At 58.4% G+C, this 115,343-nt stretch carries 98 protein-coding genes and 1 pseudogene (2 of these 99 cut by a window edge); 44 read left to right on the top strand and 55 right to left on the bottom strand.

The window, feature by feature from the left end:
• From BLU24_RS17755 to gloB, 4 genes are all read right to left on the bottom strand, one after another.
• Positions 1-466, bottom strand: partial view of an extracellular solute-binding protein gene (locus BLU24_RS17755; protein WP_093102261.1) — the start only. It extends 1,376 nt beyond the left edge of the window; 466 of the gene's 1,842 nt are visible here — the first part of the coding sequence; its start codon is at positions 464-466; its stop codon lies off the left edge, out of view.
• Positions 463-2,295: an extracellular solute-binding protein gene (locus BLU24_RS17750; protein ID WP_093102259.1), complete on the bottom strand. Its 1,833-nt coding sequence runs from the start codon at positions 2,293-2,295 to the stop codon at positions 463-465. The genes BLU24_RS17755 and BLU24_RS17750 overlap by 4 nt, the downstream gene beginning before the upstream one ends.
• Positions 2,296-2,680: 385 nt before the next feature.
• Complete coding sequence (locus tag BLU24_RS17745; protein WP_090282908.1) at positions 2,681-4,144, bottom strand: transglycosylase SLT domain-containing protein; 1,464 nt, start codon at positions 4,142-4,144, stop codon at positions 2,681-2,683.
• Positions 4,145-4,243: 99 nt separating this feature from the next.
• Positions 4,244-5,011: a hydroxyacylglutathione hydrolase gene (gloB, locus tag BLU24_RS17740; protein ID WP_093106807.1), complete on the bottom strand. Its 768-nt coding sequence runs from the start codon at positions 5,009-5,011 to the stop codon at positions 4,244-4,246.
• Between the two features lie 65 nt (positions 5,012-5,076).
• Between gloB and BLU24_RS17735 the strand changes: the two genes are divergently transcribed.
• The 4 genes from BLU24_RS17735 to BLU24_RS17720 all read left to right on the top strand — a co-directional run bounded on the left by BLU24_RS17735 (position 5,077) and on the right by BLU24_RS17720 (position 8,064).
• The gene (locus BLU24_RS17735) at positions 5,077-5,835 is read left to right on the top strand and encodes a class I SAM-dependent methyltransferase (RefSeq protein WP_090282909.1); all 759 of its coding nucleotides are present in this window, start codon (positions 5,077-5,079) and stop codon (positions 5,833-5,835) included.
• Positions 5,836-5,924: 89 nt separating this feature from the next.
• Complete coding sequence (gene rnhA, locus BLU24_RS17730) at positions 5,925-6,395, top strand: ribonuclease HI (RefSeq protein ID WP_093102256.1); 471 nt, start codon at positions 5,925-5,927, stop codon at positions 6,393-6,395.
• Between the two features lie 190 nt (positions 6,396-6,585).
• Positions 6,586-7,344 carry a DNA polymerase III subunit epsilon gene (gene dnaQ, locus BLU24_RS17725; RefSeq protein WP_093102254.1) on the top strand — a complete coding sequence of 253 codons (759 nt, stop codon included), beginning with the start codon at positions 6,586-6,588 and terminating at the stop codon, positions 7,342-7,344.
• A gap of 105 nt (positions 7,345-7,449) precedes the next feature.
• Positions 7,450-8,064, top strand: coding sequence for a GNAT family N-acetyltransferase (locus tag BLU24_RS17720; protein ID WP_093102252.1), 615 nt, complete (start codon positions 7,450-7,452; stop codon positions 8,062-8,064).
• On the opposite strand, the gene BLU24_RS17715 is transcribed toward BLU24_RS17720, so the two are convergent.
• Together BLU24_RS17715 and BLU24_RS17710 are read right to left on the bottom strand one after the other, a co-directional pair.
• Positions 8,030-8,923: a LysR family transcriptional regulator gene (locus BLU24_RS17715; RefSeq protein ID WP_093102250.1), complete on the bottom strand. Its 894-nt coding sequence runs from the start codon at positions 8,921-8,923 to the stop codon at positions 8,030-8,032. The genes BLU24_RS17720 and BLU24_RS17715 overlap by 35 nt on opposite strands.
• An 84-nt stretch (positions 8,924-9,007) precedes the next feature.
• Positions 9,008-9,244, bottom strand: coding sequence for a hypothetical protein (locus BLU24_RS17710; protein ID WP_090282914.1), 237 nt, complete (start codon positions 9,242-9,244; stop codon positions 9,008-9,010).
• 183 nt (positions 9,245-9,427) lie between these two features.
• Between BLU24_RS17710 and BLU24_RS17705 the strand changes: the two genes are divergently transcribed.
• On the top strand, positions 9,428-9,985 hold the full coding sequence (locus BLU24_RS17705; protein WP_093102248.1) for an NADPH-dependent FMN reductase: 558 nt from the start codon (positions 9,428-9,430) through the stop codon (positions 9,983-9,985).
• 142 nt (positions 9,986-10,127) lie between these two features.
• On the top strand, positions 10,128-11,411 hold the full coding sequence (locus BLU24_RS17700) for an arsenic transporter (RefSeq protein ID WP_093102246.1): 1,284 nt from the start codon (positions 10,128-10,130) through the stop codon (positions 11,409-11,411).
• A gap of 105 nt (positions 11,412-11,516) precedes the next feature.
• On the opposite strand, the gene BLU24_RS17695 is transcribed toward BLU24_RS17700, so the two are convergent.
• A complete protein-coding gene (locus BLU24_RS17695) occupies positions 11,517-12,467 on the bottom strand; it encodes a DUF1853 family protein (protein WP_093102244.1) in 951 nt (316 codons plus the stop codon).
• Between the two features lie 112 nt (positions 12,468-12,579).
• Between BLU24_RS17695 and BLU24_RS17690 the strand changes: the two genes are divergently transcribed.
• Genes BLU24_RS17690 through pepN form a run of 6 tightly spaced genes read left to right on the top strand, consistent with a single transcriptional unit; the run spans position 12,580 to position 19,097 of the window.
• Positions 12,580-13,470, top strand: coding sequence for an NAD(+) kinase (locus tag BLU24_RS17690; RefSeq protein ID WP_011333623.1), 891 nt, complete (start codon positions 12,580-12,582; stop codon positions 13,468-13,470).
• Positions 13,467-14,441 carry a metallophosphoesterase gene (locus BLU24_RS17685; protein WP_418951609.1) on the top strand — a complete coding sequence of 325 codons (975 nt, stop codon included), beginning with the start codon at positions 13,467-13,469 and terminating at the stop codon, positions 14,439-14,441. The genes BLU24_RS17690 and BLU24_RS17685 overlap by 4 nt, the downstream gene beginning before the upstream one ends.
• On the top strand, positions 14,438-15,307 hold the full coding sequence (locus BLU24_RS17680; protein WP_093102240.1) for a rhomboid family intramembrane serine protease: 870 nt from the start codon (positions 14,438-14,440) through the stop codon (positions 15,305-15,307). The genes BLU24_RS17685 and BLU24_RS17680 overlap by 4 nt, the downstream gene beginning before the upstream one ends.
• A 34-nt stretch (positions 15,308-15,341) precedes the next feature.
• A complete protein-coding gene (locus BLU24_RS17675) occupies positions 15,342-15,602 on the top strand; it encodes a YeaC family protein (protein WP_042609561.1) in 261 nt (86 codons plus the stop codon).
• Positions 15,599-16,429 (top strand): DUF2797 domain-containing protein, encoded by an 831-nt coding sequence (locus tag BLU24_RS17670; RefSeq protein ID WP_093102238.1) that lies wholly within the window; start codon positions 15,599-15,601, stop codon positions 16,427-16,429. The genes BLU24_RS17675 and BLU24_RS17670 overlap by 4 nt, the downstream gene beginning before the upstream one ends.
• Before the next feature lie 10 nt (positions 16,430-16,439).
• Positions 16,440-19,097 (top strand): aminopeptidase N, encoded by a 2,658-nt coding sequence (pepN, locus tag BLU24_RS17665; protein ID WP_093102236.1) that lies wholly within the window; start codon positions 16,440-16,442, stop codon positions 19,095-19,097.
• A 211-nt stretch (positions 19,098-19,308) separates the two neighbouring features.
• On the opposite strand, the gene BLU24_RS17660 is transcribed toward pepN, so the two are convergent.
• The 5 genes from BLU24_RS17660 to ribBA form a co-directional block, all read right to left on the bottom strand.
• Complete coding sequence (locus BLU24_RS17660) at positions 19,309-20,463, bottom strand: ABC transporter ATP-binding protein (RefSeq protein WP_093102233.1); 1,155 nt, start codon at positions 20,461-20,463, stop codon at positions 19,309-19,311.
• A 17-nt stretch (positions 20,464-20,480) separates the two neighbouring features.
• Positions 20,481-21,290: an ABC transporter permease gene (locus BLU24_RS17655; protein ID WP_008088090.1), complete on the bottom strand. Its 810-nt coding sequence runs from the start codon at positions 21,288-21,290 to the stop codon at positions 20,481-20,483.
• Positions 21,291-21,295: 5 nt separating this feature from the next.
• A complete protein-coding gene (locus BLU24_RS17650; RefSeq protein WP_093102230.1) occupies positions 21,296-22,204 on the bottom strand; it encodes an ABC transporter permease in 909 nt (302 codons plus the stop codon).
• The gene (locus tag BLU24_RS17645; protein ID WP_093102227.1) at positions 22,201-23,226 is read right to left on the bottom strand and encodes an ABC transporter substrate-binding protein; all 1,026 of its coding nucleotides are present in this window, start codon (positions 23,224-23,226) and stop codon (positions 22,201-22,203) included. Before BLU24_RS17645 ends, BLU24_RS17650 begins: the two co-directional genes overlap by 4 nt.
• 320 nt (positions 23,227-23,546) lie before the next feature.
• Positions 23,547-24,656, bottom strand: a complete 1,110-nt coding sequence (gene ribBA / locus BLU24_RS17640) for a bifunctional 3,4-dihydroxy-2-butanone-4-phosphate synthase/GTP cyclohydrolase II (protein WP_093102222.1) — start codon at positions 24,654-24,656, stop codon at positions 23,547-23,549.
• A 68-nt stretch (positions 24,657-24,724) separates the two neighbouring features.
• Between ribBA and BLU24_RS17635 the strand changes: the two genes are divergently transcribed.
• Positions 24,725-25,021 (top strand): DUF1330 domain-containing protein, encoded by a 297-nt coding sequence (locus BLU24_RS17635; RefSeq protein ID WP_093102219.1) that lies wholly within the window; start codon positions 24,725-24,727, stop codon positions 25,019-25,021.
• A 123-nt stretch (positions 25,022-25,144) separates the two neighbouring features.
• Here BLU24_RS17635 and BLU24_RS17630 read toward each other — a convergent pair whose 3' ends face one another.
• The 7 genes from BLU24_RS17630 to BLU24_RS17600 form a co-directional block, all read right to left on the bottom strand.
• Positions 25,145-25,708 carry an NUDIX hydrolase gene (locus tag BLU24_RS17630; protein WP_093102216.1) on the bottom strand — a complete coding sequence of 188 codons (564 nt, stop codon included), beginning with the start codon at positions 25,706-25,708 and terminating at the stop codon, positions 25,145-25,147.
• Position 25,709: 1 nt separating this feature from the next.
• Positions 25,710-26,462 carry a GntR family transcriptional regulator gene (locus BLU24_RS17625; protein ID WP_090282928.1) on the bottom strand — a complete coding sequence of 251 codons (753 nt, stop codon included), beginning with the start codon at positions 26,460-26,462 and terminating at the stop codon, positions 25,710-25,712.
• A gap of 58 nt (positions 26,463-26,520) precedes the next feature.
• Positions 26,521-26,910, bottom strand: coding sequence for a carboxymuconolactone decarboxylase family protein (locus BLU24_RS17620; protein WP_039763896.1), 390 nt, complete (start codon positions 26,908-26,910; stop codon positions 26,521-26,523).
• A gap of 131 nt (positions 26,911-27,041) precedes the next feature.
• Positions 27,042-27,527, bottom strand: a complete 486-nt coding sequence (locus BLU24_RS17615; protein WP_093102213.1) for a flavin reductase family protein — start codon at positions 27,525-27,527, stop codon at positions 27,042-27,044.
• 12 nt (positions 27,528-27,539) lie between these two features.
• The gene (locus tag BLU24_RS17610; protein WP_093102210.1) at positions 27,540-29,021 is read right to left on the bottom strand and encodes an aldehyde dehydrogenase; all 1,482 of its coding nucleotides are present in this window, start codon (positions 29,019-29,021) and stop codon (positions 27,540-27,542) included.
• A complete protein-coding gene (locus BLU24_RS17605; protein ID WP_093102207.1) occupies positions 29,018-29,851 on the bottom strand; it encodes an alpha/beta fold hydrolase in 834 nt (277 codons plus the stop codon). The genes BLU24_RS17610 and BLU24_RS17605 overlap by 4 nt, the downstream gene beginning before the upstream one ends.
• 31 nt (positions 29,852-29,882) lie before the next feature.
• Positions 29,883-30,473 (bottom strand): amino acid synthesis family protein, encoded by a 591-nt coding sequence (locus tag BLU24_RS17600; RefSeq protein ID WP_007917992.1) that lies wholly within the window; start codon positions 30,471-30,473, stop codon positions 29,883-29,885.
• 438 nt (positions 30,474-30,911) lie between these two features.
• Here BLU24_RS17600 and BLU24_RS17595 point away from each other — a divergent pair, with 438 nt between their 5' ends.
• Positions 30,912-31,955 carry a WD40/YVTN/BNR-like repeat-containing protein gene (locus BLU24_RS17595; protein ID WP_093102204.1) on the top strand — a complete coding sequence of 348 codons (1,044 nt, stop codon included), beginning with the start codon at positions 30,912-30,914 and terminating at the stop codon, positions 31,953-31,955.
• Entirely contained in the window at positions 31,952-34,336 is a 2,385-nt protein-coding gene (locus BLU24_RS17590; protein WP_093102201.1) for an efflux RND transporter permease subunit, read from the top strand. Before BLU24_RS17595 ends, BLU24_RS17590 begins: the two co-directional genes overlap by 4 nt.
• Before the next feature lie 271 nt (positions 34,337-34,607).
• On the opposite strand, the gene BLU24_RS17585 is transcribed toward BLU24_RS17590, so the two are convergent.
• Positions 34,608-35,327, bottom strand: coding sequence for a FadR/GntR family transcriptional regulator (locus tag BLU24_RS17585; protein WP_024013185.1), 720 nt, complete (start codon positions 35,325-35,327; stop codon positions 34,608-34,610).
• Positions 35,328-35,538: 211 nt separating this feature from the next.
• A complete protein-coding gene (locus BLU24_RS17580) occupies positions 35,539-37,275 on the bottom strand; it encodes an IlvD/Edd family dehydratase (RefSeq protein WP_093102198.1) in 1,737 nt (578 codons plus the stop codon).
• Between the two features lie 194 nt (positions 37,276-37,469).
• Between BLU24_RS17580 and BLU24_RS17575 the strand changes: the two genes are divergently transcribed.
• The 8 genes from BLU24_RS17575 (at position 37,470) to BLU24_RS17540 (ending at position 44,286) form a co-directional block, all read left to right on the top strand.
• On the top strand, positions 37,470-38,792 hold the full coding sequence (locus tag BLU24_RS17575) for an MFS transporter (RefSeq protein WP_093102195.1): 1,323 nt from the start codon (positions 37,470-37,472) through the stop codon (positions 38,790-38,792).
• A gap of 159 nt (positions 38,793-38,951) precedes the next feature.
• Positions 38,952-39,944: an AraD1 family protein gene (gene araD1, locus BLU24_RS17570; protein WP_093102192.1), complete on the top strand. Its 993-nt coding sequence runs from the start codon at positions 38,952-38,954 to the stop codon at positions 39,942-39,944.
• 9 nt (positions 39,945-39,953) lie between these two features.
• Positions 39,954-41,534, top strand: a complete 1,581-nt coding sequence (locus tag BLU24_RS17565; protein WP_093102189.1) for an aldehyde dehydrogenase (NADP(+)) — start codon at positions 39,954-39,956, stop codon at positions 41,532-41,534.
• A 170-nt stretch (positions 41,535-41,704) separates the two neighbouring features.
• Positions 41,705-42,004 carry a DUF5629 family protein gene (locus BLU24_RS17560; protein ID WP_093102186.1) on the top strand — a complete coding sequence of 100 codons (300 nt, stop codon included), beginning with the start codon at positions 41,705-41,707 and terminating at the stop codon, positions 42,002-42,004.
• Positions 42,004-43,179, top strand: a complete 1,176-nt coding sequence (locus BLU24_RS17555) for a lactonase family protein (RefSeq protein WP_093102183.1) — start codon at positions 42,004-42,006, stop codon at positions 43,177-43,179. Before BLU24_RS17560 ends, BLU24_RS17555 begins: the two co-directional genes overlap by 1 nt.
• Positions 43,180-43,334: 155 nt before the next feature.
• The gene (locus tag BLU24_RS17550; protein ID WP_090282941.1) at positions 43,335-43,514 is read left to right on the top strand and encodes a hypothetical protein; all 180 of its coding nucleotides are present in this window, start codon (positions 43,335-43,337) and stop codon (positions 43,512-43,514) included.
• Between the two features lie 305 nt (positions 43,515-43,819).
• The gene (locus BLU24_RS17545; RefSeq protein WP_093102180.1) at positions 43,820-44,032 is read left to right on the top strand and encodes a hypothetical protein; all 213 of its coding nucleotides are present in this window, start codon (positions 43,820-43,822) and stop codon (positions 44,030-44,032) included.
• Positions 44,029-44,286, top strand: coding sequence for a hypothetical protein (locus tag BLU24_RS17540; protein ID WP_090282943.1), 258 nt, complete (start codon positions 44,029-44,031; stop codon positions 44,284-44,286). The genes BLU24_RS17545 and BLU24_RS17540 overlap by 4 nt, the downstream gene beginning before the upstream one ends.
• A gap of 85 nt (positions 44,287-44,371) precedes the next feature.
• Here BLU24_RS17540 and BLU24_RS17535 read toward each other — a convergent pair whose 3' ends face one another.
• From BLU24_RS17535 to BLU24_RS17485, 11 genes are all read right to left on the bottom strand, one after another.
• Positions 44,372-44,968, bottom strand: a complete 597-nt coding sequence (locus BLU24_RS17535; protein WP_093102178.1) for a glutathione S-transferase — start codon at positions 44,966-44,968, stop codon at positions 44,372-44,374.
• Positions 44,965-48,606 carry an AAA family ATPase gene (locus BLU24_RS17530; protein ID WP_093102175.1) on the bottom strand — a complete coding sequence of 1,214 codons (3,642 nt, stop codon included), beginning with the start codon at positions 48,604-48,606 and terminating at the stop codon, positions 44,965-44,967. The genes BLU24_RS17535 and BLU24_RS17530 overlap by 4 nt, the downstream gene beginning before the upstream one ends.
• Entirely contained in the window at positions 48,603-49,847 is a 1,245-nt protein-coding gene (locus BLU24_RS17525) for an exonuclease SbcCD subunit D C-terminal domain-containing protein (protein WP_093102172.1), read from the bottom strand. Before BLU24_RS17525 ends, BLU24_RS17530 begins: the two co-directional genes overlap by 4 nt.
• A 174-nt stretch (positions 49,848-50,021) precedes the next feature.
• Positions 50,022-51,659: a BatD family protein gene (locus BLU24_RS17520; RefSeq protein WP_093102169.1), complete on the bottom strand. Its 1,638-nt coding sequence runs from the start codon at positions 51,657-51,659 to the stop codon at positions 50,022-50,024.
• On the bottom strand, positions 51,656-53,395 hold the full coding sequence (locus BLU24_RS17515) for a tetratricopeptide repeat protein (protein ID WP_093102166.1): 1,740 nt from the start codon (positions 53,393-53,395) through the stop codon (positions 51,656-51,658). Before BLU24_RS17515 ends, BLU24_RS17520 begins: the two co-directional genes overlap by 4 nt.
• Positions 53,392-54,471, bottom strand: a complete 1,080-nt coding sequence (locus tag BLU24_RS17510; protein WP_090282949.1) for a vWA domain-containing protein — start codon at positions 54,469-54,471, stop codon at positions 53,392-53,394. The genes BLU24_RS17515 and BLU24_RS17510 overlap by 4 nt, the downstream gene beginning before the upstream one ends.
• Positions 54,464-54,961, bottom strand: coding sequence for a DUF4381 domain-containing protein (locus tag BLU24_RS17505; protein ID WP_093102163.1), 498 nt, complete (start codon positions 54,959-54,961; stop codon positions 54,464-54,466). The genes BLU24_RS17510 and BLU24_RS17505 overlap by 8 nt, the downstream gene beginning before the upstream one ends.
• The gene (locus BLU24_RS17500) at positions 54,958-55,902 is read right to left on the bottom strand and encodes a DUF58 domain-containing protein (protein WP_090282951.1); all 945 of its coding nucleotides are present in this window, start codon (positions 55,900-55,902) and stop codon (positions 54,958-54,960) included. Before BLU24_RS17500 ends, BLU24_RS17505 begins: the two co-directional genes overlap by 4 nt.
• Before the next feature lie 5 nt (positions 55,903-55,907).
• Positions 55,908-56,867, bottom strand: a complete 960-nt coding sequence (locus BLU24_RS17495) for an AAA family ATPase (protein ID WP_007913915.1) — start codon at positions 56,865-56,867, stop codon at positions 55,908-55,910.
• 290 nt (positions 56,868-57,157) lie between these two features.
• Positions 57,158-57,511, bottom strand: a complete 354-nt coding sequence (locus BLU24_RS17490) for a hypothetical protein (RefSeq protein ID WP_093106803.1) — start codon at positions 57,509-57,511, stop codon at positions 57,158-57,160.
• A gap of 718 nt (positions 57,512-58,229) precedes the next feature.
• Positions 58,230-59,426, bottom strand: coding sequence for a colicin-like pore-forming protein (locus tag BLU24_RS17485; protein ID WP_157720858.1), 1,197 nt, complete (start codon positions 59,424-59,426; stop codon positions 58,230-58,232).
• Between the two features lie 760 nt (positions 59,427-60,186).
• Between BLU24_RS17485 and BLU24_RS17480 the strand changes: the two genes are divergently transcribed.
• The gene (locus BLU24_RS17480) at positions 60,187-65,082 is read left to right on the top strand and encodes an NAD-glutamate dehydrogenase (RefSeq protein WP_093102158.1); all 4,896 of its coding nucleotides are present in this window, start codon (positions 60,187-60,189) and stop codon (positions 65,080-65,082) included.
• A gap of 78 nt (positions 65,083-65,160) precedes the next feature.
• On the opposite strand, the gene BLU24_RS17475 is transcribed toward BLU24_RS17480, so the two are convergent.
• The 4 genes from BLU24_RS17475 to pdxR all read right to left on the bottom strand — a co-directional run bounded on the left by BLU24_RS17475 (position 65,161) and on the right by pdxR (position 68,584).
• The gene (locus BLU24_RS17475) at positions 65,161-65,724 is read right to left on the bottom strand and encodes a hypothetical protein (RefSeq protein WP_093102156.1); all 564 of its coding nucleotides are present in this window, start codon (positions 65,722-65,724) and stop codon (positions 65,161-65,163) included.
• Between the two features lie 238 nt (positions 65,725-65,962).
• Positions 65,963-66,364 carry a cupin domain-containing protein gene (locus tag BLU24_RS17470; protein WP_093102153.1) on the bottom strand — a complete coding sequence of 134 codons (402 nt, stop codon included), beginning with the start codon at positions 66,362-66,364 and terminating at the stop codon, positions 65,963-65,965.
• Between the two features lie 369 nt (positions 66,365-66,733).
• Positions 66,734-67,027: a putative quinol monooxygenase gene (locus BLU24_RS17465; protein ID WP_093102151.1), complete on the bottom strand. Its 294-nt coding sequence runs from the start codon at positions 67,025-67,027 to the stop codon at positions 66,734-66,736.
• Between the two features lie 123 nt (positions 67,028-67,150).
• Positions 67,151-68,584, bottom strand: coding sequence for a MocR-like pyridoxine biosynthesis transcription factor PdxR (gene pdxR, locus BLU24_RS17460; RefSeq protein ID WP_093102149.1), 1,434 nt, complete (start codon positions 68,582-68,584; stop codon positions 67,151-67,153).
• Between the two features lie 312 nt (positions 68,585-68,896).
• On the opposite strand from pdxR, the gene BLU24_RS17455 reads away from it, so the two are divergent.
• Entirely contained in the window at positions 68,897-69,337 is a 441-nt protein-coding gene (locus BLU24_RS17455) for a carboxymuconolactone decarboxylase family protein (protein ID WP_090282959.1), read from the top strand.
• Positions 69,338-69,465: 128 nt separating this feature from the next.
• On the opposite strand, the gene BLU24_RS17450 is transcribed toward BLU24_RS17455, so the two are convergent.
• On the bottom strand, positions 69,466-69,780 hold the full coding sequence (locus BLU24_RS17450; protein ID WP_093102144.1) for a hypothetical protein: 315 nt from the start codon (positions 69,778-69,780) through the stop codon (positions 69,466-69,468).
• Between the two features lie 122 nt (positions 69,781-69,902).
• Between BLU24_RS17450 and BLU24_RS17445 the strand changes: the two genes are divergently transcribed.
• From BLU24_RS17445 to BLU24_RS17435, 3 genes are read left to right on the top strand one after another with little or no spacing between them, the layout of a single operon-like run.
• A complete protein-coding gene (locus BLU24_RS17445; protein WP_442965756.1) occupies positions 69,903-70,652 on the top strand; it encodes a secretin and TonB N-terminal domain-containing protein in 750 nt (249 codons plus the stop codon).
• A complete protein-coding gene (locus BLU24_RS17440) occupies positions 70,649-71,200 on the top strand; it encodes an RNA polymerase sigma factor (protein WP_090282961.1) in 552 nt (183 codons plus the stop codon). The genes BLU24_RS17445 and BLU24_RS17440 overlap by 4 nt, the downstream gene beginning before the upstream one ends.
• A gap of 31 nt (positions 71,201-71,231) precedes the next feature.
• Entirely contained in the window at positions 71,232-72,170 is a 939-nt protein-coding gene (locus tag BLU24_RS17435) for a FecR family protein (protein ID WP_093102141.1), read from the top strand.
• A gap of 742 nt (positions 72,171-72,912) precedes the next feature.
• On the opposite strand, the gene BLU24_RS17430 is transcribed toward BLU24_RS17435, so the two are convergent.
• Together BLU24_RS17430 and gspH are read right to left on the bottom strand one after the other, a co-directional pair.
• Positions 72,913-73,521, bottom strand: coding sequence for a prepilin-type N-terminal cleavage/methylation domain-containing protein (locus tag BLU24_RS17430; RefSeq protein WP_093102138.1), 609 nt, complete (start codon positions 73,519-73,521; stop codon positions 72,913-72,915).
• Entirely contained in the window at positions 73,518-73,970 is a 453-nt protein-coding gene (gene gspH / locus BLU24_RS17425; protein ID WP_093102135.1) for a type II secretion system minor pseudopilin GspH, read from the bottom strand. The genes BLU24_RS17430 and gspH overlap by 4 nt, the downstream gene beginning before the upstream one ends.
• Before the next feature lie 133 nt (positions 73,971-74,103).
• On the opposite strand from gspH, the pseudogene BLU24_RS28100 reads away from it, so the two are divergent.
• Positions 74,104-74,534, top strand: a pseudogene (locus BLU24_RS28100) (type II secretion system protein N).
• Positions 74,535-74,780: 246 nt separating this feature from the next.
• Here BLU24_RS28100 and BLU24_RS17415 read toward each other — a convergent pair.
• Positions 74,781-77,399, bottom strand: coding sequence for an SIR2 family protein (locus BLU24_RS17415; RefSeq protein ID WP_093102132.1), 2,619 nt, complete (start codon positions 77,397-77,399; stop codon positions 74,781-74,783).
• 1,016 nt (positions 77,400-78,415) lie between these two features.
• Between BLU24_RS17415 and BLU24_RS17410 the strand changes: the two genes are divergently transcribed.
• Positions 78,416-78,775 carry a DUF6124 family protein gene (locus BLU24_RS17410; protein WP_093102130.1) on the top strand — a complete coding sequence of 120 codons (360 nt, stop codon included), beginning with the start codon at positions 78,416-78,418 and terminating at the stop codon, positions 78,773-78,775.
• Between the two features lie 429 nt (positions 78,776-79,204).
• Positions 79,205-79,993, top strand: coding sequence for an SDR family NAD(P)-dependent oxidoreductase (locus tag BLU24_RS17400; RefSeq protein ID WP_093102125.1), 789 nt, complete (start codon positions 79,205-79,207; stop codon positions 79,991-79,993).
• A gap of 66 nt (positions 79,994-80,059) precedes the next feature.
• Here BLU24_RS17400 and BLU24_RS17395 read toward each other — a convergent pair whose 3' ends face one another.
• Positions 80,060-80,557 carry an AAA family ATPase gene (locus tag BLU24_RS17395; protein WP_093102122.1) on the bottom strand — a complete coding sequence of 166 codons (498 nt, stop codon included), beginning with the start codon at positions 80,555-80,557 and terminating at the stop codon, positions 80,060-80,062.
• 562 nt (positions 80,558-81,119) lie between these two features.
• Here BLU24_RS17395 and BLU24_RS17390 point away from each other — a divergent pair.
• From BLU24_RS17390 to BLU24_RS17380, 3 genes are all read left to right on the top strand, one after another.
• Positions 81,120-81,635, top strand: coding sequence for a sigma-70 family RNA polymerase sigma factor (locus BLU24_RS17390; protein WP_093106794.1), 516 nt, complete (start codon positions 81,120-81,122; stop codon positions 81,633-81,635).
• Positions 81,622-82,602: a FecR domain-containing protein gene (locus BLU24_RS17385; protein ID WP_093102119.1), complete on the top strand. Its 981-nt coding sequence runs from the start codon at positions 81,622-81,624 to the stop codon at positions 82,600-82,602. Before BLU24_RS17390 ends, BLU24_RS17385 begins: the two co-directional genes overlap by 14 nt.
• A gap of 108 nt (positions 82,603-82,710) precedes the next feature.
• Positions 82,711-85,101 (top strand): TonB-dependent siderophore receptor, encoded by a 2,391-nt coding sequence (locus tag BLU24_RS17380; RefSeq protein WP_093102117.1) that lies wholly within the window; start codon positions 82,711-82,713, stop codon positions 85,099-85,101.
• A gap of 97 nt (positions 85,102-85,198) precedes the next feature.
• Here BLU24_RS17380 and BLU24_RS17375 read toward each other — a convergent pair whose 3' ends face one another.
• From BLU24_RS17375 to BLU24_RS17360, 4 genes are all read right to left on the bottom strand, one after another.
• Entirely contained in the window at positions 85,199-86,011 is an 813-nt protein-coding gene (locus BLU24_RS17375; protein ID WP_093102115.1) for a DUF1206 domain-containing protein, read from the bottom strand.
• Between the two features lie 385 nt (positions 86,012-86,396).
• Complete coding sequence (locus BLU24_RS17370; RefSeq protein WP_093102113.1) at positions 86,397-87,269, bottom strand: isocitrate lyase/PEP mutase family protein; 873 nt, start codon at positions 87,267-87,269, stop codon at positions 86,397-86,399.
• A gap of 120 nt (positions 87,270-87,389) precedes the next feature.
• Positions 87,390-88,697, bottom strand: a complete 1,308-nt coding sequence (gene dctA / locus BLU24_RS17365; protein ID WP_093102110.1) for a C4-dicarboxylate transporter DctA — start codon at positions 88,695-88,697, stop codon at positions 87,390-87,392.
• Positions 88,698-88,798: 101 nt separating this feature from the next.
• Positions 88,799-89,968, bottom strand: a complete 1,170-nt coding sequence (locus BLU24_RS17360; protein WP_093102107.1) for a mandelate racemase/muconate lactonizing enzyme family protein — start codon at positions 89,966-89,968, stop codon at positions 88,799-88,801.
• Positions 89,969-90,067: 99 nt separating this feature from the next.
• On the opposite strand from BLU24_RS17360, the gene BLU24_RS17355 reads away from it, so the two are divergent.
• Entirely contained in the window at positions 90,068-90,961 is an 894-nt protein-coding gene (locus BLU24_RS17355; protein ID WP_093102104.1) for a LysR family transcriptional regulator, read from the top strand.
• Positions 90,962-91,444: 483 nt separating this feature from the next.
• On the opposite strand, the gene BLU24_RS17350 is transcribed toward BLU24_RS17355, so the two are convergent.
• Positions 91,445-92,113, bottom strand: coding sequence for an isochorismatase family protein (locus BLU24_RS17350; protein ID WP_093102101.1), 669 nt, complete (start codon positions 92,111-92,113; stop codon positions 91,445-91,447).
• A gap of 145 nt (positions 92,114-92,258) precedes the next feature.
• On the opposite strand from BLU24_RS17350, the gene BLU24_RS17345 reads away from it, so the two are divergent.
• On the top strand, positions 92,259-92,612 hold the full coding sequence (locus BLU24_RS17345; protein ID WP_093102098.1) for a winged helix-turn-helix transcriptional regulator: 354 nt from the start codon (positions 92,259-92,261) through the stop codon (positions 92,610-92,612).
• A gap of 61 nt (positions 92,613-92,673) precedes the next feature.
• On the opposite strand, the gene BLU24_RS28040 is transcribed toward BLU24_RS17345, so the two are convergent.
• Together BLU24_RS28040 and BLU24_RS28035 are read right to left on the bottom strand one after the other, a co-directional pair.
• Entirely contained in the window at positions 92,674-94,377 is a 1,704-nt protein-coding gene (locus tag BLU24_RS28040; protein WP_231990168.1) for an autotransporter family protein, read from the bottom strand.
• Positions 94,367-96,340: a beta strand repeat-containing protein gene (locus BLU24_RS28035; protein ID WP_231990167.1), complete on the bottom strand. Its 1,974-nt coding sequence runs from the start codon at positions 96,338-96,340 to the stop codon at positions 94,367-94,369. Before BLU24_RS28035 ends, BLU24_RS28040 begins: the two co-directional genes overlap by 11 nt.
• Positions 96,341-96,812: 472 nt before the next feature.
• Here BLU24_RS28035 and BLU24_RS17335 point away from each other — a divergent pair, with 472 nt between their 5' ends.
• Genes BLU24_RS17335 through BLU24_RS17320 form a run of 4 tightly spaced genes read left to right on the top strand, consistent with a single transcriptional unit; the run spans position 96,813 to position 101,049 of the window.
• Positions 96,813-97,604, top strand: a complete 792-nt coding sequence (locus tag BLU24_RS17335) for a hypothetical protein (protein WP_093102095.1) — start codon at positions 96,813-96,815, stop codon at positions 97,602-97,604.
• Between the two features lie 22 nt (positions 97,605-97,626).
• On the top strand, positions 97,627-99,027 hold the full coding sequence (locus BLU24_RS17330) for a DUF1254 domain-containing protein (protein WP_093102092.1): 1,401 nt from the start codon (positions 97,627-97,629) through the stop codon (positions 99,025-99,027).
• Between the two features lie 27 nt (positions 99,028-99,054).
• On the top strand, positions 99,055-99,960 hold the full coding sequence (locus tag BLU24_RS17325; RefSeq protein ID WP_093102089.1) for a transporter: 906 nt from the start codon (positions 99,055-99,057) through the stop codon (positions 99,958-99,960).
• A 51-nt stretch (positions 99,961-100,011) separates the two neighbouring features.
• Positions 100,012-101,049, top strand: a complete 1,038-nt coding sequence (locus tag BLU24_RS17320) for a DUF1254 domain-containing protein (protein ID WP_093102086.1) — start codon at positions 100,012-100,014, stop codon at positions 101,047-101,049.
• A gap of 161 nt (positions 101,050-101,210) precedes the next feature.
• Here the strand turns inward: BLU24_RS17320 and BLU24_RS17315 are convergent, their stop codons facing one another.
• Positions 101,211-102,272 (bottom strand): SDR family oxidoreductase, encoded by a 1,062-nt coding sequence (locus BLU24_RS17315; protein ID WP_093102083.1) that lies wholly within the window; start codon positions 102,270-102,272, stop codon positions 101,211-101,213.
• A 101-nt stretch (positions 102,273-102,373) separates the two neighbouring features.
• Between BLU24_RS17315 and BLU24_RS17310 the strand changes: the two genes are divergently transcribed.
• On the top strand, positions 102,374-103,018 hold the full coding sequence (locus BLU24_RS17310; protein WP_093102080.1) for a thymidylate kinase: 645 nt from the start codon (positions 102,374-102,376) through the stop codon (positions 103,016-103,018).
• A gap of 53 nt (positions 103,019-103,071) precedes the next feature.
• On the opposite strand, the gene BLU24_RS17305 is transcribed toward BLU24_RS17310, so the two are convergent.
• Entirely contained in the window at positions 103,072-103,365 is a 294-nt protein-coding gene (locus BLU24_RS17305) for a hypothetical protein (protein ID WP_093102077.1), read from the bottom strand.
• Positions 103,366-103,719: 354 nt separating this feature from the next.
• Here BLU24_RS17305 and BLU24_RS17300 point away from each other — a divergent pair, with 354 nt between their 5' ends.
• Positions 103,720-107,499, top strand: a complete 3,780-nt coding sequence (locus tag BLU24_RS17300; protein WP_157720857.1) for an SIR2 family NAD-dependent protein deacylase — start codon at positions 103,720-103,722, stop codon at positions 107,497-107,499.
• Between the two features lie 476 nt (positions 107,500-107,975).
• Here the strand turns inward: BLU24_RS17300 and BLU24_RS17295 are convergent, their stop codons facing one another.
• The 5 genes from BLU24_RS17295 to gspI all read right to left on the bottom strand — a co-directional run bounded on the left by BLU24_RS17295 (position 107,976) and on the right by gspI (position 114,102).
• Complete coding sequence (locus BLU24_RS17295) at positions 107,976-109,442, bottom strand: DUF1254 domain-containing protein (protein ID WP_093102068.1); 1,467 nt, start codon at positions 109,440-109,442, stop codon at positions 107,976-107,978.
• A 336-nt stretch (positions 109,443-109,778) separates the two neighbouring features.
• Entirely contained in the window at positions 109,779-111,299 is a 1,521-nt protein-coding gene (locus tag BLU24_RS17290; protein ID WP_093106790.1) for a DUF1254 domain-containing protein, read from the bottom strand.
• A gap of 501 nt (positions 111,300-111,800) precedes the next feature.
• Positions 111,801-112,370, bottom strand: a complete 570-nt coding sequence (locus BLU24_RS17285) for a LemA family protein (protein ID WP_093102065.1) — start codon at positions 112,368-112,370, stop codon at positions 111,801-111,803.
• Between the two features lie 3 nt (positions 112,371-112,373).
• Positions 112,374-113,501, bottom strand: a complete 1,128-nt coding sequence (locus BLU24_RS17280; RefSeq protein ID WP_231990166.1) for a hypothetical protein — start codon at positions 113,499-113,501, stop codon at positions 112,374-112,376.
• Between the two features lie 214 nt (positions 113,502-113,715).
• Positions 113,716-114,102: a type II secretion system minor pseudopilin GspI gene (gene gspI, locus BLU24_RS17275; protein ID WP_093102062.1), complete on the bottom strand. Its 387-nt coding sequence runs from the start codon at positions 114,100-114,102 to the stop codon at positions 113,716-113,718.
• A gap of 147 nt (positions 114,103-114,249) precedes the next feature.
• On the opposite strand from gspI, the gene gspG reads away from it, so the two are divergent.
• Positions 114,250-114,708 (top strand): type II secretion system major pseudopilin GspG, encoded by a 459-nt coding sequence (gene gspG, locus BLU24_RS17270; protein ID WP_093102059.1) that lies wholly within the window; start codon positions 114,250-114,252, stop codon positions 114,706-114,708.
• Between the two features lie 8 nt (positions 114,709-114,716).
• Positions 114,717-115,343: the 5' portion of a type II secretion system minor pseudopilin GspK gene (gene gspK, locus BLU24_RS17265; protein WP_093102056.1), read on the top strand. Its footprint extends 333 nt past the window's final position; 627 of the gene's 960 nt are visible here — the first part of the coding sequence; the start codon lies at positions 114,717-114,719; its stop codon lies off the right edge, out of view.

The following is a 115,343-nucleotide window of genomic DNA, read 5'->3' as shown; positions in this document are numbered from 1 at the left end:
AATAGCCGCGAAACATCGGCGAACCTTCCTTGGTCAGGGTGTTGAAGCTGAACACCACATCCTCGGCACGCACCGGGTGACCGTCATGAAAACGCGCTTCCGGTCGCAGGTAGAAGCGCACCCAGCTGTTGTCGTCGGCTTTTTCGATCTTGCCAGCGACCAGGCCGTACTCGGTAAACGGCTCGTCGAGGCTGTGTTTGGTCAGGGTGTCGTAAATTTGCCCGATGTCATCGGCCGGTACGCCTTTGCTGATGAACGGGTTGAGGCTGTCGAAGCCGCCGAAGCCGGCCTGGCGGAACACGCCGCCCTTGGGTGCATCCGGGTTTACGTAGTCGAAATGCTTGAAATCGGCCGGGTATTTCGGCGGCTCGTTGTACAGGGTCACGGCGTGTTGCGGGGCAGCAAAGGCCAGCCCGGCGAACAGCAAGCCGCTGGCCTGCACGAGCAGGGCGCGAACAGGGTTCATCGATCTTTCTCCGAAGACTTCAGCCACCATGCACTCAGGCCCAGGGTGTAGGGCGGCGTGGTGACAAAGGCCAACCGGTTGCGGTAGGCCAGACGGTGATAATTGAGGTACCAGTTGGGAATGCTGTAGTGCTGCCACAGCAGCACGCGGTCGAGCGCTTTGCCGGCAGCGACCTGCTCGTCGCGTGTGCGGGCGGCGAGCAATTGTTCGAGCAGGTGGTCGACCACCGGGTTGGCGATACCCGCGTAATTCTTGCTGCCCTTGACGTTCACTTGGCTGGAGTGGAAGTACTGCCACTGCTCAAGGCCGGGGCTCAGAGTCTGACCCAGCGTCATCGAGATCATGTCGAAATCGAATTGATCGAGGCGCTGTTTGTACTGCGCGCGATCGACGGTGCGCAGGTGTGCGTCGATGCCGATGCTGTTGAGATTGACGATGTACGGCTGGTAAAGACGCTCAAGATTCGGATTGACCAACAGCAGTTCGAAACGCAGCGGCTGGCCGGCGGCGTTTTGCAGACGCTGGCCATGAAGTTTCCAGCCGGCCTCGGCGAGCAATGCCAGAGCTTTGCGCATGGTTTCGCGCGGAATGCCGCGGCCATCGGTGGTGGGCAGGGTGAACGGCTCGGTAAACAGCCTCGCCGGCAACTGATCCTTGTACGGCTTGAGCATCAGCCATTCATGCCCGACCGGCAGGCCGCTGGCGCTGAATTCGCTGTTGGGGTAATAACTGTTGGTGCGCTGGTAGGCGTCGCTGAACAGCGTGCGATTGGTCCACTCGAAGTCGAACATCAGGCCCAGCGCTTCACGGGTCTTCACATCGGCAAACGTCGCGCGCCGGGTGTTCATGAACAGGCCCTGACTCTGGGTCGGGATCTGATGCGGGATCTGCGCCTTGATCACATCGCCACGGCGAATCGCCGGGAAGTTGTAGCCGTTGGCCCAGTTCTTCGCCTGATGCTCGATGTAGATGTCGAATTCACCGGCCTTGAACGCTTCGAACGCCACATCGCTGTCGCGGTAGAACTCGACTTCCATGCGATCGAAGTTGTACTTGCCGCGATTGACCGCCAGGTCCTTGCCCCAGTAGTCCTTGACCCGCTCGAAAATCAGCTGCCGGCCCGGCGTCACCGAGGTGATGCGGTACGGGCCGCTACCCAGCGGCGGTTCGAACGTGGTGGCCTTGAAGTCGCGGTCCTTCCAGTAATGCTGCGGCAGCACCGGCAACTCGCCGAGGCGCAGGATCAACAGCGGATTGCCCGAACGCTTGAGCACGAAGCGGATGCGCTGCTTGTTCAGAATGTCGACGCGCAGCACCTCTTGCAGGGCCGTGCGGTACAACGGATGGCCTTCCTTCAATAACAGGCGATAGGAGAACGCCACGTCATACGCGGTGATCGGCGCGCCATCGTGAAACCGCGCCTCCGGCCGCAGATTGAACACCACCCAGCTGCGATCTTCGCTGTACTCCACCGATTGCGCGATCAAACCATAGCTCGACGCTGGCTCGTCACCGGACGGCGAATACTGCCCGGTGCCGACCATCAACGGCTCGTTCAGCTCGTTGATGCCGTACTGGAGGAAATTCGCGGTAGTGACCGGGCTGGTGCCCTTGAAGGTGTACGGATTGACCGTATCGAACGTGCCGAACGCCATCACCCGCAACGTACCGCCCTTGGGCGCTTGCGGGTTGACCCAATCGAAATGGGTAAATCTGGCCGGGTACTTGAGCGTGCCGAACTGCGCATAACCGTGACTTTCGGTAATCGTCGCGCTTGCGGTTGAGCTCAAGGCCAGGCTGATCAGGAGCAGGGGGAGGGCACGCTTCAAGTCAGATCCGATCCAGCGGCTTGGGCTTTGTGGGCGGTACAGTAACAGCTTGTCTGGACAGGAAAAAGATCATGGGTTAATGCGCGGTTAATCGTTGGAGCGAAGATCGCTCACTCAGGCGTTTGGAGTGGCTGGGCCCCGGGAAAATCAAAAGCCCCTCACCCTAACCCTCTCCCGGAGGGAGAGGGGACTGATCGGAGTGTTTGGAAGAGTTGCGCTGATTTGCGATATCGAGTCGAACTCCAGTTTTGAAAAGCATGGAGATGTGCTCCCTTTCCCCTCGCCCCCCTGGGGGAGAGGGCTGGGGTGAGGGGGATGGATCTCACAGGCGCCACAAAAAATCCGATCCAAAAAAAAGCCCCCGAAAACTCAGGGGCTCTTGCAATCAATGCGGCTGATAAACCGTGAGCATCTGCCCAGGCTTCAAGGCCTTGCCGGCCCCTGGATTCCAGCGCTTGAGATGCTGCATCTGCACGTTGAAGCGCTTGGCCACCACATACAAGGTGTCGCCACGCTTGACCTTGTACTGGGTCTGTTGCTGGCTGTCGTCCTTGCCTTTGGTCTTGCTGTTGGCCGCGACCACCGTGTTGACCCGGCCAGACTTGCGAGCCGGTGCGCGTTTGCTGGTGTCCTGCATCACCAGAGTCTGACCAATCTTGAGATTCTTGCCGGTCAGCTTGTTCCAGCGCTGCAGATCCTTCACTTCGACCTTGTTGGCCTTGGCAATGGAACCGAGATTGTCCCCACGCTTGACCCGGTAAGCGCGCTTGAGCTGCGCAACTTCGGACGGGTCGGCGCCTTCGAACACCGGTTTAAGCGAGCGCGGGCTGATCAGCTCGTCGGGGCGCATGGTCTGCAGACTGGCCGTGAGCAATTGCGCCTTCGACGTCGGCACCAGCAGATGCTGTGGACCGTCGATCGTGGTGCGCTGCTTGAAGGCCGGGTTGAGCTGGAACAGCTCGTCTTCGTCGATGTTGGCCACCGCGGCGACCTTGGACAGGTCCATGCGCTGGTTGATTTCGACAACCTGGAAATACGGTTCGTTGGCGATCGGATTGAGGTTGACGCCGTAGGCTTCCGGCGCCAGTACCACTTGCGACAGCGCCAGCAGTTTTGGCACATACGCCTGAGTTTCCGCCGGCAGCGGCAGGTTCCAGTAGTCGGTCGGCAGGCCGAGCTTTTCGTTGCGCTCGATGGCGCGGCTGACCGTGCCTTCACCGGCGTTGTACGCCGCCAGCGCCAACAGCCAGTCGCCGTTGAACATGTCGTGCAGACGAGTCAGGTAATCCATCGCTGCGGTGGTCGAGGCGGTGATATCGCGGCGACCATCATAGAAGCGGGTCTGACGCAGGTTGAAGTAACGCCCGGTCGATGGAATAAACTGCCACAGGCCTACCGCATCGGCGCGGGAGTAGGCCATCGGGTTGTACGCACTCTCGATTACTGGCAGCAGGGCCAGTTCCAGCGGCATGTTGCGCTCTTCGAGGCGTTCGACAATGTAGTGAATATAGAGACTGCCGCGTTCGCCGGCGTTCTCGAGGAAAGAGGGATTGCTGGCGAACCACAGGCGCTGTTGCTCGATGCGCGGGTTGACGCCCAGGCCTTCCTGCAACTGAAAGCCTGCGCGCATGCGCTCCCAGATGTCCTGAGGCACCTGCGGGCTGGGCTTTTCGGTCAGCCAGATCGGCTTCTGCTTGGCTCGCGCAGCAATGTTCGGCGTATGGGTCGCTTCAGTCTGCGGAGCATGGCTGGAACAGCCCGCCAGCGTGGCGGACACAGCCACCGCGATGGCTTGCGCCAGGCGGGTCAATGCGTCTGAATTGACGGACTTACGTATGGATGACGACATTGGCTGGAAGTAAGTTCCGGGCAAAAATGTCGGGCGATTCTAGAAAGCGCACCCCCCGCGGTCAACCATTCAGAATATTTGTGCCAACAAGCGGGTGACTTAGAACGTATCTTTCCAGGCCCGCAAAGCCGCAAATACCTCACTCGGCGCCCGGTTTTGAGCGCCTGCCCGTTCGTCCACTTTTTGTGTAACCAATGTTTCAGAAGTGCGCAGAAACGGGTTGGTGAGCTTTTCCAGCGCCAGGGTCGAGGGCAGGGTCATGACGCCGTTTTGTCGTTGCTCGACGACTTTTTCCAGACGGGCGGCAATGTCCGCGTTGCCCGGTTCAACGGCGGCTGCAAACTTGAGATTGCTCAAGGTGTATTCATGGGTGCAGTAAACCAGCGTATCTTCAGGCAAGGCAGCGAGACGGCTGAGCGACTGGTGCATTTGCTCCGGCGTGCCTTCGAACAGGCGCCCGCATCCGGCCGCGAACAAGGTGTCGCCGCAGAACAGCAGGCCGTGATGGTAATAGGCAATGTGTCCCAAGGTGTGACCGGGCACTGCGTAGACGGCGAAATCCCAGCCGAGCACGTTGACGCTGTCGTTGTCCTTGAGTGCCACGTCGCGTCCCGGAATGGTTTCGCTGGCCGGACCGTAGACTTTCGCGCCGGTCGCGGCTTTGAGGCGCTCGACGCCGCCGACGTGGTCATGGTGATGGTGGGTGATCAGAATGTCGCTCAGCACCCAGCCCGGATGGCCGTCAAGCCACGCCTGCACGGGGGCGGCATCGCCCGGATCGACGACCGCGCAACGCTGGGTGCGGTGATCCTGTAACAACCAGATGTAGTTGTCGGTGAACGCGGGCAGGGCACTGATCTGTATCATCGTCGGAATCGCCAAGCGGAAAACATTGGCGCATCTTAGTAGTTCCTGGCGCTTTGGAGAATGCGATGAGTGATAAAGCGTTCGCACAGGCTGATCCCGACTGGCTGGCCCTGATCGGCGCAGCCCGTGAATGGCTGTCCGGCCCGCTTGGGCAATTGTTGCTCGACGAAGAGCGGCGCATGCTCGAAGACGAACTGGGGCGGTTCTTCGGCGGTTATCTGGTGCATTACGGGCCATCGGCCGAAACCCCGCCAGCGGCGCCGCAAGTGCAGCGCAACGTGCGCCTTGGTGCGCCGTTACCCGGCGTCGAAATAGTCTGCGAAGAACAGGCCTGGCCGCTGAGCGAGCATGCCGCCGACGTCGTGGTGATGCAGCACGGTCTGGATTTCTGCCTGTCGCCCCACGGTTTGCTGCGCGAGGCGGCGAGCGCCGTGCGGCCCGGCGGACACCTGCTGATCATCGGCATCAACCCGTGGAGTACCTGGGGGCTGCGTCATGTGTTCGCCCACGATGCCCTGCGTCAGGCGCGCTGCATCTCGCCGTCACGGCTTGGCGACTGGCTCAATCTGCTGGGCTTTGCGCTGGAGAAACGCCGCTTCGGGTGCTATCGTCCGCCGCTCGCATCGCCCAAGTGGCAGGCCCGATTGGCCGGCTGGGAACGCAAGGCCGGCGACTGGCAACTGTCTGGCGGCGGCTTCTATCTACTGGTCGCGCGCAAGATCGTGGTCGGTCTCCGGCCATTGCGTCAGGAGCGCCGCGAGCCGATGGGCAAGCTGATTCCGCTGCCGATGGCCAAGGTCAACCGGCGCCGCATCGAACCGTAAACCTTCTTGTTATCTGTGGTCGGGTGTTTCCGGCCGCGGTCATTGTCGATCCGTGATTGGCAAGACAGGCATTTTCTGGAAAGACTGGCATGAGCGAAAGCGTTGAAAGCGTCGACACCGTAGAGCTGTTCACCGACGGCGCCTGCAAAGGCAACCCCGGTCCGGGCGGCTGGGGCGCGTTGCTGGTGTGCAAAGGCGTCGAAAAAGAGCTGTGGGGCGGCGAAGCCAACACCACCAACAACCGTATGGAACTGCTCGGTGCGATCCGTGGCCTGGAAGCGCTCAAGCGCCCATGCGACGTGCTGCTGGTGACCGACTCGCAATACGTGATGAAAGGCATCAACGAGTGGATGGCCAACTGGAAAAAGCGCGGCTGGAAAACCGCGGCCAAGGAGCCGGTGAAGAATGCCGACCTGTGGAAGGAGCTGGACGAGCAGGTCAACCGCCACAACGTCAAATGGAAATGGGTGCGCGGGCACATCGGTCATCACGGCAACGAGCGGGCCGACCAACTGGCCAACCGTGGGGTGGATGAGGTTCGCGGTTACAAGCAGAGCTGATGTTTTGCTGATGGACCGAGGTGGGTTCAATCGCCAGCAGGCTGGCTCCCACAGGGATTTGTGAAAACCCGTTTCCAGTGTGGGAGCCAGCCTGCTGGCGATGCGGTCTCCACGGTCTGCCTGAAACACCCCGCCGAGCGTGGTAACATCCGCGCCTTTGCACGATTGACCCGTTGAGAGCTGAACACTGATGGCCACCAGATCCGTTGTACTCGATACCGAAACCACCGGCATGCCGGTGACCGATGGTCACCGGATCATCGAAATCGGCTGTGTCGAACTGATCGGTCGGCGCCTGACGGGCCGGCATTTTCACGTGTACCTGCAACCGGATCGTGAAAGTGACGAGGGCGCCATCGGCGTTCACGGCATCACCAACGAATTTCTGGTCGGCAAGCCACGCTTTGCTGAAGTCGCCGAGGAGTTCTTCGAGTTCATCAAAGGCGCGCAGCTGATCATCCATAACGCGGCGTTCGACGTTGGCTTCATCAACAACGAATTCGCCCTGATGGGGCAGCACGATCGCGCCGACATCACCCAGCATTGCTCGATCCTCGACACCCTGATGATGGCCCGGGAACGTCACCCGGGGCAGCGCAACAGCCTCGATGCGTTGTGCAAACGTTACGGCGTCGACAACTCCGGCCGTGAACTGCACGGCGCGTTGCTCGACTCGGAAATTCTCGCCGACGTTTACCTGACCATGACCGGTGGCCAGACCAGCCTGTCGCTGGCCGGCAACGCCTCTGACGGCAATGGCACGGGTGAGGGCGCCGACAACTCCGCCACGGAAATCCGTCGTCTGCCGGCCGATCGCCAACCGGCGCGCATCATTCGCGCGACCGAAGAAGAGCTGGCGGCGCATCTGGTGCGGCTGGAGATCATCGCCAAGTCGGCCGGCGCCCCGGCGCTGTGGACGCAGATCGCCGAAGCCGACGCGCAGGCATAAGGCGCTGTCAGTACTGACAAGTGGCCACCGTCGCCACATCCGCTGCAACCCTCTACCCTGAGTACATTGGCAGATGAAAATCAAGGAATGAGGACTTTTCCCAGTATGCGTCCGGTCATGAATCCAAAATACCCAGGGCTGTCGGTGCGTGTCGCCGACGACGGCTTTGCGCCGTATATCTGGGGCAGCGATTTCAGTTTCGAAGTTGCGGCGTATGGCGCTGCGGTGATCGGCAAGCCTGTCGAGCAATGGCAGGTGACGCCGATCGTGCCGTATCGCAAGTGCTACGGCATCGATCCCGAGGAGTTCAGCGCCTTTCACAATGCGCCCGACAGCGCGATTTTCATGGCTCATCTCGATGACGAGCCGGTCGGCCATCTGGTGATCAGCACCAACTGGAACGGCTTTGCCCATATCGATGAGCTGGCAGTGCATGCCCCGGCCCGGCGTCATGGCGTGGCCAAGGCCTTGCTCGATGTGGCGCAGTTCTGGAGCCGCAAGAAAAAGCTCCCGGGAATCATGCTCGAAACCCAGAACAACAACCTCGGCGCCTGTCGGCTGTATGAGCGTTGCGGTTACGTGATTGGCGGTATCGATCAGTTGCGCTATCGCGGCATCGACCCGAACACCGCTGAAGTGGCGCTGTTCTGGTATCGATTGTTCGATAATCCGTTGGAAAACCCGCTTAGCTCGATAACATCGCCTCGGCTTGTTCCGTGATGATCGCCAGCAAGGTTTGAACCGCTGAGGACGGCGCGGCGTGCTTGAACGTCAGCGCATACACGCTGATCGGCACGGCCGGTGACAGCGGGCAAACGTCAAGTCCGCCTGCGCGGGCGCCCAGTGCGGTGAACGGGTCGACGATGGCCAGACCTTCGCCAGCCTCGACTATGCAACGCATCATCTGCTGGGTTTGCACGCGGGTCTGGATGCTCGGCGCCGGGCGTAGCGCTTGCAGCTTGTTTTCCAGTGCCGGGCTGAGCGGGTCCTGACCTTCCAGGCCGATCATCGCCTGGCCGGCCAGGTCCTGTAGGGAAATGTATTTCTGCTTCGGTTGCAGCCAGCCGTGCGGGGCAAGCAACTGCAATTTGCCCTGGGCCAGTGGCTGGCAGTCGATATCGGCATGTTGAGGATCGTGCAGGCTCAGGCCGAGATCGCTTTCACGCAGCAACAGGCTGCGGACGATATCGCGAGTGGAGGCGCTGAGCAGGCTGCAAGGTGCGTCCGGCAGGCGTCGACGCAGGGCGGCGAGGCTTTGTGGCAATAACTGTTGCGCCAGCGGCGGTGTGCCGATAATGCGCAAGGGCGGGGCGAGGTATTGCTTGAGGCTGCCGGCCAGGCGTTGCACGGGTTCCAGTGCGGCATAGACGTGGGCGATTTCGACCTGCAACGCCCGTGCTTCGGCGGTCGGTTGCAGACGCCCGCGCACACTGGCGAACAGCATGAACCCCAGCTGACTTTCGGCTTCGCGCAAACGCTCTTCGACCTCGGTCACCGGCAACTGCAACCATTCGGCGGCGGTGCCCAGATGACCGGTCTGCAAGAGCGCCTGAATCACTTCGATGTGGCGTAAACGCATGCGTGAAGTCCGTGTTCAGCAGGTGAGGGCGGTGCTGAATCCTACCCCAACTCTGCGCACATGACTCCTGCTCATGACGCCGGCTTATTGAGCGGCGATCGGCTCGGGCTCGCGAATCAGCGTAATACCCGATTGCACCAGCAGGTATTCGCTTTCGCTGACCTTGTTGATGCGGTCACCAATGGCCAATTTGTAGGTGGTGACGGGCTCCGAGCCGGTGAAGCCGTCTGCAGACGGGTTCGATTCCTGGAATTCATGCACGGAATAAACGCGGCCTTCCGCATCTCTTGCATGAAACTGACCGACGAGTACTGCTGCCATCTGCTTAAAACCTCTGGAGATAAAACGCTTGATTTGCGGCTTGGTAGACCGTCATCAAGCTTGGTAAGTTTTCCTACAACGAAAAAATATTCCTCGCGCAGGAAAAACCAATGATCGCTGGTGAAATCGCCAACACATCATCTATAACTAGCGACTCTTCCCACAGACCATCGAGAGTCTTCCATGAGCAATGTCTACAACGTCGCCGTAGTGGTCGGTAGCCTGCGCAAAGCTTCGATCAATCGCAAGATCGCACTGGCACTGGCTGAACTGGCGCCGGCGAACCTGAAACTGGAAATTGTCGAAATCGGCGATCTGCCTCTTTACAACGAAGACATCGATGGCGATTTGTCGCCCGCAGCCTACAGCACTTTCCGTCAGAAAGTGGCGTCATCCGACGCGGTGCTGTTTGTCACCCCTGAATACAACCGTTCGATCCCGGCACCGCTGAAGAACGCCATCGACGTCGGTTCGCGGCCTTATGGCAAGAGCTGCTGGAGCGGCAAGCCGGGTGCGGTCATGAGTGTTTCGCCGGGTGCGATCGGCGGTTTCGGGGCCAATCAGCATCTGCGCCAGACCTTTGTGTTCCTCGATATTCACTGTTTGCAACAGCCGGAAGCCTATCTGGGCGGCGCGGGTAATGCGTTTGACGAGGCGGGCAAGCTGAGCGAAACGGTCAAACCGTTCCTGCAGAAATTCATCGATGCCTACGGCCAGTTCGTAGAGCAACACAAGAAATAAACCGAACGCGGTCCCTTGCAGGAGTGAGCCTGCTCGCGAGCGGTGTATCAGTCAGCATTATTGTTAACTGACAGACCGCTATCGCGAGCAGGCTCACTCCTACGGTTTTTATCTGTCTGACTTTCCATTAAGGCTTCTGCGAATGCTCGCTGCGTCACTGATTTTCCTGCTGACCATCACCCTGGTGATCTGGCAGCCCAAAGGCCTCGGCGTCGGCTGGAGTGCAACCCTCGGCGCTGTACTGGCCTTGATTTTCGGTGTAGTCCACTTGAGCGACATTCCGCTGGTCTGGCAAATCATCTGGAACGCCACCGGCACCTTCGTGGCGCTGATCATCATCAGCCTGCTACTCGATGAAGCCGGGTTTTTCGCCTGGGCCGCGCTGCATGTGGCGCGCTGGGGACGGGGCAGCGGGCGCAAGCTGTTCGCTTTTATGGTGCTGCTCGGCGCGCTGGTTTCGGCGTTGTTCGCCAACGACGGCGCGGCGCTGATCCTCACGCCGATCGTGATTTCGATGTTGCTGGCGCTGCGCTTCTCGCCGGCGGCGACGCTGGCCTTCGTCATGGGCGCGGGGTTTATCGCCGACACCGCGAGCCTGCCGCTGGTGGTCTCGAACCTGGTCAACATCGTCTCGGCGGATTTCTTTCACATCAGCTTCAACCGCTACGCGGCGGTGATGGTGCCGGTCAACTTCGTCAGCGTGGCGGCGACGCTGGGCATGTTGCTGTGGTTTTTCCGCCGTGACATCCCGGCCGCGTACGACCCGGCGCAGCTCGAAGACCCGACGACCGCTATCCACGATAAAGCCACGTTCTACGCGGGCTGGGCGGTATTGGCGATTCTGCTGATTGGCTGTTTTGCCCTGGAGCCGCTGGGGATTCCGATCAGCGCGATTTCGGCGGTGTGCGCCGCGCTGTTGCTCGGCATTGCTGCGCGCGGGCACAGGATTTCCACGCGCAAGGTGATGAAAGAAGCGCCGTGGCAGATCGTGATTTTCTCGCTAGGCATGTATCTGGTGGTGTACGGCCTGCGCAATGCCGGGCTGACCAGCTATCTGGCCGGTTGGCTCGACGCGTTCGCCGGCCATGGGGTGTGGGGCGCGGCGCTCGGTACGGGGGTGCTGACGGCACTGCTGTCGTCGATCATGAATAACCTGCCGACGGTGTTGATCGGCTTGCTATCGATCGATGCCAGCCAGGCCAGCGGGGTGATCAAGGAAGCGATGATCTACGCCAACGTGATCGGCAGCGACCTGGGGCCGAAAATCACCCCGATCGGCAGCCTGGCGACGCTGTTGTGGCTGCACGTGCTGGAGCGCAAGGGCATTCACATTGGCTGGGGTTATTACTTCCGGGTCGGGATCGTGTTGACGGTGCCGGTGTTGCTGGTGACGTTGGCGGCTTTGGCGGTGCGACTTTCGCTTTAGACCGAGGTGCGCCGATCGCGAGCAGGCTCACTCCTACAATTTGGAATGCGTTCCCCTGTAGGAGTGAGCCTGCTCGCGATGGCGGTAGCTCAGGCTCCACAAATCTCAAGCTTGCCCCGGCACATTCGGCCAAAGGTCCGACACCAGAAACAACCGCTCCGCCTCTTCCCATTCGCCCTGGGCGTTTTCACTCAGGCGCACCATCAACTGCGCCGGCGCCAGTGGCGGCAGTTCCAACAGCCACAGGCGCAACGCCTCGTCAGTCCAGACCTGATCCGCCGGGTAATGCGCCGGTGCCAGCCAGGCGTGGCGGGGCAGGGGTTGCCAGCGGCCCGGTGGGCGTTGCGCGACGAACGCCGGCCAATCCTTCTGATGCAGCCAGGTGCCACGCAAATGCTGCGGATGCGCGCCATGCGGCGATGCAGCCTCACCGGGCCACGGATACAGCAGATAGCCGCCCAGCCATAGATGCGCGTCGAAGGTTTCGATATCCAGTGCCGCCAGCACTTCGCGGCTTTCCGCGCGCGCCGAGATCGGTAATTGGTGCTCGGCCAGGTGCGCCAGTTTGCGGTCCAGCCGATCATGGCAGCCGGGGCCCAGCCACTGTGCCGAATCGCCGCCGTCGCCATTCTGCGGGCCGAGGTAAAGTTTGATCGCCAGCTCAAGGTGATGCACGCCATCGCGGTCGCGCAACAGCATGTCCAGCTCGCCAAGGGTGTGGCCTTCGCGGCGGATCGGCAGGTTGGCGGCGATCAAGTCGATGCCCGGCGCATGCTCCACCGCGAACTGCCACAGCCGCTCGTAATACAGGCCCAGACGCCGGGTGCGGGCCTGCGACAGCCACTGCAGCAAGCCGTAACTGTCACGGTCGAGCTGGCGCAGCCAGTTTTCGAGACGCTGCGGGTCCCGCACCCAGTCGCTGCCCGCCAGTGGGTGACGCTGCGGCCATGGCGTGACGGCGAGCATCGGCGGGGCGAGGATCACCCACGCCAGATCCCGCACTTCGGGATGGCGCAACTGATGAGGCAACTGGAGCAAATCGGGAAACAGGATCATCTTGCGAGCATAGCCTGAATCATGAGCGCCCTTGAGGCTGAAAGGATTTTGTCTATCGCGGGCTTTCGCCCATAATCGGGTTTTCGCGTTTTCGATTGTCCGCAGAGGTCCCATGGAGCAATTTCGTAATATCGGCATCATCGGTCGCCTGGGCAGTTCCCAGGTGCTGGATACCGTCCGCCGACTGAAACGCTTTCTGCTCGATCGGCACCTGCATGTGATCCTCGAAGACACCATCGCCGAAGTCCTGCCGGGTCACGGCCTGCAAACGTCGTCGCGCAAGATGCTAGGCGAAGTCTGTGACATGGTCATCGTCGTCGGCGGCGACGGCAGCCTGCTCGGCGCCGCGCGGGCGCTGGCCAAGCACAATATTCCAGTGCTGGGCATCAACCGTGGCAGCCTCGGTTTCCTCACCGATATTCGCCCCGACGAGCTGGAAATCAAGGTCGCCGAAGTCCTCGATGGCCATTATCTGGTGGAAAACCGCTTCCTGTTGCAAGCCGAAGTCCGCCGCCACGCCGAGGCCATCGGCCAGGGCGATGCGCTCAACGACGTGGTGCTGCACCCGGGCAAATCGACGCGGATGATCGAGTTCGAGCTGTACATCGACGGCCAGTTCGTCTGCAGCCAGAAGGCCGACGGCCTGATCGTCGCCACGCCGACCGGCTCCACCGCTTACGCCTTGTCCGCCGGCGGGCCGATCATGCATCCCAAACTCGACGCTATTGTGATTGTGCCGATGTACCCCCATACCTTGTCGGGACGGCCGATCGTGGTCGATGGCAACAGTGAGCTGAAAATCGTCGTGTCCAAAGATATGCAGATCTACCCGCAAGTCTCCTGCGACGGCCAGAACCATTTCACCTGCGCGCCGGGCGACACCATCACTGTCAGCAAGAAAGCGCAGAAACTGCGGCTGATCCACCCCCTCGATCACAACTACTACGAAGTCTGCCGCACCAAGCTTGGCTGGGGCAGCAAGCTGGGCGGTGGAGGCGACTGATGCTCGATCCCGCGCGCAGTTACGACCTGATCGGTGACGTGCACGGATGCGCCTTGACCCTCGAACACTTGCTTGACCGTCTCGGTTATCACAAGCAGGGCGGGGTCTGGCGGCATCCGTCGCGCATGGCGGTGTTCGTCGGCGACATCATCGACCGTGGCCCGCGGATTCGCGAAGCGCTGCACATCGTGCATGACATGGTCGAGGCCGGTCAGGCCTTGTGCATCATGGGCAACCACGAATTCAACGCCCTCGGCTGGAGCACCCCGGCGCCACCGGGCAGCGGCAAGCAGTTCGTGCGCGAACATACCAAGCGTCATGCGCGGTTGCTGCATGAGACGCTGACGCAATTCGAAGACCATCCGGGCGACTGGCATGATTTTCAGCAATGGTTCTACGAGCTGCCATTGTTCGTCGATGCCGGCCGCTTCCGCGTTGTGCACGCCTGTTGGGATGCCGGCCTGATCGAGCCGTTGCGCGGCCTGTTCCCCGATGGCTGCATCGATGAGCACTTTTTGCAGGCCTCGGCGGTGCCCGGCAGTTTCGCCTGCACGGTGTTCGACCGCTTGCTGCGCGGCACCGACATGCGCCTGCCGGGCGGCCAGACCATGACCAGCGGCGACGGTCTGGTGCGGTCGTTCTTCCGCACCAAATTCTGGGAAGACGACCCGAAAACCTACGGTGACATCGTCTTCCAGCCTGACGCCTTGCCCGAGCCGGTGGCGCAGACACCGCTGAGTTCCACGGAAAAAAATTCCCTGCTGCGCTACGGCGTCGATGAGCCCTTGCTGTTCGTCGGGCATTACTGGCGCAGCGGCAAACCGGCGCCGATCCGCCCGAACCTCGCGTGCCTGGATTACAGCGCGGTGCTCTACGGCAAACTGGTTGCCTATCGTCTGGATCAGGAAACACGCCTCGATCCGCAAAAATTCGTCTGGGTCGATGTCGAGCGGCCGGAGGTGCTGCAATGAGTGCGGTAGCGGTATTGCGCCTGCCGTTGGCGGTGGACCTGAGCGGTTTCGTCAAACTGCTGCAACGCATGCAGGTGCCGCATCGGGTCAGCGAAGAGGCGGGCGAGCAGGTGCTGTGGGCACCGGCAGAAATCAGCGACGACGTGCGCTCGCTATACGAACGCTTCCCGGCCGGCGACCCTGACCAACAACTGGATATTCCAGTGGGCCAGACCTTCAAGCGCCCGAGCTTCGCCGAACAATTGAAACACGCCAAGGCCACCGGGTTGATCCTGCTGTTGAGCCTGATCGTTGGCGGTCTGACGTTTCTCGGCGAAAACCTCGAAACGCTGCGCTGGCTTACCTTTCTCGATTTTCGGGTGATCGGCGAGTACATCCATTTCACGCCGTTGGCCGATAGCCTGGCGGCAGGGCAGTGGTGGCGGCTGATCACGCCGATGCTGATCCACTTCGGCATCCTGCATCTGGCCATGAACGGCATGTGGTACTGGGAGCTGGGCCGGCGCATCGAATCGCGTCAGGGCAGCATCAACCTGATCGGCCTGACGCTGCTGTTCAGTCTGGTGTCCAACTACGCGCAGTTTGTCTGGAGCGGCCCGACCCTGTTCGGCGGCCTGTCCGGCGTGCTTTACGGCTTGCTCGGGCACTGCTGGATTTTCCAGTTGCTGGCGCCCAATCCAGCCTATCGTCTGCCGCGTGGTGTGCTGGCGATGATGCTGATCTGGCTGGTGGTGTGCATGTCCGGGCTGATTTCGTTGATCGGCTTCGGCCAGATCGCCAACGCCGCGCACCTGAGCGGGTTACTCATCGGATGCTTTACCGGTTTGTTGGGTGGTTTGTATAACCGCCGTAAACTGGCCGTCTGAATTTTTAGCGAATTGAAGAGCACGGAGACCCCTGATGTCCTCTTTTAACGACATGATCAGCAACATCACCCCGGACATCTACGAAAGCCTGAAACTGGCCGTGGAAATCGGCAAATGGTCCGACGGCAACAAGCTCACCGCCGAACAGCGCGAGCTGTCGTTGCAGGCGATGATCGCCTGGGAAATCCAGAACCTGCCTGAAGACCAGCGCACCGGTTATATGGGCCCGCAGGAATGTGCATCGAAATCGATCGAAGTGCCGAACATCCTGTTCAAGTCGGATGCCATCCATTGATCGAGATTGGCCGCGGTGCAATCAGCAAAATGTCGGCGCGCCTGGACGGGCCGAACGTGCAATACGCGTTTCGTCTGGATGACGTCGAGGTGCCGGTCAACCCGTTGATCGGCACCACGGTGCGTCTGCAATACCTGGGGGCAATCCACTGCACCCATTGCGGGCGCAAGACCAAAACCAGTTTCAGTCAGGGCTATTGCTACCCGTGCATGACCAGACTGGCGCAATGCGACCTGTGCATCATGAGTCCGGAGCGCTGCCACTTTGACGCGGGCACCTGCCGCGATCCGGCCTGGGGCGAGCAGTTCTGCATGACCGATCATGTGGTGTACCTGGCCAATTCGTCAGGCATCAAGGTTGGCATCACCCGTGCAACGCAACTGCCGACCCGCTGGCTCGATCAGGGCGCCAGTCAGGCGCTGCCGATCATGCGCGTCGCCACACGGCAGCAGTCGGGGTTCGTCGAAGATCTGTTCCGCAGCCAGGTGGCCGATAAGACCAATTGGCGCGCGCTGCTCAAGGGCGACGCGGAGGCGGTGGATCTGGCGCAGGTGCGTGATCAGTTGTTCGAAAGTTGCGCTGAGGGCCTGCAAGGCTTGCAGCAGCGATTCGGCCTACAGGCGATTCAGACGATTGCCGATGTCGAACCACTGGAAATCCGCTATCCCGTCGAGCAATACCCGGCGAAAATCGTCAGCTTCAACCTGGACAAGAACCCGATTGCCGAAGGCACGCTGCTGGGGATCAAGGGGCAATACCTGATTTTCGACACCGGCGTGATCAACATTCGTAAATACACGGCTTACCAGCTCGCCGTGCATCAATAAGGATTCCAGCATGCGCACCGAACAACCGAAGATGATTTACCTCAAGGACTATCAGGCGCCCGAATACCTGATCGACGAAACACACCTGACCTTCGAGTTGTTCGAGGACCATAGTCTGGTCCACGCGCAACTGGTGATGCGCCGCAACCCCGAGCGTGGCCCGGGCCTGCCGCCGCTGGTGCTGGACGGCCAGCAGCTGGAATTGCTCTCGGTAACGTTGGCCGACAAGGAGCTGAGCGCCGCGGACTATCAAATTTCCGACAGCCACCTGACCCTGCAACCGGGCAGCGACAGCTTCACTCTCGACACAAGCGTCCGAATTCATCCGGAAACCAACACCGCGCTGGAAGGCCTGTACAAGTCCGGCACGATGTTCTGCACCCAGTGCGAGGCCGAGGGCTTTCGCAAGATCACCTATTACCTCGACCGCCCGGACGTGATGAGCAAGTTCACCACCACCGTGGTCGCCGAACAGCACAGCTACCCGGTGCTGCTCTCCAACGGCAACCCGATCGCTTCGGGCCCGGGTGAAGACGGCCGCCACTGGGCGACCTGGGAAGACCCGTTCAAGAAACCGGCCTACCTGTTCGCGCTGGTCGCCGGTGACTTGTGGTGCGTCGAAGACACGTTCACCACCATGAGCCAGCGCAACGTCGCGCTGCGCATCTATGTCGAGCCGGAAAACATCGACAAGTGCCAGCACGCGATGAACAGCCTGAAGAAGTCGATGCGCTGGGACGAAGAGGTCTACGGTCGCGAGTACGATCTGGACATCTTCATGATCGTCGCGGTCAACGATTTCAACATGGGCGCGATGGAGAACAAGGGCCTCAACATCTTCAACTCCAGTGCCGTGCTGGCCCGCGCCGAAACCGCCACTGACGCTGCGCACCAGCGGGTCGAGGCAATCGTCGCCCACGAATATTTCCACAACTGGTCGGGCAACCGCGTGACCTGCCGCGACTGGTTCCAGCTGTCGCTCAAGGAAGGCTTCACGGTGTTCCGTGACGCCGGTTTCTCCTCGGACATGAACTCGGCCACGGTCAAGCGCATTCAGGACGTCGCTTACCTGCGCACCCACCAGTTCGCCGAAGATGCCGGCCCGATGGCCCACGCCGTGCGCCCGGACAGCTTCATCGAGATTTCCAACTTCTACACCCTGACCGTGTACGAAAAGGGTTCGGAAGTGGTCGGCATGCTCCACACCCTGCTGGGCGCCGCAGGCTTCCGCAAGGGCAGCGATCTGTACTTCGAGCGTCACGACGGGCAAGCCGTGACCTGCGATGACTTCGTCAAGGCCATGGAAGACGCCAATGGCGTCGACCTGACACAGTTCAAGCGCTGGTATAGCCAGGCCGGCACACCGCGTCTGGCGGTCAGCGAGTCGTACGATGCCGCAGCAAAAACCTACAGCCTGACGTTCCGCCAGAGCTGCCCGGAAACTCCGGACAAGGTGGAAAAACTGCCGTTCGTGATTCCGGTCGAACTCGGTCTGCTCGATAGCCAGGGCAACGAACTGGCGCTGCGTCTGGCCGGTGAAGCGTCGGCACAGGGCACCACGCGGGTAATCTCGGTGACCGAGGCCGAGCAGACCTTCACCTTCGTCGATATCAATGAGCAACCGCTGCCATCGCTGCTGCGCGGCTTCTCGGCGCCGGTGAAGCTGAGCTTCCCGTACAACCGCGATCAGCTGATGTTCCTCATGCAGCACGACAGCGACGGCTTCAACCGCTGGGATGCCGGCCAGCAACTGGCGGTGCAGGTGTTGCAGGAGCTGATCGGCCAGCAGCAGAAGGGCGAGGCCATGGTGCTGGACCCGCGCCTGACTTCGGCGCTGCGCACGGTGCTGTCCGACGAGTCGCTGGATCAGGCGATGGTTGCCGAGATGCTCTCGCTGCCGGGCGAGGCCTACCTCACCGAAATCAGCGAAGTGGCCGATGTCGAGGCGATCCACAACGCCCGCGAGTTCGCCCGCAAGCAACTCGCCGAAGGTTTGTTCGAAGCGCTGTGGCTGCGTTACCAGGCCAACCGCGACCTGTCGAAGCAAACGCCGTACGTGGCCGAAGCCGAGCACTTCGCCCGTCGCGCCTTGCAGAACATCGCGCTGTCGTACCTGATGCTCAGTGGCAAGCCGGAAGTACTGGCGGCGGCGCTGGAGCAATTTGAAAATGCCGACAACATGACCGAGCGCCTGACCGCGCTGGCCGTGCTGGTCAACTCGCCGTTCGAAGAGCAGAAAGCCCTGGCGCTGGCCAGTTTCGCCGAGCACTTCAAGGACAATCCGCTGGTCATGGATCAGTGGTTCAGCGTGCAGGCCGGCAGCACCTTGCCGGGCGGGCTGGCGCGGGTGAAGGCGTTGATGCAGCACCCGGCCTTCAACATCAAGAACCCGAACAAGGTCCGCGCGCTGATCGGTGCGTTTGCCGGGCAGAACCTGATCAACTTCCACGCGGCGGACGGTAGCGGTTATCGGTTCCTCGCCGATCTGGTGATCGAACTGAACGGCTTCAACCCGCAAATCGCCTCGCGCCAACTGGCACCGCTGACCCGCTGGCGCAAATACGATGCACCGCGTCAGGCCTTGATGAAGGCCGAACTGGAGCGGATTCTCGCGTCCGGGGCGTTGTCGAGTGATGTGTATGAGGTGGTGAGCAAGAGTCTGGCTTGAGGGCATCCTCGAGTCGGGTTTTGCGCACTTGAAAAAAAGGCCACCTCAGCCCGACGCTGAGGTGACCCGAGGGTGACATTTTGGTTGACTGATGAACCTGTGGGAGCGGGCTTGCCCGCGATGGCTTCGGCACATTCAACATTGGTGTGTCTGAAATTCAGCTATCGCGGGCAAGCCCGCTCCCACAGGGATTGGCAGTGTCTGAGAGAACTCAGTGCGAGCCGGCAGCCTTGTTCAGGTCGCTTTCAGTCCACTCGGTGTAGACGCAGGCGTCGGTGGTAGCCCAGCGCACATGCACCGGGTCGCCGGCCTTGAGCGGCATGCCGGCGGCTGACAAGGCTTTCACGGTCATCGAGGTTCCGCCTGCGGTGACCACGCTGCAGGTCTGGCTTTCGCCGAGAAACAGCACTTCCACCACGGTCGCTGACACTTCGTTCCAGCCCGATGGCAGCGGTTCGCTGTTCGCCTGCTGCACGCTCAACGCCAAGGCCTTTTCCGGCCGCACCATCAGCAACACATCCTGATCAGTCTGCAACCCGGCCGTCAGCCGGATCGACAACGGCTGCCCCTCGAAACTCGCCGCCGCATTGCCTTGGGCCTTGAGCTTGAGAAAGTTCGAGTTGCCGAGGAACGACGCGACAAAGGCATTCGGTGGATTCTGATAAAGGTCATAACCGCTGCCCAGGCCAACAATCTTGCCGTGGCTGAAAATCGCGATGCGCTGCGACAAGCGCATGGCTTCTTCCTGATCGTGGGTCACGTAGACGATGGTGATGCCCAGGCGCCGGTGCAGTTGGCGCAGTTCGTCCTGCAAGTCCTCGCGCAGCTTTTTGTCCAGCGCACCGAGCGGTTCGTCCATCAGCAGAATGCGTGGTTCGTAAACCAGCGCGCGGGCGATGGCCACACGTTGTTGCTGGCCGCCGGACAGTTGCGAAGGGCGGCGATGGGCGAACTGTTCCAGTTGCACCAGTTTCAGCATGGCGTCGACACGCTTGTCGCGCTCCGCCGCCGCCAGTTTGCGAATCGCCAGAGGGAAGGCGATGTTGTCGCGCACCGACAGATGCGGGAACAGTGAATAACGCTGGAAGACCATGCCGATGTCGCGCTTGTGCGGCGGCACGTTGACCAGTGACTGGCCGTTGACGAGTATCTCGCCGCTGCTCGGTGTTTCGAACCCGGCGAGCATCGACAGCGTCGTACTCTTGCCCGAGCCGCTGGAGCCGAGGAAGGTCAGGAATTCACCGTCCTTGATGTCCAGCGAGATGTTGTCGACGGCGGCAAAGTCACCGTAATGCTTGTTCAGGTTGCGCAGGCTGACCAGGGGTTTGTCGTTCTGCTGGGAGGCGTCTTTGATCACGGCACTCATGTCGTACTCCTCGGCGCTCAGGCGCTGATTTCGTTGCGCCGGCGCAGGGCGGCGGCGATCACCATGACCAGGACCGACAGGCCGATCAGCAGCGTCGAAGCGACGGCGATCACCGGGGTGAGGTCCTGGCGCAGGGTGGTCCACATTTTCACGGGAAGGGTTTGCAGGGTCGGGCTGGCCATCATCACGCTGAGCACCACTTCGTCCCACGAAACCAGAAAGGCGAAGAGGGCGCCGGCGACCATGCCCGGACGAATCGCCGGGAACGTCACCTTGAACACCGCTTGCAGGCGTGAGGCGCCGCAGATCACCGCCGCGTCTTCAATCGACTGATCGAACAGCTTCAGCGAGTTGATGATCGAGATAATGGTGAACGGCAGCGCGACGATCACATGGCTGACGACGAACGCGAACATCGTCCCGGTGTAACCGAGCTTGAGAAACAGTGCGTACACCGCCACGGCAATGATCACCAGCGGCACGATCATTGGCAGGGTGAACAGGCCGTACAACATTTCCCGGCCAGGAAAGCGCCCGCGCACCAGCGCAAACGCGGTCGGCAAGCCGAGGGCCACGGCGCAGATCGTGGTCAGCACGGCCACCTTGAGGCTGGCCGCAGCGGCGCTCATCCAATCCGGGTTGGAGAAGAACTGGCCGTACCATTTCAGCGTCCAGCCCGGCGGCGGAAACACCAGCCACTGCGAGGAACCGAACGACAGCAGCACGATGAACACGATCGGCAACAGCAGGAACAGACCGATCAGCCCGGTGGTGGCATACAAGCCGAAACGCATGCGCCGGCTCATGGCATTGGGAGTCAGGAGCATCTGGCTTACCTCGCGTTGCTGGCGCCAACCGGGGATTCCGGTTGAAGCTTCAGGTAGAAGTAGAACAGCACCAGCGTGATCGCGATCAGCAACGCGGCACCGGCACTGGCCAGGCCCCAGTTGAGGAATGATTGCACCTGCTGAATGATGAATTCCGGCAGCATCATGTTCTGCGCGCCGCCGAGCAGCGCCGGGGTCACGTAGTAACCGAGCGACATCACGAACACCATCAAGCCCCCGGAGGCCAGACCCGGCCGGCACAGCGGCAGGAACACCCGGAAGAAGTTGGTCCACGGGCTCGCGCCGCAGATCGAGCCGGCCTGCAGGATCATCGGGTCGATGGCCTGCATGGTCGCCTGCAACGGCAGCACGATGAACGGAATCATGATGTAGCTCATGCCGATCACTACGCCGGTGAGGTTGTGCACCATCTCCAGCGGCTGATCAATGATGCCCAGGGCCATCAGCGCCTTGTTGATCACGCCCGAGGCTTGCAGCAACACCAGCCACGAATAGGTGCGGGCGAGCAGGCTGGTCCACATCGACAACAGCACGATGTTCAGAATCCAGCGGCCCCAGCCGCGCGGCACCAGGGTGATCGCCCAGGCCAGCGGAAAGCCCAGCACCAGGCTGAACAGCGTCACCAGCCCGGCCACCGAGAAGGTGTTGAGCAGCACCCGGGCATACGCCGAGTTGGCGAACAGTTGTTCATAGTTACCAAGGCCCGGCGTCGATTCGAGCACGCCACGCAACAGCAGACCAATCAACGGTGCCAGAAAGAACAGGCCGAGGAACAACAGCGCCGGGGCGAGGTTGCCGGCGCCGCGCCAGCGTTGCTTGAGGGACGAACCGGCAGCGCCGGCGGCGCTCCCGGTGACAGTGGACGGAACGGGCGCGGTGGCCGCGATTTTCATTTGACCAGCCATTCGTTCCACCGTGTCGCGATGGCCGGACCGTTCTTGGCCCAGTACGCGAAATCAAGAGTGATCTGATCCTTGGCGTAGGCAGTCGGCAGGTTGGGGGCCAGCGTCGAATCCAGACGCTCCACACTGTCGAGGTTGACCGGCGCGTAGGCGGTCAGGTTGGAGAAGTCGGCCTGGCCTTTGGCGCTGCTGGCGTTGGCGAGAAACTTCATCGCCTCGTTCTTGTTTTTCGCACCTTTGGGAATGACCAGAATGTCGGCCATGACCAGGTTCTGCTTCCAGCTCACGCCGACCGGCGCGCCGTCTTCCTGCAGGGCGTGGACGCGACCGTTCCAGAACTGGCCCATGCTCGCTTCACCGGAGGCCAGCAGTTGCTGCGACTGCGCGCCGCCGCCCCACCAGACGATGTCTTTCTTGATGGTGTCGAGTTTCTTGAACGCGCGGTCCAGGTCGAGCGGGTAGAGCTTGTCGGCGGCGACGCCATCGGCCAGCAGCGCCAGTTCCAGCACGCCGGGGCTTGGCCATTTGTACAGGGCGCGTTTGCCGGGCCAGGTCTTGGTGTCGAACAGGGCGCTCCAGTCCTGCGGCTTGTTGGTGCCGAGCTTGCCCTCGTTGTAGCCGAGGACAAAGGAGAAGAAGAACGAGCCGACGCCGTGATCGTTGACGAAGCGCGGGTCGATCTTGTCGCGCTGGATCACTTTGAAATCGAGGGGTTCGAGCAGGCCTTCAGCCGCGGCGCGCAGGGCAAAATCGGCTTCGACATCGACCACATCCCACTGCACGTTGCCGCTTTCGACCATGGCTTTGAGTTTGCCGTAGTCGGTCGGCCCGTCCTGGACGACGGTGATGCCGCTGGCCTTGCTGAACGGATCGGCCCAGGCCTGTTTCTGCGCATCCTGGGTGCTACCGCCCCAGCTGACGAAGTTGACGCTTTCGGCAGCCATTGCAGCCTGGCCGGTGACGCTGAGCAGTCCCGCAAGAAGAATTGCGGTTGCAGCTTTGTTCAACACCATTTTTACGCCCTCATTGTTGTGTTTATTGAGCGGGCTTGCGTTGTTGCCCGCCTGACGGGAGCAGTAGATGGACGTTCGTAGGCGTGTCCGGTCTATGGAATATCATATTATGGTATTCCAAACTTTGTGCAAGCACTTTGCCTTACCGGTTATCTGGCGAAGCCGTTTTTTGTGCCTCAGGAAATCAATATTTGAAATACAAAACCCTGTAGGAGTGAGCCTGCTCGCGATAGCGGTGTGTCAGCCAACATCTTCGTCAACTGATACACCGCTATCGCGAGCAGGCTCACTCCTACAATTGAATCTGTGCTTGGCGCGGGTTATTCAGTGAACGGGATGCTCTCGACCACCTCAAGGTCATACCCGGTCAGCCCCGCATACTTAAGCGGCGGCCCAAGATGCCGCAGCTTGCCAACCCCAAGGTTTTGCAAAATCTGCGCCCCGGTCCCGACCTCCGAATAGATCCGCGACTGCGAGCGGCTGAACTGTCGCGGTGGCTGGGTCAGTTGCGGCACCCGCTCAAGCAAGGCCTGCGACGATTCATGATTGGCCAGCACCACGACCACCCCGTGACCTTCGGCAGCGACCCGTTGCAGCGCCGCCCACAGCGTCCAGTTCTTCGGCCCGCTGTACTCGGCACCGACCAGATCGCGCAGTGGATCGATCACATGCACGCGCACCAGCGTCGGCTCGTCACGGCGCAGATCGCCCATGACCATCGCCATGTGCACGCCGCCTTCGATGCGGTCTTCAAAGGTGATCAAGCGGAAGGTGCCGTGTACCGTCGGCAGCTCACGTTCACCGATGCGTTCGATGGTGTGCTCGGTGCTCAGGCGATAGTGGATCAGGTCGGCGATGGTGCCGATCTTGATCCCGTGCTTGCGTGCGAACAGTTCCAGATCCGGACGCCGGGCCATGGTGCCGTCGTCGTTCATCACCTCGACGATCACCGAGGCCGGGGTGAAACCGGCCAGCCGCGCCAGGTCGCAGCCGGCTTCAGTGTGGCCGGCGCGGGTCAGCACGCCACCTTCCTTGGCGCGCAGCGGGAAGATATGGCCGGGCTGCACCAGATCCTCGGCACGGGCATTTGGCGCCACGGCGGCGGCGACGGTGCAGGCGCGATCGGCTGCGGAAATCCCGGTAGTTACGCCGACGGCTGCTTCAATCGATACGGTGAACGCGGTGCTGAATACGCTGCCGTTGCTCGGGACCATTTGTTCCAGGCCCAAACGCTGGCAATGTTCATCGGTCAGGGTCAGGCAGATCAGCCCGCGCGCTTCGCGGGCCATGAAGCTGAACGCCTCGGGCGTGCAGCGGTCGGCGGCCAGCAACAGGTCGCCTTCGTTCTCGCGGTCTTCGTCATCGACCAGCAAAACCATTTTGCCGAGGCGATAATCGTCGATGATTTCTTCGATGCTGTTGAAGGCCATGCTGGACTCTCAGGGTTCGTTGGAAATATATTGGTATACCATAATACAAAATCAACAAAGAGGTCACTATGAAGGCGTACTGGATTGCTCATGTGGATATAGCCGATGCCGAACACTACAGCCAATACACCCAGCGCACACCGCAGGCGATTGCCGCGTACGGTGGCGTATTTCTCGCCAGAGGCGGACGCAGCGAGGCGATGGAAGGGCGCGAAACGCCGCAACGCACGGTGATCATCGAGTTCGAAAGCTATGAGCAAGCCGTGGCGTGCTATCGCTCGGCGGCGTATCAGGAAGCGAGAAGCTATCGCGAGGACTGGGCGAGGGCGGAGATCATCATCGTTGAGGCCTTTGCCCCGCTCTAGGCAGCACCACCACCCTCTGTAGGAGTGAGCCTGCTCGGGATAGCGGTCTGTCAGTTGATCAAGATGTCGACTGATACTCCGCTATCGCGAGCAGGCTCACTCCTACAAAAAAGCGAAGCGTTGTCAGCGCATGAAGTGAATTTTGCCGCTGTCGTCATTGCCCATGTAAATCCCGTAGACCCCCGCCTGGCGCTCTTCGATATAGCGCTCGAGAATTTGCCGGATCGCCGGGTAGTAGATCTGTTCCCACGGGATGTCTTCAGGGGCAAAGAACTTGTAGTCCAGCGTCTCCGGCCCGTATTGCCCGGTAATTTCCAGGGCGATGGCGCGGAAGATGATGTACACCTCGCTGATCTTCGGCACGCTGAAAATCGAATACGGCGAGACGATCTCGGCGCGCACGCCGCTTTCTTCCCAGACTTCGCGCAACGCCGCCTGCTCGGTGGTTTCGCCGCTTTCCATGAAACCGGCCGGCAGCGTCCAGGTACCCGGGCGCGGCGGGATCGCCCGTTGGCACAAGAGGTATTTGCCGTCCTGCTCGATGATGCAGCCGGCGATGATCTTCGGATTGACGTAGTGGATGTAGCCACAGCCGCGGCACATCAGGCGCTCGTGCGTATCGCCCGCCGGTACCTGCTGACCGAGGTCAGGGCCACCGCATTTCGGGCAATAGCTCGGGCTGAACATATCAGTGACCTATACGCGGTTCTTTCAGCGCGATCGGCAGGGTGATCGCCGGCGTCGCGCCAGTCTCTTCCTGCTTGCGCTTGAGGTAGTCGAGGGCCACGGCAGCCGCCGCGCGAACGTGGTCGACACAGGCCTGATGCGCCGCCAGCGGATCGCCGCTCTTGATCGCGGCGACCATTTTTTCCATCTCATGGTTACTCGCGCCGCGACGGTTTTCCTGCGACACCGACGTCGCACGCAAGTAGCTGATGCGCGCCTGCAACTGGCGCAACTGGGTGGCGGCGACATGGTTGCCCGAACCTTCGAGCAGCACGTCGTAGAAACCCTGCACCGAGTCGATCACCTGTTGCAGCTCGCCGTCCTTCAACGCCTTGCGGTTGTCGTCGAGGGCTTTTTCCAGGGCTTTGATGTCCTTGGCCTTGGCGCGCAGGGTGAACAGCTGAACGATCAGGCCTTCGAGCACGCAACGCAGTTCGTAGATATCGACGGCATCGGCGAGGGTGATGATCGCCACGCGCGGGCCTTTGGCGTCGGCGAACTCGACCAGACCTTCGGATTCAAGATGACGCAAGGCTTCGCGCACCGAGGTACGGCTGACGCCGAGGCGATCACACAGGTCGCGTTCGACCAGACGATCGCCCGGCATGAGCTGGAAATTCATGATCGCGCTACGCAGTTTGTCCAGCACGATTTCGCGCAGGGTAACGGGGTTGCGATTGACCTTGAAGCTGTCGTCGAGGGGCTGGCGTTTCATGGGGTCCGCTCTTGAGCTTGGCTGTCCATGCCAGACGGGCATCTAAACAGCCGAGGGGTTAACTGGAGGCCTCGGCGTCGGCTTCGGCAAAGGCTTCACGGGCCAGCCGGAAACTGTCCACGGCCGCCGGAACGCCGCAATAAATGCCGACCTGAAGCAGAATTTCGCGTATTTGCTCACGACTCAGGCCGTTACGCAAGGCGCCACGCACATGCAGCTTGAGTTCGTGCGGGCGGTTGAGCGCCGAGATCATCGCCAGGTTGATCATGCTGCGCTCCTTGAGCGACAACCCCTCACGCCCCCAGACATGGCCCCAGCAGTACTCGGTGACCATTTCCTGCAGCGGCCGGGTGAAGTCATCGGCGTTGTCGATCGAACGCTGCACATAGGCTTCGCCCAATACCTGGGTGCGGATCTGCAGGCCTTTTTCGTACTTTTCGTTACTCATATTCTTTGCCTCACCTCAATCCCTGTGGGAGCTGGCTTGCCAGCGATGACGGCGTCACAGTCGAAATCAATATTGACTGACCTGACACCATCGCTGGCAAGCCAGCTCCCACAGGGTTTTGCATTGTTAGCTCAAACCAGGGTCGGCAACGCGCCCAGCTTGCCCTTGTGGTAAATCATCGGCGTGACCGGTTGCTCGGGCAGGATCAGGTGCTTCACTGCGCCAACAATGATCGCGTGGTCGCCGCCATCGTATTCCCGCCACAACTCGCACTCGATGATCGCCGTGGCCTTGGCGAGGATCGGGTTGCCCAGATCGCTCAGGTGCCACTCGATGTCTTTGGCCTTGTCCTTGCCCTTGCCGGCGAACGCATAGGCTTCGGCGGTCTGCTCGGCAGAGAGCAAGTGAATGGCGAACTTCTTGCTGTCGCGCAGCACCGGGTAGGTGTCGGAAGCGTAGTTGGGGCAGAACAGCACCAGTGCCGGGTCGATCGACAGCGCGCTGAAGGCGCTGGCGGTGATGCCGACGATGCCGCCGTCCGGGTCCAGCGTCGTGACCACCGTGACGCCGGACGGGAACGAGCTCATGACGTCTTTGTAAATGCCGGGTTCGATCATTTCGCAGGACTCCTAGCGCATCACAAACGGATCAGGCATTGGCGCCTGAGAGAGGTTGATCCACACCGTTTTCAGTTCGGTGTAGGCCAGCACCGAATCGATGCCGCTTTCGCGTCCATAGCCACTGTTCTTGAAGCCGCCGATCGGCGCCATCGCCGACACCGCGCGGTAAGTGTTGACCCAGATGATCCCCGAGCGCACATCGCGCGCCAGCCGATGGGCGCGGCCCAGGTCGCGGGTCCAGATGCCGGCGGCAAGGCCGAACTGCGAGTCGTTGGCGATCGCCAGCGCTTCGGCTTCATCCTTGAAACGGATCACCGAAGCCACCGGACCGAAGACTTCTTCCTGCATGATCTTCATCGAGTTGCGGTCGCACTCGAACAGCGTCGGCTCGTAGAACCAGCCTTCGCCGACATCGGTCGGACGCTTGCCGCCGGTGCGCAGGCGCGCGCCTTCAGCAATGGCATCGGCAACCAGACCTTCGACCACTGCCAATTGCTGCGCGGTGGCCATCGGGCCCATCTCGCTGTGATCTTCCTGCGGATTGCCGATGCGGATGCGCTGGGCGCGTTCGACCAGGCGGTTGACGAACTCGTCGTAGATTTCGTCCTGCACCAGCAAGCGCGAACCGGATACGCAACTTTGCCCGGACGCGGCGTAGATGCCGGCAATCGCGCCGTTGATCGCACTGTCCAGATCGGCGTCGGCGAAGATGATGTTCGGCGACTTGCCGCCCAGTTCCAGCGACAGCCTGGCGAAGTTCTCGGCGCTGCTGCGCACCACATGCCGTGCCGTCGCCGCGCCGCCGGTGAAGGCGATCTTGCGGATCAGCGGATGGCGGGTGAGGGCGGCGCCGGTGCTCGGGCCGTAACCGGTGACGACGTTGACCACACCCGGCGGAATCCCGGCTTCGAGGGCCAGCCGCGCCAGCTCCAGGATCGTTGCCGAAGCGTGCTCGGACGGCTTGATCACAATGGTGTTGCCGGCAGCGAGGGCCGGGGCCAGTTTGATTGCGGTCAGGTAGAGCGGGCTGTTCCACGGAATGATCGCCGCGACTACGCCCATGGCTTCGTGCACGGTGTAGGCAAACAGGTCGGGCTTGTCCAGCGGCAGCGTGCCGCCTTCAAGCTTGTCGGCCAGGCCTGCGGTGTAGTGGAAGAACTCCGGCAGATAGCCAACCTGACCACGGGTTTCGCGGATCAGCTTGCCGTTGTCGCGGCTTTCCAGCTGCGCCAGTTGCTCCTTGTTTTCGGCGATCAGGTCACCGAGACGGCGCAACAGCTTGCCCCGTGCGGTGGCGGTCAGGCCACGCCAGGCCGGGCTGTCGAACGCGGTTTGCGCGGCTTGCACGGCGCGTTCGACATCGGCTTCATCGGCATCGGGCAGTTGGGCCCAGGCTTGCGCCGACGCCGGGTTGAGGCTTTCGAAAGTCTTGCCGGAGAGGGCGTCGACCCATTCTCCGCCGATGCACATCTGGAAGCGTGCGAGTGTCATGCAACGATCCCCTTTATATGGTTTTGTCGGGAGTGTGCGAATTGGAGAAACTGCAGCAATGTCTGGTTGACCAGGCGCGGCGACTCTACCGGCATCATATGCCGTTGCTCGGGGAGCACGGCAACCTTCGCACCGGGGATGCGCCGGGCCAGTTGCTCGGCCATTTCCGGGGTCGAACCCGGATCAAGTTCGCCAGTGGCGATCAAGGTCGGTGCGGTGATCGTGCCGAGGTCGTCGGCGCGGTACATGTCCTGGGTGGCGAACAGTTCGTAGGTGGTCAGGTAACCCTGCGGGTCGTTGTTGGCCAGAGTCTGGCGCAGCGCGGCGATCTGCGCCGGGTTGGCCGCCTGATATTCACGGCTGAACCAGCGTGACAGCGCCGCTTCGGCGTTGGCGTCCGGACCGTGTTCAGCGGCCTGCGCGGTACGCGCGATGACGCCGGCACGCTGCTCTTCGCTGCGGTTGAACACGCTGTTGAGCACCACCAGGCTTTGCAGGCGCTGCGGATAGTGCAGGGCAAACGCCCGCGCGACCAGGCCACCCATGGAGAAGCCGATCACCGCGGCCTGCGGCAGGTTCAGGTGATCGAGCAACTCGAGCAACTGATCGGCGTAACCGAGCAGGTCGGTGCCGCTGGCCGGTCGCGGACTGGCGCCGTGGCCGAGCATGTCGTAGGCGATCACCTGATAGTCGCTGGACAGGCCAACGATCTGGCCGCCCCACATTTCTTTGTTCAGGCCCACGCCGTGGATCAAAACCACGGGCTGGCCTTGGCCGGTCGCCAGGTAACTGGTGCCAGCCGGGGTGAGTTCAGCGGTGAGCCGAATCATGGAGCGCTCCTGCAATGCCTTTTTATTGTGATTACTGGGCTTTTTCGGCGGCCAGTTCTTCCAGATCGATGTAGCGGTTGCCGATGCGCGGGTGCAGGCGACCACCGTCGGCACAACCCAGCACCACGACGATTTCGTCAGCACGCGGGGCGTCTTCGATCTGCATTTCCAGGGTGATGTAGTGCGAACGCTGACCTTCGTCGTCCTTGTGCATCATCGGGATCTGGATCGAAGTGCCCGGGCCACCGCGCTTGTTGGTGAAGCTCAGGTAGCTTTTGGCGTTGACCGCTTCGCGATAGTGGTTGCCGAAGCGCAGGGTGTGGATCACGGCGGAGGCGTGTTCGATCTCGCCGTCAGCGCCGACTACCGCGGCTTTGCCGTAAGCCTCGATCTTTTCCGCGCCGCCAATGATGCCGACCAGACGCTCGACCATCAGCGCGCCGAGATCGGAGCAGTTGGCGCGGATCTGCGGCTTGAGGTCTTCAACGAAACCGTTGCCCACCCAAGGGTTCTTCATCACCACGGCGAGGCCAACCATGGTTACAGGCTTGTCGGTGGCTTTGCCGCCTTCGATAAAGGTTTCTTCGACATAGCTGACGATCTTGCGGATTTCGAAACTCATGAGCTGCTCCGTAGGGGGATTGAGAGTGTCTGTGCGTCTGATGGTATACCATAATACCAATCGTGCAAGTCCCCTCGAACACTTTTGCCGCATCACCCCGGCGAATGGTCGTCTATTCAAATCCCGAAACCACCGCCACCCCCTGTAGGAGTGAGCCTGCTCGCGATAGCGGTGTGTCAGCCAATGATTTGCTAACTGACACACCGCTATCGCGAGCAGGCTCACTCCTACAGGGGGAATGCGTCGGCGATGCGGTTAACAAAAGATAACGTGGCGCCGATTGTCAGACGTTTCGAAAGCCCGATAGGATGAGCCAGCTTCCGAAGGGGCTCTGGATGGCGGGTTACAGGACTATGCTTGCGCTCAGCCATCATCGCAGCACCCTTGCGGCGCCCTTGAAGGCCTGATGGCCCAACAATAATAAATAGGGGAAGGTCTATGAGTCGTTGCCGCCCGCCGGCGTTGCGCAACACCGCGTTGCTGGTCACAGCACTCTCTCTGCTGGGTTTTGCCACACTGTCGGCGCCCGTCATCGCCGCCGAGGCACCTGCCGATGGGGTGTATGCCACCGAATCGGCGAAGGCCGCGAAAAGCCTCATTCTCGATGTGGTCCATGCCGGCCCGCGCCTGGTCGCGGTCGGTGACCGTGGGCACATTCTCTATTCCGATGACCAGGGCAAGACCTGGACCCAGGCCAAAGTGCCGACCCGGCAACTGCTCACCGCAGTGTATTTTGTCGACGACAAGCACGGCTGGGCGGTCGGCCATGACGCGCAGATCCTCGCCAGTGCAGACGGCGGTCTGACCTGGACCAGGCAATTCGAAGACCTCAAACGTGAATCGCCGCTGCTCGACGTCTGGTTCAAGGACGCCAACAGCGGCTTTGCCGTGGGCGCCTACGGCACGCTGCTGGAAACCACCGACGGCGGCAAGGACTGGCAAGACGTCAGCGACCGCCTCGACAACGAAGACCAGTTCCACCTCAACGCCATCGCCGCCGTAAAGGACGCCGGGCTGTTTATCGTCGGCGAGTCGGGCAGCATGTTCCGCTCCGCCGATGACGGCCAGACCTGGGAGAAACTCGAAGGCCCGTACGAAGGTTCGCTGTTTGGCGTGATCGGCACGGCACAAGCGCAGACCTTGCTGGCCTACGGCTTGCGCGGCAACCTCTACCGCTCCACCGATTTCGGCAGCAACTGGGAGCAGGTCGAGCTGAAAGCCGCGCGCGGTGCGCTGGAGTTCGGCCTGTCCGGCGGCACGCTGCTTGAAGACGGCTCGATCGTCATCGTCGGCAACGGCGGTTCGGTGATCAGCAGCAGCGATAACGGCGAGACCTTCAGCGTGTTCAACCGCCCGGATCGCATTTCGCTGTCGTCGGTCGCCGCGACCAGCGACGGCAATCTGATACTGAGCGGGCAGGGCGGGGTGCACCTCACCCAGCCAAACGGTGCCGAGACCAATAACAAGAAGGCGGGCCTATGACTTCCTTGATCACTCCCCAGCAGGAAAAGGCGACGGTTCTCGAGCGCCTGATTTTCAACAACCGCCCGGCCGTGATTCTGATCTGTCTGGTGGTGAGCATTTTCCTGTTCTGGCAGGCCACGCTGATCCGGCCGTCGACCAGTTTCGAAAAGATGATCCCGCTGCAGCATCCCTTCATCGAGAAGATGATGGAGCACCGCAACGATCTGGCGAACCTCGGCAACACCGTGCGTATTTCGGTGGAAGCGACTGACGGTGACATCTTCTCCAAGGAGTACATGGAGACCCTGCGGCAGATCAACGACGAGGTGTTCTACATCTCCGGCGTCGACCGCTCCGGGCTGAAGTCGCTGTGGAGCCCGAGCGTGCGCTGGACCGAAGTGACCGAAGAGGGCTTCGCCGGTGGTGAAGTGATCCCGCAGAGCTACAACGGCTCGCAGGACAGCCTCGATCTGCTGCGCAACAACGTGCTCAAGTCCGGCCAGGTCGGGCGCCTGGTGGCCAACGATTTCAAGTCGAGCATCGTCGACATCCCGCTGCTTGAGTCGTATCCCGACCCGCAGGACCAGGGCAAGTTGCTGGCGCTGGACTACCGCCAGTTTTCCCATGAACTCGAAGACAAGATCCGCAACAAGTTCGAAGCGCAGAACCCCAACGTCAAGATCCACATCGTCGGTTTCGCCAAGAAGGTCGGCGACCTGATCGATGGGCTGGTGATGGTGGTGCTGTTCTTCGGCGTCGCCTTCGTCATCACCTTGATCCTGCTGCTGTGGTTCACCAACTGCGTGCGCAGCACCATCGCAGTGCTGAGCACGACGCTGGTAGCGGTGGTCTGGCAGCTTGGCTTGATGCACTTCTTCGGCTTCGGCCTCGATCCGTATTCGATGCTGGTGCCGTTCCTGATCTTCGCCATCGGTATTTCCCACGGCGTACAGAAGATCAACGGTATCGCCCTGCAATCCAGCGAGGCCGACAACGCGCTGACTGCCGCACGGCGCACGTTCCGGCAGTTGTTCCTGCCGGGGATGATCGCGATTCTCGCCGACGCGGTGGGTTTCATTACCTTGCTGATCATCGACATCGGCGTGATCCGTGAACTGGCGATCGGTGCGTCCATCGGCGTGGCAGTGATTGTCTTCACCAACCTGATCCTGCTGCCGGTGGCGATTTCCTATGTCGGCATCAGCAAGCGCGCAATCGCCAAGAGCAAGAAAGACGCGAACCGCGAACACCCGTTCTGGCGCCTGCTGTCGAATTTCGCCAATCCGAAAGTCGCACGCATCTCGGTGGTGCTGGCGCTGATCGCTTTCGGCGGCGGCCTCTGGTACAGCCAGAACCTGAAGATCGGCGACCTCGACCAGGGTGCGCCGGAACTGCGCCCGGACTCGCGCTACAACAAGGACAACAACTTCATCATCAGCAACTACTCGACCAGTTCCGACGTGCTGGTGGTGATGGTCAAGACCAAGGCCGAAGGCTGCTCGCGCTACGAAGCCATGGCGCCGATCGATCAGTTGATGTGGAAGATGCAGAACACCGAGGGCGTGCAGTCGGCGATTTCGCTGGTGACCGTGTCCAAGCAGATGATCAAGGGCATGAACGAGGGCAACCTGAAATGGGAAACCCTGTCGCGCAACCCGGACGTGCTGAACAACTCGATCGCCCGCGCCGACGGCCTCTACAACAACAGTTGCTCACTGGCGCCGGTGCTGGTGTTCCTCAACGATCACAAGGCTGAAACCCTCGATCGTGCGGTGAACGCGGTGCAGGAATTCGCCAGGGAGAACAACAAGGACGGCCTCGAATTCATCCTCGCCGCCGGTAACGCCGGGATCGAAGCGGCCACCAACGAAGTCATCAAACAGGCTGAACTGACCATCCTGATTCTGGTGTACATCTGCGTGGCGGTGATGTGCATGATCACCTTCCGCTCGTGGGCGGCAACCCTGTGCATCGTCCTGCCGCTGGTACTGACCTCGGTCCTCGGCAACGCGCTGATGGCGTTCATGGGCATCGGCGTCAAAGTCGCGACGTTGCCAGTGGTGGCGCTGGGCGTGGGGATTGGTGTCGACTACGGCATCTACATCTACAGCCGTCTGGAAAGTTTCCTGCGTGCCGGCCTGCCGTTGCAGGAAGCCTATTACCAGACCCTGAAGTCGACCGGTAAAGCGGTGCTGTTCACCGGCCTGTGCCTGGCGATCGGCGTGTGCACCTGGATCTTCTCGGCGATCAAGTTCCAGGCCGACATGGGTCTGATGCTGACGTTCATGTTGTTGTGGAACATGTTTGGTGCGCTGTGGCTGTTGCCGGCGCTGGCGAAGTTTTTGATCAAGCCGGAGAAACTGGCGGGGCAGAAGGGGAATTCGTTGTTTGCCCATTGATCTGATTGGCTGAAATGACTAAGCCGCAACCTTTAGAGGTTGCGGCTTTTTTTTGGGGTGAAGATCAACATCAAAGGCCCCTCACCCTAGCCCTCTCCCGGAGGGAGAGGGGACCGACCCGAGGTGTGCGGCTTGATGCATCGACCTGAAAGACCGAGTCGATTAGGGATTCAAAGCGGATCGTTCAAGTCGGCGTAACTCTCGAATATCCCCCAATCGGTCCCCTCTCCCCCTGGGAGAGGGCTAGGGGGAGGGCAAGCGGTCTCAAGCCTTAAGAAAGTTCAGCACCGAGCACAACACTCAACGCACTCCGCGCATCATCCAGCTGCACCAGCGTCGCATGCCGGGCGCCGAGGGCGTCGCGATTTTCAATCGCTGTGAGAATTGCTTTGTGCCGAGGCAACGCCAGCTCATGCAGATTCGGCCGCTGATTGGAATGCTTCAACGCCTCGGCAATCGCCACCGCGAGCATGTTGCACAGATTCGCGAGCAAATCGTTGTGCGTCGCATCGGCGATCCGGCTGTGGAAATCCAGGTCTGGCTGCAACAAGGCTTCCGGCGTCGGCGCCGCTTCCATGCGTTGATACGCTTCATTGATGGCGGCGATGTCGGCATCCGTGGCGTGCTGGGCGGCGAGGGCGGCAGCGGCGGGTTCGATGATGCTGCGCACGCTGGTCAGGACGTTGAAGAATTCATTCTGCGGGCTGCTTTGCATCAGCCAGTGCAGCACGTCCGGGTCGAGCATGTGCCATTCGCGGCGCGCCTTGACCACCGTTCCGACGCGCGGTTTGGAGTACACCAGCCCCTTGGCCACCAGCACTCGCGTGGCTTCGCGCAATACCGGCCGGCTGACCGCGTACTCCTCGCAGAGCAGGGCTTCGGCGGGCAGTTTGTCGTCGGGCAAAAAGCGTCCGGAGACGATCTGCATGCCCAGTTCCTGGACGATGCGCGAGTGCATGCTTTTACGGTCGGAGGGTTTGCGGTAATCCATGGGGAGTGGCGCGATCCTGAGCGATGGAGATGCCGCGCATCATAGCAGGCACCAGACAATCTTGAGGGAGTACACAAAACCAAATGTAGGAGTGAGCCTGCTCGCGATCGCGGTGTGTCAGCTGAACAATTGCTGACTGACACACCGCAATCGCGAGCAGGCTCACTCCTACAGGGGAATGCATTCCAATGCAGGCTATGATGCCGGGCTGTCAGTGCGAGTGGCGCGGTACTTCGGCGCCACGACAGCCGACCAGGAAGTCGAAGTCGCAACCCTGATCCGCTTGCAGCACATGGTCGATGTACAGCTGACGATAACCGCCCACCAGCAATTGCTGTGGTGGCTGCAGGTCGGCCATGCGCGCGGCCAGTTCGGCATCGGAAATGTCCAGGTGCAGACGCCCGCTGGCGCAATCGAGTTCGATCCAGTCGCCTTCCTTCACCGTCGCCAGAGGCCCGCCGGCCGCCGCTTCCGGCGCGACGTGCAAGACCACCGTGCCGTAAGCGGTGCCGCTCATCCGCGCATCAGAAATGCGCACCATGTCGGTCACACCCTGCGCCAGCAGTTTGGCCGGCAAGCCCATGTTGCCGACTTCGGCCATGCCCGGATAACCCTTCGGCCCGCAGTTCTTCATGACCAGAATCGAATCCTTGTCGACGTCCAGCTCCGGATCGTTGATCCGCGCTTTGTACATGTCGAAGTTCTCGAAGACCACGGCGCGGCCGCGATGCTGCATCAGTTCAGCGGTGGCGGCGGACGGCTTGAGCACCGCACCCAGTGGCGCGAGGTTGCCGCGCAGTACGCAGATACCGCCGTCGGCGCGGATCGGATTGTCCAGCGTGCGGATCACTTCGTCTTCGCCATAAATCGGCGCGTCTTTGGTGTTCTCGCCGATCGATTTGCCGTTGACGGTCAGCGCGTGCGGATTGGGGATCAGATTGGCTTCGCCGAGGCGACGCAGCACCGCTGGCAAGCCGCCGGCGTAGTAGAACTCTTCCATCAGGAAGCGCCCGGAAGGCTGCAGGTCGACGATGGTCGGCATGCCGCGACCGATGCGCGTCCAGTCGTCCAGATCAAGTTCGACGCCGATGCGCCCGGCAATGGCTTTCAAGTGGATCACGGCGTTGGTCGAGCCACCGATGGCGGCGTTGACGCGGATGGCGTTTTCGAAGGCTTCCTTGGTGAGGATCTTCGACAGTTTCAGGTCTTCGCGCACCATTTCCACCGCACGCATGCCGGACATGTGCGCCAGCACGTAACGGCGCGCATCCACCGCCGGGATCGCTGCGTTATGGGGTAGGGAAGTGCCCAGTGCTTCGGCCATGCAGGCCATGGTCGAGGCGGTGCCCATGGTGTTGCAGGTGCCCGCCGAGCGCGACATGCCGCCTTCGGCCGCGAGGAAATCGTCGATGGTGATGGTGCCGGCCTTGACCTGTTCGCTGAGCTGCCAGACCACCGTGCCCGAGCCGATGTCCTTGCCCTTGTGCTTGCCGTTGAGCATCGGCCCGCCGGTGACAACGATCGCCGGCACGTCGCAACTGGCCGCGCCCATCAGCAGCGCCGGGGTGGTCTTGTCGCAGCCGGTCAGCAGCACCACGCCGTCGATCGGGTTGCCACGAATCGCTTCCTCAACGTCCATGCTCGCCAGGTTGCGGGTGAGCATGGCGGTAGGGCGCAGGTTCGATTCGCCGTTGGAGAACACTGGAAACTCCACTGGAAAACCACCGGCTTCGATCACGCCGCGTTTGACGTGCTCGGCGATCTGGCGGAAGTGCGCGTTGCACGGCGTCAGCTCCGACCAGGTGTTGCAGATGCCGATGATCGGCTTGCCGTGAAACTGATGGTCGGCGATGCCCTGATTCTTCATCCAGCTGCGGTACATGAAGCCGTTCTTGTCGGCCGTGCCAAACCATTGGGCGGAGCGCAGGGTGGGTTTCTTATCAGCCATGATCGATTCTCTTATTGTATGACTATAGTGTTCCAGCGATGGCCTAACATAAGCGCAAATTCGCCGCTTTGGAAGTGTTGTTGCGTAATTAGTATTACTATATAGTCGTTTTCGACGGAGGGATGGCCCTGGCAGCTCTGCAGCGAGAGGTGTCCCCCGAGGTTCTATAAAAACAACAATCGGAGACCGATCTCATGAGCCAGGAATTGCGGCTTATCCGGCGCATCACACTGAAACTGATTCCCTTCCTGATCCTGCTGTACCTGATCGCCTATGTGGATCGCTCCGCCGTCGGCTTCGCCAAGCTGCACATGGGCGCCGACATCGGCATTGGCGACGCGGCCTATGGCTTGGGCGCCGGGCTGTTCTTCATTGGTTACTTCCTGCTCGAAATCCCCAGCAACTTGATGCTCGAACGCTTTGGCGCGCGGCGCTGGTTCGCGCGGATCATGATTACCTGGGGCGCCATCACCATCGGCATGGCCTTCGTTCAGGGGCCGCACAGCTTCTATGTGATGCGCTTTCTGCTCGGCGCGGCCGAGGCGGGCTTCTTTCCTGGCGTGCTGTACTACATCACCCAATGGTTCCCGGTGCGCCATCGCGGCAAGATCCTCGGCCTGTTCATCCTCTCGCAACCGATCGCGATGATGATCACCGGTCCCGTGTCCGGCGGTTTGCTCGGCATGGACGGCATCCTCGGTCTGCACGGCTGGCAGTGGCTGTTCATCGTCATCGGCACTCCGGCGATCCTGCTGACCTGGCCGGTACTGCGTTGGCTGCCGGACGGCCCGCAGCAAGTGAAATGGATGGATCAGGCGGAAAAAGACTGGCTGACCGGCGAACTGAAAAAGGATCTGCAGGAATACGGCCAGACCCGTCACGGCAACCCGCTGCATGCGCTGAAGGACAAACGCGTGTTGCTGCTGGCGCTGTTCTACCTGCCAGTGACGCTGAGCATTTACGGCCTCGGCCTGTGGCTGCCGACGCTGATCAAGCAGTTTGGCGGCAGCGACCTGGTCACCGGTTTCGTGTCCTCCGTGCCGTACATCTTCGGGATCATCGGCCTGCTGATCATTCCGCGCAGTTCCGACCGCTTGAATGATCGCTACGGGCACCTCGCTGTTTTGTATGTGCTGGGCGCTATCGGTTTATTCATGAGTGCGTGGCTATCGATGCCGGTGGCACAACTGGCGGCGCTGTGTCTGGTGGCGTTTGCGTTGTTTTCCTGCACGGCGGTGTTCTGGACCTTGCCGGGGCGTTTCTTTGCCGGCGCAAGTGCTGCGGCGGGCATCGCGCTGATCAACTCGGTGGGCAACCTGGGCGGGTACATCGGGCCGTTCGTGATCGGCGCGCTGAAGGAATACACCGGCAATCTGGCTTCGGGGCTGTACTTCCTCTCGGGCGTGATGGTGTTTGGGCTGATTCTGACCGGCATCGTATATCGCGTGCTGGAGCGTAAGCATGTGCTGCCGGTTGAGCAGTTTGCTGCCAGTGCCCGCGGTGCGACCCGCACCTGACCCCGGACGATGATTTACCACCGACCCTGTGGGAGCTGGCTTGCCAGCGATGACGTCGGCCTATCCGACATTGATGTGTCTGACAGATCGCTATCGCTGGCGAGCCAGCTCCCACCGGGATTTGCAGTGTTGCGGAATTTTGACTAAAGGAGAGAACGTATGCATCTGGTTCAATTCGAATTAACCAACGGCGAGCGCCGCGTCGGCGTGGTCGACAACGGTCAGGTCCGTGAAGTGCAGGGCGCGCGCAGCGTGCGCGATCTGGCGCTGGCTGCCATCGAGGCGCGCAACACGCTGGAGCAGCACGTACAAACCCTGGGCTTCGGCGCCGATCACGATTACCCCGAACTGCTCGCCGAACTGCGCATCCTGCCGCCACTCGATCACCCGGACCCGGCGCACATGCTGGTCAGCGGCACCGGCCTGACCCATCTGGGCAGCGCCTCGGCGCGGGACAAAATGCACCAGCAGGCCGGTGACGAAGCGGCCATGACCGACACCATGCGCATTTTCAAATGGGGTCTGGAGGGCGGCAAACCGGCGGCGGGGCAGGCCGGTGTGCAACCGGAGTGGTTCTACAAAGGTGACGGCAGCATCGTCGTGCGCCCGGGCCAGCCATTCCCGCTGCCATCATTCGCCGAAGACGCGGGCGAGGAGCCGGAAATGGCCGGCCTCTACGTCATCGGCCACGACGGCAAGCCGTATCGCCTCGGCTTCGCGGTAGGCAACGAGTTCTCCGATCACGTCATGGAGCGCAAGAATTACCTGTACCTGGCGCATTCGAAATTGCGCAGCTGCAGTTATGGTCCGGAACTTCGCACCGGTGAATTGCCTCAACACCTTGCAGGTGCCAGTCGCATCCTGCGTGACGGTGAAGTGCTGTGGCAGAACGAATTCCTCAGCGGCGAGGCCAACATGTGCCACAGCCTGGCGAATCTCGAATACCACCACTTCAAATACCGGCAGTTCCTGCGTCCGGGCGACGTGCACGTTCACTTCTTCGGCACCGCGACGCTGTCGTTCGCCGACGGCATTCGCACCCAGCCGGGCGACGTGTTTGAAATCAGTCAGGCTGAGTTCGGCGCACCGCTGGTCAATGGTATCGTGCCGATCGACGCAGTGTTTGCCCCCGACAGCATTGGCACCCTTTAAGGAGATCCCATGACTCAGATTCTCGGTCACAACTACATTGGCGGTCAGCGCAGTGCCGCTGGCAGCGTCAAACTGCAATCGGTCGACGCCAGCACCGGCGAAACACTGCCGCACAACTTCATCCAGGCCACCGCTGAAGAGGTCGACGCCGCCGCCAAGGCAGCCGCCGCCGCACACCCGGCCTATCGCAGCCTCAGCGCTGAACGCCGCGCACAGTTTCTCGACGCGATTGCCGATGAGCTGGACGCCCTCGGCGATGATTTCGTCGCCGTGGTCTGTCGCGAAACCGCACTGCCGGCAGGGCGCATTCAGGGCGAACGCGGTCGCACCAGTGGGCAGATGCGTCTGTTTGCCAAGGTCCTGCGTCGCGGCGACTTTTATGGCGCACGCATCGATCAGGCGTTGCCCGATCGGCAGCCATTGCCACGCCCGGACCTGCGTCAATATCGCATCGGCCTCGGCCCGGTCGCCGTATTCGGCGCGAGCAACTTCCCGCTGGCGTTCTCCACTGCCGGCGGCGACACCGCAGCGGCGCTGGCCGCCGGTTGCCCGGTGGTATTCAAGGCCCACAGCGGCCACATGGCCACCGCTGAGCTGGTCGCCGACGCGATCATTCGCGCAGCGGAAAAAACCGGTATGCCTGCCGGCGTGTTCAACATGATCTACGGTGGTGGCGTCGGCGAGTGGCTGGTCAAGCACCCGGCGATTCAGGCCGTTGGTTTCACCGGTTCGCTCAAGGGCGGCCGCGCCCTGTGCGACATGGCTGCGGCGCGTCCGCAACCGATTCCGGTGTTCGCCGAAATGTCGAGCATCAACCCGGTGATCGTGCTGCCGCAAGCGCTGGCGACGCGTTCGGAAACCGTCGCCCGCGATCTCACGGCTTCGGTGGTGCAGGGCTGCGGACAGTTCTGCACCAACCCGGGTCTGGTCATCGGCATCCGCTCGCCGCAGTTCAGCGCCTTTGTGCAGCAGGTCGCTGCAGCGATCGGCGATCAGCCGGCGCAAACCATGCTCAACGCCGGCACCCTCGGCAGCTATGGCAAAGGCCTGGAAAAGCTACTGGCACATAGCGGCATCGAACATCTGGCCGGCAATTCGCAGCAGGGCAATCAGGCGCAACCGCAGCTGTTCAAGGCGGATGTCAGCCTGTTGATCAACGGCGATGAAGTGCTGCAGGAAGAAGTGTTCGGCCCGACCACGGTAGTCGTTGAAGTGGCCGATCAGGCGCAACTCAGCGCTGCGCTGCACGGCCTGCACGGCCAATTGACCGCGACGATCATCGGCGAGCCGGCAGACTTCGAACAGTTCGCCGAACTGACGCCGCTGCTCGAACAGAAAGTCGGGCGCATCCTGCTCAACGGCTACCCGACCGGTGTTGAGGTGTGTGATTCGATGGTCCACGGCGGGCCTTATCCGGCGACGTCCGATGCGCGCGGCACCTCGGTGGGTACGCTGGCAATCGACCGTTTCCTGCGCCCGGTGTGCTTCCAGAACTACCCGGACAGCTTGCTGCCCGAGCCGCTGAAAAATGCCAACCCGTTGCGCATTCAGCGTCTGGTGGATGGCAAGCCATCGCGTGACGCGATCTAAAACCCACCCATGATCCCCATGTAGGAGTGAGCCTGCTCGCGATAGCGGTGAGTCAGTCAATCAAGATGTCGGCTGATACGACGCAATCGCGAGCAGGCTCACTCCTGCAAGGGGACGACGCGACATTAAGCTATCATTGGCCCTTTCCCCCCCAAGAAAGACTGTTTGCCATGACTGCCCCAACCCTTCTCAACGCCCTCGAACACTGCGGTATGGTCGAAATCGACGGCCTGCACGCCTTCGAATTCGCCCTCGACGAGGACGATAACCTGCACATCGAATGTATCGATGGTCGAGCGGCCAAACATTGGGAATTCACCCCGGCACAAGTCGAGGCTGCCACCTTTGATGAAAAGCTGAAGAACTGGCTGATCATCGGTTACGCCAGCCACACCAAAACCACGGGCGAACACCGCCTGGTCTGCCTCGGCGATGTAGTCAGCAGCAGCGACGATGAGGATGAACAATAATGAAAATGCGTAATTTCTGGCCGCTGCTGATGGCCGGCAGCGTCGGTGCGATGGGCTTTTCCAGCGCCTACGCAGAAAACTTCCAGTTGCTGGTCGGCTCGTACACCGCCGGCAGCAGCGAAGGCATTTACCGGATGAGCTTCGACAGCGCCACCGGGCAGATCGCCGCCAAGCCGCTGCAAGTGGTCAAGACCGAAAACCCGTCGTGGCTGACCCTGTCCAAGGACCAGAAACGCCTGTTCGTGGTCAACGAAAACGGTCCGGGCCAGCAGGACCCGGTCGGCCGCGTCAGCAGCTTCGCCATCGATCCTGAAACCCACGCCCTGAGCCTGATCAATCAGGTGCAGAGCCTGGGCAACGAGCCGACCCATTCGAGCCTCAGCGCTGACGCCAGCCATTTGTTCGTCAGCAACTATTCGGTGGTGGAAGATCCGGGCGGCACCCTGGCGGTGTTGCCGGTCGGCGCCGACGGCAAGCTCCAGCCGGTGGTGCAGATGAGCGCGCACCCGGCCAGCGGGGTCAATCCTGAACGTCAGGCGTCCAACCACGTGCACTCGACGGTGTCCTCGCCGGATGGCCGCTACGTGTTCTCCAACGACCTGGGCGCGGACAAGATCTTCATCTATCAATTCGACCCGAAAGCCAATCCGCACCTGCCGCTGACACCTGCCAAGACGCCGTCGGTGGCGTTGCCAGCCGGCAGCGGCCCGCGTCATCTGCTGTTCAGCGCCGACGGCAAACATGCCTGGCTGACCATGGAAATGAGCGCGCAGGTCGCGGTGTTCGACTACAAGGATGGTGTGCTGACCCAGACGCAATTGGTCGACCTGGCCGCCGGTCAGCCGACCTCGGACAAGGCCGGCGCTGCGCTGCATGCCTCGGCAGACGGCAAGTTTCTCTACGTCAGCAACCGGGGCACCGCCAATCAACTGGTGGTGTTTGCCATCGATCCGGCCAGCGGTCAGTTGAAAGAGCTGCAAAAGCGTTCGGTAGAAGGCGACCATCCGCGTGAATTCGCCCTCGATCCGAGCGGGAAGTTCGTGCTGATCGCCAACCAGAAGAGCAACGAGATTGTTGTCGTCGAACGCGATGGCAAGACCGGTCTGCTCGGCAAAACCGTGCAAAAACTGCCGATCGACGCGCCCAGCGACCTCAAGTTTCTAGTGCGACAATAAGCCACAGGCCCCGTTCTGCGGGGCCTGCGTCTTTGTATTAATTACGCTGATAACGGCTAATGCTACAAAAGATTTCAAGCGGCAACCCTGCAGCGTTACGTTTGTTTCACAGCCCGACCGGGCAAACCAAGCAAACGAACACGAGGGTTACCGCCATGAACTTCAATCTCTTCTCCGTTATCGCCGCCTCCGCCATTTCCGCCACCGTGGTACTGCCTGCCGGTGCCAACGTCGAAATCGCCGAGAAAAAATCCCACACCCAGAGCTACACCCAGAAATACCTGCAACAGAGCGCCAACTTCTACGCCGCGCTGGATCACAAAACCCAAGCCTGAAATTCCCGTCATCCTGAAGGGGCTGTCGAAGGCTGCGATCTTTTGATCTTCAACGTCAAAAGATCTCAGCCTTCGACGGCCCTTTTTTTGTGTGCGCAACACTACTGATCGTTCCCACGCAGAGCGTGGGAACGATCGGGAAAGGCATTCCCTTGCTGCGCGTGGCTCATAGCTTTGCTCTTGCTTGCGAATAGAGCGGGTAAATAATCAACGAAGCTGATGTTTACTATGGCAAACCCTGAGTGGTTGCCTCGGCTTTTTTGATTGATTCTGTGGGCATCGAAACCTGCCTACGGGAGAACACCATGGCCAGCGCAATCCTTCACTCCGCCAAACGCGGCGCCTACCTGGCCATTGGTGTGTACCTGGCCGTGGTGCTGTTCGTCAGCATCGCCTCGCAGATGGAACACAACTTTGACGCGCCCATCGACGTCGCTCATCCCGGTGTCCAGTTCGAAGTGCGCTCGCAGAGCGTGATGGTCGATCGGGCCGAACTCGCAGGAGTCGGCGGCGCATGAAAGGCTACAGACTCTGGGTGATCGCCGGTCTGGCGTTCTTCACCAACGGCACTTCGTTATTGGGTATCGGCCAAGGCTCGGTCGGCGCGCTGGCCCGGGCCATCGAAGTCAATCACAGCATCGCCCACAACATTGAACGCGCCAATACGCTGGGGCTGATGGCCGGAAATCCTCCGGCCAAGGTCGCAGTGGACTTCCTCGGCCCGTTCGAAGTCGATTGCATGGCGCTGGGCATGTGCCAGGTGCTGGCCTGATCGAGCCGCGCTGAGCGTGATGATCGTTCCCACGCGCAGCAAAGGAATGCAGCCCCGGACACTCGGCGTCTGATCTAACGTCGAGCTACTTCTTCATGATCGAGGTAAACAGTTCGGACTCGAGCAACCGTTGCAACCATCCCTGCAACGCCACATACGGCGTCTGCGCAAACCATTCGCGATCGACATGGGCGAACTGGCGAATGAACGGCAGCAGGGCGATGTCGGCGAGGCTGAGCTGATCGCCGAGCAAGTAGTCCTGATCCGCCAGCATCAAGTCCAGCGAGTGGGCGATCATTTCGCATTCCATGCGATAGACCTCCATCGGTTTTTCCGGGTAGCGCTCGGCGTACTTGTAGTGATTCAGTGAGGTCTTGAACTGCGTGTCGTTGGTCTCGATCAGCATGTTCGTAACGAGCTCCGCGCCGGGATCGTTCTTCAGGCGCCAGTCGTCCGGATCATGCTGCTCCAGGGCCCAGTGCATGATCGCCAGGCTTTCATCGATCACCTGGCCATTGGCATTGAGTACCGGCACCGTGCCTTTCAGCGACAGTGCGAGCATCTCGGCCGGTTTGTCCTTGAGGCTTACCTCAACGATCTCCACCGGCACGCCTGAGTAGTGCAAGGCCATCCGCGCACGCATCGCATACGGGCAGCGGCGGAAGGAATACAACGTGTTCATTTCACCTCCAGTGTGCTCAAACCATTGCCTTGGCGCTGCACCTGAATCTGCACCGGGATGCGCTCGTGCATTTCCTGCACGTGAGAGATCACCGCGACCTTGCGGCCCTGCGCCTGCAAGCCGTCGAGGGCATCCATTGCCAATTGCAGAGATTCCGGATCGAGGCTGCCAAAGCCTTCGTCGATAAACAGCGATTCGATTTTAAGCGTGCTCGAGGCCATCGACGCCAGCCCGAGTGCCAGCGCCAGCGACACCAGGAACGTCTCGCCGCCGGACAGCGAATGCACCGAGCGCAATTCATCGCCCATTTCCGTGTCCAGCACCAGCAGGCCGAGCATGCTGCCGCCGCGTTTGAGGCGATAGCGTTTGACCAGTTGGCGCAATTGCACGTTGGCGTGATGCACCAGCAGATCCAGGTTATAGGCCTGGGCAATCTTGCGGAAAGTGTCGCCGGTGGCCGAGCCGATCAACGCACTGAGGCGCGCCCAGCGCTGATATTCGGCATAAGCGTCGGCGATCTGCTGCGCCAGAGCCTGATTGGCGTTCTGCCGCCGTTGGTCTTCCACCTGCTCGGCGCGCAGTTCGGCGCATTGCTGCTCACTGACGGCGAACTGGTTTTGCAGGTCGGCGAGGGCGCTCGCCAGTTGTTCGGCATCGAGGTTGCCGTTGTGTTGTGCCTGATGATCGAGCAGACGCTGGTCGCGCTCCTGCAACAACACCTGCGCCTGTTCGATGGCTTTTTCGTTGTGCTGCAAACGCTGGCGCAATTCGCTGAGTTGCGTGTCGTCGATCTGCAACAGGGCTTGGAGACCTTGGTCATCCAGTTCCGGATGACGGCCCCGCCAATCGGCGATCTTGCCGCGCAGGTCTTGATCTTCGCTTTGCAGCGCTTGCAAGCGTTCCTGCTGGGCCTTGAGTTCAGCGGCGATCTGCACCAGTTGCGTGCGTACGTTCTGCAGCTCCTGCGCGGTAATGGCTTCGCCGCTGCGCGCCTGTTCAACCGCCTGTTCGAGCTGCTGCTGCCATTGCTCGGCGCTGCTGTGTTGGCCGAGCAGTTGCGCGAGTTTTTGTTGGCAGGCCTGCTGCTGTTCGGTCAGGCCGTTGAGTTGCGCCTCGGCGCTGTGCAATTGCTGGGCGCGGGTCTGCTGGCGGTCCTGTTCCTTTTCCAGCGTCTGGTGGCGCTGCAACTGTTCGGCCTGTTCCTCCTTGTGCTGATCGAGCTGAGCCAGACGCTCAGCGATCTGCCGGTCGAGCTGCATGAACGTCGCGGCCGGCTCCTGGCGCAAGGCTTCGAGGGTATCAGCGGGTAGCAGACTGGCGAACGCGACGAGTTCTTCGTCGAGACGCTGACGGTCGCTGCTCAGTTCGCGCTGCTGGTTGCTCAATTGCTGCGCGGCTTGCTGATGCGCGGTTTCGGCCTGACGCAGTTGCTGAGTGAGGCGCGCGGCGTCCTGTTGCAGGGTGAGCAGAGCGCTCTGGCGCTGCTCGTCCTGGCTGATGCTCTGGTTCAGTTGCTCGTTTTGCCGGGTCAGCCAGGCGTCGCGCTTGGCCGCGTCCTGATTAAGCAGTTGCGCTGCCAGCGGATGCGCCTCGAGGCTTGGCGCCAAGGCTTGTTGCTGCGCGGCCAGTTGCTCCTGCTGCTGCAGCAGTTCTTTCTGCTGCGCGATCACGCCACCGACTTCGGCGCGCAATTCGGCGAGTTTTTCCTTGAGCTGATCGACCACCTGCTGCGCATTGGCCTGCTCGCTTTCGTCGTGACGACCGAGGCTTTGCAGCAGTGCTTCAGGCTGGTGATACGGATGCTCGTTGCTGCCACAGACCGGGCAGGGCTGGTCATCCTGCAATTGCGCGCGCAACTCTTCGACACTGGCACTGCGCGCCAGACGCTGGCGCTCGAGCAACTCGCGGGTGACATTGAGGGTTTGCTCGGCGATGGTCAGCTCGGCTTTGTTTTTCACCCCGTCCTGGGTCAGATGCTCGCGTTGTTGCTGGGCGCTGAGCAGGCGTTGTTGCAGTTCGTTGGCGCGCTTGTCGAGATCCTGTTGGCTGGCCCACAGGCGCGACAGATCTTCGAAGGCGCGCAACTGTTTGCGGTTGTCCTGCAGCAACGTACCGAGCAGACCGATCTGTTCGGCGACGGCATCAGGCTCGGCGCCAGCCTCCTTGAACAACACTTCCAGTTGCTGTTTCTGTGCGGTCAAAGCTTCAGCGCTGCGAGCGGCGCTGTCTTCGAGGCTCGCCAGTTCTGCCTGGCCCTGGTTCAAGCGGTTGCCGATCAGCATCAGTTGTTGCAGGCGATCGCGGTAGGCATTCCAGGCATCGCTCAGCGGTGCCAGATGGGCGCTTTGCTCCAGTTCGCTGGCGATGCGCTGCAGGCGCTCGGCGGCCTCGGCCTGCTTTTCCTGCAAGGCCTGAATGGCCTGCTGGCCGTCGGTGCAGGCCTGCTGCGCCGCGAGTTTGGCCTCGGTACTTTGCGCGACCTCCTTGACCAGACGGGCGAGGGTGCTGTGTTCTTCGAAAGCCTGACGCAACAGCGGCGCGTTCTCGCTTTGCTGTTGTTGCGCCTGGCTCAGGGCAACTTTCGCGGCCTCAAGGGTTTGCTCCAGCTGCGTCTGGCGCTCGCTCAATTCGACGTGTTGTTGCGTGTGCGCGGCGATCTGCGCGGCCAACGGTGTGAGCAGTGCATCGAGTTCGGTCTTGCGGGCGAACTGGTGCCGTTGCGGCGCCAGTTGCTCCAGTTGGCTCAGCTTGACGCGCTCACCGGCCAGCGCTTGCCATTGCTGCTGCGCGCTGTGCAATTGCTCGGTGGCGGCTTGCTGCGAATCCTGCAACAGGCGCAAATCCTTGAGCCAGCCGTGCTGTTGTTCGAGTTGTTTGAGCTGTGCCTGTTGCAGCTTCATTTGCTGCTGCGCGGCGTTGCAGCGCTCGTCCAGTTCGGCGCGGGCTTCAGGGGCGAGCGGGGTGACGCCGCTGGCCTGATCCTGCAACAGCTTGTGTGCTTCGCGGGCCTCTTTGGTCTTGTCAAAAGCGCGGCGACCGAGGCGCGTGTACAGCGCGGTGTCGGTGAGTTTTTCCAGCAGCTCGCTGCGATCGTTGTCGTCGGCTTTGAGGAACGCGCTGAACTCACTTTGCGCCAGCAACACGGCGCGGGTGAACTGCTCGAAGTTCAGGCCCAGCGCGGCTTCGAGCTGGGTTTTGTATTCGCCTTTCTGGCTGGCGAGCAACTGATCCTGATCGATGTCGCGCAGGCTCTGCCGACTGGCCTGCAACTTGCCGCCGGCCTTCTCGCGGGCACGGTTGGCTTCCCAGCGCGCGCGATAACGTCGACCGTCGACACCGACAAAATCCACTTCGGCATAGCCTTCGCCGGTGCCGCGGCGCAGCAAGGTGCGCGGATCGCCGGTGGCGATTTCGCCGTCGGCGTCGGGGACTTTGGCGTCGCGGCCGGTGTTGTTGAGGCGCGGCACCGCGCCAAACAGCGCCAGGCACAAGGCATCGAGCAGGGTACTTTTGCCGGCGCCGGTCGGGCCGGTGATCGCAAACAAGCCAGCGCTGGCCAGCGGTTCGGCGGTGAAATCGATTTCGAACGGACCGGCCAGCGAGGCCAGGTTCTTCAAGCGAATGGCGAGAATCTTCATGGCTGCTCGCCCTCCATCTGTACGTCTTGCAGCAGTTCGGCGAAGTCCTTGAGGGTCTGTTCGTCAACCTCGCTGCCATAGTTGTCGAGCCAGGCGCGGCTGAACAATTCCTGCGGGGTGAGCTGGTCGAGTTCGATCAGCGCGCTGCCATCTTCGGCGCCGTCAGCGCCACGGTTGCCAGCGTATTCAGCGGCGATGCGCACCAGACGCACGGCTTTGCCTTGCAGCGCGGTTTCCACTTGATGACGCAGATCCGGCTGCGGCTCGTCGAGGCGCACGCGCACTTCCAGCCATGGCTGGCGCTGGGTTTCGGCGAGCAGGTCGATGTTCGGCAGATCGGCCAGTTGCAGCAGAATCTCGGCCAGTGGCGCCGGGCCGATGCGTTGCAGATTGACCGAGCGCGGGATCAGTTTCGGCTCGACGCTGACCAAGGTTTCACCGTCGAGGACGACATCGAGAATCTGGTGCTGATAACCGATTTCCGAGAACGACAACGGAATCGGCGAGCCGCTGTAGCGAATGCGCTCCTCACCGTTGACCTTCTGCGGCTTGTGCAGATGGCCGAGGGCGACGTAGCTGATGCTCGCGCCGAACAGGCTGGCGGGCAGGGCTTCGGCGTTGCCGATGATCAGACTGCGCTCGGAATCCTCTGACACCGAACCGCCGGCCATGTGCGCGTGGCTGATGGCGATCAGCGCCTGACCCGGTTGGCGCTTGGCGTTGGCCGCCTCGATCAGCCATTCATGCACCTGACCGATACCGCGCAAATAGTTGTCGCCCAGATGCGCACCGGTCACTTCAGCGGGACGCAGGAACGGCAGCGCCAGGCACCATGCGGCGATTTCACCGTTTTTATCCGGCAGCGGCAGCAGCAGCCGTTCGGCGTCCAGCTGCCCGTCATCGAGCCACAACACTCGACCCAGCGCATGAGTGCGCAAACGCCGCATCAACGGAGCGGGCAGCTCGATCCGCGAGCCGGAATCATGGTTGCCGGCGATCATCACGATGGTCAGCAACGGCTGCTGTTCGTGGGCGCTGACGATGAAATCGTAGAGGCGTTCCTGGGCTTTGACCGGCGGGTTGACCGTGTCGAAGATATCCCCGGCGATCAGCAGCACATCCGGCTGCGCCAGTTGCAATTGGCGCAGCAGCCATTCGAGAAAGCACGCATGCTCGAAATCGCGCTCCTGGCCGTGCAGGTTTTGCCCAAGGTGCCAGTCGGAGGTGTGGAACAGACGCAAGGTGGACTCCGCTAAAAATCAGGTGAAGGCCGCTTGAATATGACGGCGGCAAAATAAGGGAAGTTTACAGATTATTGTCGGGCCAGGGCTGTCGTGGCGATCAATGCTGAAGCAACTGCGTGAGGCGCAGTCGTGTGGCCTCGCCACAATCGCCACGAGGTACAGTGAGCGCGGTCACTTCGGATAAAGCGGCGGCAACCCACTGTCACCCACCGGATCCTGCACCCGCTCCGCCGGCGGTATCGTGCGGATCGCCCGCCACAAATCCTCACCTTGCCAATGCTGCCCCGTCTCGCTGTACAGCGCGCCGTTCAACCCATCCAGCGCATCCGACAACGGCACAAACCGCGCCGCCATGTCCGCCAGTGTCTCCGGCTGCTGACGCGCCCACGCATCCAGCGCCTGCCGCGTTGCCTGCGGATCATTCGCCTGACTCGCACGTTTGATGTCGTCCATCAAGGTGCGCGGGCTCGGGCCGGTCTGGGCGGCGCGGTGGATTGCCGGCTGCCAGCGGGCGCGCCACCACAGGCCGAAGCCGAGGAGGGTGGTGCAGGCGAGGATCAAGGTGCTGAGTTTCCACCACCACAGCACGTCGTTGTCGACTGAGCTCGGTTGCAGGGTGCCGGCCGGGGTGTCGATTTGCAGGCTCGGGTTGTTGGCCACTTGCAGGGTGCGCGCGGGCAGGCTGCTGTGTTCCAGGTGGTCTTCGAAGGTGTTCCACCACACCACGTCGACGGTTGGCAGATCGATCGCGCCGCTGCGATTGGGTACCAGCGCTTCGCGTTCTTCGCGACTGCCGATGAGGCCGCGCTCGCTGCTCTGGTTGCTCAGCACCGGTTGGTCGGGATAGCGACGCAGGCCGGCGACGTCGGTGGCGGGCAGGGGGGGTAATTGCGAGCTGGCGAGGCCTTCGACTTTCAGGGTCAGGCTGCGCGTCAGCGAGTCGCCGACCTGGGTGTGTTCGGGCTCGGGATTCCAGCTTTCGCTCAGGCTCAGGCTGCGCGCGGGTAGCCAGGGCGCGTCGACCGGATAGGTCAGTGGCTTTGGTTTAACGGTCAGCGGGATTTCCGCAGAGCTCACGCGCATCATTTTGCCCGGCTTCGGCCCCTGAGCATTTGCGTCCTGAGACGGCTGCGTGTCGACCAGTGTGGCGCTGAAAGTCTGCGGCGCAATGGTCAGCAAGCCGCTGTGCTGCGGATAAATTGCATAGCGCATCTCGATCACGCCGTGGCGCACACCGTTGAGGTCTTTTTCGTAGGTGCGCGTGTCGCCGAGTTGTTCAATGCGCGCATCGGCGATGTGCAGCGGGGTAAGGCTGCTGTCGTCGTACAGCGACACCGAGTGATAGATACGCAGCGTTAGAATCGCCTGCGCCTGCACATAGACGCTGGACTGATCGAGGCTGGCTTCGATGAACACCGGGTCGAGGCTGTTTTTGCTTTCGCGGGTGTCGCTTTCAATGACTTGCACGGTGATCGGCTGGCTCTGCGCCTCGCCCAGTTGCAGCGGCGGGATCACCACGCTGCCGTTTTCTTTCGGCAGCAGAGTAATGATCCAGCGTGTGGTCGCGCGGTTGGCACCGTTGAGGGTATTCAACTGGTTGACCTGGCGTGTGCCGCGCACCTCGAACAGCGGCTCCAGCGCAGTCAGGTCGGGTTTTCCGAACTGTGTGACGTCATCCGTTTCGAGGGTGAGCTCGACCGTCTCGCCGGAGTTCAGGCGACTGCGATCCACACTGGCGGTCAGCTCGGTCGCCTGGGCGGTGGCCGTGCAGAGCAGCAGGGGCAGCAAGAGAGCGGTGAAGCGGGTCATCGAGTGTTTTCCTGATCCTGATGTTGTTGCTGTTCGTACCAGAATTTGCGCCGCAGCAATTCGCCCGGGTCGTCCGGGATCTTGCCCAGCCATTGTTCCAGTGCCTGACGCTGCTCGCCTTCGAGATTGTTCTCACTCGGGCGCAGGGTAGGCACGGTGTCCGTTTCCTCGGCCTCATTGCTGCCCGGCACTTCGTTGGGGCCGGGCTGCGGCGGCGTTGTCGGTGGTGGTTCGCCGGGCGACTCGGTCATTTGTGTCTCGCTCGGGCTTTCGCTGCTGACCGCCGGCGGCGGTGCGCTGGCGGGCGAAGGTTCGTCGCCGGGCAGGCTGGGCTGTTCGCTCGGCTTGCTCTCTGGTTCAACCGGCGGCGGGGCGTTTTTCTGCTTGAGCAGATTTTCCACCAGCGCCTTGTTGGTTTGCGCCGGACGCAGATCCGCTTGCAGTTCAAGCGCCTGTTCATAGGCGTCGATCGCCGCTTCCAGCTCGCCGCTTTTCGCCAAGGCATTGCCACGATTGTAGTGGGCGCGGGCATCGCTGCCTTCGGCAAAACGCTGGGCGGCGCCACTGTAGTCGCCGGCCTCGTACAACGCCACCCCTTGCCATTGGTGATCTTCAAAATGTTGCGCGGCTTCGGCCGGACGCTTTTGTTTGAGCAGGTGCAGGCCTTGTTGATCCGGGCGCAGCCACAGGTCTTCAAAGTCAAAAGCGTAGCTCGGTTGTGGCAGGCACAGCAGCAGCGGCAGGCAGAACAGCCAACCGCGACGCCCGGCACACGCGGCGAGCAACAACAGCGGCAGCAGCAGCCAGTAGCCCTGATCGGCCCAGGTGTCGAGACGCACGGTCTGGCCATCATCGCGCAGACTGCGCGGACCGCTGAGCAGGCCGAGCGCGCCGAGGTCGGCTTCGTCCAGCCGTGCAGCGTGGTATTCACCGCCGATGCTGTCGAGGAACGCCGCCAGGCCCGGACTGTCGAGTTGCGGGACGCGAATCGCGCCTTGTTCGTCCTTGAGGAAACTGCCGTCCTCCTGGGCGATCGGCGCACCTTCGGCGGTGCCGATGCCGAGCATCAGCAGTTGCGCCGACTGTCCGCGCAGCGCCCGACGAATACCGTCGCGCTCTTGCTCATCGAGTGACGAGCCGATCAGCAGAATCCGTCCCTGGCCGAGCGCACCCTGTTCCAGCAAAGCCAGGGCTTTGCTGACTGCCAGATCGGCGCGGTGACCGCTTTGCGGCATCAGCGACGGTTTCAGCGCATCAAGCAGGTTGCGGCTGGTCGCCAGGTCATCCGACAGCGGCACCAGCGTGTGGGCGCTGCCGGCGTAGACGACAATGGCGGTCTGCGCATCGCTGCGCGCCTGCAACAGGTCAAATAGCTTGCGCCGCGCCTGTTCCAGACGCGTCGGTGGCGAGTCGGTGGCGAGCATTTCTGCGGTCAGTTCCAGCACCACCACTAACGGGTCGGCCGGTTTCTGGCTGGTCTGTTCGACGCGCTGCCAGCTCGGCCCGAGCAGGGCCAGAATTGTCAGCAGCCACGCCATGCCGAGGGCGACCCACGGCAGTTTGCTGTCGCGGCCATTGCCGCCGCTGAGCAGGGTGGCGTGAAAGGCTGGCGGCAAAATCATCTGCCAGCGCCCGGCGCGTTTCTGCCGGTGCCAGAGCTGCCAGATCATCCAGCCCAGCAGCGGCAACAACAGCAGCCACCAGGGACGGAACCAGTGCGGCCAGAGCGCGATCATCGACGCCTCCGCAAGCGCAGGCGCTTGAGGCGCTCGCGCCAGTCAGGCAAAGGACTTTGCAGATTGAGTTCTTTGTTGAGCAAGCGTTGCAGCGGGTTGTCCGGCCACAGTTCGCGGGCGACCAATAACAGGCTCAACCACAGCGCCAAGGCCAGCGGCCAGTGATACAAGGCCTGGGCCGGGCGCGCCTGGGTCGGTTGCTGGGTCACTGGCTCGAGCTGGTCGAGGGTGTCCTTGATGGTTTGCAGCTCGAGGCCATCGTGGGCGCGGAAGTATTGCCCGCCGGTGACGTCGGCGATGGCTTTGAGCGCCGGCTCGTCGAGGTCCAGGCTCGGATTGACGCCGAGCAGGCCGGTGGAGCCGCTGTCTTCGGGGTTGGCGCCGATACCGATCGGGTAGATTTTCACGCCTTCGCTGGCAGCGAGTCGGGCGGCCGTCAGCGGATCGATTTCGCCGCCGTTGTTGGCGCCGTCGGTCACCAGAATCAATACGCGGCTTTGTGCCGGACGCAGGCGCAGGCGTTTCAGCGCCAGACCGATCGCATCGCCAATCGCGGTGTTCTTGCCGGCGATGCCGATCCGCGCCTCGTCGAGCCAGATGCGCACCGTGCGCCGGTCAAACGTCAGCGGCGCTTGCAGATACGCCTGGCTGCCGAACAGGATCAGGCCGACCCGGTCGCCCTCGCGGCTTTCGAGGAAATCGCCGAGCAAATGCTGGACCAGCGACAGGCGGCTGACTTCTTCGTCCTGCCATTGCATGTCAGGAAAGTCCATCGAACCGGATACGTCCACCGCCACCAGCAGATCGCGGCCACTGGCGGCAATCGGCAGCGGCTCGCCGAGCCATTGCGGGCGCGCGGCGGCCACCAGCAACAACAACCACAACAGCATGAACGGCGCCTGTTGCCGCCACGCCGGCAAATTGGCCCGCGCGCGGCGGCGGGCGAGGCCTTCCAGATCCGCGAGAAAACTGACCTTGAGTGCTGGCTCGCCACTGTCGGCGACCGGCAGCACCAGACGCATCAGCCACGGCAGCGGCAACAGCACGAAAATCCACGGCCAGGCGAATTCAAACATGTTTGCGAATCCACGTGTCGACCGCCTGGGTCAGGCCGGCGATGGCTTTGTCGTCGAGTTTGCACTCCGGCTTGTAGGCGCCTTCGACCAGCACCATCCAGCGCGTCAGGCCCGCCGCCGGGCAACGGTTGTCGAGGAACGCCAGCCATTTACGCCCGTTGAGGGTATGGCTCTGGCTGTAGGGATAGTGGTTGCGACACAGCCGTTTGAGCAGGCCGTTGAGCTGCTGCAGCCAGGCGCCGGCCGGCGCGCCGTCATAGGGTTTGGGCATTTGCGCGAGTTCGGCGAGGGCGGCGATGCGCACCGGGTCGAGCGGCTGTTCGGCGCGCACCACCGGGCGTTTTCTGACCGGAATGAAACGGCGCAGCTTCCACACAGCGAAACCCAGCAGCGGCAACAGCAGCAATAACAGCCACCAGCCCGGCGCCGGTGGCCAGAAGCCGATCGGCGGCGGAGAAATCAGCGGCTGCAGTTGTTCAAGGCCGTTCATCGACCGGTCCCCGGCCGCTGCGGATTGAGGAATTCGCGCATCTGCTCGACCATTTCGCTCTGCGTGCTCAAGGGCATCAGCAGCACCCGCAGTTTCTGCGCGAGCAATTCCCAACGAGCGATGCGCGCCTCAGCCTGGGCGCGGTAGGTCTGGCGCAGGTCGAAGTTCAAGGTATCGAGTTCCAGTTGCGCGCCTTTCTGGGCAAAACGCAAAAGCCCGGCGGCGGGCAGGGCGTGATCGAGCGGGTCGGACAGCGGCAGCAGCAACAGGTCGCAATGTCGCGACAGCAGGCTCAGTTGCTGCTCGGCACTGTCGGATAACGCACGCTCATCGCAGATCACGATCACCAGACTGCCCGGGCGCAGCACTTCGCGCGCACGTCGCAGGGCTACGCCCAAAGCGTCACGATCCGGCTCACGCTCGCTGTGCAGCGACTGATTGACCTTGACCAGCCGGTTGAGCAATTGCAGCAGGCTCTGTTTGCTGCGCCGCGGCTTGATTTCGTAATGCTCGTTGTCTCCAAACACCAGCCCGCCGACGCGGTCGTTATGGCCCAGTGCGGCCCAGCCGATCAGCGCGGCCACTTGTGCCGCCAGCACCGATTTGAACATCAGCCCGGAGCCAAAAAACAGCCGCGTGCTTTGCTCGACCATGATGAAAATCGGTCGTTCGCGCTCTTCGTGGAACAGCTTGGTGTGCGGCTCCTGGGTACGCGCCGTCACGCGCCAGTCGATGGTGCGCACATCGTCGCCGGCCTGATAGACCCGCACCTGATCGAAGTCGACGCCGCGTCCACGGAATTTCGAGTGATGCAGGCCGATCAGCGGGCTGCGCTGACTCGGCGTGGAAAACAGCTGCACCTCGCGTACGCGGTGACGCATCTCGATCAACTCTGTGAGGTTGATGCGGATACCGGGCTCGGCGGGCAGGGCGGCGTTCATAGGGATCAAGCGACGGCGACGACGTCGAGAATCCGCTGCACCACGCGGTCCTGATCGATGCCTGCGGCTTCGGCTTCAAACGACAGAATGATGCGGTGGCGCAACACGTCGAACAGCACCGCCTGAATGTCTTCCGGGCTGACGAAATCACGACCGGCCAGCCAGGCGTGAGCGCGGGCGCAACGGTCCAGCGCAATCGAACCGCGTGGGCTGGCGCCGTAGGCAATCCACTCGGCCATCTCCGGATCGAATTTGGCCGGGTTGCGCGTGGCCATGACCAGTTGCACCAGGTATTCCTCCACGGCGTCGGCCATGTACAAGCCAAGAATTTCCTTGCGCGCGGCGAAAATCGCCTGCTGGCTGACGCGGCGCTCGGGTTTGGTTTCGCCGTTCAGCGCTTCGCCCCGGGCCTGCTGCAGAATGCGCCGCTCGACGGCAGCGTCGGGGAAGCCGATCTTGACGTGCATGAGGAAACGGTCGAGCTGCGCTTCCGGCAGCGGATAGGTGCCTTCCTGCTCGATCGGATTCTGCGTGGCCATCACCAGAAACAGCGGCGACAGTTCGTAGGTGCTGCGCCCGACGCTGACCTGACGCTCGGCCATTGCTTCGAGCAACGCCGATTGCACCTTGGCCGGGGCACGGTTGATTTCGTCCGCCAGCACCAGGTTGTGGAAAATCGGCCCTTGCTGGAACACGAAGCTGCCGGTTTCCGGGCGATAGATCTCGGTGCCGGTGATGTCGGCTGGCAACAGGTCAGGGGTGAACTGGATGCGATGGAACTGGGCTTCGATGCCCTCGGCGAGTTCTTTGATCGCTTTGGTCTTGGCCAGTCCCGGAGCGCCCTCGACCAGCATGTGGCCGTCGGCGAGCAGGGCGATGAGCAAACGCTCGATGAGCTTTTCCTGGCCGAGAATCTGCGTTGAAAGAAAGGTTCGCAGCGCCAGCAGCGCTTCACGATGTTCCATCGGTGACGGTTCCTGCAAAGGGGTGGCCACAGGCGTTCGCTAACGCTGTGGCTGGGGGCGTTACTTTAATCCATCGCGGGGGGTGGCGACTAACGGCATTTTGCGCAAAGTGCGGGAAATGCCTGGGGGATTTGTCGGGATTTTGTAGCGGGGGCGTGCTGAGGTGACAGTTCCGGCCCCATCGCTGGCAAGCCAGCTCCCACAGGTTCCTGCGTTGTGCGTGCGATCTGTGCAACACATCGATCACTGTGGGAGCTGGCTTGCCAGCGATGGGGCCAACCCAAACGGTATTAAACTTCGCTAATGAAGGTACCCGTCCCATCAAGGATGTTCTTGAGGGTCTCGACAACCTCATCCCTATCCACCATATCCGGATTGAAGCTGATCTCCAGCACATCATCTCCATTCAACGCATCGGCATCTGCCGCAGCAATCTCAATCTTCAACAGACTCGCACTCAAGGTGACCTTGACCCCGTCGAGAGTAGAAGGCTCGCCATCCAGCGTGATCTCCAGCTCATCCTCGTCCGGGTAGCGGCTCATCAGGAACATCTCGCCCTTGTCGCTGTGGCAGCAGAGCATGGCCATGTTGTCTTCTTCGTCATCGCACGGGTTGACGATGAGGAGGGCGGTGGTCATTTGCATGGGAGGATTCCTGATGAGGCGCGAGAAAAAATACAAGTTTGCCACCCAAGGGAAATTTTTTCTGCTTTCGCGTGATTCTTTTCTAAGTGCTATCCATTTTTTTATGTTTTGGCAAGGGATGTAGTAAAGGCAGCGGTGTATAAGAATAGGCACCAGAAGAAAAAGGAAAAAAGATAGCGCTGCGTTGTGTGTGGAGAAGAAAACGATATTTAGCCCAAATAAATTTCCGTACTTGCCTTCGGCTGTTCCGAGATCGGTTGAGGTTAAATAAAAAAACCAGATGAACAGGGCTGAGAGAATCAGGCCGCTCAAAAGCACACATAGATATCGCTTGAGTGTCATCTGGTCGAACTGTCGCGAATCAAACTTTTCAATGAATGCATGGCGCATTGAGACGATAGCAAGTAATGGCCCGAAAACGGCAATGTAGTTTGCAGTCGCTTTTGAGCTAAAAGGGAAAAATGACGACCAAAAACCAATCAGCCCAAACAGTTGTTCGTCAAGAAAATTATCAATCGTCACATCCAGGCTTGATTGCGGCACGGCGGGAAGCACTAAATTTATGAGGAAAATAGGAGCGGTATAAACTCCGAGTGCAAGCAATGGCAAAGACTCTTTGAGTATTGTTTGTGTCATAAGCTGCACCCGGGCGCGAGGAAGTTTCATCGTCTTCATAGCGAGGGGGCGGAATTTAAAAAAAACGACCCCTGCTACATTCTTATCGTTGGTCGGTCCATTTAGCGAATTGGTCAAGGATCAAGTCGTTTATTTTTTCGACATTTTTGGCATCCAAGAGGGACGCGATCAAGGCTATGATCAAGCCAACGGCGATGATACCTATCGCGCTAGCGGCAACGCCGAGATTGATCATCGGAACCAGTGCCGCCAGCGCCGCCCCTGCGCCCATGCCGACTGCAATGCTTTCCAGTTCAAGCATCAGAGGTTTCCAATTGCCGTCCTTGAAGCCAGTGACGGTCTTGTCGACCACCGAATGTGCCTGAACCATTTTGCCTGCAACACCAAATCCTTTCGCAAGCCGATTCACATGGTCCATGTAGGTAGCCTTGTCCAGCGCGTTGAGTGCTTCCACAACTGCTCGAGTGTCTTGTGGGCTAAGCTTCGCATGAGGGTTGGACCGCACCTTTTCAAAAGTTTGCATCGCCTCGTTGTAGTTTCTGATCTTCTTCCCGGTAATGTCCTTTTGCAGATCCATGACCACTTGGTGCAGATTGGCGCCGTATTTCTCGAAGATGTATTGGTTCGCGTCTGCGACAAAAGCTACTGCACGCTTGTGCTCATCGATTTGTCTGGATTGCTCCTCTTCTTCAATTCTCGCTTTCTCGTCAGCGATGCGTGTGGCCTCGGCAATGGCAGCCAGACGTGCCTGCTCTTGCGCCTGTTGGCGCGCTTGCTCGATCTGGCGAGCTGCATCAGCAGCTTGTTGCACGGCAATAGCCTCAGCCTGGCGACGTTCCACTTCTGCATACAACTTCGTTTGTCTGTTCTGAAGGCTTGCGATTTGATCGTTGAGGATCATTGCGTTGTAAGTGGCCTCCAGTTTTGCATATAGCTTCGCATTTTTAACAATCTTCAGTTGCTCTTGAAATTCGTTATTTTTCCTGAATAATAATTCGTTGACTATGTTCAAGGTGCGTGAAAGCCATGCGTCGGGTGTCACGTTTGCAAGGGGAGGGTGCGTATTGTCGGTCTGGTTTAATTCAGACTGCAGAGTGGTTTCGAGATTTTGTTTACGTGCATGAAAGTCATTCTGGATGGCGAGGGTGAATCCATGCATTGGATTACCCAAAGGATAGTTCTTGCGTATGTCGCCGCGAATCTTGTTTGGGTTCAGATTGATGATTTCCCACGAGCCATCGCCGTAAGTGATTATTCCCGGTAATTCAAGTTGAGGCATTTGCAAGGTCCTTGCGCTTTTGATGCCCGATCCGTCGGGCGTCAGGTGTTTCATATTGTTAGCGCTCTATGCAAAATCGAACAGATCGCTATGTCCTAAAGTGTTCTGATAATCGTGTGGGGCATTTCGATGCGGTTTGTAAGAAAAGATGAAGGGTTTTTAACTGATTGTTTTCATGTGATTTGTTTAAGTGAGTATTGATAAGTTCGGCAATACTGGATGGTGTGGTCAGTGCTCGCGGTAACGCTGTTTTCGAATAGTCACTGCGCCTGCAAACCGATCCGCGTCAACCGCCTGCGCTGAACCGGATGCGGCGACCAGGGTCCGTAAAAAGGCCGTAAGGGTTTTCGTTTCCGGATATGTAAGGTCCAAAAGGGGGAGGCTGGCACGGAAGTCCTGCAAATCCGGGCTTTCGAACCTGCGTTCTGCCTCTCGCCTGCTAGGGTTGAAGCAGGCTAAACCCAGCATTTACGTGCCGATGACCGAATATGTCGCAGCACCGCAAGCAGACACATTGTCGCACCCTTTAAGCTGCGCATCGGATGGACACCCGTAAAGGCATTGTCGGCAGTCAGGACAGTCGCTTTTGCAGCTGCCCATCCAATGGAAGGTGAATGTGACCTGAGGGTCTCGTCCAGCTTCACCCACCTGTCACCCTGTTTCCTCTGCCCGAGAATCAGGAACAGGGCGACACAGGCCCCGAAAGGGGTGTTGCACGCGACGCTTTCCATCAATAACAAGCTTAAGCGGAGTACCACAGATGGCGTTCTTCACCGCAGCCAGCAAAGCCGACTTCCAGCACCAACTGCAAGCGGCACTGGCGCAGCACATCAGTGAACAGGCACTGCCACAAGTGGCGCTGTTCGCTGAACAATTCTTCGGCATCATTTCTCTGGACGAGCTGACTCAACGTCGTCTCTCCGACCTCGCTGGCTGTACTCTTTCCGCGTGGCGCCTGCTTGAGCGCTTCGATCACGCGCAACCGCAAGTGCGCGTCTACAACCCTGATTACGAACGCCACGGCTGGCAATCGACCCACACCGCGGTCGAAGTCCTGCACCACGACCTGCCATTTCTGGTCGACTCGGTCCGCACCGAGCTGAACCGCCGCGGCTACAGCATCCACACCCTGCAAACCACCGTGCTCAGCGTACGCCGTGGCAGCAAGGGCGAGCTGCTGGAAATCCTGCCAAAAGGCAGCACCGGCGAAGATGTACTGCACGAATCGCTGATGTACCTGGAAATCGACCGCTGCGCCAACGCGGCCGAGCTGAACGTGCTGAGCAAAGAGCTGGAACAGGTTCTCGGTGAAGTCCGCGTCGCGGTCGCCGATTTCGAGCCGATGAAGGCCAAGGTCCAGGAAATCCTCGGCAAGCTCGACGGCAGTGCATTCGCCATCGACGCCGATGAAAAGAACGAAATCAAAAGCTTCCTGGAATGGCTGGTGGGCAACCATTTCACCTTCCTCGGCTACGAAGAATTCGTGGTTACCGATCAGGCCGACGGCGGCCACATCGAGTATGACCAGAACTCCTTCCTCGGCCTGACCAAACTGCTGCGCACCGGCCTGACCTACGAAGACCTGCGCATCGAAGACTACGCCGTAGCCTACTTGCGTGAACCGACCCCGCTGTCGTTCGCCAAGGCCGCGCATCCGAGCCGTGTTCACCGTCCGGCTTACCCTGACTACGTGTCGATCCGCGAGATCGACGCCGACGGCAAGGTCATCAAGGAACACCGCTTTATGGGCCTGTACACCTCCTCGGTGTATGGCGAAAGCGTGCGGGTCATTCCGTTCATTCGTCGCAAGGTCGAAGAAATCGAGCGTCGCTCCGGCTTCCAGTCCAAGGCTCACCTGGGCAAGGAACTGGCGCAGGTGCTCGAAGTGCTGCCGCGTGACGACCTGTTCCAGACCCCGGTCGACGAACTGTTCACCACGGTGATGTCGATCGTGCAGATCCAGGAACGCAACAAGATCCGCGTGTTCCTGCGCAAAGACCCGTACGGGCGTTTCTGCTACTGCCTGGCCTACGTGCCGCGCGACATCTATTCCACCGAGGTTCGCCAGAAGATCCAGCAAGTGCTGATGGAGCGCCTGAAGGCCTCCGATTGCGAATTCTGGACGTTCTTCTCCGAGTCGGTACTGGCGCGCGTGCAGTTGATTCTGCGCGTCGACCCGAAAAACCGTCTCGACATCGACCCGGTGCTGCTGGAAAAAGAAGTGGTTCAGGCCTGCCGCAGCTGGCAGGACGACTACGCTGCACTGACCGTCGAAAGCTTCGGCGAAGCCCACGGCACCAACGTGCTGGCGGATTTCCCGAAAGGTTTCCCGGCCGGCTACCGCGAGCGTTTCGCTGCGCATTCGGCCGTGGTCGACATGCAGCACCTGCTGAGCCTCAACGAAAAGAATCCGCTGGTGATGAGCTTCTATCAGCCGTTGGGGCAGGTTTCCGGCCAGCGCGAGCTGCATTGCAAGCTGTATCACGCCGACACGCCGCTGGCGCTGTCCGACGTATTGCCGATCCTGGAAAACCTTGGCCTGCGTGTGCTGGGTGAATTCCCGTACCGTCTGCGTCATACCAATGGCCGCGAGTTCTGGATTCACGACTTTGCGTTCACCGCCGCTGAAGGCCTGGACCTCGACATCCAGCAACTCAACGACACCCTGCAGGACGCCTTCGTCCACATCGTAAGCGGCGATGCCGAAAACGATGCGTTCAACCGTCTGGTACTGACCGCCGGCCTGCCATGGCGCGACGTTGCGCTGCTGCGTGCTTACGCCCGTTACCTGAAGCAGATTCGTCTGGGCTTCGATCTGGGTTATATCGCCAGCACCCTGAACAACCACACCGACATCGCTCGCGAACTGACCCGGTTGTTCAAGACTCGCTTCTACCTGGCGCGCAAGCTCAGCGACGATGATCTCGAAGACAAGCAATTGCGTCTGGAACAAGCGATTCTGACTGCACTGGACGATGTTCAGGTGCTCAACGAAGACCGCATCCTGCGTCGTTACCTTGACCTGATCAAAGCCACGCTGCGCACCAACTTCTATCAGACCGACGCCAAGGGCCAGAACAAGTCGTACTTCAGCTTCAAGTTCAACCCGCACGCGATCCCTGAACTGCCGAAGCCGGTACCGAAGTTCGAAATCTTCGTCTACTCGCCACGCGTTGAAGGCGTGCACCTGCGCTTCGGTAACGTCGCACGTGGTGGCCTGCGCTGGTCCGACCGTGAAGAAGACTTCCGTACTGAAGTTCTCGGTCTGGTGAAAGCCCAGCAAGTGAAGAACTCGGTCATCGTGCCGGTGGGCGCGAAGGGCGGCTTCCTGCCTCGTCGTCTGCCACTGGGCGGCAGCCGTGACGAGATCGCGGCCGAGGGCATCGCCTGCTACCGCATCTTCATTTCCGGTCTGCTGGACATCACCGACAACCTGAAGGACGGCGCGCTGGTACCGCCGGCCAACGTTGTGCGCCATGACAACGATGACCCGTATCTGGTGGTGGCAGCGGATAAAGGCACTGCGACCTTCTCCGACATCGCCAACGGCATCGCCATCGACTACGGCTTCTGGCTGGGTGACGCGTTTGCGTCCGGTGGTTCGGCCGGTTACGACCACAAGAAAATGGGCATCACTGCCAAAGGCGCGTGGGTCGGCGTACAGCGCCACTTCCGCGAGCGCGGCATCAATGTTCAGGAAGACAGCATCACTGTGGTGGGCGTCGGCGACATGGCCGGTGACGTGTTCGGTAACGGCCTGTTGATGTCCGACAAGCTGCAACTGGTCGCGGCCTTCAACCACATGCACATCTTCATCGACCCGAATCCGAACCCGGCGACCAGCTTCGTCGAGCGTCAGCGTCTGTTCGACCTGCCGCGATCGGCCTGGACCGACTACGACACCAGCATCATGTCCGAAGGTGGCGGGATCTTCTCGCGCAGCGCGAAGAGCATCGCGATCAGCCCGCAGATGAAAGAACGCTTCGACATCAAGGCCGACAAGCTGACCCCGACCGAACTGCTCAATGCCTTGCTCAAGGCCCCGGTGGATCTGCTGTGGAACGGCGGTATCGGCACGTACGTCAAGGCCAGCACCGAAAGCCACGCCGATGTCGGCGACAAGGCCAACGATGCACTGCGCGTCAACGGCAACGAGCTGCGCTGCAAAGTCGTGGGCGAGGGCGGTAACCTCGGCATGACCCAACTGGGTCGCGTGGAGTTCGGTCTCAATGGCGGCGGTTCCAACACCGACTTCATCGACAACGCCGGTGGTGTGGACTGCTCCGACCACGAAGTGAACATCAAGATCCTGCTGAACGAAGTGGTTCAGGCCGGCGACATGACCGACAAGCAACGCAACCAGTTGCTGGCGAGCATGACCGACGAAGTCGGCAATCTGGTGCTGGGCAACAACTACAAGCAGACTCAGGCCCTGTCCCTGGCGGCGCGTCGTGCCTATGCGCGCATCGCTGAGTACAAGCGTCTGATGAGCGATCTTGAAGGCCGCGGCAAGCTGGACCGCGCCATCGAGTTCCTGCCGACCGAAGAGCAACTGGCCGAGCGTATCGCTGAAGGCCACGGTCTGACGCGTCCAGAGCTGTCGGTGCTGATTTCCTACAGCAAGATCGACCTCAAGGAGCAACTGCTTGGCTCGCAGGTACCGGACGACGATTACCTGACCCGCGACATGGAAACGGCGTTCCCGCCGACCCTGGTCAGCAAGTTCTCCGAAGCCATGCGTCGTCACCGTCTGAAGCGCGAGATCGTCAGCACCCAGATCGCCAACGACCTGGTCAACCACATGGGCATCACCTTCGTTCAACGACTCAAAGAGTCGACCGGCATGAGCCCGGCGAATGTGGCCGGTGCTTATGTGATCGTGCGTGACATTTTCCATCTTCCGCACTGGTTCCGTCAGATCGAAGCGCTGGACTATCAGGTCTCCGCTGACGTGCAGCTGGAGCTGATGGACGAGCTGATGCGTCTGGGTCGCCGTGCCACGCGCTGGTTCCTGCGTGCCCGTCGCAACGAGCAGAACGCTGCCCGTGACGTCGCGCATTTCGGTCCGCACCTGAAAGAGCTGGGTCTGAAACTCGACGAGCTGCTGAGCGGCGAAATCCGCGAAAACTGGCAGGCGCGTTATCAGGCTTACGTCGCCGCCGGTGTGCCGGAATTGCTGGCGCGTATGGTTGCGGGCACTTCGCACCTGTACACGCTGCTGCCGATCATCGAAGCCTCGGACGTTACCGGGCAGAACCCGGCCGAGGTGGCCAAGGCCTACTTCGCCGTGGGTTCGGCGCTGGACATCACCTGGTACCTGCAACAGATCAGCGCACTGCCGGTTGAAAACAACTGGCAGGCGCTGGCCCGTGAAGCGTTCCGTGACGACGTCGACTGGCAGCAACGCGCGATCACCATCTCCGTCCTGCAACAGGGCGACGGCACCCAGGACGTGGAAACACGCCTGGCGCTGTGGATGGAACAGCACGAAAGCATGATCTCGCGCTGGCGCGCCATGCTGGTGGAAATCCGCGCCGCGAGCGGCACGGACTACGCCATGTACGCGGTGGCCAACCGCGAGCTGCTGGATCTGGCGTTGAGCGGGCAGACCATCGTGCCTGTGGCTGCTGCGAATGCCGAGCTTGAATTGGCGTAAGTAGTGGTTGAATGAGAAAGCCCCGGTATCGTGAGATGCCGGGGCTTTTTATTGTCGGTTATTTATTCAATGCGTTGATCACGCTTGAGCGTAGGGCACATCGGAAGTCGGATAATCGACATTCCGCTCAAGAATCTCCAGATTGAACGTCACCGGGTCACCCGGTGCGTCGCCATACGTGTAGACGTATACGTCTTCGCGTAATTGTCTATTGATGAAACCCGCGTTTCGAGCTCGCAGATAAACCGTTGCGTGACTGCCTTCAAGGTTGTCCAGGGTTACAAGTTCGCTATTGGAATTATAAAGATTGAACGACGTAGTATCACCACCCGCTGCCGGGAATGCACCAAGAATACGATCATCATTCTTGCTGAAAAAATTACCAAAATAGTGACTGCTACGGATCTGAATATTGTAGTAATCATCGTAACAACGGAAGTAAGCCACTATGTGGACAGGGTTGATGCCGTTTTCGTAATAGGGCGCCATTATGTTTAGTCGCGAATAGGCATGAGCGGTAGTAAGAAGATGCCCCGACCCCTTCAACTCATCGGCATCAGGGTGTTGATCGAAGTACGTCATGCGCGTCGCGCTGCATGTAACTCTGGCTATGAAGGATTTCTCTACGTTAGTGCTCATCATGTTCTCGTCCATTCCTTGGCGATTATCAACAGTGTGAATGTCTGTTTAGCATTCGCATATGGACATTAATGGGTGCTACTGACGAAGTCCAAAAGGATTACGTGTGGGGATATGTACGGGCGACAAAACTTCGCCAGTGCAACTCCCACACCTGGAAACCATTCTAAAATGTGGGAGCGAGCCTGCTCGCGAAAGATCCTTCGATTAGCGTTTTTTGCTATTGCTGATCCGGCAGCCATTAGTCTTTCAGCGGGATCAGCACGGGTTCATCAGGGGCCAGGACCATGAACACCAACAACCTGGCAGGCTTGCTCTGGCTGGCGTTTTTCGACACCAGATGCTCGGAGCCGGCCGGTTCGTACCAGAACTGACCCTTCTTGTACGTGATGGGTTGTTCACCTTTGACCTGGGAAATCACTTCGCCTTCCAGCACATACGCCATCGCTGTGCCGTCGTGTTTGTGGGCGATAGACGACTGGCCAGGCTGGTAGTCGACCTCGATCATCATGGCTTTTTTGCCGGGGGCGTTTTTGAGGAGTTGCTCTTGCAGTACGGTGACTTTTTCCGAGGGGTCGTGGGCCAGGGCAGCGGTCGAAAGGCTGAAGGCGAGGGCGGCGGCGAGCAGGGGCAGGGCTTTCATGGCAGGTTACCTGTGATGATGGGTGTTGCTGATCACAGTAGTCCGCAGTCTGGAGCATTCAAACGGCCAATGTTCGGGAAGATGGGGTGACCAATTGCCGGTGTCAGAGGGATTTGCGGCGCGGCGCAATACGCCTTCGCGAGCAGGCTCGCTTCCACAGGGATTCGGGGATTGGGTGAGATTTGTGGCTTGGCAAATACCCATGTAGGAGTGAGCCTGCTCGCGATAGCGGTGGGTCAGACAATACCAATGTTGACCAGGCTGACGCCTTCGCGAGCAAGCTCGCTCCCATAGGGTTCGAGGTTGCTCACCTGTCTCGTCAGCAACACGTAACCTTGTGGGAGCGAGCCTGCTCGCGAAGGGGCCGGTTCAGACGATGGGAAAGCTGTTGAAATCCACACTATTGGCCAAGCGGCTATCGATCAGGTCGATAAACCCCTGCGCCTCGGGCCGGTTGAAATGCGCCTGCATCGCCGCTTCCGACTGCCAGCGCGCGCTGACCGTCCAGCGCTGGCTGTCCTCGGGGCAGCGGTCGACCAGGTAGGAATCGCAGCCCGGGGTTTCGCGCAGGGTGTCGACGATTCTCTGCAACTGCTTGCCCAGTTCCTCCGAACGGCCGGCCGCAGCCTGCACCTGCACGGTGTTGATCACTTCGTTGGACATTGCTCACACTCCTGAATCAGGCCGGACGAATCCTGCTCATTGAGGGATAACGCCTGTGCAGAATAGGCCTGCAACCCTCGAAGACCAATAACCAATCGGCGGTTAAATCCTCAGGCCAATGGCTCAGGTGAGCTGTTCGAGGATGTCGCGCAGGCGATCCAGCGCGGTGTCGATGTCCAGGGTTTCGATCGCGCCGAAGCCGAAATACAGACCGTTTTTCGCCGGCTGCTGGTAATAGAAACCGTTGATCGCGTACAGCCCGACTTCGACCTTTTTCGCCAGTTCAATCACCAGCGGCAAGTCGATCGGCACCTTGCACCACACCGTCATGTGGAAACCGGCACTCGGCGGCACCGCTTCCAGCCACGGCGACAGATCGTCCGCCATGCGCACCAGAATGCGCTCGCGGCGCTGCGCATAAATAGTGTGACAGCGACGGATATGCTTGAGCAGGCAACCCTCGGCGATGAACTTGGCCAGCGCCCATTGCGGCAGGGTCGAGGCGTGCAGGTCGGTGAGTTGCTTGGCGCGGATCACCGCTTCGAGGATCGCCGGCGGCAGAATCGCGTAACCCAGACGCAGCTCCGGCAGCAGGGTTTTCGAGAAGGTGCCGACGTAGGCGACGATGCCACGCTGGTCGAGGCTGAACAGCGAATCGGTTGGCCGGCCTTCGTAGCGGAATTCGCTGTCGTAATCGTCCTCGATGACGATTGCGCCCAGCTCATAGGCGCGGGCCAGCAGAGCTTCGCGGCGCCCATGGCTCATCGGCATGCCCAAGGGGAACTGGTGCGAGGGCGTGACATAGACCAGGCGCGTGCCATCGGGAATGTGCTCGACCTGCATGCCTTCGGCATCGACCGGAACGCCGATGACTTCGGCGCCATGGGTGCCAAACAGCAGGCGAGCCGGCGGATAACCGGGATCTTCCATCGCCACGATGCTGCCGGGGCGAGTGAGCACGCGGCTGATCAGGTCCAGCGCCTGTTGCGCGCCGTTGCACACGACGATGTCCTCGTCCTGGCAATTGACCCCGCGGGAAAAGGCGATGTGTCGGGCAATCGCGTTGCGCAGCGCCGGCAGGCCTTCGGGCAGGCTGTAGAAGCCCTTGGACTGGGCCATCTGGCGCATCGCGTGAGACACGCAACGACGCCAGTCATCGTGGGGGAACTGGCCTTTGCTGGTAGCGCCGCCGATGAAGTCGTAGCGCAGCGAACCTTCCAGCGTCGGATGGCGCAAGAATACCGGCAGATTGCACCAGCTCTCGATCACCTCGGCGCTGGCCAGTTCACTGTGGCTCTGCTTGCGCTGGATTTGCGCCGGGCGGGCGTTAACGTAGGTGCCTTTGCCGATGACCCCGGTGAGGAAGTTTTCGTAGGTCAGCTGCGCATAGGTGTCGGAGATGGTCTTTCGTGAGATGCCCAATTGCTCGGCGAGCAAACGGCTGGGCGGCAATTGCGTGCCCGCCGCCAGCCGCCCGGATTCGATCGCCCCGCGCAGTTGTCGATACAACTGACCGGCCAGGTCCTTGCGGCCGTTGATCACGACATGAAGTTCCATACCGATGGGGCTCCGGGGGCGATGAGTGAAGTGTCGGGCAGATTACTGCTATTGGCCGATTGGCAATAGTTGCCTACCGCAAATACCCGGAATTGGCCTACAACCCCTATAGGAGTGAGCCTGCTCGCGATAGCGGTGTGTCAGGCACCAATTAACCAACCGACACACCGCTATCGCGAGCAGGCTCACTCCTACAGGGGATCGCGTGATTCCTAGATTAATGGTGTAGCCATAAATCGAAATATTGGGGCTGTAACCCGCGCCCGCCAACGCTTACGGTGCACTCATCATTCCGTCCACCGAGACCTGCCCATGTCCCCGCGCCTGGATTACTACAACGCTTCGCCCAAGGCGATGAAAGCGATGATTGCCATGGAGGCGCTGACTGCCAACCTGAGCATCGAGCCGCCGCTGCTGCAATTGATCCGGATCCGCGCGTCGCAGCTCAACGGCTGTGCATTCTGTACGGACATGCATTCGGTGGACGCGCGGCGGGCCGGGGAGAGTGATCGGCGTCTGTATGCGATTGCGGTGTGGCGCGACAGCAACTTCTTCAACCCGCGCGAGCGCGCTGCGCTGGCGTGGGCAGAGGCGGTGACGCTGCTGGCGGACAGTCGCGTGCCGGATGACGTTTATCAGCAGGCGCGTGAGCAGTTCAGCGAAGGAGAGCTGGTTGACCTGACCATGGCGGTGACCACGATCAACAGCTGGAATCGCTTGGCGGTGAGTTTTCGCCAGGTGCCGAGCGACTAAGGCAACGCTGATCGTTCCCACGCTCCCGCATCCACGGACGCTCCGCGTTCGGCTCTGGAGGGGACGCGGAGCGTGCCGGGCTGCATTCCCACGCGGAGCGTGGGAACGATCAGTGGGCGAGGGTGGGGTTATTGCGGTGGGCGTTGCGGTTTCACCGATGTGCCGAAGGTATTGCCCATTCGCGTGCTGGTCGCGGCTGGTGTCGCCAGGCCGACCTGATTCGGCGCTCGTTTGTGCACTGGCACATTCAGCGCTTCCAGATTCTTCTGTGCCGCCGCTGCGCCTTCGGGGTTGTTGCCCATTTGCTGGCTCAGGCAGTCGTAATTCGGCGCTTTATAGCCGCCGACCGACACCTCCACGCAACCCAGCGGTTCCTCTGCATAAGCGCCAGACACGGCGGTCAGCAACAGCCCGCCGAGAGTAATTCGCCACAGTGTTTTCATGCTCGCCTCCTGGCCGGCCAATGCGGCCGCGCGATGCCTTGAGTCTAGTGCAAGCCTTGCGTAATTCCCGTGATGGTTTTTTTGCACCGGCCGTCACACCAGATTCATAAACAGCCCTCAGGATGACGATTTTCAAGGATTCGTCAGCCGTGCAGCGAGGCACTTCCCGAGGCGGTTTTCAGCGTTCAACGATTATTGTGCGCCGGATCTGTCTGGGGTGGTTGCTTGGCTGCGCGGCGAGCCCGGTCGGCGCCGAACCGACGCCGGCGGACGTGCGCATGACCCTGCACATTCCGGCGCAGGACCTCGCGCATGCCTTGGACCAGTACAGCCACGCCACCGGCGTCGCGGTGCTGGTCGACAGTCAGTTGAGTCGCGGCCGCCGCTCGTTGGCGGTGGATGGTGAATACACCGCCGCCGATGCCTTGCGCCGACTGCTCGGCGGCAGTGGCTTGATGGCGCGGTATGCCCGCGCCGACGCGTTTACCCTGCAAGTGGCGCAGGTCGAAGACGTGCCAGCGCCGCCGCCAAAGCAGTCGGCGGAAAGCATCGCCGTCAGCCGCAGTTACGCCACGGCGGTGCAGGCCGCGGTCGAGCGCAATCTGTGTCGCTCGCCGCTGACCCGGCCGGGCAGTTACCGCGCGCTGTTGCAGGTCTGGGTCGGGCGCGACGGCGTGGTGCAACACAACCGGTTGGTCACTTCGACCGGCGATGTACGGCGCGACAACGCGCTGGTGGAAAGCTTTCGCCAATTCAGGATCGACCGGCCGACGCCCAGTGCCTTGCGTCAGCCGGTCACGTTGCTGTTGTTACCGGAGTCGTCAGGGAAACGCATGGAATGCACCACATGGGAAGGAGTTTCCGGGGGATGAAAGACACCGGACAAGGGTCGCTGGCGCAACTGTTTCTGACGTCCTACGAGGACTTTCGCGGACGTCTGCGCCGACGTCTCGGCTCGGAGGACCTGGCCAACGACGTGCTACACGAAACCTGGCTGCGCGTCGACCGCATGGAGACGCCGCCGAACGTCCTGCGGCCCAATGCCTACCTCTATCGCATGGCTCTGAACATCGCCGCCGACCGGCGTCAGGCCGACGCGCGCCTGCTCACCGGCGAGGAAGTCGAAGAGCTGCTGCAGATCGGCGACGAATCGCTCGATCCGTCGCGGGTGGTCGGTGGGCAAAAGGAAATCCAGTCACTGCTCAGCGCCCTTTACGAATTGCCCGCGCGACGCCGACGGATCTTCATCGCCGCACGCCTGGAAGAGGCGCCGCACCTGGAAATCTCCCAGCGCTTCGGCATCTCCACGCGCATGGTCGAGAAGGAAATCAAAGCCGCGTTGGGCTACTGCGCAGCGAAACTGGAAAGAAAAGTGTTTCAGCGGTTCGGTCGCGGGGCCGGAAAACCGTCTTCTGAATAGAGCCCGATCAATTGGTTGAGAATCTGCGCGTTTGAACATCTTTCGACTGACCCCTGCCGAACCCTCGGCGGCCGACAATCTGCACAGCGAAGCCCACGACTGGCTGATCCTGCTGACCTCCGGCCGCGCCACCGTCGCCGACGCCCGCGCCCTGCGCGAATGGTGTGCACAGAGCGCCGAACATGCGCAGGCGTTCGAGCAGGCCAAGGTGTTGTGGCACAATCTGCAACCCGCCGCGCAAGGCGTGCAGGCACCACGCGGGTTCGGTCGACGCGCCTTCCTCGGCGGCGCCATCGCCGCATCAGCCGCCTTCCTGCTGGTGCGTGGCACCATCCCCGGCGGCTTCGAAGGGCTCGGCGCCGACTACATCACCGAAGTCGGCCAGCAACGCCGCGTCGAACCGGCGCAAGGCGTGAGCCTGGAACTCAACACCCAGACCCGCATCAACCAGCGCACTGTTGCTGAAGGCGTGCAGGGTTTCGAACTGGTCAGCGGCGAAGTCGAAGTACAAACCGCACGTTTGCCGCTGGCGATGCAGGCCGGAGGCGGGTGGTTACGCGCCAGCCAGGCACGCTTTAACCTGCGCAACACCGATCAACAAGTCTGCGTGACCTGCCTCGACGGCGCGGTCGAAGTCGACGTAGACGGCCGCAGCCTGCGCCTTGAACCCGGCCAGCAAGTCACCTACGACGCCCGCCAAATCGGCAGCGTCCAAACCGTCGACACCGCCGCCGTGATGAACTGGCGCCAACAAGTCCTGGTCTTCAACGGCGCCACCCTCAGCCAGATGATCGACGAAATCAACCGCTACCGCCCCGGCATGCTTCTGCTGCTCAACCGCGACCTCGGCCAACGCCGCGTCCAGGCCCGCTTCAACCTCGACCAACTCGCCGGCGTCGCCCTGCTGATCCGCGACGCCTACGGCATCAAATGCACCGAACTCCCGGGCGGCGTCGTCGTCCTCAGCTAACCCAATCCCTGTGGGAGCTGGCTCGCCAGCGATAACGCCCGCACAGCCACCCAATCCCAAACTGCCCCAACCCAATCCAATTGTAGGAGTGAGCCTGCTCGCGATAGCTACCGACCAGCCAACCCATCTCCCACTGCCCAACCCCAATCCCCGTGGGAGCTGGCCAGCCAGCGATAACGCCCGCACAGCCAACCAACCCCAAACTGACCCAATCCAATCCAATTGTAGGAGCCAGCCTGCTCGCGATAGCCATCCACCAACCAACCCATCTCCCACTGCCCAACCCCAATCCCTGTGGGAGCTGGCTCGCCAGCGATAGCGCCCTCAAAGCCAACCAACCCCAAACTGACCCAACCCAATCCAATTGTAGGAGTGAGCCTGCTCGCGATAGCTACCGACCAGCCAACCCACCTCCCACGGCCCAACCCCAATCCCTGTGGGAGCTGGCCAGCCAGCGATAACGCCCCCACAGCCAACCAATCCCAAACTGCCCCAACCCAATCGTAGGAGTGAGCCTGCTCGCGATAGCTACCGACCAGTCAACCCATCTCCCACTGCCCAACCCCAATCCCTGTGGGAGCTGGCTCGCCAGCGATAGCGCCCGCACAGCCAACCAACCCCAAACTGACCCAACCCAATCCAATTGTAGGAGTGAGCCTGCTCGCGATAGCGCCACACCATCCAACCTCTCCATCAACTGACCCACCGCAATCGCGAGCAGGCTCACTCCTACAAAAAAGCATCACTGCAACGGCCCAATCACCTGCCGATAAACCTCCACCCCCTGCGGCGTCCCCCGGCTCAATCGAATCTCCAACCCCAACGGATCCTCCCGCCGATTCCCACTCAACTGCCGCCAACCCTTGTCCACCTCCCAAACCCGCACCTGCAAATCCCGCACATCCGCCAACACCGCCACCCCAGCCCCAGGCGCCGGCAGCGGATACCGACTGCGCGCCTCAGCCACCGCCCGATACAACGTGTCGCCCTTCAACCACCAGCGCACCCGCTGCAACGCCCCCGGCTGATCCGCCGCCGTGCGAATCACTTCCAGCCTAAACCCCTTGCTGTCACTGCTGCGCACGGTAATCGCGGGCGGCGCGGTCGGCGGCTCATCATCCACACCAACCTTGCGCGGCTCAGTCAACTCAACCCCCGCACGCATATCCACATCGCGCTGCAACTGATTCAACACCCGCAACAACCCGTCGCTCTGCTCACTGCTGGCCTGCAAATGCCGATCCGCCCGCGTCACACTGTCCAGCCCACGCCAGGCAATCAGACTGACCACCGCCATCAACAAAATCGCGACCATCACCTCGATCAGCGTAAACCCCTGTTGAGCCCTCATTGCAGACTGATCCGACCCGAGCCATCACGCAGCACGCTCAACCGATTCAAACCATCGGACAGCGTCATCTGCAACGGCGGATTGATCCACTCAGCATTCAGCACAACCCGCTGCTTCGGCTCCACACGCACCTCGACCTTCGGACTCTGCCACGCACGCGGGCGCAACTGCGCGTCATCCTTGAAATGCTCAAACCCGCGACCACTGTCATTACGCCGACTAAACCGAAACCCCTTGGCATCACTCACCCAGACAATCGGCCGCCCATCCGCACGCGCCTCCGCCTGCGCCACCTGCAGCAACTGCGCCACGCGCTCGGCATCCTTGCGCAGCAACTGCACAGGATCAGGCTTGATACTCAAACTGATCGCCGCACTGGCAATACCGATGATCACCAGCACCACCATCAATTCGATCAGCGTAAAACCCCGTTGCTTGCCCCCGTCCATCGATCGCACGCTCCTTCGCGTCCCGCCATGTCCCGAACAGCCAAGATGCACCGCCAACATGTAAGGCGTGTGAAATAAAACGGAGAGAATTGCCGCGTAGGCTGGCAACAGGGACAAAAAGGAGATTCACCCCATGAGACTCACCACACGCTTTTCCCCACCGCAAATGGCCCAGGCCCTCGCGCTGCTTGCCGCATTGGTGGGCGTCGCGACATGGTCGTCGCTGCTGCTGACCAGCGCCGAATCGCACACACCGGCAGCGGCGCCGCAGTTGCTAGCGGCCAGGAGTGATAGCCCGGCGTTGCAGTGGTTTTCCAACCAGACCGCGCCGGTGGATATCAAGGTGAGCGGGGTGATGGCGGGGAGTCGCGGGGCGGTGGCGATATTGAGTTTGAATGATGGACCGCCGAGGAGTTATTTGGCGGGGGAGAGGGTTGGGGTTGGGGTGAGGTTGGTGGCGGTTGAGGGGGATGGGGTTGTGGTAGAGCAGGGGGGGAGAGGGTGCGGTTGGGGGTTGAGAGGTTGGGGGAGGGGGTGGTTTTGCCTAGGTTGGTGAGGCCGTGATTTTTGGGATTGATTTTGGATGGGGGCCAATTCAAGCGCATTTCAATGAAAATGTTCGGAAAATACGAGAGTCACCGAGATGGCTTCTTGTCAAACAGGCTGGCTGTTAGCAGTATAGTGCTAGCGTCGACACCGCTCGTTCGTGGCGGTAACTATCTGTCAAAAGAGGAAGCCTCCTAACTCAGTATTGAACTAGGAGGCTCTTTACAATGTTTAAACAACTAATTACCGTCAATTGCAGCCGACCTACGCAACTCGATTGTCAGCGATCATGTCGGGAAAACACTCAGCTGAGATAGCGGGCCAGTCTCTATATTTCTTAATAAGCCCGGGATCCTTTTCAAGCTGCTTTTTCATGAGTCTTTTAGCATCCGCATATTGATCAAGAATTGAAAATGCACAAAGTTTGACTTCATCCGATTCGCTCAGGCCAGCTAAATTCCTGAGGGCGACAAGATTAAGTGTAGGGTGTGATAATTTTTTTGCAGCCACTTGCAAATTTATAACGAAAGCTTCCGAATCAAAGTTTTTCAGTTGATCAGTGTACTGGGCGGCAAGCGCTATAATGGTTCTATAGTCTTCCGATTTCAGAAGCAAATATGTTCGTTTGGTGAGATAGTTTTCAAGAGTCGCCCCATCTGCGAACGCACGCTCCAAACTTTGGCTCGCCAATTCAAATTCGCCTTCAAGCGTGTAGATTTCACTCAAGGTCTCATAATAATAACTATTAATGAGTTCGTGTCTTTCTATCTCTAGTTTTGTTCTTAGAATTCCGATTTCTTCAGAGTTAAGCTCAATAGGTAGTTCTAAAATATCACCTATGTACGCACCTAGCTCTTTTTGACTGAGTAAGGCCTCCAAGTCTTTCCTCGCTAGCATCTCATCATTTTCAATTGAAAATAAGTATCTTATCTTCGCAAGACTAATCTTAACGTGCTGATGAGATTCAGGAACATAGATATGGAAAAATCTCCTTATCTTTTCTTTAAGATCATTATTGTCATCAATTCCGTAAACATGGTCGAAAGCCTTGCAAATAACAACGCCCACGCTGCTTTTCTTGTTTAGCGATGACTTGTTCATAAGTTCAATAAACAGTTCTAACAAACCGGACAACTCTGCTTTTTTACAGCCAAAATCAAGCTGGGACTCAAGTAGTTCGATGGTTTGTTGATGTTCGGGATGCCGCATTCTAGCAAGCTTAATCAAATCCGCTACCTCATCCTTGATGCGCTTCCTTTGATCCACATCCTTTGAACGATGGTACAGCAAAGAGAAAAGATCCATGGTTTTGTCCCAGGCTGAGTTATCCAAGCTGGGATCGATAGCCAGACTTTTTTCCAAGTGTTCTCTCGCTAGCTTAACTAAGCTTTCATCAATGCCCGTGCCCTGCATAATGATTCGGATTATCGTGTTGGCTGCATTATTCCTTACGGATACACTGTAAGGATACTTAGAGACCAACTCAGTGTAAAAGCTATTGCGTTCAGGAAGCTTTTTGATTGATGTGGCTTTTTTTAAATGATAGCCGACGTTATTTGGATCAAGCTCAATTAGCTTATCGCACCAATAGGTTACTTTTTGATCGTCACCGAGCTTTATATGTATAGTTATAAACTGCTCAATATATATTTTTTTCTCTACAGCGTTGCTGGCCTTTAAATAGTGAATATTGCACATTTCCAACGCATTAGCTAGATCAAGGCTCTCGGTCAACGATCGTATTTCCAAGAGATTACGCACATCTTTCACACCTAGGCGAGACGACTCATTTGCCTGGGATAATTGCTTAATGAAACTTGATATATCTTTTGAGTCACCATCCTCTTTTATAGAAAGAATCTCTTTACCGATTACATCATTTTTCGACAAGCCAAAGCTATCTTCTACTATCTGGCGAATTGTCATTTCTAACTTTGACTGTTTTGTGCTTGAGTTTAGGTTTAGTTCCTTGTCGATAGTTTGGGAGTGTATTTCAGCAAATAGTTCATCAAATCCATCTATTAGAACGGGATAAACTTTGTCTTTCCAAATAAGGTTTCGTAAGTTATGACAGACTTCATCGCCTGGGCGCAAACACCAATAGATACCGTTTTTAAGATAATTTTCTTGCTTAACTAGGAACTCCAAGACATCCATAATGGACCGATCGCACCCAGAATACCCAACAACAATGAGTCCGTATTCTTTACAGAATTCAACAAACTTTTCTTTGGTATTTTGCTCTAAGGATTCCGTTTCCCTAAGAGTGCTTTTTATATCATCAAATAAATAGTCTCCATGCAGCTTTACTATCTTCGGTCTTTTAGATGTGATTGATACAGATCTAATTGAGGAGTCATGGGCGCAAACAATTGGTCTTTTATTTGAGAATACGTAAAAAGCTTCGTTAATTAAATCATCAAAATTTGTGGTGAAGATCGTGTTGAAATAATTGTAATCTACCAGCGAGACCAAGTATGAGTAACCGATAGAGGGTAATTTGCTATCTACTTCCTGCTCTACAAAACGTCGCCGTTGTGTCGGAAGGTCGAATTTTTTCTCGAACAACGACGAGTAGGGGTTGTCCGAGTTGTACCAACTAGGGTGCTCTTTCTCAAAATAGCTTTTCGCCTGATGAGCATCTAGCGATTTGATTCGTTTGAAGCGCTCGTATAGCTCATTGGCCCATTCATCGGTAAGCTGGCCCGCCGTCCTAATGCCAGAGGTGACAGAGGCTCCAGCTCCCAAAAAAATGCTGTAGTTTGCCGGACTACTTTCTTCTTTAGTTTTTATATGGCGAATAAGATCCGTGACAGTTCTTAGCTTATGTGTAAGCTCGCCGGCTTGCCCATCCTTATTTCCAAAAATATCCTCTGCTTTCATCGCTGCTCCCTATTGTATTTATTTCAGCTTCCGATCGACAAGCCTTTCGTGGATGTGCATCTTTATGCAATCACTTCTCACTGTGCCTGATTAAGCAGACAGGGTGATAGTGGCCATTCAATGTCTTCGTGTCCACAAGTTATTAGTTCTTTTCGAAATAACTTCCTAAAAAATACTATCGTGATGGAATATAGAGATAAGCTTCTGCTCCCGAGGGCTCGATGGCGGTCTCTAGCGATTGCGTTGACGATGGGAATGTGGATAACAAAAGTCCGCAGAACCTCGCACTCGAACATCTGAAAGTACGGAGTTTCAATATTTCCGCTCAGGCTCATTCATCGCGCTTTTTCCTTAGTCCCTATTGGCAACGCTAACGGATTACCTAGCGACCCGCCGCTATTCTGGTTTCTGCCCATCGAATGAATGCGATTGAGATTGCGCTATTGAGAAGGTTTAGCGAATCGGCGGAGAATCACCCTTTGGATCACACTGAAGGGACAGCGGAGTTTTCCGGGGTTTTAATAGCCGCAGACTGCTATGACATGTGTGATCGTGCGCTTTTAGCCGAAAGCTGAGATGCCTAGCTATGCCGCTAAAAGCACCTGAGCAAGTGGGATGATGGGGGAATCTGTCTGACGCGATACGACGAGGGGGCCTCAATAAACACCAATGTTTAAAAAGACATCTCCAAACACTCTCCCGGGCTACACCTCCTTGCGCCTTTGCCTACAGCTACGCCAGAATCCGCCGGCTTGTGGGCTTTTCACCTGGTCTATATCGTCTACGTGTCGCTGCCAACCCAGCGACCGGGTTTAGCGACCCGACCAGGTATAAGTTCAACGACGCTCCAGTTGTCGCAGACATTTGCGATGACGATATGGCGGCTGTGCGTGGGAGACCTTCGGGTCTGCCGGGTCTTATACCTCTCGGTTCGCTAACCCGCGTACAGCTGCCACCCTTATCTGTTTAGCGACAGGTTTGGGTGGTTCCACCAGGTATAAAAATGGAGCTTCACCATGATCAAACCCACACCCAACCCACCTGAATCCAACCCCACATCCCCCTACGAACCCACCCACTCCAAAAAACTCCACGAAGCTGCCGACCGTGCGCTTGACCATTACCTCTGTCCGCCCGGTTCTACGCCGCCGCCGCGTAAACACCGTGGGATGTACGCGGTAACGGCGGACAACAAAAACGAAGAGCTGCTGATCGATGCCAGTGAAACGCTCGCTTCGGCCCAGACCCTTGCGCAGAACGTCGCCAGTCTGTTGCCGGCGTCGCAGCGGCGGGCGTTGTTGGGGATTTCTCAGTTGATCATGCTCGGGGAGCTGGCGGTGAATCGGGCTTTGGATAATTTGCAGTTGCCGGAGTGATTTTTAGTAGGGCGGGCAGCGGTGGCACATGCGCTGTCTCCGTTGCCTGATCGGCCGCTATCGCCAGCAGGCTGGCTCCCACGGGGTTTTGTGTTGGTCGCGGATGTTGTGTTCGGGGCTGGGACCTGTGGGAGTGGGGCGGTTACTTTTCTGCATCGAATTTACGGGTTATTGAGGCGCTTCAGGGCATTCGCCGGTCCTGCGCGTCACGGTCATGTCGTTGAATTGCTCGCCAATGGTGTCGACGCGCAGGCACGTGCCTTTCTTTGAGCTAATGCAGTAACCCGCGTGCCCATAAGCGATTAACCTTGAGCGGCGACGGACCGACGATAATTCGACAAACTCCAAAAGTCATCTCTAATCCAAACCGACTATCGAGACGCTACAAACACTGCAACATCCAGCCATTCACCCCATTGCGAGGTCATCATGAACATTGATTTCACCGGACGTAAGGTTTTGGTTTCGGGTTCCACCAGCGGCATCGGTTTTGCGACGGCCAAGGGCTTTTTGCAAGCGGGGGCGCAGGTGGTGATCAACGGTCGCAGCCAGGAAAATGTCGACGGCGCTTTGCAACGGCTGGGCGCGCTGGCCGGCAAGGCCATCGGTTTTGCTGGTGATCTGGGCAGTGAGGCTGGGGTCGACAAACTGGTCGCGGAGCACAGTGCTTTCGACGTCGTCATCAACAATCTGGGTGTGTTCAATCCGCAGGATTTCTTCGAGATACCGGACAGCGAGTGGCAACGCTTTTTCGACGTCAACGTCATGTCCGGCGTGCGCCTGTCACGCGCCTATGCGCAGGGCATGGTGGAGCGCAAGTGGGGGCGGATCGTGTTTATCTCGTCGGAGTCGGCGGTGAATATTCCGGCTGACATGATCCATTACGGTTTCAGCAAAACCGCGCAACTCGCCGTGTCGCGCGGCCTCGCCAAGCGTCTGGCGGGCACCGGGGTGACGGTCAATGCCGTGCTGCCCGGGCCGACCTTGTCCGAAGGCGTGGCGCAAATGCTCAGCGCCACCGTCGAAAGCTCCGGCGAGAGCCTGGAGAAGGTCGCCGCCGATTTCGTCAACGCCCACCGCAGTTCCTCGATCATCCAGCGTGCCGCCAGCGTTGAGGAGGTCGCCAACATGATCATCTACGTCAGCTCCGAACAGGCGTCCGCCACCACGGGCGCAGCGTTGCGCGTCGACGGCGGGGTGATCGACAGCATCGTCTGAGATTTATTCTGCTGACGGTGCGTCAATCGACACGATGGCTGCCGTCAGCGCCCAGGGATGTGCTCGCTAGAAAAATAGCGATATCCGATCAGATCGTAGACAAACCACACGGCAAGTTGAGGGCGCTGTCGCCGCAAGTTGCTGCATCTTTTCTCGCGCGGTTTTTCTCGTCTGCCACATGAATCTAAAAAACTTCGGCAGGTTCGCCAGCAGTTCCGGGCAGTTCTCCGGCAAGTCGGGTCGGGACTGACCGCGTTGGAGCAGCGTTCTGCGCAGTACACGCAAGAATCGAAGCGTCGCCGAACGATCAATCCATATCAAAAGATCTGCGCGGGCTCTCCGATTGTCCCAAGTGGCTGAATGGCCACCTTCGAATATCCAGCAATCGCGGGCCTCTACATCGAGACAAAGCTGCGTTTTGTCGTCCCGGCTCCGTTCGATCCACCCGGGCCGCCAGTGGATGGTGTCGATATGAATGACCGGCAAGCCCGTGCGCTGACCCAGTTCACGCGCCAATGTGCTTTTGCCTGATCCAGGTTGGCCAACAATCATCACCCGTCGCATCGAAGCTCCTTCTCGTCATGCAAGCTGAATTTGGGGGGTGGCGATTCTACGTAAATGCCTATCTTGGTCAACAACAAGCGTCAGCATGACAGGCAGCTTTCGCGCAGAAGGAATGGTTGCGACAGATTAGGTGTACCGAACGCGCGATTTTGTACGAAAACCATCCAGGGTAAACGCTTGGCCAACTGGCGGTTAAACGGCCAATTTGCAGTTGCTGGAGTGATGTGAGTGCCGGGGTATCCGAGACCCTCACCCCAGCCCTCTCCCGGAGGGAGAGGGAGCCGACCGAGGTGTCTTTCGTTATACATCGACCTGCAAGACCTTAGCGATTACGGCTTTAGTGAGCTTCAGCGAGTCTGGATTCAGTGAGACACGTTCAGGTCGGCGCAACTCTCGAATACCCCCGGATCGGTTCCCTCTCCTGGGGGAGAGGGCTAGGGTGAGGGGGGCCGTCCGTCCACGTTCGGCCCAAAGTGAACACTGAGCGCCACGTATTTGCCTAAGGCCCCATCCCGTGAGTAGAATGCGATTCATTATCAATCATGTATTCGCCGGGATTCCGATGCGCAGCGACGAAACACTAGGCACTGCTGATCTAGGGCTGCTCTATCGCACCCACCATTCGTGGTTACAGGGCTGGCTGATCCGGCGCACTGGATGTCGCGATAACGCTGCCGATCTGGCGCAGGACACGTTCGTCCGTCTGCTCAAATCCCGTCAATCCAGCCCCTTGCGCGAACCGCGCGCCTATCTGAGCAGTATCGCCCGTGGGCTGATGATTGATCAGTATCGTCGTCGCGAACTCGAGCGTGCCTATCTGGAAAGCGTCATGTTGTTGCCTCAACACGAGGTGCCCTCGGAAGAGAGTCGGCTGATCATTCTGGATGCGCTCGAGCGCATAGACCGCATGCTCGGTACGCTTAAACCAAGAGTCCGACAGGCGTTTTTGTTTGCCCGACTCGACGGTCTGACCTGTGCGCAAATAGCCGAAAAACTGGGTGTTTCCCGCGCGACGGTAGAGCGCGACCTGGCCACGGCCCTGCAACATTGCTATCGCGTGCGTTATGTCGAGGCGTGAGCCGCAGGCGCTTGATCCGGCCATTGTCGAGCAGGCGATCCAATGGCTGGTGCGCGTTCGCTTCAATCAAGCCGATGAACAGACACAGCGCAACTTTGAGCACTGGCTGCAGCAGCGCCCGGAGCATGGGTTGGCGTGGCAGCGTGTAGAAACCCTTGGCGATGACTTCGCAGGCGTGCCCGCGCAACTGGCCCGACAAACCCTTGATGGCAGCCGTCAGGGAATGCGCCGGCGCGAAAGCCTGAAGTTACTGGGCGTATTGGCGACTGTTGGCACGGCAGCCTGGCTCGGCCGGGATTACACGCCGGTCCCCGCCATGCTTGCGCAGCAACGCAGCAGCACCGGTGAGCGACGCCGCTTTCAGCTCGATGATGGCAGCCTGGTCCAGCTCAATAGCGATAGCGCCGTCGACAGCGAGTTCGACGCCCAGCGACGCCTGATCATCCTGCGACGGGGTGAAATCATCGTGAATGTCGGCGCGGACCCGCATTCGCATCCAGCGCGACCGCTCTGGGTGCAATCACGCGACGGCCTCATGCAGGCCCACAGTTCGCGCTTTCTGGTCCGCGAGCGTGACGATGGCACGCTGGTCGCGGCGCAGGAAGGATCAGTCACGCTGTTCCCCGGCGCCCGTCAAACGGCTGCAAGCCGCAACGTGCAGGCAGGCGATCAGTTGCTGTTCACAGCCAGTGGCGTGCGAACGTTCAGCGACCAGGGCCTTGATCCCTGGAGCTGGGGGGACGGGGTGATCAGTGCGCGCAATATGCGCCTCGGTGATTTCATCGCGGAGTTGTCGCGTTATCGCCCCGGGGTGTTGCGCTGCGCCGAAGAGGTCGCGGATCGTCGTGTTTCCGGCACCTTCCAGCTCGCCGACAACGATCAGGTCCTGGCGTTGATCGCGCAATCACTGCATTTACACGTCGATTATCGAACCCGGTACTGGGTGACCGTGACCGCAGCCAGCTGAATTTCGTATTGCGTGAAAAATAATGAGGTGGTTTCTCATTCTCGTTCGGCCTCTTTGGAAGGCCGGAATACAGGCCAGTCTGTCGATGTCCCTTCTTGGAGCGAGAAAATGAGTTCGTCCCCGGTTTCACAGCGCCATCCACTGAATCGCGCCTTGCACGCTGCGATTTTGGGTTTGATCGTCAGCAGCTACGCATTGCCGTCGCTGGCGCAAACCCCGAGCGCTGACCCGAGCAATCAAGTCAAACCGTGGAACATCGCTGCGGGCCCACTGGCGCCGGCGCTTGACCGTTTTGCGCGCGAGGCGGGCGTCAGTCTTTCATTCGATGCGTCGAGTGTCGCGAACCGCACCACGGCTGGCGTGAATGGCACGCTCGATACATCGTCAGCGCTGTCATCGTTGCTGCAAGGCAGCGAATTGCAAATTGAACAGCAGGGCCCGAATGCCTACCTGCTGGTGCCTCAGGCAAAGCCCGCCGGCCCGCTGGAGCTCGACGCAACGGACGTCGAGGACTACCGCCTTGCGCCCCTCATCATCAATGCCAAGGTTCGGGTCAGCGCCGACGACGACACCAACTCGGTGGTCGCCAAGGAACTCTGGGTGGGCGGCAAGGTGGCGACCAGCATTCTCAACACACCGGCCTCGGTGTCGGTGGTGACCAACAAGGAAATGCAGCAACGCAGCGTCAGCACCACGGAAGAGGCGCTGCAATACACGCCGGGCGTGGTCAGTGACTTCTATGGCACGGATGACCGCAACGACTATTTCCAGATCCGCGGCTTCCAGGCCACCACCTACCGTGACGGCCTGACCCTGAGTTCGATGCGCGGCGTACGCGAAGACCCATTCGCCTATGAGCGCATCGAGATTCTGCGCGGCGCTAACTCCACGTTGTTTGGCCCTGCGGACCCCGGCGGTTCGGTGAACTTCGTGACCAAACAACCGCGCTTCGAGAAGTTTGGTCAGGGCTATGTGACCTACGGCTCGTTCGACCATGTCGAGACCGGCATCGATGTGGGGGATGCGCTGAACGACGAGAAAACCCTGGCCGGCCGCTTTACTGCCAAAGGCCAGAACAGCGACCGCGAGTACGATCACTCACAGGACGACAACCAGTTGTTTATGGGTGGCCTGACCTGGGCTCCGTCGGATTACACATCGGCGACGGTGATTCTGGATTACCTGAAAACCGAAAGTTCGCCCAACAGTGGCGGTTATCCGCTGGACAAGGAATACGACCGCAGCAAGTTTTACGGTGAGCCGAGCTACAACTTCCACGATGTCGAGCGCACCAGCCTTAGCGGTAACGTCACCCATGACTTCGACAACGGCTTCGTACTGCGCAGCAATCTGCGTTACAGCAAGTTGACCGATGATTTTGGCTACGTTTACTTAAGCGACAGCGCCGCACGGGTCGGTACGACCGTCGACCGCTATCTGTTTGGCACAGACACCGAGGCCGACCAGTTCAACGGCAATCTGATGCTGCAATACGATGCCCGCTTCGAGAACATCGACAGCAGCAGTCTGGTGGGCGTGGAGTACCTCGATTCGACCACCAAGGAAAGCTCGGTCTACGATCTGACGACCCCGATTGATATTGCCAATCCCGTGTTTACTGGCGTTTCACGCTCGATCGCGCCGTATGCCGTGAACAAGCGAGACGCGACCACCAAAGCCGTATTCCTTCAACAGAACCTGTCGTTCTACGAGCGTTTCATCGTCACCGGGGGTGTGCGCAACGACTCGATGGATCTGACCAGCAAAGGCTTGCAATCGACTGAGAAAGACACCTTCTCCGAAACCTCCTACCGCGGTGCGCTGACTTACATCGTCAACGACGAAGTCTCCACTTATGTGAGCATGGTGGAATCCGTCTCGCCGCCGCAAGTTGGCGTCACACCGCAGACGGGCCGGCAGTACGAAGTGGGCGTGAAATATGCGCCGATGGGGATGGACGCACTGTTCTCTGCCGCCGTTTATGACCTGACCCAGGAAAACGTCACCATCGCCGTGGTGCTGCCGAGCGGCATCATCGAGCAACAAACGGTGGGCGAGTCGCGGGCGCGTGGCCTCGACCTGGAGGCCAAGGCGCAGGTAACGCAGAACCTCAGCCTGATCGGTGGTTATTCCTACATGGAGTCGGAAGTACTGCGCGGTTCGTTGTACGACGGCAGCTCGCTGAAAGGCAACGAGTTCGCCACGGCACCCAAGCACTCCGCTTCGCTCTGGAGTTATTACGACCTGCCCGGCACGGATGTCAGCGTTGGTTTGGGTGCGCGCTACGTCGGTTCCTATTACTTCGATGCAGCCAACTCCGGCAAGAGCGATGGCACCACGCTGTTCGACGCCGCCTTCAACTACAAGATCGCCAAGGGTACCGATCTTGCGGTGAACGTCAGCAACTTGCTGGATGAGCAGCACGTGGTCGGTTCCGGCACCGCGAACTTCTACAACCCGGGTCGCGAGATTACCGCCAAAGTGAGTTACAACTGGTAAGTGGGTGTGTAAGCCTTCTGCTTTGCCAGGACGCGGTGCCCGCTTTATCGCGGGTACCGCCAACCTGGTTACCAATCGGCAAGCGGTGAACGTAGCCTTACGATCTCGCTACCCCAGGCACATCCATATTGATCCGTCGCCAGAAGGCTTCAGAAAAACTGTAAACCGAGAAAGCCATCAACCCCAACGCCATCACGATCAAGATCAACCAGCCCGCTGGAAGATTTTGCAGCGCGTCCAGTGCCTCTTTCATACCCGGTGGATCCATCGCTTGATAAGTGGAACCGCTGACAGCCAGCAGCACCGCAATCTCAATAAAAACCACCCCACGGGCGATCAGGCCGAACCTCGAGACGGGGCGGACATACCGCATGACATCCTCGTCCGCCTCAAAGTATTTCTCGAACGTCGCCTTCCAGCCCTTGATGATGTGAGCAATACCGACCCCCAGCGGAACGAGTGCGATCAGGTACACCAAAAGATTCGAGTGATCCCAGGACAACAGATGCGCCAGCCAGTCTTTGGTCTGCCCACCTGAGTCGCCCGAGCTTCTGATGCCGCTGACGAGCAAACCCAATGCGAAGATCGCTAAAGCGCCGTTGACCATACCGCCCGCCAACAGACCTGCGCGAATGACCAGACCTTTGAGGTCCTTGCCATGATGATCGACATCACGCGTCGCTTGCAGGACGCGCCAAGCTGCAAAGGCGAGCAGGCCGGCCACTACAAGCCCAACCAGAAAATAGCCGAATGGTTGGCTGAGCAGTGCCTCCAGGCTTTTGTGGCTGTCCTTGGGTTTTGTCGAGTCTTGCGCTGCCAGCAGGGCAAAAATCCCGATGATCAAATACAGCACGCCACGAGCGGCGTAACCGCCCCGAGCGAGTATTACCAGGCTATGTTGCGCGGACATTCGATGTATTCCAGAGAAGGTATACAAGAGCAGACCCCTGGTGCTGACCGGGGTTCTACTGGCTGTTTATCAATCTGATTAGCGATGGCGCGATTGGCGTGCAAGCCCTCACCCCAGCCCTCCCGAAACGTCGGACCGCCCGGAGGGAGAGGGGGCCGACCGAGGTGTCTTTAGGGGTACATCGACCTGCAAGACCATAGTGATTATGGCTTTTGTGAGCTCAGCGACTCTGGGTTCAACGAGCCACGTTCAGGTCGGCGCAACCCTCGAATATCCCCGAATCGGTTCCCTCTCCAGGGGGAGAGGGCTAGGGTGAGGGGCGGTCCGTCTGCGGCAACAATGTCTCCAGCCTCGCCCCATGACGCTTCAGCTCACCTGCTTCAAATCAATTCGAATCACGACCCGACCTTAAATAAGTTTCCGCCCACTCCCGGTAATTGTCCGAGAGTGTGTACCTGGCAAGCAGCTTAGAGAGCGTAAGTTCGCGTCCCTCCGCGCCGCTTTGTTCACACAACGCCTCGTACGTCGCTTCGATTGCGGCCAGATACGGCGCATGCCCATTAACCACAATTCGCACATTGGCAGCACTCAGTCGCTCAACATTGCTCAGCGCCGGATTTGCATAGTTGATCAACATGATCGGCACACTCAGATGTGCGGTGAGTGCTTCAAGATGTTCGAAGTCTTTGACCCCGACGAGGCAAATCGCGTCGGCCCCAGCCTTTTCATACGCCGTGGTGCGAGCAATGGAATCTTCCAGCGTGGTAAAAGCCGCGTTGGTGCGGGCGATGATGCTGAGGGCTTCATCTGATCGGGCAAACCGCGCGGCGTAAATCTTGCTCGCGGCTTCTTCCCGCTCGATAAGCACAGGCGATTGCTCGTTGTACCTGGCCGGCAGGTGGGTGTCTTCCAGCGTCAGGGCAGCGACACCGGCTTTCTGCAGCTCGGTCACGGTGCGCATGACATTCAGCGCGTTTCCGAATCCATGGTCAGCATCCGCGATGATCGGGATCTGGCTGGCCCGGCCGACTCTGGAAACCTGCTCGACATACTCATCCAGCGTGAGCAGTGCAATGTCCGGTGCCCCGAGTACCTGAAGCGAGGCGACCGAACCACCTTGAATGGCAACCTCAAAGCCAAGGTCGCAAGCCATACGAACCGAGATAGGGTCGAATACTGAAGCAGCAAACTTGCAGACGTTTCCTTTGAGTAAATCACCAAACGCCTTGCGCAGTTCATGATGTGATCGCTCGATCATTTTTCGGCTCCATCAAAATCTCACCAGTGATGTGCGGGTCTCATTCGAGTTGAGCGAGACCTGGAAGGCGCTACCGGTCATAGCCTTTGCCACGGCGAGATGACCGGATCCGTTTGCAGATTATTTCTGCGCCAGCAACGCCTTCCTGGTCGCTTTCTCGTGCTTCATGGCTGCGATTTCACGCTCGCACGCCTCGACATCAAACGAGTTGTCCCACTTGGCGATAGCGATGGTGCCGATGCCGTTGCCGATCAGGTTGGTCACGGCGCGCGCTTCGTTGAGGAACCGGTCAATGCCCAGCAGCAAGACCAGGCCCACCAGAGGAATGGAGTGAATGGTGGTGAGTGTTGCGGCCAGCGTTACAAAGCCTGCGCCCGCCACCCCGGCCGAGCCTTTGGACGTCAGCAGGAACACGCCCAGCAAGATCATTTGATCCATAAAGGTCAGTGGCGTATTGGTCGCCTGGGCAATGAAGATGGCGGCCATGGTCAGATAGATGCAGGTGCCGTCTGCGTTGAAGGTGTAGCCCGTCGGCAGCACCATGCCGACCACGGATTTTTTGCAGCCGAGCTTTTCCAGCTTGACCATCATGCGTGGCAACACGGCTTCGGTTGAGCAGGTGCCAAGCGTGATGAGGATTTCATCCTTGAAGTAGCGCAGAAACTGCATCAGCGGCATGCCCGACCATCGGGCCACCGTGCCCAGTACCACGACGATGAAAATCAAGGTGGTGATGTAGAGGGCGACCAACAACTGCCCGAGCGATAGCAGCGTGCCAATTCCGTATTTGCCAATCGTGAACGCCATGCCGGCACCGGCACCCAGTGGCGCCAGGCGCATGACCATCGCCACGATCCTGAACAGGCCCTGCAGAAACAGATCGATGGTATTGATCAATGGCTTGCTGGTCTCGCCCATTTGAACCAGAGCCACACCCATCAATACCGAAAGCAGAATGACCTGAAGCATGACGCCGTTGGAGAACGCGCCGAGAAAGGTGTGGGGAATGATGTTCAGAAAGAACTCAACGGTGCCGCCTTGCTCGGTGGCGGCCTGGCTGTACTTGCTGATCGCATTTGCATCCAGCGCGCTGACGTTGATATTCATTCCGACGCCAGGCTTGACGATGTTGACCACGATCAGGCCGACGACGAGGGCGATGGTTGAAAGAATCTCGAAGTAGATCAGCGCTTTCACACCGATCCGCCCGACCTCTTTGATACTGCCCATCTTCGCGATACCGACCACGACCGTACCGAAAATGATGGGCGCCAAGAGCATTTTGATCAGCTTGATGAAGCCATCGGCAAAGGGTTGGAGCTTGGCGCCGATATCGGGTACGAAGTAACCGATCGCGGCACCGATCACGATGCCGATCAGCACTTGCACATACAGCTGGCCGTACCAGCGGGACTTGGACATTTCCACGGAAGCACCTCATTTTATTGTTGTGATGGGCATGTGGTTTGGCGTCTGCGAAAGACGCCTGAATCTGCGGTCCCTTGAAAGAAACCGCAGATCGATCTGGATTAGCCTTCGCCCAGCTCGCGCATGACGGCGTACAAGGCGGACTTGGCTTCGAAGCCGACACCTGGAATATCGGGCAGGCCGACATATCCGTTTTCCACCTTGATTCCATCGGCGAAGCCGCCGAAAGGCTGGAACACGTCGGGGTAGGATTCGTTGCCGCCCAAGTGCAGGCCGGCGGCGATGTTCAGGGACATCTGATGACCACCGTGCGGAACGACGCGGCGCGACGACCAGCCCATTTCGTCCATCACTTTCAGGGTGCGCATGTACTCCACGAGCCCATAGGACAGCGCGCAGTCGAACTGGAGGAAGTCGCGATCCGGGCGCATGCCGCCGTGACGCAGCAAGTTACGCGCGTCCTGGTGGGAAAACAGGTTTTCCCCGGTCGCCATGGGCAGTTCGTAGTGATTGGCAAGCTCGGCTTGCAGTGCGTAGTCGAGCGGGTCGCCGATCTCCTCGTACCAGAACAGGTTGTACTTCTTGATGGCTTCGGCGTAAGCGATACCGGTCTGCAGATCGAAACGACCGTTGGCATCGACTGCCAGTCGACGACCGTCCCCAACCACTTCGAGTACCGCCTCGATGCGACGGATATCTTCGTCGAGTGGCACCGCACCGATCTTCATTTTGACAACGTCGTAGCCACGATCCAGATAGCTCTGCATTTCTGCTTTGAGTTTGCTCTGGTCTTTGCCTGGGTAGTAGTAACCGCCTGCTGCATAGACCCAGACCTTGTCATCGGCCACGCCGTTGCGGTAACGATCGGCCAGCAGACGATAGAGCGGTTTGCCTTCGATCTTCGCGACGGCATCCCATACCGCCATGTCGATGGTGCCCACCGCGACCGAGCGCTCGCCGTGACCGCCAGGCTTTTCGTTGGTCATCAGGGCTTTCCAGATGGCAAACGGATCGAGGTTGTTGTTTTCATGGTCGACGAGTGTGTCGGGATCAGCTTCGGTGATGCGCGCCAGGAAGCGATCACGCATCAGAGCGCCTTGACCGTAGCGACCGTTGGAGTTGAAACCGTAGCCGATGACCGGTTTTCCATCGCGAATCACATCGGTGATAACCGCGACGACCGAGCAGGTCATTTTCGAGAAATCGATGTACGCGTTGGCAATCGGGGAGGCAATGGAAACGGTTTTTTCACGGATGTCGACGATACGCATGACGGGTTCCTCTTGTTGTTTGTGGCCCCACGTTATGCTTTGCGATGACACCCGCCCAATGCTATTAATGCCGCGCCCTATGCACAGGAGGCATTGCCCTTGGAACTCGTTTGGCTAGAGGATTTTTCAGCGCTTGCGGAATACGGCAGCTTTGTTCGTGCCGCTGAAGCGCGCCACGTGACGCAGCCTGCCTTCAGCCGCAGAGTCCGTTCGCTGGAGAATTGGATGGGCGTCGAACTGTTCGTCCGCACCCCGCAGGGAGCGACCTTGACCGAGGCCGGAAGACAGATTTTGCCCAGCGCCCAAGAGGCGGCCAGGCGCCTGTACCGGATGCGCTCCGAGGCACAGGAAGTGGCGGGGATGGCTGCAAAAACCCTGCAATTTGCAGCCACTCATTCCTTGTCTTTCACCTTCTTCCCGCGCTGGTTGAGAAGTGCCGAAAACGGCGCACCGATTGAGGCGGTACGTCTGCATTCAGACAGCATGGCGGTGTGCGAGCAGATGCTGATCCAGGGCCAGGTGCAATTTCTCCTGTGTCATCGCCACCCCGATGTACCGCCGTTGCTGGCCCCTGCTCAGTTCATTGGAAAGAAGATCGGCGAGGATGTGCTGGTGCCACTGGCGAGTCCTTCTGCCCATTTCGGAACCTCCCCTGAAACCCTGCCTTATCTGGCTTACACCCACGAATCGGGCCTCGGCCGAATCGTCGCTCACCGACTCCACGGCAAAGAAGATTATCTTCATCTCAAGCCGCTTTTCAGCAGCCATCTGGCTGCGGTTCTGATGTCGATGGCGTTGGAGAGCAAGGGGGTCGCCTGGTTACCCAAGAGCCTGACCGAACAGGAAATGACTGACGGACGTCTGGTTCGGGCGCTGGACGAAAGCTGGGATATCCCTCTGGAAATTCACCTCACACGCCCGACGGCGCCCATCAGCCCGTCAGCAGAAGAATTCTGGGCTCGCGTGGGCAACGATAAGGCGCACTCTTTATGACGCGTCTTCTCGCTCGCGGTGTGAGCCATTCCTGTTCCTGGATTGAGTCCACGTTCACATGCTCACAAACCTTTGGTACGTCGTCCTGCCGTCGTCGCAATTGACCAGCAAACTGGCGGCAGTACGTTTGCTCGTTTATCTCCGCGCTGAAGCTTGGAAATGACTTCCCCTTGGGTTGATCCCAGATGTTGAGTTTGTCTGTGCTGACGTACTGATCGGCTGGGGGGCCGGGGCAGGGGGAGATGCGGTGATAATCGTTGTAAGTGGATTCGGCGGATTTGTAACGCTCGGCTGACCTGAATGGGGGAGTAGTCTTTTTTGCCGGACGCCCACAGACCGGCGAACAGGATAATTAAGGGGATAAACCATGATTGAGAATTCTGGCGCAGAATTTACTTGGACTTGAAGGACGCATGAGCGCCCTCCAAATTTTTTACTTAGTCTGAAGTGAAGATTTTAAGGTTGGATCAGTGGCTTTTAACTTTATTTATACTTGTCGAGGTGTGTCTCAGGGCCATCTTTCGCTATGGATTGGGCTTTGCCATAACTCTCCATCAAACATTTATATTCCGGACAGATGTGATTGGATATGATTTCTGCGAATCTCGAACCTTCAGGGCGATTCCAGGTTTGCATAAGTTCCGCAACTATGGCGAAGGTATCCGTGGGAATCGCGCCTGCTTGAGTTACACGTGCGATAGTCGTGTCAGTGGCAAGCTTGCTCCAGTTTCCTGATGCATCAACAACGCAATAAGCTTTATAACCAGCTTGCACTGCGCTTACTGCTGGGAATGCCATGCACACACTCGTGAGTGTGCCGGCGATGATCAGGGTTTTACGCCCTGTCTTCTCGATTTCCTTTACAAAAAGAGGGTTGTCCCAAGTGTTGATCTGCCCTGTGCGTGGCACGTAAACCGCGTGTGGTGCATGTTCGTGAATCTCAGGTATGAGCGGGCCATTGGGCCCGTCAGGTACGGATGCGGTGGTGATGACGGGAATGTTTAGCAAGGTCGCGGTTTTCGCGATTGCTATAACGTAATTGCGCAGATCCGGAATTGATACATCGCGAACGGTGTTAAAGAGACCGCTTTGGTGGTCAATCAGCAAGATAACCGCATCATTCGGATCTAGCATTCCCTTCGTAGTAGACATGTGTCACCTCGTGTATGGTTAGCTATGCATTACCCTCTCGGAGATGGAGGATCTCTTGCCAGCCAGACAAAAGTAGACGCTGAACAGGCGAGCCGCAAGTAGTTACATTTTTGTTACTGTAAGTGAAATTGTACTGAGGTGTTTCATGGCAACCGAAAAAAAAGTGAGTTGTCCTGTCGAGACAACATTGAAAGTTATAGGGGGGAAGTGGAAGGTAATGATCATTCATTTCCTTTTAGAAGATGTAAGAAGATTCGGTGAACTTGCCAAATGCTTAGGCCGCATACCTCCTCGGACTCTCACGCAGCAGTTGCGAGAACTAGAGGAGGATGGCCTTGTGTTGCGAACGGATTACGGCGAAGTGCCTCCTAAAGTTGAATATAGAATTTCGCCACTCGGGAAGACATTGTCACCCGTTCTGCATGCGATGGGGGACTGGGGAAAGTTTCTGGAAACAGAGCTTGCAAGTAAAAAAATGGACAAAGCGGGTGATGCCTAACAAGGCTGATAAGATATTTTCGGCATCACCACGCTTTATGAATGTGTGTACCTGTCGGTTCTCAAAAATCAATTTTGAAACCCAGCATCGCATCATACCCGTGGCTGTCACCATCGAACCCTTGGCGATAGCCCGCCGACGCAGTAAAGGTCGTGCGCCGGTTCGCCTGATGATCTATGCCAACATTAACCTCGCCCCACGTACCCTGAATATCCGATTCAAAAGGAATGTAACCCGATTCGGAAGAAAACTCGGTCTTTGGCTGTCCTTTGAATTCGTGCCAGATGCTAGGCCGGATCCAAGTGTTGGTACGTCGTGGAGTTCTATCCACGCTGTCCGTGTCCCAGTCTTTAGCGATCCGTACGCCTGCTCGCCCGATAAGAGAATCGACATCGCGGAAACGGATGTTGGCGCCGACATCGTTGCTGCTATCGAGATCTACATGGCTATAGATGGCTTGCAGCTGCGGCTCCATGTACAAGTTTTTGTCTACCTCAATCGGATATCCATTCTCCAGAGAGACGGTGTAGCCCCATCCGCGCGTCTTGAGTTTGCTCAGGTCATTTGGCCTGGCTTCGATGTCGAAGCGATTGATTTGCGCCACGCCATCAAGATACCAACCGGAGGGGCCGAAATGCGTCCAGTAGGCCCCCACGCCATATGCACGCAGGGTGTCCGATCCGGCGGGGCGGCGGGTGTAATGGCTTACCCCAGCATCAAGGGTGCCTGCTGAAAGCGATAAGCCGGCCTGTTCATGACTGCCATCGGGCCTTTCTTTACGGTAAAGATCAGTGCCGACCTGAAAAGCTGTGAGGTCATAATTATATTCGGGTGTCCGGCCCAAAGAGTTTTTGCTATCGCCATCCTGTTTTCCACTTCGGTAAATCACTCGGCCCCAGCCCATTGACGGCGCCAGGGTGGCTTGATCGTCTTTGGGTAACGGTTCGCCGGCATTCAGACGCTCTTCACCGACCCGCTCATGCAACGTATCCACCATGGTTCGCCCGTACACCAGCGCCAGAGCTGGAACTGCACCGTAAAGTGAAACCTCGGGGCGATAGTTGGGAACTGGCGAAGGGGCCGGAGCTGGCTCGGGAGTAGGTGTCGGATCGGGGGCAGGCGTCGGATCTGGAACGGGCGCATCCGAACGCAGGAACCAGGTATCCTTCGTGCTTCCGTCCTCAGCGCCTTGTTGCAGGCGATATTCATAAGGCCCGGCGACGACACGACGAGCCAGGCTAAATGCGTTTGGATCGCTCGCGCTCTGTGTTTTATCAAGCAATTCGACCACGGCGATGCCGTTGCCTTGGGTCAATGCACCCTGTCCGTCTACGTTGCGCACCGCAATACGCGTGGCGCCTCCAGCGCTGGTTGCGGTGGAGTCAACCACCAACATATCCGAGATGCTGTTTGTACCTCCGGCGTTGAGCGTGGAGTTGAGCAGCAGTGCTCCGCCGTCCGACACAAATACTCCGCCCCCATTGTTTCCCGCAGTGTTAGCCGCGCTGATGAGGAGCACATTACCGACAGTTCTGCTTCCTGAGGGTAAATCGAGCGTGCCGCTGTTAGTGAAGCTGGTAACGCCAAGCAACTGAGCTTGGACGGCACCTCCAGGTGTTGGTGCATTTGCCGCTTGGCCAAGCGGCAAATATGCACCGCTACTACTGAAGCTGACGATTCCAGCTTGTGGCTGCGTAGCCAAGCGAATCAGGCCGCTGTTGGTAATACTGTTATTCCCCGAAGAGCCCAGATTGCTAGCTGCCACCCCCCCATGTATCGCGTACACCGCTCGCCGTGCTCGCGGCGAAGTTTCGCAAAGTCCACGTCCCACTGTTTCGAATGGTGCTGTCAGAAATGGCGGCATTGACCGATCCCGTCATCTCCCCCGTGTTGTTCAGGGAAAACGTATTACCTACGGCTGTAGTATCTGCCCGCACTGCCGAATCGCTGAGCGCACCGATGACGCCGGTATTATTCACCGTCTGTGCCGCGCCGCCCAAGGCGATACCGCTACTGTCCCCCCAGCCGCCTTGTAGGGCTGAAGCGTTGCTGACGTCAACGCTGCCTCCCTCGGTCGACGCATCAATGGCGGACGAGCCGGTTCCGCCTGCGCTTATAGCCCCGCTATTGTTCACCGTCATGATTGCCGCGCCGGAGGCTAGGGCAAAGATGCCCTGACTATTACTAGCCCCCAGCGTCTGGATCGGCCCGGTATTGACGATATTCTGCGCGCCGGTGGTCGAGAAGGTGCGAATCCCGCGTTGCTGATCACCACGTGCAATCAGTTCGCCGCTGTTGCTGACGCTAATTGCACCGAGGCCGCTTCCGCCGTTGAACGCATTGCCCGCTAGTAACGCCGCGCCTGCACCATTCACGTCGATCAGCGGCCCGGTGAACCTGATCCCAACATCGCCCCCCAAGATTAAAGCTTGGATACCGAAAGAACCAATGCCGCTGCCGTCGCCCGAACCCGCGTCGGAGTGGGTGATGATCGTGCCACCGGCATCGACATTCACCGTTCCCGCTGATAACTGAGTCGTGGCGTAAATGCCATTAGCATTGCTGTGCAGGGTTTCAATTCGATTGCCACGATAATTGACCTGGACATTGCCCCCGGTCGAATCAACGCGAATGCCGCCCGCGCCGAAACCGCTGGCAAAAATATCGCCTGAGTAATCGATCAGTGCATTGTTGTTCTCAGCGCTCACGATGATCCCGTATGCGCGGGTGGTGCTGGTACTTCCGAAGACGTTGATATCGCCGCTGCCCTTGACGCTGACATCACCTGTCCCGCGTTTGATGATGTAGATCGCTCGCGAGCCGGCGGTGTTACTGGTGCTTCCGACGTTGAGCTCGGCATTGTTTTCAACGCTGATCGAACCGGTAGCGCCGACATTATCGTTGGCGTAAATACCGTGACCGGCGCCACCGGTGGTAGTGATAGCGCCGTCATTGACCACAGCAATGCTGCCAACCGTGGCGAACGATCGAATGCCGAAACCGTTAAGACCGTTAGTCGAAAGCGTTCCTGTATTTGTAAGGCGGGTGTTGCCGGTGCCGCCTTCAGTGAACAGGCCAAACGCGTTCATTCCAAGACTTTGCACATTGGCTGCGTTGATCAGATTGGTGTTGCCATTTACTGCGCGAGTATGGACTCCGGCGTGGTTACCGATGCCCGCTGTAGGCAGGGTATCGTCAGTGATTGGCGGGCCGGCGGATAGTGCGTCGTCATTGTTAACGAGGATGCTCACACCCGCGCCGACATTTACGTTGTTATCGCCATTCCCAGTCGCTTTAGTCCAGATGCCGTTACCACCCAGCAGAGTGATTTGACCGTTGCCCTGGTGCAACACGTTTATCGCTCCACCGCCGCTAGCATTGACATCGATGCCGTCGTGTTCATTGCCGACCACGGTGTTGAGTATGTTGAGCGTAGTGCCTGAGGTGACTGAAAACGATGAAATGCCAGCGCTTGCATTCGTAATCGCAAGGGCGTCCAGACCGCTTCCGCCCACGTTTACAGTCGAGATGCCGCCAATAACGTTCAATGCCGCAGTGCTGACAGTGGTTCCAATAACATTTGAGAACACCGCATTAGCGGCTGTGGGGGGAGTGCTATTCACAGTAGTTGCATCAAGAATAGCTGTGGAGTTTGCATTGTTGCCTCGACTCAGGATTGAAGAGCCCGCCGTTGTGGTGACGGCCGTTCCCGGTTGAGTGGAGATCACAGCCTCGATACCTGCTGCGGGTGTACATGTTTGACTTACGCCGTAGCTACCTGGCGCGAGAGGGCCACAAGCAGCTTCTGCTTCTGACATTACTAGCGCGTTAGAAAAAGTAATCAACAAAACGCTTGGTAGGCGAAAAAGAGAAAAACTATTGAGCGACCGACCAGACGCGCTGCGCATAAAACCTCCATGTTATCGCTGCTTCTTGCTCGTTTATTTGCGTGACGGCCATGAAAAAATGGCCGTCAACGTGGACTAAGTTATTCACCTTAGCTCATATCCTGAGCGTCGACGCCAAGCAGGCTAGGCCAGACAGCAGCTCTCCTCGACACATACGAGCGCTAGGTCAATTGCACAAAAACAATCCGCGTATTTTCTTTTTCACGGTGCCTTGCGCAATCGTGAACTGCGGCTAACGTCAATCAGTTGGATGAAATAAATCTCGACCTTTGACCTCATGAGCGACTGTAGTATGGAAAGGAACCCCCTAGGTAAAGTCCTGGCGCTCGCGGTAGGTTTGGTTTGTACGCACGAAGCGCTTGGCGATAATGCTGAGACTGCTAACAAAAGTAACAACCCCTTGAACTTGGCCCCGGGGCTCAACCTTCAGGATTACTACACACCTAAGCTGTATCACACTAACGTCCATACCAATGACGCATTGGTGCGCGGAACGCTGCCTGTCGCTCCAAACGACTTTTCACCTGTTCCACAATTGCTCAGAGCGACAATGCCAATCAGTACCCGCCCAGACCCGCATGGTGGATACAGCACAGGTATTGGTGATTTGAATCTTTTCGATATTTTCTTGCTGAAAACGGAAGGCGTTCAACTGGGTATAGGCCCGCAGATAACAGCGCCAACTGCGGCCCGTGATGAATTGGGAACAGGAAAGTGGCAAGCGGGACTCGCAGCCGTTGCTATTGATGCTTCGCCGAGTGGCTTGCTAGGTGCATTGGTTCAGTACCAGAGCTCCTTTGCCGGTGACAGTGACAGAGCTCACGTCGAGTCGGCCACATTCCAGCCCTTTGTCATCCATAACCTCCCCAAGGGCTGGTACCTGCGCTCGACAGGTACTTGGACTTTCAATTTGAAGGACGACACGCATTACATTCCGATTGGGCTCGGGGTTGGCAAAGCGTGGAAGGCCGGCACCAATATCCTCAATGCCTATGTTGAACCTCAATGGACTGTGCAGCATGAAGGCCCAGGAGTGCCTCAGTTCACCGTCTTTGCCGGCCTCAACGTCACTTTTGGTAAATGAATAGCCTCATGGAGAGTCAGGAATGACGTCGTTACGTGGTCTGCTTGTTACTGCCTCGGCAGTGTTGTTGAGCCCGCTCGCCTATGCCGATTTCACCGCATCCCCTAGCGAGGCTGAAGCCATTGCCAAGGAGGCTTATCTCTATGGCTTTCCTGTCGTTGAGATGTACAAAACCTTGTATGCGCAAGCCGTAAAGGCTGATGGCCCGGATTACAAGGCGCCCTTCAACAAGGTCGGCAATACGGCTCGGGTGTTCACACCCAAAGACACTGCTTTCGTTACCCCGAACTCAGACACCCCTTATTCATTCGTATGGCTGGATTTACGCAGCGAGCCACAGATACTAACGATGCCAGCGATAGAAAAAAACCGGTATTACTCAGCGCAAATGATCGACTTGTACACCCACAATTTCGATTATCTGGGTACCCGCACTACTGGTAATGAAGGGGGGGATTTCCTCGTCGCCGGCCCTGGGTGGAAAGGTTCGACGCCGGCGGGCATCGCTAAGACGCTCAAGAGCGAAGGAGACATTGTCTACGTCCTCATTCGAACTCAGCTGTTCGACGAAAAGGATCTGGCTAACGTCAAAAAGATCCAGCAGGGATATGCAGTTCAGCCTCTGAGTTCTTATCTTAAAAAATCGGCTCCCGCCGCTGCGCCAGATATCAACTGGCCCCAGCCGCAGGCGGGCATGAGCGAAACCCCAGCGTTGTTCCGCTATCTGGATTTCGTGCTTGGTTTTGCACAACCAGTCGCAAGCGAGAAGGCGCTATTCGAACGGTTCAGCAAGATTGGCGTCGGGCCGGGAGAGAAATTTGATGAAGGCAAGCTCAGCGCAGACCAGCTAGCCGCACTGCAACGTGGCATCGACGCGGGCAAGGCTGAGTTTGCCGAATTCAAAAAGACCAAGATTGATACGCACCAAGTCGAAAGTGGTGATTTTTTTGGCACGCGCGAACACCTTAAAAACAACTACCTGTACCGGTATGTCGGTGCGAACGTCGGCATCTTCGGCAATTCCTCGGCTGAAGCTAGCTACATCGGTTATTTCACCGATGCTAAAGGTAGCCCGGTCAATGCCGCGCAGAAAACTTACACGCTTCACTTCAACAAAGGTGAGCTACCGCCAGCGCAAGCGTTCTGGTCTCTGACCATGTATGACGGTAAGACCAAGCTTTTGGTGGACAACCCAATCAATCGTTACCTGATCAATTCCAGGATGCTGGATCAACTTCAAATGGATCCTGATGGGGGACTCACTCTGTATGTGCAACATGAGTCACCTGGCAAGAACAAGGAAAGCAATTGGCTACCGGCCCCGAATGGCCCGTTTTATAGCGTCCTGAGGATCTACATGCCGACTGCCAAATTTTCTGAAGGGCAGTGGAAATTACCGATGCTGTTTCCGGCTGCAAAGTAAATCATTCAGCTGCTCAGGAGCTGTTGCATGCATTCTAAGAAGTATGTTCGCCACTCGGTGGGCATGGCGCTGATAGCAATCCCTCTGTTTGGTCATGCAGACAATGCGCGGGATTGGCAGAACCTGCCCACCGATCTGAATATGGCGTTCGGTTACTACAACCGTATCGACACCAACACGCCGATTGATACGTCACTGCCCATCAAGGGGCTGTCACTGGACGCCAATCTTTACATCGCGAGATATGCCCGCTCTTTTGCAGTGGATGGACGCAACAGCGCCATTCAGATTCTGCAGCCCTATGCTGACATTTCAGCTTCATTCGATAACGCGCGATTTTTCGATGGCACCAAGCACAACGGAGGCATGGCCGATACCCAGGTCGTGCTCGTGCACAACCTGTTTGGTGGCCCTGCGCTGACCAAGGAAGAGTTTGCCAACTGGACGCCTGAAACGTTCCTGAGCGGAGCACTGTGGATCACGGCTCCAACCGGGGACTACGACAAGGATCGCATCATCAACATAGGGTCGAATCGGTGGGCCTTTAAGCCTGAGCTGGCCTTCGGTACACCTCTGGGCCCGACCTGGCTCGAATTCAATACGTACGTCTCGCTGTACGGAGACAATGATGAATATCAGGGCGACAGCAAGCTCGAGCAGAAGCCTTTGTATGCCGTCGAAGGGCATTACAGCTACACGATCAATCGCGCGCTTTGGGCATCGCTTGACGCTACCTACAACCGAGGCGGCGAAACCAAAATCGATGGCAACTGGCAGGACAATAAACAAGAAAACGCCTTATTGGGTGCCAGCGTAGGATTCATGCTTTCTCCTCAGTTTGGAGGCCTGATTGCCTATTCGGACACCGTATCGGAGCGTAAAGGCTCTCCCGACGTAAACACCTGGACGTTGCGTCTTCAATACGCATGGTAAGGCGAGTAACACCTGAACCTACGTTACGGCCTCTAACTTGGAAGTTTAAAAATGCAGAACATCTCAGTCCGTGTAGCTTCTATCTTTCTGCTCGTGGGGATTTCCTGGTCAGTGAACGCTGAAGATGCAGCCGAAGCAGCAGCGGTCAAACCGGTGACGGTTGATAACTTCGTACGAGCAGAATCGGATCTCTATATCGATTCTCTGACCAAGCAGGGAGGGCTTGGCAAAATGCTGCACCGCAGGGAATTGGCATCGATAGACCACCAAACGGTTGTCCGATTGAACAGGGACACGATGTACTCCTCCGGTGTATTCGATCTTGATGCGGGGCCGGTAACAATCACCTTACCGGATCCAGGCAAGCGGTTCATGGCGATGCAAGTGATCAACGAAGACCACTTCGTGCCGAATGTGTTTTACGGAGCGGGCAAGCATGTGCTAACCCGCGATTCCGTTGGTACTCGCTATGTAGTGACGGCGATCCGCACCTTGGTTGATCCCAATAATGTCGAAGACGTAAAAAAGGTGCACGCGCTTCAGGACGGGATCAAGGTGGAACAGGCCAGCGCAGGCACCCTCAGCCTTCCAAAATGGGATGCTGCCAGCCAGAGGAAAGTTCGCGATGCGCTTTTAGTGCTGTCCTCAACAATTCCCGATTTCAAAAAAGCATTTGGGACGCCCGAAGAAGTTGATCCTGTTCGCCATCTTTTAGGCTCGGCCTCTGCATGGGGTGGAAATCCTGATAAAGACGCGACGTATCTCAACGTGACTCCCGAGAAGAACGACGGTAAAACCGTATACCGTCTAACCGTCAAGGATGTCCCCGCGGATGGTTTCTGGTCGGTCAGTGTTTATAACGCTCAGGGTTATTATGAGAAGAATAAGCAAAACGCCTACACTCTGAATAACCTCACTGCGAAGCAATCACCCGACGGCGCTATAGTGGTTCAGTTCGGCGGCTGTGAGGCGAGCACAGAAAACTGCCTGCCGATAGTTGAAGGCTGGAACTATACCGTTAGGCTCTACCGTCCTCGCGCAGAGATCCTGTCTGGTGCTTGGGCTTTTCCGTCACCACTGCCCATGTAAGATAGCGAGGATGAGGCTCTTGGGTGTGGGCATTGTGGTCAATCCACATGCCCCATTGGCCCCTAACAATTTCCTTTCCAGCACGTCAGCCAATCAGTATTCATTCGTCATTTCCTTATCCTCTCCTTCAAATCAGCTGAGCCTATCCGGTCCGGAATCACCTAAGGTATCAAGCGCATCTCGCGCAGTTTGTCGAACACATCGAAAAACGCCTGATCGCTCGCCTGATAGGCAGTGAAACCCATTGCACGGCTTTTCGACATATCAGTAACCACTTCAATGGGGCGGCCGAGATCGGCATCGGTATGCCATGGCGAGATCAGGCGACCGATGTCAGCTTCTTTCAAACCGTGTTCGGCAACTATTTGCGTCCATACGGTTTGGTCGTTGGCCATCTGCTTCTCCAGCGGCGAGAGGGAAGCGGGATAATCGGCAGCAGGCAAGTCGAAGTAGTCGGCAATTCGGCTCCACATCCACTTCCAGCGAAACACATCGCCATTCGTGACATTAAATGCCTGGTTGGCTGCCGCCGACGTGGTGGCCGCCCAAAATTGTTGTTTCGCCAACTGCCGGGCGTCCGTCATGTCGGTGAGGCTGTCCCACTGCACCCTCGATCCGGGAAACACAAAAGGACGGTTGGTTTTTTTGCAGATCGAGGCATAGACGGCGAGGGTGGTCGCCATGTTCATCGCGTTGCCAACGGCAACTCCGGTGACGGTATGCGGGCGATGAACGCTCCAGGTAAAACCGTCCTTTTCGGCGGCGGCGAACAATTCGTCTTCTTGGGTGTAGTAGAAATTCTCGACATCCAGACGACCCTGCTCTTCGCGAAACGGCGTTTGCGGAAGGCTGCCTTTTCCATACGCTTCGAACGGGCCGAGGTAGTGTTTCAGGCCGGTCACCAGCGCTACGTGCTCAACGCTCTTGGCTGGGCGAACGGCGCTGAGCACGTTGCGTACCATGGCGGCATTGACGCGAATGTTCTCGGCTTCCGTGGCTTGCCGTGACCATGTGGTGATGAACACATGGGTGGGTTTCAACCCCGCGAGCGCTCGTTCCAGCGAAGCCGGATCCTGGAGATCAGCTGCGACCGGGATCACGCCTGGCGTTTGCGACGGGTGCCGCGACAGCGCGGCGACCTGCCACTGGTTGTCGATGAGTAACTGCGTGATGGCGCTGCCGACGATGCCGCTGGCGCCCACGACCAAAGCTGTCTGAGTCATAGGTTTCTCCTGTATTCAGGTTTGGGAGTTCGCCTGAACGGCAGAGGTTCAACCTGAAAATCCGTTAGAGTGGTCACCCATCCCCGTTGAAGCCCGTGAAAATGAATCGTCCGCTGTTTGTCGCGCTGGATGGCCCCAAAGGCGTCGGCAAGACCTCGCTGCTTGAGGCCATCACCGAAGTCCTGAGGGCCGACAACCAGAAAGTCATCCGGCTTTGCGAGAAGAAAAGCGACCCGTTCCGGGGCGAGACCATGCAGTTGGTGAACCGGCTTGCCCGCCAGCCTGACCGGGCTCTGGAACTGCAAGTTTGCCAGCGTCTGGCGGATAGCCGCCGCTGGATTTCCCGGCACGTGCTGACGAAACAACCCATCGACAGCATTATCCTGATCGATCGCTGGTACCCGTCCGAGGCCGCGTTTCGCCGCACAGTCCCGTTCGCCGAAATCCTGCAGTTGAACCTTGATCGTGACGTCCAAGTGCCAGACCTGCATGTCGGGGTGGTCACAGCGGCAGAAATTTCCTGGGCGAGGGCGGCTGCACGACGGCGCGGCTTGAGCAGTACTGTGCTTCGCGGTCTGGAGGAGCATGTCGCTTGTACTCAGGCGTTTGAGCGAGCGGTTGCTGAACAGGGTTGGTTTTTATGCCGGAATGAGGGAGCGATCGAGGAAGCGACGAGGCGAGTGGTTGGGGAGATTAATCGGGTGATCAGCGGTCTCGCTGTTCTCAGTTTCAGTCCGCTCGGCTGAGCGGGGCGGACATGTAGGTCGCTTTCAGCTCGTAATAGCCTCCAGAACCGTAGTTACACCAGTTGTTCAATAGAAAACGAGGTAGCATGAATCGTGACATCTCCAAAATCACCTTCAAGCAATAAAACATTTTCAACGACGTTTATCCCTTCAAGCTCTCCGAGTTCGCTGCAGCTTTGAACGTAAAGAGCGCCAAGTTTGATAGCTAGCTCCGTGCCGTCCGCGTTCCATGCCATCAGTTTGTTTTTGGTCCCGTCATCCAGTCTCACAACCATCTCGAAAAAGCGATGAGCTTGGTCGACTGTGATCGATAAGACAGTGCTTTCTTCAAGTGCCCGAATATTCATTATGAAGCTTCATTCGATTAAATCCGCATCCTACTACAGGCCGGTTTCAGCGAATGCATGCGCCGCAAGGGAATGTCTGCTTCTGGCCGACTGCTGCCTGTCACGAAGGTCTGCAATCGGCCATACGCGGACATGCGCAACTCCTGCTTACGGCCAAAGGCGGCCATTCAACCCCATCGATTGGACAAGTTGAGTCGTTGGCCAAAGCGTTCTTCAAATCTACGTTTGTGCAGTAGGGAAAGAGGTAACGCACCATTTGCTCCTAATCTACGCAAGTTATACCCTGCAAAAAAAATCACTGTGGTTGCTAAATAACCAGTTTGGTCAGGGGTAAACGGCATGGATGGAAGCAGAGTGCATTACGACGCAGTGCGGCGAGCGTTGGAAAACGGAAATGCAGCTATCATGGTCGGAGCAGGATTCAGCAGGAATGCTGAGAATGGTGATCATCTGGCAACATGGTACGAAGTAGCCCAAGAACTATGGCGGGAGCTTAATCCCGATAAAGGTGAGCTAAAGGAATTCTCCACCAGTATGGTCACCCAGCTGGGTGAACAATATGCGAGAGTGTTCTCTAAGCCAGCATTAGAGGATTTGCTAAAGCGTCTCATCCCAGATGACAAAGTAAGTCCCGGAGTTTTGCACAAAAAACTCCTAGCACTTCAATGGTGCGAAGTATTTACAACTAATTATGACACCTTGCTTGAGCGTGCGTCCGAAAATATTGTCGATCATGCCCATTATGTAGTCACGTGCAGGGAAGATATCCCTCAGTCAAAAATGTTGAACCGCAGAAGAATTGTAAAGCTTCATGGTTCATTTCCATCTCAGCGTCCTTTTATCTTCACTGAAGAGGATTATCGACGTTACCCGGATCAGTCTGCTCCGTTCGTTAATTTAGTGCGACAATCTATACTAGAAAATATTTTTTGTTTGATAGGTTTCTCGGGCGATGATCCAAATTTTTTACATTGGATTGGGTGGGTCAGAGATGTGCTCGATCAACACGCTCTGCCTATTTATTTATTTTTAGGAAGCGCTCCGACTCTTGGGCAGCAACGATTGCTAGAAGCGCGCCGCGTTACACCTGTGGTGCTGCCTATGGTGGAAGGAATAGAAGAGTCTGATTACGCTGCTAGATATAGCGAGTTATTCAGAATACTGAAGGAGCCATTATGTGCGGATAAAAATTCTTGGGGGATATTTTCCAACTATATAGCTCTACCTAACACCCCAACGGTCTCTAATGATGAAAAGCTAGACTATGTATTGAGGAACTATCTAGATCTTCAGCAGGCAAGAGCGAGTTATCCCGGATGGTTTGTTGCTCCGAGAGACGTTCGGCAAAGATTCTCATCAAGTGTCAGGCGAATTTCCGCATATTTATACTCTGCAGAACTCCAAGATCACATACTCCAAATCATGCCGCATGTAGGCGTGGCCATAATGGCGGATTATGCATGGCACAATGAAATTTTACTTCAATGTTTTGATGATGGATTGGCTGAATTTTCTATCAAGCTTTTATCAGAAACAGAGGATTTGAAATTTAAAGATGCAATAACGGAGCACGAATATCTAAGTGAGTTTTCCATACAGTCGCAATCCTCTTTTAATGAGAAGTGGAAAGAGGTGGCAATTAGTTTAGTTCGCTGGGCTAGGCAGGAGTTAAGGCCGGGCGAGTACGAAAGTCTGCATGCAAAAATTGTAAACAAATTCGCCAACGATTTGCACATAAAGGATGAGCTTATTTACGAAAATGTACTTTTGGCCCTTTATAAAGGCGATCGTGACGTAGCAAAAACAATGCTGATGAACTGGGAAATTCGGTCCCCCGATGGATATATGTACGTTCGAAAAGGGATGTTGCTTGGTGAAGTTGGCGATGTTTCGCTTGGGCTAGCAATCAGTTTGGTTGGGCTGAAGAAGATAAGAAAGAATCAACGATCCAAAACCAGCTCGGTATATTATCTCTCCCAAGAGGCCTGGGCTTGTTTAACAATAAGCTATTTACAGAAATCCCTAGCGTGGTCAGTAAGCTTCCATGAAGAAGAAGGGGATTTGGAGTATGAGTTTCACCCTGATGAACTAAACCAGCGATTAGCGGATTTGGCGGCTATTGACCATGATGTTATGCAGGAGCATCAGTTGCTAATGGCTGATCTCAACGCGGAGACGCCCCCTCCGTCACAGCCTGCAAGCCGTATTCCTTTGTTCGAATTGGGAAATTACTCAACGACGCGACATATCGGAAATTCCAGCACATTCGATAAAAAGACTGATGCAGCATTCGCGTGGCTTTCATTAAGTGATCGTGTCTCCCTTGTTCCGCGCGTAGGTAATACGACCTTCGACATAAGTACTTTCAGTCAAGCTGCTTGGTGGGTACAGTATGTTGATTCAATGGAGCGAGTGCTAAGTGTGATGATCCGCACTTTGAACAAAAAAATGCTCGAACCAAGAACTAATAATCAACTGATGCATTCAGCAGGCTGGTTGTCTCGCTATCAAGTTGCTCGGGTTAAAGAGAATCTTGCGAGCTCGATTTGTATCCGATCCTTGAGTGTGGTTGAACGTTTTTTTGAAAGTTCTCATGACGATGATGAGCTTGCTAGGATTGCCGAGTTTCACCTTGAATTGGTGGGGCGACTTGTTGTTCGGTTAACTGACTCAGAAGTGGTTTATTCGTTTGGTGAAAGGATTGTGGCATTGCATCATGGAAAGGTTATCGGTCGTCATAGTGAGATATGGAAAACTTTGGCAACTTGCCTGGCTAGATGTTTTGAAAACTTAAACTCAATTGATAGAGGTAGACTAGCAAGATCAATAGCAACAATCCCTTCCTTGACACATGATGCATCAATTAGAAGCTTTTATCAGAATAGCTGGGTGATGTTTCATAAGATCGAAAAGCGGCCCGATGATCTTGCCGTTGATTTTGTCTCAGCCGAAATTAGAAAAGATATTGATGAACTGATTTTTATTTTGAAAGATTCTGAAGAAAACAACACTGGTCCGCGTTCAAATTTAGCTGGGATATGGCAGCGTCTGTTTTGGATGAGGGAGTGGGGTTTTATAAATGAGCTGCAGGCGCAAGAAATATATGCGCTTTTAGTTAGCAAGGAAAGTTGGTCTATCATACCGGGCCACCATTATTGGGCGCCTTTGCTTTGGATGACTGACTCTATAAGAGCGCAGAATAGCACCTTTAAAAAATGGTTGTTTAATCAAAAGATCAAGCCTTTTCGAGTACTTTCAGATAATGAGAGAAGCCACGCTGACAAACGCATTTCATGGCGACTAGGCGTAAATGATGATTTTTTCGTGAATATGGCAGCTTCACTGGAAAGGTCAAAGTGGTCTAGAAAAGATTTTATAAAGAGCATTCTTATCGTTAAGGAATGGTGGGATGATGAGTGGAACTTGATTCGACAGAATATAGAGCGAATTAATGAGCTCGTAGAAATGACGCTTGAGAGACTTAATGATTTAGATATAATTGTGGCCCGGTTAATTGATGAGCATGGACATGAGGCTTTTTGCAACTCCGAAGTTTTTTCATGGGTGTCCAATGTACGCAAGGAGTCTTCGTTAGTTGGTGCCGAGTTTTTGCGCACTAGAGTCGCCGAGGTTTTTAGCCAGACAAATGACGAGTTGCTCGAAGTGGAGAAGAAGTTAATATCGGGTCTGCTCTGCTCTGATGTTTCCCGTGCCAATAAGTCTCTATCAGTACTTTGGTATTGGCTAAAGCATCCTAAATCCTCAAATTTTTCCCCTCCCGCTGCACTAGTAGAAACTATCACTGCAATCATTTCAACACGGCGAATGCCTGTTCTTTTCAGCGTTTTGAACCTAATGGCGGACCTAGTGTTGCGTCACCCGCGCTGGCTAAACATTAGCTCATACATAATGCTTGCAAGTGGTTTAAATATGTTGCTTGAGGAGTTGAGATATGACAATCGACCAAATGGTACGGGGATACCTGATGAGGTCGTTCCTGAGCTCAGACTTGGATGCTTAAGATTAGCAAAGGCTCTACAGCACATCGATAGCAACGAAATAAAAACCGTAGCTAGAATGTGGATCGGCCAGGCTATTTCTGACCCTCTTCCTGAACTGAGATATTTTAATTAATAAGTTTAGAGTTGCAGGTCGAAAATAGTTCGCATAAAGGTCGGCGTCTAGCCAGTAGCGGTCGCTCGTAAGCGTCCGCTACTGGCCGATTCTGTTGAAAAAGTCGGTTCGCCCAAATGGCCTGAATATTGGCCGGTGAAAACGCCTTTTTTTACACGCTGCTACGTGAAATCTGAGCCTGGGAAGCCTCTGCCCAAAGTGAAGATTTCAATCTCAGGCGCTTACTTTTCTGCCGTGGCAACCATGGCCGACTTTTTCAAAAGAATCGGCCGAAAACGGTCTTTCGTGATTGACTGCAATCGGCCATTTCCGAAGGGCAACTAAGGGGCAATTTCTGCCCGTCACGAAAGGCAGAGATTGACCCATTAACGGGCATCAGATGCCGTTCGCAACCGCAGAATTCGACCTAAAAACATTCATTCAAATCTGCTTAACGCTCGCTGGGCGACTAGCCGACAGTCGCCAGCGAGCGAGCATCATTTAACTTTCTTGATGACCGGCGGCTTCCAGCTGCCATCGAGGATGGCCTGCTCGCCCCAATACGCACGGATGTACAAAGAGATGTTCTCTTTCGGCGAAGGCAACCAGTTGGTTTCCTTGTCTTTGCCTGGCGAAGTCGGACTGATGTACAGCGTTAGCGAACCATCGGCATTACGCTTCAGATCCTTGTTTTTGGTGCCCAGAGAGTAACGTTTGAGCGGGTTGTCGCTGAACAGGTGATGTTGGTTATAGAGCGTCAGTGACCAGAAGCCCTGCACCGGTGGCTCTTGCCCTTTGGCGAAGGTGACTTCGTAACTATGGCTACCAACGAGCTGCGCACCGGCGCCATCAAGATCACTGTAAAAATACTGAGTTTCGGTGGGCCGGTTGTCGAACATGTTCGACTTGGCCGTGCCGGTACGATTGTAATAATCCACGCCCCATTGGGCATTGTTGGCTGAGCGGTTCCAGCCATTGCCTGCGGGACGACCATTGTGCTTCCACTGGAAGAACGGCTTGATCACCTCCTGCTCGGTTTGCGTGGCCACCTCCACGATTGCCTGCTTGATCGCAGGATCCTTGGCGGCGGCATCCATCAACTGCCGGAACTGTGCGTAGAGCGCTTCTTCGCCCGGTAGCGGCGGAACCATCTTCAGTATTTGCGGGAACTCATCAAAGAACTTTTCGGGAACCACCCATTTGGTTTCGCCGGCACTGGCAGAGGCAGCATTCGGGTTAGGGATGGTGGGTGATTTTTTCCAGTCAACGGTTTTCATTTTTCCGTCGAAATCACTGAGCGGATAAAAGACAACCTGGTTGAGTTTCTCCTGAATGGCCTCGCGGTCTTCCGGCGTGCTGTCCATAAACACGCGTGGTATGACGTTGGCCAACGCCGTGGGACTGCGAACAATGCCTTCGACGCCTTCAGGTTTCTCACCCTTCCAATTGGGCCCGACCAAGAGATAGAAACCTGGTTTGGTGTTGTACGGCTTACCGACTTCGCCGAACTGATCGGTACGCTGGTCATACAGGGCATAGACCCAGAAGCGTTCACCGAAATCGGGCACTTGGGCGATAACAGGTTGCTCGTCCAAAGAGAAAAAGCCTAGGCCATAAGCCACATCCTGATTCGGGCATGTGACGAAAGTCTCCGACGGTACAATGTAATCATGCAACATCGAGACGTAACCGAAGGGTGCTACCGGCAGAATGCCTCCCAGTAGACCGGGTTTAGGCGCCTTGGTGATGGTCTGGCTACGGTTGAGCATGTTCACCATAGGCCATCCCCAGACGTAGGCCGTACGCGCGATGGTCTTGGCATACTCGGGGTGCATGTTCACATCGCTGGTGGGCTGCGTAAGGCTCGCAGGACTGGCCTGAGTTTGATCCTCGGCGTGAATCGTGGGAGCACAGAACGCCAGAACTGCCATGGCTGATGTAAGTGCTTTTGAAGCATGGGTCATCGTCGACTTCCTTGCATAGTTTGAAATTGCCGCGACACCTAGTCGAATACATCAGCAGACGCGAAATTTTTGTTTGGCGAATAGCCGGCATTCGCCCGCCTTCTCAAGCAACGCGTAGGAGTCTAGATGGCAGGTTTCATACCGCAAGAAAGAGGTTTGATGAGTGTTTACTTTGGACGCTAGTTTGGTGTGAAAGCGGTCGGTTATGAGCTGCAGCTATAGGCCGTTTTCCGCCAAGGCTGACAGCTCCATGCAACTTGGGTAATGGATAAAGGATTGGTCTTGAAGTGAAGCTGCGCCGCTGTCATCCAGACCAAGGGGCAGCTTCTCAAGGGGCTACTTAAATTTTTCTAGATCTCCGGGTTTCCAACTGCCATCGATGGCCGGTTTGGCTGGCGCATAGAGTCGCAGGATGCTGAAGAAGCCCCGGCCCGGCGCAGTGGCCAGCCAATTTTTCTCATGCCCCGGCGGCGCTTTAGGGCCAATGTACAAATCGGTACTGCCATCCGGGTTCTGTACTGGCTTGTCCAGTTTACCTAGGGATGGGAAGGGTTGGCCGTTGGCCAGGCCCGAAGCATTCTCCGCTTCATAAAGCGTTACTGACCAGAAAAGCTCGGCGGGAATGTTCGCTGGCAAGTTCACCTTGTAACTCTGATCGCCGGAGAGCTGATGGCCGTCTGCATCCTCGAAGGCGATCATATAGAACGCGCCCTTGCCGGGGGTCATTGAGACCATGCCAGGGCTGATGGAGTAGTAGTCAGTGAAAAACCATGTGCGTACATCCAGATGCCGGTAATCCCCCTGTTTGGCCTGGAAGGTCAGATCGAGCGGTGAGTCAGGCCAGCGGGATGTGAGGTTATTAACCGGGTTCAACCATTTTCGATCCTTGTAGACATGGAAGTCAGCCTTACCAACGCCAGGCTGGAAACCGATGGCCCGGCTGGTCTTGTAACCCGTTTTGGCGGCTGCATCGAGCAATTCTCGGCTTCGTGCTTCAGGGGCAAACGGCTGGTTGGCGGCAATCCCGATACCAGCAAGCATACCCAGCCAGTCCGGGCTGGCCAGATTCAAGCCCTCATCGTCTACGATCTGCTTGAGTTGTTCGAAAGCACTAAAGTCGCTGCGCGGGAGCATATTCAGGTCACGACCTGAACCATCCGGAAACTGCATGGGCTTGGCACTCTCTTTCTGGCCCAGTGGATAAATCCGTGATTGCTTTAATAGCGCGACAGCGGGGCTGGTATCGGCTGGGTCGGTGTAGAACGAGCGCAGGAAGATAAACACGTTATTGGTGCTGGAGCGGTATACGTAATAGCCTTTAGGCACTTCTTTGTTGTAGCCCGGTGGCAGGATCAGGAATTTGCCGCCGGCGCCTTTGTCCGGCCCTGGAAGTCCAACGTCGCCTGCATAGTCGAGTCCATCCACCGGCATCGGCCTTTGCCAGAAGTCCAACAGGATGCCCTGTAACTTGGCCGGGGCCTCAAACACCAAAGGGCCGGTCTTGGCTAGGTTCTCGAATACCATCCCGTAGATCAGGTCGGAGTTAGGGGTGGTGATCTTGGTCTTGGCATCCAGACGCTTGGCCCAGATCGGCATGACGTTATAACCAGTGCCAAAGGCCTGAGCCGCGCCATCGCGCATGCCCGCAGTGTTCAGTAGCGGCATGGCCCAGAGATAGGTCTGCATCGCCCGCTGGAAAGTCAGCTCGTCCAGCAGGGTTTTCGTAGTTGAGGCAGTGGGGCGGTTATTCTCCGTCGGTAGATTGACCAAATCCTGATAATGGTCGGTTTGGGCAAAAGACGTTGTCGAAACTGTGGCCAAGGCAATGACAGTGGCTAGCGCAGAAAGTGATCTCATTGCATACATCCGTGTTTTACTCCTCGAAAGAGACTGGCCGCGTGATTCGCTCAGCGAAATCGCGACAGGTGACGTCTGAGTAAAGTCCACAGCCAAGAGTGGCGCAACTCTATAGGTGGACTCACCAAGTCGAGCAGGCTGCCAGTCCACCTGAATAATCCAGCATGTGACACGGGATGCCGTTGATTCCCGTCCTTTGAGGCGTAATGGACTGAAGAAAGGGTAGATGATCCGGTGCTGGCTGCAGAGTGTTGGATGTCCGCTTTTGGCCGAAAGCAGCCGCTCGTAACGGCCGCCTATAGGTGATAAACAGCTCTTGGTGGCGAGCGTCTATAACTGCACAGAATCAAGTGGCGATTTCAGTGGAGCTTCACCAGACCAAACCTGCTCGAATCCCGCCCCACGTTCCTCTACGAATCGACCAATTCCAAAAAACACCACGAAGCCGCCAACCGCGCGCTCGCTATCGCCAGCAGGCTGGCTACCAAAGGATGTCGCAAGTCAGATATTCGGGGTGTACGAGAAGCCTTGCGAAGCTTCGGTATCGGAAAACGGTGTTACGCGCGCTTTCTTGTTGAACAGGCCATTGACGACCGAGCCCGGGAACATTTCGATGGAGTTGTTGAACAGTTCGACGTTGCGGTTGTAAATGGTGATGGCGGCACCGACGTTTTCTTGTTGCTCGGCAATTTCACGCATCATGTTATTCGCGGCTTCGGATGCTTTCAGGTCAGGGTAGGCCTCGAAAGCGATGCGCAAGCCACCCATCAGTTCCCGCGAGGCGGTCTCAACGGTCGCGAGGGCATTGCCGTTCGCGCCAGCAGGAAGGGCGTTTATCGCGTTGCGCAGGCCGGTGATTTTTTCCAGAAGGCTGGCCTCATAGACCATAAAGTCTGCCAGCACCGTTTGCAGTTGATCGAGCACCTTGGTCTTCTGGCGCTCGTAAACAAGGACGTCTGACCAGGCACGTTGAACGCGGTTGTACCCCCCGATAATACCGTTGTAGATGCTCAGGCCCACGCCGATTACGACGATAGCGATAACAGCGGCGAGGATGAGTGCAATGTCCATGGCTTACTTCTCTTGGCGGTTTGTATGGGGAAGGGCGCTGAAGTTGTCATCGTGCAGTTCACTGAGTTCATGACTCCACTGGAGCACTGACATCAGGCGCGGCAGTTCGATGCCCGCAGAAATCTCTGCGTGAAAATAGTTGGGTGAAGACAGCAAATGCTGAGCACCGTACGCGAACAGGTCGTTGTTCTCAAAGCTGAGGCACAGCTGTCCGCTGTCAGAGAACTCCAGGTTCGGGCGTTCGAGGATGTCGAACAGCTTCAGCAAGTGGAGCACCGTCGAGGGCTTGATGAATTTCGCACAGAGCATCTCGCTGCGACCGCTCAAATGGAACGCTTTATTGAAATCCGGGGAAGCCGTGTCCATGGGGTGCGAATAGTCGTTCTGTGTCTGGTAATCAGATCTGACCGATATCCCGGTGACCCATGGAAAATCGATGACCAGGCTGTACCGGTCGTAGTGGTCGTGCACCACTCGAGTCTCTGTTTTGGTATTGCCCTTTTCGTCGGTAACCGTTGTCTCTACCTCTCGTCGATTGACATAGTGCAGTTGGCGGTACGTGTAAGAAAGATTGCGCAACGTGCCGTTAAATACACCCTGTATCGACTTCAGCAGCGCCCGACTGTGGTCGCCCCGGCGGTAATCACCAAATTCCGCGTCCAGCTTCTTGAGGGTCGTGGCCGAGTCCTCTTTCAGGAAAGTCAGTCCGTTGTGGAAGTAGGATGACAGTCGAGCAATTCTTTTACTGAGCGCAGGCAACCGATCGGATTTGGACTTCATCCATGCCAGACTCCAAACGACCAATACGATGCCAAGCAAACCAGTGCCTGTGCCGAACGAGTCGGGATCAATTTCCAGCCGGTAGAAGAACAGCGCGACGCTATAGACGTGTCCAATCCAGTAAAGGCCCACAGCACTCGCAATCAATAACAGGCCAGTCCCGAAAAACCGCCATGCGAGTGTGCGATCGTATTCGAGCGGGCCTTTGTGTGAGGCGAACCCGTGGATTACTTCCAACAAGTCAGTGTTGGAGTCGGCTCTTTCAATACTGGCCTCGCTCACGGCCAGCAACTTATTCAACCTCGCGTTGTGCGATGTTTTAGGCCTGTAGACATCGATCAACGAAGGCAAGATAAAAGGCTCATAAAGGCATAAGGATAGGGCGCACAAGCAACGGCACGGATTGAGAATCGGGCTCTATTCATGATCTGTCAGAAACGGTAAAAGGAGTAGACGATATCATTCTGATGCGTTGAACGCCTCGGAGAGTTGGCGTTGAATCGATCGCCAGGCCGCCGCAACCCTCGAATACCCCCGAATCAGTCCCCTCTCCTGGGGGAGAGGGCTAGGGTGAGGGGCTGTCCGTCCGTGACACCAATGTCTCCAGCCTGGCCAACGGCGGTGCATCCTGACTGCGGTCAAACACCTGAATCCCGACCTTGAGGAGCCGTCCGTATTCTGCGGTCGCGATCACCTGCTCGCAGCGCAACAACAACCGCCCTTGATCACACTCAACCGCTTTCATGCCCGTCGGCAAGCGCCCCTCCATTCGCAACTCCGCCATGCGGCTCTGCGCCGCCACCAGCGCAATCGACCGATCCCGCAGCAGCCCGTTGCTCTGCGTCATCAACCCCGCCACACGCACGGCCGCGGACATCGCCACGGCGATGATCGCCAGCGCTACCAGCACTTCAATCAGGGTGAATCCGCTTTCTCGAGAAGGCGCAGGCATAAAAGCCCCAAAAGCAAAAAACAGCCCTCGACGCTAACCCGCGTGCTTGACGGCTTGACGACGAAAACTCCCGAGGATTTTCAACATCCCTGACATATCTTCTTGCAACACTGCGCGTCGAATCGAACCAAGCCAGGGATTGTCGAGATGGATATCGCACCTTTCACTTCGCGCAAACAACCGCTGCGCACGCCGCGTGGTCAGCAGGGTTTTACCCTGATCGAGATCATGGTGGTGGTGGTCATTCTGGGCATTCTCGCGGCGATGGTGGTGCCCAAGGTGCTCGATAGGCCGGATCAGGCGCGGGCGACGGCGGCGAAGCAGGATATTGGCGGGTTGATGCAGGCGTTGAAGCTGTATCGCCTCGACCACGGCACGTACCCCAGCATGAATCAGGGCTTGAAAGTGCTGGTCGAGCGGCCGGCAGATGCGAAGAACAACAATTGGCGCTCATACCTGGAGCGCTTGCCGAACGATCCGTGGGGCCGGCCTTATCAGTACCTCAACCCCGGCGCCAATGGCGAGATCGACATCTTTTCCCTCGGTGCCGACGGTCAGCCGGACGGCGACGGCGTGAATGCCGATATCGGTTCCTGGCAGTTGTAAGGCCGACCATGAATCGCCGTTCGCCCAAGGGGGCGAAGCAGGGAGGCATGGCGATCATCAGCGCGTTGTTGATTGCTGCCGTGGTGGCGGTGATCGCGGCGGGCATGTTGACGCGCCAGAGTCTGTCGACTCGTGCGCTGGAGGCCGATCAGCAGCGCATTCAAGGGCGCTGGCTGGCGCAGGGCGGGCTGGAGATCAGTCGTCAGTTGCTGTGGGACGCACGCCAGCGTGACCCGTTGACCCGGCTCGATCAGCCGTGGGCGCAACGCTTGAATGCACAGGGTTTTGAGGGGCAGCTGGAGGATGAGCAGGGCAAGTTCAACCTGCGCAACCTGGTGGCCAACGAACGCGTGGATGATGAGCAGGTGCAAGCGTTCGAGCGCCTGTGCGGGTTGCTCGGTGTCAATGCCGGGCTGAGCCAGCGGATCATTCAGCGGGTGATCGGCTCTTATCCGCGACTGCTCAACGTGCAGATCGCCGAAACTGCGAAAAACACCTTCGACAGCGGTCGCTTGACCTCGCCCAATGCTTCACGCAAACCACAAAACCCTACACTGCCGATGCTGCGCAGCCTTGAGGATTTGCGCAGTGTCGACGGCGTGAATGACGCGCTGATCGGCAAACTCGCGGCGTAC

The organism is Pseudomonas sp. Z003-0.4C(8344-21), from assembly GCF_900104975.1.
GTDB lineage: Bacteria > Pseudomonadota > Gammaproteobacteria > Pseudomonadales > Pseudomonadaceae > Aquipseudomonas > Aquipseudomonas granadensis.
This window is presented reverse-complemented; position numbering and strand designations above follow the sequence as displayed.

Bases quoted from the DNA above. Each gene is read 5' to 3' on its own strand.
- BLU24_RS17325 (WP_093102089.1), top strand. From the start codon at position 99,055: ATGCATTCTAAGAAGTATGTTCGCCACTCGGTGGGCATGGCGCTGATA.
- BLU24_RS17745 (WP_090282908.1), bottom strand. From the start codon at position 4,144: ATGTCGTCATCCATACGTAAGTCCGTCAATTCAGACGCATTGACCCGC.
- BLU24_RS17320 (WP_093102086.1), top strand. From the start codon at position 100,012: ATGCAGAACATCTCAGTCCGTGTAGCTTCTATCTTTCTGCTCGTGGGG.
- BLU24_RS17635 (WP_093102219.1), top strand. From the start codon at position 24,725: ATGAAGGCGTACTGGATTGCTCATGTGGATATAGCCGATGCCGAACAC.
- BLU24_RS17540 (WP_090282943.1), top strand. From the start codon at position 44,029: ATGAAAGGCTACAGACTCTGGGTGATCGCCGGTCTGGCGTTCTTCACC.
- BLU24_RS17700 (WP_093102246.1), top strand. From the start codon at position 10,128: ATGCTCGCTGCGTCACTGATTTTCCTGCTGACCATCACCCTGGTGATC.
- BLU24_RS17630 (WP_093102216.1), bottom strand. From the start codon at position 25,708: ATGTTCAGCCCGAGCTATTGCCCGAAATGCGGTGGCCCTGACCTCGGT.
- gspG (WP_093102059.1), top strand. From the start codon at position 114,250: ATGGATATCGCACCTTTCACTTCGCGCAAACAACCGCTGCGCACGCCG.
- BLU24_RS17310 (WP_093102080.1), top strand. From the start codon at position 102,374: ATGAATCGTCCGCTGTTTGTCGCGCTGGATGGCCCCAAAGGCGTCGGC.
- BLU24_RS17710 (WP_090282914.1), bottom strand. From the start codon at position 9,244: ATGGCAGCAGTACTCGTCGGTCAGTTTCATGCAAGAGATGCGGAAGGC.
- rnhA (WP_093102256.1), top strand. From the start codon at position 5,925: ATGAGCGAAAGCGTTGAAAGCGTCGACACCGTAGAGCTGTTCACCGAC.
- BLU24_RS17650 (WP_093102230.1), bottom strand. From the start codon at position 22,204: ATGAAAATCGCGGCCACCGCGCCCGTTCCGTCCACTGTCACCGGGAGC.
- BLU24_RS17290 (WP_093106790.1), bottom strand. From the start codon at position 111,299: ATGAGATCACTTTCTGCGCTAGCCACTGTCATTGCCTTGGCCACAGTT.
- BLU24_RS17575 (WP_093102195.1), top strand. From the start codon at position 37,470: ATGAGCCAGGAATTGCGGCTTATCCGGCGCATCACACTGAAACTGATT.
- ribBA (WP_093102222.1), bottom strand. From the start codon at position 24,656: ATGGCCTTCAACAGCATCGAAGAAATCATCGACGATTATCGCCTCGGC.
- BLU24_RS17495 (WP_007913915.1), bottom strand. From the start codon at position 56,867: ATGGAACATCGTGAAGCGCTGCTGGCGCTGCGAACCTTTCTTTCAACG.
- BLU24_RS17390 (WP_093106794.1), top strand. From the start codon at position 81,120: ATGCGCAGCGACGAAACACTAGGCACTGCTGATCTAGGGCTGCTCTAT.
- BLU24_RS17705 (WP_093102248.1), top strand. From the start codon at position 9,428: ATGAGCAATGTCTACAACGTCGCCGTAGTGGTCGGTAGCCTGCGCAAA.
- BLU24_RS17560 (WP_093102186.1), top strand. From the start codon at position 41,705: ATGACTGCCCCAACCCTTCTCAACGCCCTCGAACACTGCGGTATGGTC.
- gspH (WP_093102135.1), bottom strand. From the start codon at position 73,970: ATGGACGGGGGCAAGCAACGGGGTTTTACGCTGATCGAATTGATGGTG.
- BLU24_RS17475 (WP_093102156.1), bottom strand. From the start codon at position 65,724: ATGATGAGCACTAACGTAGAGAAATCCTTCATAGCCAGAGTTACATGC.
- BLU24_RS17535 (WP_093102178.1), bottom strand. From the start codon at position 44,968: ATGAACACGTTGTATTCCTTCCGCCGCTGCCCGTATGCGATGCGTGCG.
- BLU24_RS17675 (WP_042609561.1), top strand. From the start codon at position 15,342: ATGTCCTCTTTTAACGACATGATCAGCAACATCACCCCGGACATCTAC.
- gloB (WP_093106807.1), bottom strand. From the start codon at position 5,011: ATGATACAGATCAGTGCCCTGCCCGCGTTCACCGACAACTACATCTGG.
- BLU24_RS17480 (WP_093102158.1), top strand. From the start codon at position 60,187: ATGGCGTTCTTCACCGCAGCCAGCAAAGCCGACTTCCAGCACCAACTG.
- BLU24_RS17445 (WP_442965756.1), top strand. From the start codon at position 69,903: ATGACGATTTTCAAGGATTCGTCAGCCGTGCAGCGAGGCACTTCCCGA.
- BLU24_RS17655 (WP_008088090.1), bottom strand. From the start codon at position 21,290: ATGCTCCTGACTCCCAATGCCATGAGCCGGCGCATGCGTTTCGGCTTG.
- BLU24_RS17470 (WP_093102153.1), bottom strand. From the start codon at position 66,364: ATGAAAGCCCTGCCCCTGCTCGCCGCCGCCCTCGCCTTCAGCCTTTCG.
- BLU24_RS17625 (WP_090282928.1), bottom strand. From the start codon at position 26,462: ATGAAACGCCAGCCCCTCGACGACAGCTTCAAGGTCAATCGCAACCCC.
- BLU24_RS17585 (WP_024013185.1), bottom strand. From the start codon at position 35,327: ATGGATTACCGCAAACCCTCCGACCGTAAAAGCATGCACTCGCGCATC.
- BLU24_RS17400 (WP_093102125.1), top strand. From the start codon at position 79,205: ATGAACATTGATTTCACCGGACGTAAGGTTTTGGTTTCGGGTTCCACC.
- BLU24_RS17285 (WP_093102065.1), bottom strand. From the start codon at position 112,370: ATGGACATTGCACTCATCCTCGCCGCTGTTATCGCTATCGTCGTAATC.
- BLU24_RS17345 (WP_093102098.1), top strand. From the start codon at position 92,259: ATGGCAACCGAAAAAAAAGTGAGTTGTCCTGTCGAGACAACATTGAAA.
- BLU24_RS17595 (WP_093102204.1), top strand. From the start codon at position 30,912: ATGAGTCGTTGCCGCCCGCCGGCGTTGCGCAACACCGCGTTGCTGGTC.
- BLU24_RS17430 (WP_093102138.1), bottom strand. From the start codon at position 73,521: ATGAGGGCTCAACAGGGGTTTACGCTGATCGAGGTGATGGTCGCGATT.
- BLU24_RS17605 (WP_093102207.1), bottom strand. From the start codon at position 29,851: ATGATTCGGCTCACCGCTGAACTCACCCCGGCTGGCACCAGTTACCTG.
- BLU24_RS17645 (WP_093102227.1), bottom strand. From the start codon at position 23,226: ATGGTGTTGAACAAAGCTGCAACCGCAATTCTTCTTGCGGGACTGCTC.
- BLU24_RS17385 (WP_093102119.1), top strand. From the start codon at position 81,622: ATGTCGAGGCGTGAGCCGCAGGCGCTTGATCCGGCCATTGTCGAGCAG.
- gspI (WP_093102062.1), bottom strand. From the start codon at position 114,102: ATGCCTGCGCCTTCTCGAGAAAGCGGATTCACCCTGATTGAAGTGCTG.
- BLU24_RS17545 (WP_093102180.1), top strand. From the start codon at position 43,820: ATGGCCAGCGCAATCCTTCACTCCGCCAAACGCGGCGCCTACCTGGCC.
- BLU24_RS17350 (WP_093102101.1), bottom strand. From the start codon at position 92,113: ATGTCTACTACGAAGGGAATGCTAGATCCGAATGATGCGGTTATCTTG.
- BLU24_RS17530 (WP_093102175.1), bottom strand. From the start codon at position 48,606: ATGAAGATTCTCGCCATTCGCTTGAAGAACCTGGCCTCGCTGGCCGGT.
- BLU24_RS17410 (WP_093102130.1), top strand. From the start codon at position 78,416: ATGATCAAACCCACACCCAACCCACCTGAATCCAACCCCACATCCCCC.
- BLU24_RS17360 (WP_093102107.1), bottom strand. From the start codon at position 89,968: ATGCGTATCGTCGACATCCGTGAAAAAACCGTTTCCATTGCCTCCCCG.
- BLU24_RS17450 (WP_093102144.1), bottom strand. From the start codon at position 69,780: ATGAAAACACTGTGGCGAATTACTCTCGGCGGGCTGTTGCTGACCGCC.
- BLU24_RS17490 (WP_093106803.1), bottom strand. From the start codon at position 57,511: ATGCAAATGACCACCGCCCTCCTCATCGTCAACCCGTGCGATGACGAA.
- BLU24_RS17485 (WP_157720858.1), bottom strand. From the start codon at position 59,426: ATGCCTCAACTTGAATTACCGGGAATAATCACTTACGGCGATGGCTCG.
- araD1 (WP_093102192.1), top strand. From the start codon at position 38,952: ATGCATCTGGTTCAATTCGAATTAACCAACGGCGAGCGCCGCGTCGGC.
- BLU24_RS17330 (WP_093102092.1), top strand. From the start codon at position 97,627: ATGACGTCGTTACGTGGTCTGCTTGTTACTGCCTCGGCAGTGTTGTTG.
- BLU24_RS17375 (WP_093102115.1), bottom strand. From the start codon at position 86,011: ATGTCCGCGCAACATAGCCTGGTAATACTCGCTCGGGGCGGTTACGCC.
- BLU24_RS17335 (WP_093102095.1), top strand. From the start codon at position 96,813: ATGGAAAGGAACCCCCTAGGTAAAGTCCTGGCGCTCGCGGTAGGTTTG.
- BLU24_RS17580 (WP_093102198.1), bottom strand. From the start codon at position 37,275: ATGGCTGATAAGAAACCCACCCTGCGCTCCGCCCAATGGTTTGGCACG.
- BLU24_RS17455 (WP_090282959.1), top strand. From the start codon at position 68,897: ATGTCCCCGCGCCTGGATTACTACAACGCTTCGCCCAAGGCGATGAAA.
- BLU24_RS17680 (WP_093102240.1), top strand. From the start codon at position 14,438: ATGAGTGCGGTAGCGGTATTGCGCCTGCCGTTGGCGGTGGACCTGAGC.
- dnaQ (WP_093102254.1), top strand. From the start codon at position 6,586: ATGGCCACCAGATCCGTTGTACTCGATACCGAAACCACCGGCATGCCG.
- BLU24_RS17505 (WP_093102163.1), bottom strand. From the start codon at position 54,961: ATGAACGGCCTTGAACAACTGCAGCCGCTGATTTCTCCGCCGCCGATC.
- BLU24_RS17395 (WP_093102122.1), bottom strand. From the start codon at position 80,557: ATGCGACGGGTGATGATTGTTGGCCAACCTGGATCAGGCAAAAGCACA.
- BLU24_RS17295 (WP_093102068.1), bottom strand. From the start codon at position 109,442: ATGACCCATGCTTCAAAAGCACTTACATCAGCCATGGCAGTTCTGGCG.
- pepN (WP_093102236.1), top strand. From the start codon at position 16,440: ATGCGCACCGAACAACCGAAGATGATTTACCTCAAGGACTATCAGGCG.
- pdxR (WP_093102149.1), bottom strand. From the start codon at position 68,584: ATGGAACTTCATGTCGTGATCAACGGCCGCAAGGACCTGGCCGGTCAG.
- BLU24_RS17465 (WP_093102151.1), bottom strand. From the start codon at position 67,027: ATGTCCAACGAAGTGATCAACACCGTGCAGGTGCAGGCTGCGGCCGGC.
- BLU24_RS17715 (WP_093102250.1), bottom strand. From the start codon at position 8,923: ATGCGTTTACGCCACATCGAAGTGATTCAGGCGCTCTTGCAGACCGGT.
- BLU24_RS17720 (WP_093102252.1), top strand. From the start codon at position 7,450: ATGCGTCCGGTCATGAATCCAAAATACCCAGGGCTGTCGGTGCGTGTC.
- BLU24_RS17610 (WP_093102210.1), bottom strand. From the start codon at position 29,021: ATGACACTCGCACGCTTCCAGATGTGCATCGGCGGAGAATGGGTCGAC.
- BLU24_RS17440 (WP_090282961.1), top strand. From the start codon at position 70,649: ATGAAAGACACCGGACAAGGGTCGCTGGCGCAACTGTTTCTGACGTCC.
- BLU24_RS17690 (WP_011333623.1), top strand. From the start codon at position 12,580: ATGGAGCAATTTCGTAATATCGGCATCATCGGTCGCCTGGGCAGTTCC.
- BLU24_RS17500 (WP_090282951.1), bottom strand. From the start codon at position 55,902: ATGAACGCCGCCCTGCCCGCCGAGCCCGGTATCCGCATCAACCTCACA.
- BLU24_RS17660 (WP_093102233.1), bottom strand. From the start codon at position 20,463: ATGAGTGCCGTGATCAAAGACGCCTCCCAGCAGAACGACAAACCCCTG.
- BLU24_RS17555 (WP_093102183.1), top strand. From the start codon at position 42,004: ATGAAAATGCGTAATTTCTGGCCGCTGCTGATGGCCGGCAGCGTCGGT.
- BLU24_RS17550 (WP_090282941.1), top strand. From the start codon at position 43,335: ATGAACTTCAATCTCTTCTCCGTTATCGCCGCCTCCGCCATTTCCGCC.
- BLU24_RS17565 (WP_093102189.1), top strand. From the start codon at position 39,954: ATGACTCAGATTCTCGGTCACAACTACATTGGCGGTCAGCGCAGTGCC.
- BLU24_RS17695 (WP_093102244.1), bottom strand. From the start codon at position 12,467: ATGATCCTGTTTCCCGATTTGCTCCAGTTGCCTCATCAGTTGCGCCAT.
- BLU24_RS17620 (WP_039763896.1), bottom strand. From the start codon at position 26,910: ATGAGTAACGAAAAGTACGAAAAAGGCCTGCAGATCCGCACCCAGGTA.
- BLU24_RS17380 (WP_093102117.1), top strand. From the start codon at position 82,711: ATGAGTTCGTCCCCGGTTTCACAGCGCCATCCACTGAATCGCGCCTTG.
- BLU24_RS17370 (WP_093102113.1), bottom strand. From the start codon at position 87,269: ATGATCGAGCGATCACATCATGAACTGCGCAAGGCGTTTGGTGATTTA.
- BLU24_RS17315 (WP_093102083.1), bottom strand. From the start codon at position 102,272: ATGACTCAGACAGCTTTGGTCGTGGGCGCCAGCGGCATCGTCGGCAGC.
- BLU24_RS17305 (WP_093102077.1), bottom strand. From the start codon at position 103,365: ATGAATATTCGGGCACTTGAAGAAAGCACTGTCTTATCGATCACAGTC.
- BLU24_RS17590 (WP_093102201.1), top strand. From the start codon at position 31,952: ATGACTTCCTTGATCACTCCCCAGCAGGAAAAGGCGACGGTTCTCGAG.
- BLU24_RS17415 (WP_093102132.1), bottom strand. From the start codon at position 77,399: ATGAAAGCAGAGGATATTTTTGGAAATAAGGATGGGCAAGCCGGCGAG.
- BLU24_RS17735 (WP_090282909.1), top strand. From the start codon at position 5,077: ATGAGTGATAAAGCGTTCGCACAGGCTGATCCCGACTGGCTGGCCCTG.
- BLU24_RS17520 (WP_093102169.1), bottom strand. From the start codon at position 51,659: ATGACCCGCTTCACCGCTCTCTTGCTGCCCCTGCTGCTCTGCACGGCC.
- BLU24_RS17515 (WP_093102166.1), bottom strand. From the start codon at position 53,395: ATGATCGCGCTCTGGCCGCACTGGTTCCGTCCCTGGTGGCTGCTGTTG.
- BLU24_RS17615 (WP_093102213.1), bottom strand. From the start codon at position 27,527: ATGATCGAACCCGGCATTTACAAAGACGTCATGAGCTCGTTCCCGTCC.
- BLU24_RS17600 (WP_007917992.1), bottom strand. From the start codon at position 30,473: ATGAGTTTCGAAATCCGCAAGATCGTCAGCTATGTCGAAGAAACCTTT.
- BLU24_RS17510 (WP_090282949.1), bottom strand. From the start codon at position 54,471: ATGTTTGAATTCGCCTGGCCGTGGATTTTCGTGCTGTTGCCGCTGCCG.